This is a genomic window from Microvirga sp. jy35 (assembly GCF_056148915.1).
The window spans coordinates 1-109,057 of the sequence record NZ_JBWBEW010000016.1 but is presented as its reverse complement, the minus strand read 5'-3'; the positions used below and the strand labels follow the sequence as shown (position 1 = coordinate 109,057).

Below are 109,057 nucleotides of genomic sequence, written 5' to 3'. Positions count from 1 at the left end.
GAGCGGGCGAGCAGGCCCACCTCATCCCGGCGCTCCGTGCCCGTGACGCTCACGTCCAGATCGCCCTCGGCCAGACGGCCCATCGCAGACGTCATCCCGTTCAGAGGGCGGACAACGGCGAAGATCACGATTGAACTGAGCAGTGCAACAGCCAGGAGAATGCCGATGGCAGAGGAAGCCATCAGGGTCGTAGCAGTGCTGGAAGCCAGTGCCTCAGCCTCGTAGCCAGCCTGAGCAAGCGCCTTCTCGTTGGCGTCAACGCGATCCTTCAGAAGGTTCCGGAGGCTGATACGAAGATCACGCCCCTCACCATTCGAGATCTTGAGCGCTGACGTATCGTCATCCTTCAGACCAGACGCGATGCTCTTATCCAACAGGGAGAAGTACTTCACGACTTCCGCCTTGACGTTCTCATTGATGGCGCGGCGTTCAGGTGAACCGGACAGGGCGACCAGCTGGTCGACGAGTTGCAGGACTTGGTCCTTGTACTGCCCGTAGACCTTCTCGGCGCTCCTCATCTTGTCCAGTTCGGAGAATGAATAGATGATCAGGTTCTTCTCCTGGATGCTGGCCTCATTCACTGAAGAATTAATCTTTAGGATCGTCGTGAGACGCGCAGCCTCGACTTCTGCCAGTTCTTTCATGTCAGCAGACAGAGCCGAGAGGCCACGCTCAGCGATAACAACCAAACCGATGGTGATGACGACAAAGATTGTGGCTGGAATAGCCAGCTTGATCATCAGCCTAAGATTATTGAGGAAACGCATCGTCTTTCAGTGGCCTGCCCGCATCGCCGCGGGAGGCGCGCGCCCCCCTGGCACGCAATATTCAGGCGACGAGACCATCGAATAGATAAGTAAATGAGAGTTTAACCAAGGACCATAAAGATTATTGAATATATTCTTTAGGTATTAATACGTATATCAATGTTTGCATCTAAACTTTCCTTGATTGTAATTAGATTATCTGCCTAGATCTGATACGAATTTTCCCTTCAGGTATTCCGTTTTTAACCAAAGAGACCCGCCCTCTAGAGCTTGCCTAAAGCTTGAGCGACGTCCTTAACCTGATCGCCGACGCGCCAGATCGCCTCGACCACCTGCCGGCGCGGGACGTGCCAGCGGTCGGACCAATACTGGAGGTCCCAGGGCTCGTGGATGTTGATGCGGGACGAATCCTGAGGATGTCTCTTGCTCATGACCATGCCGCCCTCCCGGCCGATCCTTAGGCTTGATCCTGTACGCAAGCTGATCAGATGGGAGCGGGCGATGGAATGTCAGCCATCGCGGCGAAATCTTTCGACGGAAAACGCCTATTCCGCAGCCTCGTTGTGCTCCCGCTCGCTCGTGAACTGGAGCCGCGCGAGCCGCGCGTAGAGGCCACTCTGGGCGAGCAGGGACTCGTGGGTCCCCTCTTCGACGATCCGGCCCTGGTCCATGACGAGGATGCGGTCGGCGGAGCGGACGGTGGCGAGACGATGGGCGATGACGAGGGTGGTGCGGCCTTCCATCAACCGGTCGAGGGCTCCTTGAACCTTGCGCTCGCTCTCCGCATCCAGGGCCGAGGTGGCCTCGTCGAGGAGCAGGATCGGCGCGTCCTTCAGGATGGCGCGGGCGATGGCGAGGCGCTGGCGCTGGCCGCCGGAGAGGGTCACGCCGCGCTCACCGATCATGGTCCGATAGCCCTGGGGCAGAGCCCGGATGAAGCCGTCGGCGGAGGCGAGCTCGGCAGCGCGGAGCACATCGTCCTCCGTGGCCTCAGGCCTCCCGTAGCGGATGTTGTCGAGGACGCTCGTGGCAAAGATCGTCGGCTCCTGCGGCACGAGGGCCATACGCGCGCGTAAGCTGGAGGGATCGGCCTCGCTGATGGGAACCCCGTCGACCCAGATCGTGCCGCCCTGCGGATCGTAGAAGCGCAGGAGCAGCTGCAGGATCGTGCTCTTGCCGGCACCTGACGGCCCGACGATGGCAACCCTCTCGCCGGAGCTTACCGTCAGGCTGAGGCCATGGAGAGCCCGCTGCTCGGAGCGGGTCGGATAGGCGAAATGCACGTCCTTGAACGACACCGTGCCCAGGGGCGGGTTCGGGAGGGGTCTCGGATGGCGCGGCGGCTCGATGGCGGGTTTGGTGGCGAGAATTTCGCCCAACCGCTCCGCCGCGCCGGCCGCCTGGGCGAGTTCGCCATAAACCTCCGAGAGCTGGCCGAGGGAGCTTGCGGCAAAGACCGCATAGAGGACGAACTGCGATAGCCGACCGCCCGTCATGGTGCCCGCCAGCACATCCTGGGCGCCGTACCAGAGCACGGCCACGACGCTCGCCGAGACCAGGAAGATGCCGGCGCCCGTGAGAAAAGCCCGCATGGTGGTGGAGAGCCGGGCCGCCCCGAACGCCTCCTCGGCGGCGGCGGCGAAGCGGGACGCGGTGATGCTCTCCATGCCGAAGGCCTGCATGGTGCGCACGGCTCCGACGGCCTCCGCCGCATAGGCCGAGGCGTCGGCCAGGCGATCCTGCGCCGCCCGCGACCGCCGCCGCACGGCCCGGCCCGAGAACACCAGGGGCAGGACGATAACCGGAATGGCGAGCAGCACGAGAGCCGAGAGCTTGGGACTCGTGATGATCATGAGCACGGTCGCGCCCAGGAACAGGAACAGGTTGCGCAGGGCGATGGAGATGGTCACCCCGAAAGCCGCCTTGACCTGGGTGGTGTCGGCGGTGAGCCGCGAGACGATCTCGCCGCTCTTGGTCTGGTCGAAGAAGGCCGGATCGAGGGAGGTCAGGTGCCGGAACACGGCGGAACGCAGATCGGCCACCACCCGCTCGCCCAGCGTGATGACGCAGTAGTAGCGAAGCGCGCTGGCCAGGGCGAGCACGCCAACGACGACGATCAGAAGGACGAAATAGACGTTGATGTAGTCCCGGCCCTGCTCCGAGAAGCCGAAATCGATCACCCGGCGCACGGCGATGGGGACGACGAGGGTGGCCGCGGAAGCCAGGATGAGAGCCCCCAGCGCCGCGGCGATCCTGCCCTTGTAAGCGAGGCCGTATGGAACGAGCGGCTTCAGGGCGCTCAGAGCAGCCTTGGGGCGAGATTGGGCGGAGGGCAAATCGGCCATGTCAGCCTTCGTTGACGGAAATCACGGTGTGGGCTGTTTCCATTGGCATGGAATCCGCCTTTGTCTTTTGAGCTGTCTCAATTTTCTGCAGCGAACCAGATCCATCTTGCTGAAAAGTGCTCCGGGACGGTTTAGCACCTTTGCCCCGGCTTGTTTCAACCACTTAAGTGAGGTATAGGCGCGCATTCATCAATTCAGGCTCGATCTCACATTGCGGGCTGACCAGACTTGGCTGGCCGCGAGAAGGACTATGGCAATGGCGCGCAAAGACACCGATCACCCCGACTACCACTTCATCAAGGTGGTCCTGACCAACGGCACCGAGTACACGACCCGCTCGACCTACGGCAAAGAGGGCGACACCCTCAACCTCGACATCGACCCGAGCACTCATCCGGCCTGGACCGGCGGTACGCAGCAGCTGCTCGACCGTGGCGGCCGCGTGTCGCGCTTCAACTCGAAGTTCGGCGGCCTGGGCATCGGCGCCAAGAAGTAAGCGGGCGCTAGGCGCCGGTCGCTTCACATCGGATTTGCAAAAAGCCCCGCTTCGGCGGGGCTTTTTCGTTGCCTCTCATTCTACCGGTCCGAATGCCCTCTGGAGCATGCCGAGCTGGGCCGCAATCGGATTGGCCGCCGCCGGCCGGGGAGCCGGGCCGGTCTCCGACATGAGGCGCTCCAGATGGAGGATTCGGGCGTGGAGACGGGTCGCGAGCCCCATGAGCTCCCGCAGGCGCTCCGGGAGGGCCTCGTACTCGCCGATGCTTGTCGTGGTCTCCGACGAGTTCAGGCGAACCCTGTTCTTCTCGTTCTGGGCCTGATCGGGAGAGATTTCCCCTTCCGCGACCGCCCGCTGCAGCAGGAGCCACGAGGCGACCTGCATCAGGCGGGTGGTGAGCCGCATGCTCTCGCTGGCATAGACGAGGCTCGTCTGGCGCTCCAGGTGCCGGGACTCCTCCCGGCCCGGGCCGTCGAGATAGGCAGCCGTTTCCTCGATCAGCTCCATGCCCTCCTGGAACAGGGCCCTGAAGGCTTCCGACCCCACGAAGCTCTGCCCGAACCGGACAGGATCGACACCAAGCTGGATCACGTCGGGCTCGTTCACGCGTCTCTCCCAAAGACCTGTCCTCCGCCAGGGGCGAAGGGCTACAACTCATGAAGGGATTATAGGACGGTCCGGGAAGACTTGCCTCGGTAACCTCTTCTTAAGGTTAAGCCTGTGCATCGGGTGGACCCGACGGGCCGAACGACGGGCAAGTCGAAGGGCCAAGCATCGGACCGATCCCAGAGGTGCCGATCACCGCTGGGCCCGATCCTCCAAAAAATTGAGCCGCTCATGGCGGCTCTTGAAGTCTAACAGGGAAGCGTCAAACAGAGTGGGCGTCTAAGCCACTCGGCATCCAGAGAGACCTGGATGCCGTCAATCATCCGCGAGAATGGTTAATACGCGGTTAAGCACCCCTAGGCCTGGCCGAGCTTGAAGAAGGCGCTCGCCTCGGCAAGGGAGCTTTCCTTTTTGGCCCTCGCCTCCTTGAGGCGGGCAATCTCCCGCTCGAGCATGCCGACACGCTCGTCGAGCTCATCGATGGAGAGCATCGAGAGGTCCTGGCCGATTTCGTGTCCGCTGACGATGCGGCGCGGTTCTTCGGCGAAGGGATCGAGGGCCATGGCATTCTCCTCTTCAAGGTTGATCGTGACGTTAATCCGGCATGTATTCCCTGCCAACGGAGCCTATATCCCGGGAGAGTGTTGACCAAAGGAGGGAAAAATGGGGCAGACTCCGGACATGATGCGCGCCGTCGTTGCAGAAGGAAGCGGCGGACCGGAAGTCCTCAAGGTCGTGCAGCGCCCTGTCCCCCGGCCTGGAGACGGTGAAATCCTGGTGCGCGTGAAGGCGGCGGGCGTGAACCGGCCCGACGTGATCCAGCGCCAGGGCGGCTATCCGCCGCCGCCCGGAGCGCCGGACATTCTCGGGCTTGAGATCGCAGGCGACGTGGAGGCCCTCGGTTCCCATGCCGCGCGCTTCTCCATGGGCGAGCCCGTCATGGCCCTGGTGCCGGGCGGGGGCTATGCAGAGTACGCGATCGTTCATGAGCACAACGCCCTGCCCATTCCCCCAGGCCTGTCCTACGAGGAGGCCGGAGCGATTCCGGAAACCTACTTCACCGTCTGGACCAACGTATTCGACCGCGGCCGCCTTCAGGCCGGCGAGACCTTCCTGGTCCATGGCGGCACCTCCGGCATCGGCACCACGGCGATCCAGCTCGCCAAGGCCTTCGGCGCCACGGTGATCGCCACGGCCGGAACCCGGGACAAATGCGACGCCTGCCTGCGGCTCGGCGCCGACCTTGCGATCAATTATCGGAACGAGGATTTCGTCCAGGCCGTGAAGGAGGCCACCGGCGGCCGCGGCGCGGACCTGATCCTGGACATGGTGGGCGGCGACTACATTGCCCGCAATTATGACGCGGCGGCCCAGGACGGTCGGATCGTGCAGATCGCCTTCCTGGCGAGCCCCAAGGCCGAGGTCGATTTCCGCCGCCTGATGGTCAAGCGGCTGACCCATACGGGTTCGACCCTGCGCCCCCGCTCGCCGGCGGAAAAGGCGGTCATCGCCCGCGCCCTCGAGGACAAGGTGTGGCCCCTCCTCGCCCAGGGGCGCTGCCGGCCGGTCATGGATTCGACCTTCGCCTTCGAGGACGTGGCCAAGGCTCATGCCCGCATGGACGGGGGCGAGCACATCGGGAAGATCGTATTGACCCTCTAGCGCATCGTTGATGCGCCACTTAAAGAATTGGCATCGGACGGATCCCGAAAGTGCTTTCCACTTTTGGGGCCGATGCTCAAAAATTTGCAACATCGCGGCACGATCCCTATAATCATCCCGTTTCCCTCACATCGTGAGACGAGATGCTCCGGTCCGCACCGGTTCGGAGCGCAAGAGAGTTTTGCCGTGCGGCGCCGAAATGTCCGGCGCCCGGCCTGAAGGAGGTTCGCTTACATGTCCCAGGGACCGCTGATGCCGAAGGCGACAGCCGTTTGGCTCGTCGAGAATACGTCGCTGTCGTTCGACCAGATCGCCGATTTCTGCAAGCTCCACCCGCTCGAGGTGAAGGGCATCGCCGACGGCGAAGTGGCGGCCGGCATCAAGGGCTCCGACCCGATCACGACGGGGCAGCTGACCCGCGATGAGATCGAGAAGGCGCAAGGGGACCCGAACCACCGTCTGCGCCTGGCCGAATCGCGGGTGAAGCTGCCCGAGCAGAAGCGGGTCAAGAAGGGCCCGCGCTACACCCCGGTCTCCCGCCGCCACGACCGTCCGAACGCGATCCTCTGGCTGGTGCGCAACCATCCGGAACTCAAGGACGCGCAGATCATGCGGCTGGTGGGCACCACCAAGACCACGATCCAGCAGGTCCGCGACCGCACCCACTGGAACTCGGCAAGCCTCACCCCCATGGATCCCGTGACCCTGGGCCTGTGCTCGCAGATCGATCTCGACTTCGAGGTGCAGCGCGCCGCCAAGGACCGTCCGCAGGTGGAGACTCAGGACCATGGCGGCACCCTGATGCCGGCGGAAGTCTCCACGGCCCCCGAGCGGCCCGTCGACCCCTTCACCGACATGAGCCGCCCGAAGCCGGCCCAGGAAGAAACCATCGACGTCAACTCGGTCTTCGCCAAGCTCAAGACGCTCAAGCGCGACGACGAAGACGAGGAATAAGCCTCACAACACAAGGCCCGGAGCGATCCGGGCCTTTTTTGCTTCCTATTCTGTCAGCCCGGACGGAGCGCAGCGACGATCCGGGGTCATTCAAACCAGTCCAACTCTGTCATCCCGGGGCTGCGAAGCAGAGCCCGGGATCCATAACCACTGACGATGCAGAACGAGGTGGGACGCTGATCGCCCTGTCCTGCAAAGTCGTGGTTATGGATCCCCGCCTGCGCGGGGATGACAGTGTTGAGTTTCCAGCGCTTGATCCTGCACCCGGTCCTGGATCGCCTGCGGCGTTCGGGATGACGCTTGGCAACCTCAGCCCGCCAGCCCCCTTGCCCGCAGCACGTCCCCGATTTCCTCGAGGATGATCGGATCGTCGATGGTGGCGGGCGTGGTCCAGGGATCGCCGTCGGCGATCTTCTTCATGGTGCCGCGCAGGATCTTGCCCGAGCGGGTCTTGGGCAGCCGCGGCACGGTGATGGCGAGCTTGAACGCGGCGACGGGCCCGATCTTCTCGCGCACGAGGCCGATGAGGTCCTTCTCGATCTCCTCGGGATTCTTCTGCACGCCGGATTTCAGCACCACGAAGCCGCAGGGCACCTCGCCTTTGAGCGCATCCTTCACGCCGATGACGGCGCATTCGGCAACGGCTGGATGGGAGGCCAGGACCTCCTCCATGCCGCCCGTCGAGAGGCGATGGCCGGCGACGTTGATGATGTCGTCCGTGCGGCCCATGACCCAGACATAGCCGTCCTCGTCGATATAGCCCGCGTCCGACGTGTTGTAGTAGCCGGGATAGACGGAGAGATAGGCTTGCCTGAACCGCTCCTCCGCCTGCCAGAGGGTCGGCAGGGCGCCGGGAGGAAGCGGCAGCTTGATGACGATGGCCCCCATGGTGCCGGGAGGGACCGGCTTGCCGCCTTCGTCCAGCACCTGCACCGTGTAGCCAGGCAAAGGCACCGTGGGCGAGCCGTGCTTGACCGGAAGGGCTCCTAAGCCCAGTGGGTTGCCGACCACCGGCCAGCCCGTCTCCGTCTGCCACCAATGGTCGATGACCGGAACCTGCAGGATATCCTCGGCCCATTTCACCGTGTCGGGGTCCGCCCGCTCTCCGGCCAGGAACAGGGCGCGGAAGGCCGAGAGGGCGTACTTCTTCAGGAGATCCGCGCTGGGATCCTCCTTCTTGATCGCCCGGAAGGCGGTCGGCGCCGTGAACAGGGTCACGATCCCATGGTCGGCGATCACCCGCCAATAGGCGCCGGCATCGGGCGTGCCCACGGGCTTGCCCTCGTAGAGGATCGCCGTGCAGCCATGCAGCAGCGGGCCGTAGACGATGTAGGAATGGCCGACCACCCAACCCACGTCGGAAGCGGCCCAGAAGACCTCGCCGGGCTTAACGCCAAAGAAGTTCCCCATGGACCATTTCAGCGCGACCATGTGGCCGCCGTTGTCGCGCACCACACCTTTCGGCTTACCGGTGGTGCCCGAGGTGTAGAGCACGTAGAGCGGATCGGTGGAGGCGACCGGCACGCATTCGGCCTGCTTTCCGGCCTCACGGGCGCTTGCAACCGCCTTCTGCCAGTCCAGGTCGCGGCCCTCGACGAGGGAAGCCTCGCATTGCGGCCGCTGGTAGACGAGGCAGGCATCGGGCTTCGAGGCGGAGAGCGTGATCGCCTCGTCCAGGAGCGGCTTATAGGAAATCGTGCGGGCGCCCTCGATGCCGCAGGAAGCCGAAAGGATCGCCTTGGGCTTGGCATCGTCGATGCGGGTGGCAAGCTCCTTCGCGGCGAAGCCGCCGAACACCACCGAGTGGATGGCGCCGATGCGGGCGCAGGCCAGCATGGCGAACGCCGCCTCGGGGATCATCGGCATGTAGATGACGACGCGGTCGCCCTTCCGGATGCCCATGTCCTGCAGCACGGCGGCGAGCGTCGCCACCTCGTCCCGCAGCTCGGCATAGGAGATGCTCCGCTTGGAGTCCGTGACTGGGCTGTCGTAGATGATGGCCGCCTGATCGCCGCGGGTGGCCGCATGCCGGTCGACGGCGTTGTAGCAGGTGTTGCAGAGCGCTCCCGTGAACCAGGTGCCGTAAGCCCCTGCCGTGGCATCGAAGACCTTCTCGGCAGGCTTGATCCAGTCGATCTCCCGCGCGGCCTCCGCCCAAAATCCTTCCGGGTCGGCTTTCCAGCCGGCATAGACCTCATGATAGCGGCTTTGGGTCGATGACATGGCGTTTCCCCGTTGCGTTCACTGCATGAGACTTGAAGCGGCTGCTGTGGTAGCAGGCAGTGGCGTCGTGGTCAGCGGAGACTTTCGGCGAGTCCTGCTTTCGGCGAGTTCCCATGTGATTACCGACCCTCTCTTCTATGCCGCCGCCATTCCGGCCGTGACGCTCTTAGGGCTAGCCAAGGGCGGCTTCTCGGGCCTTGGCATGCTCTCCCTGCCGCTCATGGCCCTGGTGGTCTCGCCCGTGCAGGCGGCGGCCATCACCCTGCCGATCCTGATCGTCCAGGACGTGGTCTCGGTCTGGGCCTACCGGTACACCTGGGACCGGCGCAACGTCGCGATCCTGGTGGTGGGCGCCACCTCGGGAATTCTCACCGGCTATCTCCTGGCGGCTCAGGTGTCGGACGCGGCGATCAAGCTCGCCGTCGGGTTGATCTCCATCGCCTTCGCCATCCGGCGCCTTGTGCTGGAGCGGGGCGGACGGGAGCCGAAAGCGACGACCGCCGACGTGCCGCGCGGAATATTCTGGGGCTGGGTGACGGGCTTTACCAGCATGATCGCCCATGCGGGCGGCCCGCCCTTCCAGATCTACGTGATGCCCCAGCGCCTGCCGCGCGACGTCTTCGTCGGCACGGGTGCGGTCGTGTTCGCGCTCATCAACTGGATCAAGGTGCCGCCCTATCTGGCGCTGGGCCAGATGACGGCCGAGAACATGGCGACGGCCGGAGCCCTCTTTCCCGTGGCGATCGGCTCTACCTGGGCCGGGGTGCTGCTGGTGCGGCGCGTCTCCGGCCAGCTCTTCTATACGGCCGTCTATGTGCTGCTGGTCTTCGTGGGGGCCAAGCTCGTCTATGACGGGGCCCGCGCACTTCTCTGAAGGGGCCAAGCAAAAGCCGCCGCTTCGGGGTGAAGCGACGGCTTCTCGAGGGTGGGAAAGTTGAGGAAAGGCGCGGCTAGTGCACCGCCGATTCGGAGCTTCTCAGCCGTGTGATCTCGTCCTTGAGCTGAAGCTTCCTTCGCTTGAGTTCTGCCAGCCTGATGTCATCTGCGGAGGGTCGGTTGAGGGTGTCCTGGATCTCGCGCTCGAGAGCCCGATGCTTCCGTTCCAGTTCCGTCAGGTGATTCTGCAGCGGCATGTCAGTTCCTCCTATGTGATCTCTGACCCGGATATTGTGGCAGAGAGAGTGTGGCGAGTCGAAGGCGAAATTCGAAGAATCGCGAGTAGAAGATGCTTGAGCGATCTTGCTCTCCAGAAACCCGCAGAGCATACTTCCGCTCCTCTTCGCCCGGCCTCCATAGGCGGCTTGGCGTCTAGCGCATCGTGCGGAAAAGTGGATCCGGTTTTCGCTGACGCGGCCCTCTGGGTCCGCGCCCGACGATGCGCCGCTCGGGGGATTGAGCATCGGATCGATCCCTCAGGCGGAGACCACTTTAAGGGTCCGATGCTCTGGAATTTTTCAATGACCGAATTGGCTGAACTGGAAGCGGAATTGGCCCGCCTCAAGCAGGAACACCGCGATCTCGACATGGCGATCGACGCTCTGGAGAGCATGGTCGCCGGCGACCAGCTGCAGGTCCAGCGCCTGAAGAAGCGCAAGCTTTCCCTCAAGGACCAGATCATTCGGCTTGAAGACCAGCTCACCCCTGACATCATCGCCTGAGAATTCCGGTCTCAAGGGCCCGGATCGCCCTTGCCTGCCAGGGGAGCCTTCGCTATTCCGGCTGGATACAGAAGGCCTTGAAGCCGGAGCCACGCCATGGCGGGAAACCCCATTGCCATCATCATGGGCAGCCAGTCCGACTGGGCCACCATGCGCCACGCCGCCGAGACGCTGGAAGCGCTGGGCATTCCTTACGAAGCCCGCATCGTGTCCGCCCATCGCACCCCCGATCGGCTCTATGCCTTCGCCAAGAATGCCAAGGCTGACGGCTTCCAGGTCATCATCGCGGGCGCCGGAGGCGCGGCCCATCTTCCCGGTATGACTGCCGCCATGACGCCCCTGCCGGTCTTCGGCGTGCCGGTGGAATCCAAAGCCCTGTCTGGTCAGGACAGCCTGCTCTCCATCGTGCAGATGCCCGCCGGCATCCCGGTCGGGACCCTCGCCATCGGCCGGGCCGGGGCCGTCAATGCGGCGCTGCTTGCCGCCGCGGTGCTCGCCCTCCACGACCCTGAGCTCGCCGAGCGCCTCGATTCATGGCGCAAGCGCCAGAGCGAGGGCGTGGCCGAGCGCCCTTCCGATGAGAGTTGACACGCGCATGATCCGCCCCGGCTGCACCCTCGGCATCCTCGGCGGCGGCCAGCTCGGCCGCATGATCGCCATGGCGGCGGCGCAGCTGGGCCTGAAAACCCATGTCTACTCCCCGGACGAGAACAGCCCGGCCTTCGAGGTGGCGGCCGAGTGCACCATCGCGGCCTACGAGGACGAGGCGAACCTGGTGCGCTTCGCCAAGGCTGTGGACGTGGTGACGTACGAATTCGAGAACGTGCCGAGCGAGACCGCCTCGACCTTGAGCACCCATACCCTGCTGGCCCCCAATGCCCAGGCGCTGGCCGTGTCGCAGGACCGGTTCCTGGAAAAGAGCTTCATCTCAGGGCTAGGGATCGACGTTGCTCCCTTCGCGGCCTTCTCGGACGAGGCCGAGCTCATCGAGACCCTGGAGCGCATCGGCCGGCCCGCCGTGCTCAAGACCCGTCGCTTCGGCTATGACGGCAAGGGACAGGTGATGATCCGGCCCGACACCGATGCAGCCGCCGCCTGGGCGGAGATCGGCCGCGCCTCCGCCATCGTCGAGGGCTTCGTGCCCTTCGAGCGCGAGGTCTCGGTGGTTGCCGCCCGCACCGCATCAGGGGCATTCGCGGCCTACGATCTGTGTGCGAACGAGCACAGTCACCACATCCTGGACACCACCCGGGTGCCGGCCGGCGTCTCGCGGGACACGGAGGAGCAGGCCATCCGCATCGCCCGCGCCATCGCCGAGGCCCTGGACTACGTGGGCGTGCTGGCGGTCGAGATATTCCTGGTGACGGAAGGCGGGCGCGAGCGCCTCGTGGTGAACGAGATCGCCCCGCGGGTGCACAATTCAGGGCATTGGACCCTGGGCGGCGCCGCGACGTCGCAGTTCGAGCAGCATGTGCGGGCCGTCTGCGGCTGGCCCTTAGGGAGCACAGCCCGTCTCGGTCGGGTCGAGATGAAGAACCTGATCGGGCACGATGCGGATGCCTGGGAGGAAATCCTGGCCGAGCCGGGCGCGCATCTGCACCTCTACGGCAAGGCCGAGGCCCGCGCAGGCCGCAAGATGGGGCATGTGACGCGGGTTTTCCCGGAGCGGGACTGAACCTTTTCGAGACCCGGCCGTTGGTTCCTTGGCCCGGCGCTTTTCTTGAGGGGCAACCCTGGACAGGCAAGGCTCCTTCTGATACTGACGCCGGCCAGATAGAGGTGCGCCTGACGCGCCTCCTTTGTTATTTATCACAATCGAAACGGTTCAAATACGAGGAATTCGCGTGCAGGTTCTTGTCCGGGATAACAACGTCGATCAGGCGCTCCGCGCTCTCAAGAAGAAGATGCAGCGTGAGGGTATCTTCCGCGAGATGAAGCTTCGCGGCCATTACGAGAAGCCGTCCGAGAAGAAGGCCCGCGAGAAGGCTGAGGCCGTTCGCCGCGCCCGCAAGCTGATCCGCAAGCGCATGCAGCGCGAAGGCCTGCTGCCTTCGAAGCCGCGCCCGACGACCCGCTAAGCTCTCCGGAGCAGGCCTCTTTTCGAGGCCTTGCCTATCGGTTGTGAATCAGCGCCCGTCGCGCAAGCGGGGCGCTGTTTGCATGTCCAGGGCCTCGTTTGCTGCGACTCGATGCTACGCTCCTGCACGAATTCTCCGGCACCATGCCTTTCTGATGCCTTGTTTCACGGCTGTTAAGGATTTCCCGCCAGAGTGCCGCCTTCCTGGTACTGAGTAAGAAGCTGGAGACGAACGTGTTCGCCCCATCGATCCGCCGTTTTGCCCCCTTGAGCCTGACCCTTGTTGCCCTCGGCCTCTCCGCCTGCGGCACCACGAGCAGCGGCCCTGCCCAGCGCATCGCCGTGGTGGAAGAGGACACGCAGGGCACGAGCACGGTCAACATCTCGTCCCTCTCGGACGTGATCCAGCGCAACCCGAACGATCCGAGCGCCTACAACACCCGCGGCGCGGCCTATGCCCGGGTAGGCAATTACAGCAGCGCGATGACCGACTTCACCAAGGCGGTGCAGCTCGACCCGAACTACGCCCCGGCCTATGCGAACCGAGCGCTCGCCCTGCGGCAGACGAACCGCAATGACCAGGCGCTCGCCGACTTCACCCGCGCCATTCAGGCCGATCCGAACTACGGCCCGGCCTATATCGGCCGCGCCAACCTCTACCGGGCCCAGAACCAGTTCCAGGAAGCCCTCAGCGACCTGAACACGGCTACCCGCCTCCTGCCCGAATCGGCCGAAGCGCTCCATTCCCGCGGCCTGCTCTACCAGCGCCAGGGCATGCATCCCCAGGCGATCCTCGACTTCGACGCCACCATCGACCGCAACCCCTTCGTGGGCGCGCCCTACGCGGCCCGCGGCCAGAGCTTCGTGGCGACGAACCAGTACGACAAGGCCATCGAGGACTTCAACGCGGCCCTCAACGTCGACCCCAAGGACGCCAATTCCTGGGCGTGGCGCGGCGTGGCCCTGGAGCGCAAGGGCGACCGGTCTCAGGCCCTCGAGAGCTATTCGCGGGCTCTTACCATCGACAACAGCAACAGCGTCGCCCGCCAGGGCTCGTCCCGCCTGCAGGGCGGCGTCGCCGGCCTGTTCCGCTCCTGAAGGCTTCCGGAGAGCGGCGGCATGAAGCCCGCCCCTCCCCTGCGGACGATCTCCGATATCGGACGGATTCTCGAAGCGCATGCAGCCTCGCATGCGCTTCTCGTCCATCTGGAGAGCCTCGGGCTTCCCGATGCCTGGATCGGCGCCGGCTTCGTCCGCAACAGCGTCTGGGACGTGCTGCATGGACGGGCGATCGACGTGACGCGGCTTGCCGATGTGGACGTGCTGTTTTTCGGCCCTGACGACACACGGAAACAGCGCGAGACCGAGATCGAGCGTCGGCTGCGCATCCTGGCGCCCGGCATCCCTTGGTCCGTGAAGAACCAGGCCCGCATGCATCTGCGCAATGGGGATGCGCCCTACCGCAATACGCTCTCCGCCGTCGCCCATTGGGCGGAGACCGCCACGGCTGTTGCGGCTCGATCAACGGGAGGGCGGGTGGAGGTGATGGCGCCCTATGGCGTCGGCGACCTCCTGAACCTGATCGTGAGGCCGGCACCGGTCTTCGGGCACAAGATCGACGTCTATCGCGAGCGGGTCATGGCGAAGGACTGGCCAGCCCGCTGGCCGAGGCTGCGGATGCTGATGACGTGGGAGGAGGCCTATCCGGCGCCTCACAGCTCCTTGGACAGGATCGACATGTGAGGCGCAGTAGCGCGCAGCCTGTGTCGCTGCCACAAAACCTAACGAGCCACAGAATTGGACAAACGCTCTTTCATGGCAGGCGTGCAGATATCGTTCGTGGCTGATTTAAAGGCTCTGGATTGCTGAACACCATGAACGAAGGAAATTAGGGCAAGCTGCCGCTCATTCATGCGTACTTGATGACGAAAGTGTCTCATCAGTGGAGCAAAGAAGTTCTTGTTCCAGTCGATCCCGCACTTCTCAGCTATGCCCGATACGAGGCCGATGGACATCGCTCTGCGAGTGTCTTCAACAGAGATGGGAGGGTGCTTTAACTCGCTCTCTGTCGCAGGCGCACAAAACTTACCGTCAGAGCACATCAATGAGGGAAGGTTTTCCAAGGCAAGCGCTCTCATCTCATGAGCCATGGCCTCGGTAATCCGCTCACTCGCTTCGAGCTTTGCCTGCCCCTGTAAAAGGAAATATGTAGCAGCCGCGGTCAGAGCTGATCTTAAGCTTCGAGAAAATCTCAAAGAAGCAATCCTTGCCTGCAAATTCACCGTCGCAATAATATAATATTGTACAATCTAGCTACGTGGCAAGTCAGCCTGATATTATCCTCCTCACAGCTCCTTCGACAGGATCGATACGTAAGGCTCGAAACCGAAGGCGCGATAGGTGCGCTCGGCCCGCTCGTTGGCCACGAGGGCTCCGATGACGAGGCGCTTGTGCCCGGCTTGCCGGGTCAGGCGCTCGGCCTCGTTCAGCAGCATCTGGCCGATGCCCTGCCCACGCCAGTCGTTGTGCACGATCAGGTCCGTCACCGTGCCGTGGTTGCGCACATCGTCGAGCACGTAAGCCGCATCCTGATCGAGCGAGAATCCCATCGCGGCAATGGTAATCCCCTCCGCCTCCGCCAGGACGATGCGGCCGTTGCGGCGGGACAGACGCTGCATCAGCTCATCGTAATATTCCTCAGCCGCAGCGTAGTCGCGCCGACGGTCGCCGACCAGATCGGCTTCGAAGACATTGAGCTGGTGGATCAGCTCGACGACGGTGCTCCGGTCGGCGGGAAGAGCGGTGCGAAGGGTGATGGAAGGCATGAGAGGATCCGGCTGGAGCGCGTCAGGCGTCGCGTTAAAGCAGATTTCTCATCTGCCGTCATCGCCTCATACTCCGCATCGCTGTCATTCCGGGCTCCGCTCCGCGGCCCCGGAATGACAGTGGAAATGTCGATTGAGAATAAAAATGCCCGGCGCGAAGGCCGGGCATGAAGCGCTTCTCCGATCGATGATCAAAGGTTCTTCAGGATCTCGTCGACCACCTTCTTGGCATCGCCGAAGAGCATCATGGTGTTGTCGCGGAAGAACAGTTCGTTCTCCACGCCCGCATAGCCGGAGCCCATGCCGCGCTTGATGAACAGTACGGTCTTCGCCCGCTCCACGTCGAGGATCGGCATGCCGAAGATCGGCGAGGCCGGGTCGGTCTTGGCGGCCGGGTTGGTCACGTCGTTGGCGCCGATGACGAAGGCCACGTCGGCCTGGGGGAACTCGCCGTTGATGTCCTCGAGCTCGAACACCTCGTCATACGGCACGTTGGCTTCCGCGAGCAGCACGTTCATGTGGCCCGGCATGCGGCCCGCCACCGGGTGGATCGCGTATTTGACCTCGACGCCTTCCGCCTTCAGTTCGTCCGCCATCTCGCGCAGCGCGTGCTGCGCCTGCGCCACCGCCATGCCGTAGCCCGGCACGATGATGACCTTGGAGGCGTTCTTCATGATGAAGGCCGCGTCATCCGCCGAGCCCTGCTTCACCGGCCGGGTCTCGACCGTGCCGGCGGCAGCCCCTGCGGTTTCGCCGCCGAAGCCTCCGAGGATCACGGAGATGAAGGAGCGGTTCATGCCCTTGCACATGATGTAGGACAGGATCGCCCCCGAGGAGCCCACCAGGGCGCCGGTGATGATCAGCGCGAGATTGCCCAGGGTGAAGCCGATGCCCGCCGCCGCCCAGCCCGAATACGAGTTGAGCATCGACACCACCACCGGCATGTCGGCGCCGCCGATGGGGATGATCAGCGTGACGCCGAGCACGAAGGAGACCAGCACGATCAGCCAGAAGGCCGCGTGGCTCTCGGTGCGGATGAAGGCCACGAGCAGCACCAGCAGCAGGAGGCCCAGGCCGATATTGATCAGGTGCCGGCTCGGCAGCATGATCGGCTTGCCGGACATGCGCCCGTCGAGCTTGAGGAAAGCGATGACGGAGCCCGTGAAGGTGATGGCCCCGATGGCCACGCCCAGCGCCATCTCGAACAGCGAGCCGCCATGGATGGTGCCCTCCGTGCCGATGCCGAAGGCCTGCGGGGCATAGAGGGCGCCTGCCGCAACCAGCACCGCCGCGAGGCCCACCAGGGAGTGGAAGGCGGCGACAAGCTGGGGCATGGCCGTCATGGGCACGCGCCGGGCGGTCACCGCACCGATGCCGCCGCCGATGGCAAGGCCGAGGATCACCAGCGCCCAGCCGCCGAAGCCGTTGGGCGGCGAGACGAACAGGGTGGTGAGGATGGCGATCCCCATGCCCACCATGCCGTAGAGGTTGCCCTGCCGGGAGGTGGTGGGGTGCGACAGGCCCCGCAGGGCCAGGATGAACAGGACGCCCGAGACGAGGTAGAGGATCGAGGCTAGATTGGCCGACATCGCCTCATCCCTTCTTGCGGTACATGGCGAGCATGCGCTGGGTCACCAGGAAGCCGCCGAAGATGTTGATGCTTGCCAGGATGAGGCCGATGAAGCCGAGCGCCCGGGCCCAGATCGGGCCCTCGCCGAGGCTGGGCGCCACGTCGACGCCGACGGCCAGGACGGCGCCGACCACGATCACGGACGAGATGGCGTTGGTGACCGACATGAGCGGCGTGTGCAGCGCCGGCGTCACCTGCCAGACCACGTAGTAGCCGACGAAGATCGCCAGCACGAAGATGGCCAGGCGGAACACCGTCGGGTCCACGGCCCCGTGGGTGACGGCAGCGGCGGCATGGCCTGCCGTATCCGCCAGCTGGTCGGCAATGCTCTGGGCGGCTTCGGCAGCACGGCGGGCGGCATCCGCCGCCGCTCGGGCCTGCTCGACAGCCTGTTCGGGCGTGAGTACCATGATGTCCTCCCCTTGGACGGTCCCTTTGACGGTTTAAGCGGTCGGCTGGAAGGCGGTGTGAACGATGGCGCCGTCGCGGGTCAGGCAGGTGGCCTTGACCAGCTCGTCGTCCCACTTCACGGCCAGTTCCTTGGTGTCCTTGTTCACCAGCGTCTCGACGAAGGCATAGAGGTTCTTCGCGTAGAGGCTGGAGGCCGTGGCGGCGAGCCGTCCGGGCACGTTGAGGTGGCCCACGATCTTCACGCCGTTATGCTCCACCACCTGGCCCGGTACGGCGACCTCGCAATTGCCGCCGCGCTCGACCGCCAGATCGACGATCACCGAGCCCGGCTTCATGGATTCGACCATGGCGCGGGTGATGAGCTTCGGGGCGGGACGGCCGGGGATCAGGGCCGTGGTGATGACGATGTCCTGCTTGGCGATGTGGGCGGTCACCAGCTCGGCCTGCTTGGCCCGGTACTCGGCCGACATCTCCTTGGCGTAGCCGCCGGCGGTCTCGGCCTGCTTGAACTCCTCGTCCTCCACGGCGATGAACTTGGCGCCCAGGCTCTCCACCTGCTCCTTGGCGGCGGGGCGCACGTCCGTGGCGGTAACCACCCCGCCGAGGCGCCGGGCCGTGGCGACGGCCTGGAGGCCGGCGACGCCCGCGCCCATGACGAAGATGCGGGCAGCCGGCACGGTGCCGGCGGCGGTCATCATCATCGGGATCGCGCGGCCATATTCGGCGGTGGCGTCGATGACGGCCCGGTAGCCGGCGAGGTTGGCCTGGGAGGAGAGGACGTCCATCACCTGCGCACGGGTGATGCGGGGCATCAGCTCCATGGAGAAGGCCGCGACCTTGGCATCGGCCAGAGCTTTGAGGGCAGCGTCCTGGCCATAGGGATCCATGATGGCGATAACGATCGCGCCGGCCTTGGCGCCGGACAATTCGCCTTCGGCCGGGCGTCGGACCTTCAGGATGACGTCGGCATCCTTGAGGGCGTCGGCGGCGCTTGCCGCAACCGACGCGCCCGCGGCCTCGAAATCGGCATCTGGGATGCCGGCACTGGCGCCAGCGCCTGCCTGGACGACCACGTCCGCCCCGAGGGCTTTGTATTTCTTGACCGTATCGGGGGTGGCGGAAACACGGGTCTCCGCTCCATCGGTTTCGGAGAGAACGGCGATCCGCATTTTAGCCCCCTGCGATCTGGTCAACGGCTTGAGATCAAGCTCTTGTCTCGTATCAGATGAAACTCCCGCTGCTCAGTAGAAGACGAGCGCCAGGAGGAGAAGAACGCCGACCGCTGCGGGAGCCCGCACCCCGATGGAGGGAGCCATAGCCCCAAGTCCGCCGGCGGCCAGAGAGAGGACGACGCCGAAAATGGCCGTCAGCCAGGCGTGCTTGATACCGCCGACGGCCAGCGCCAGAACGTGGCAGATGACGACGGCGGTTGCAATTTCGGCAAACTGAATGAATCCGTTGTAGGTCGCCTCATGAGCGCGGCCGTCCATATCCGGACTATAGCCCCCATGCGGCGCATGTTTTGTATCGGCCATGATTCAAAGCCCTGTTTGAGCGTCACGTGTTAATTGCTGCGTTTAACGCATGCGGTGAGGAGCCGCAATCTTTCGAATGGCTCCCGGCGAAAACTTTATCAATGTTTCGTGGAATTATTGGATCCCCAGGAAATCGCGCCACTGGGGCAGGCACACCGTTTCGTAATCGTATTTCGCAACGGCGATTCGGCGGGCCTCCGCGGCCATGGCGGCGGACTTCTCCTTCTCGGCCAGGGTTTCGTGCACCCGCTCGGCCAGGGCCTTCTCGTCGAAGAAGGGGAAGAGACGGCCGTTCACCCCATCCTGGACGATCTCCCGCACCGGCTCCGTGTCGGAGGCCACGATCCGGCATTCGAGCGCCATGGATTCGATGGAGGACCAGGACAGGACGAAGGGGTAGGTCATGTAGACATGGGTCGAGGAGACCTGCAGCACCTTCACGAACTGGTCGTAGGGCAGGTTTCCGACGAAATGGACCCGGGACCAGTCCACCGGCCGCTCGATCCTGGCCTTGAACACGTCGAACCAGGACTGCCCGCCCGGAGCGGAGCCGGAATAGCTGGTGCCCTTGCCGCCGATGATCACGACCCGGAGTTCCGGGTCGATGTCGAGCAGGTAGGGCAGGCTCTTGAAGACGATATGGGCGCCCCGCATCGGCTCGATATTGCGGGTGACATAGGTGACCACGGGCTTGTTGCGGGTGAGCGGGGGGCCGTCCTGTCCGAGCCTGATGCGGACGTTCCGGTCGGGGACGAGCCGCTTGGTGTCGATGCCGTCATGAATAATGGCGAGCCGGTCGCGCAGATAGGCCGGGAAGGTGTCGCGCTGGTAGCGGGTCGGCGCCACCGCGAGATCGGCCGCATCCAGGGCGCCGAGCTGCATGGAGTTCTTGAGGCGCAGGCGCCAGATCACCTCCTCGTTGGTGACCGGGAACTCGGGATCGAAGTCGAGATCCTGCCCCTTGGCATGGTAGTAATATTCGAAATAGGCGACGTGTTTGGCCTTCGGCCAGATGTCCTTGAGGAACAGGTTTTCGCCCCAGCCCGTATTGACCACCACCACATCCGGCTCGAACCCCTGCTCGGCAAGCGCCTTGGCCCTGTGGGCGACGCCGTAGGCACGGCGCAGGCGCGGAATGACCGGTGAGTAGCGGTTCTGAAAGGGCGCGTCCTCCGGGCCCGGCACGGCATCGTAGGAGAAGTATTTCACGCCCGGGATGGAGCATTGCTTGACCATTCCCAAGCCCACGACCTCATGCCCCTCGGCGGCGAAGGACCCGGCCAGGCGCAGGAACTGTCCCGGAAAGTTCTGGTGAACGAAAGCGATCTTCATCGGCTGCCCCTAACTTACCGTCATGCCCTAAAGCCGAACGGCAAAAGATGCAACCTCATTACACAGGATTTGGTAAACCGGAAGCCGCCAGGACTTCCCCTTGCCTGTGCTCCAGGCTTTCCAGGGAAAAGCGATCGATCTCGTTCTCGAACAGGTGGTGATAGTTCAGCTCGGCCTTCAGGTGCAGGAAGACCGCCCCCAGGCCCACGGCAGCCCGGTCCATGAAGACGAATTCGCGCGGCACCGTGACGGGGCCCTTCTCCTTGAGCGCCTTGTGCACCTCGAAGGCCTGCCGGCGGCCGTATTCGCCGGGCTTGACCCCATCGGCCACGGTGCGGACACGGTCGTCGAGGAGCGGGGCGTAGATGAAGCGGGCCCAGATGTTGAGGATGTCGATCAGCTCGTTCGACAGGCTCTTGAATCCCCACGTCTCGTAGGCGTGGACGATGCGGGCGCGGTCGTCGGTCTGCAGGCCCCGGTAGAGATCGACCACGCCTCCGACGAAGCGCGGGTGGAAGATGCGGACGCAGCCGTAATCGAGGAGGTTGATGCCCCTCGCCTCCCCGTCCTCGGAGAAGACCGTGTAGTTGCCGAGATGCGGATCGCCGTGGATCACGGCCGCATGGCTGAAGGGGTGCCACCAGGCCTTGAACATGGCCACCGCCAGCCGGTTGCGGATCTCGACCGGGGCCTCGGTGAAGGCGAGGATCTTCTCGCCTTCCAGCCATTCGAGCGAGAGAAGCCGTTTGGTGGACAGCTCCGGATGAACCCGCGGCACCCGGACCTCCTCCACGTCGAAGAGGGTCTCGGCGTAGAGGGCGGCGTGCTTGGCCTCGCGCTCGTAATCGAGTTCCTCGCGCACCCGCTCGCCGATCTCTTTGGCGATCTCCCGCGTATCGATGGCCGGGTCCATGCGGCGGTGGACGGCGAAGACCCATTCGAGTTGGCTCAGATCCGCTTCCACGGCGGATTGCATGTCTGGATACTGGAGCTTGCAGGCAAGCTTCTCACCCTCCTTCGTGGTGGCCCGGTGAACCTGGCCGAGGGAGGCTGCAGCCGAGGGGGTGAGCTCGAAGGAGCCGAACCGGCTCTGCCATTGCGGACCCAGCTCCGCCTGCATGCGCCGCTTCACGAAGGCTGCTCCCATGGGCGGCGCTTCGCTCTGCAGCTTCTGCAGCTCGGCGGCATATTCCGGGGGGACAAGATCCGGGATGGTGGCCAGCAGCTGCGCCACCTTCATGATCGGGCCTTTCAGGCCGCCGAGCGCCTGAGCCAGCACCGCAGCGTTGGACGCATCGCGATCGTCTCCTCCGAACAGGCGCGATCCGGCCATGCGGGCTGCCACCCCGCCCATGTTGGCGCCTACCCGCGCATAGCGGGCTGCGCGCGCGGAGAAGCGGTTCGCTTCGCGGTCGGAATCGGCCATATCGTGAGATCTCTTGCTCTGAACTGGAGTTCTTAAGATATGTCGCGCCGCCAGGAACGCTAGGCCGCTGCGGCTTCAGGCCCTGCGGTCGCCGGCGGCTGCGAAAAGCGGCATGGGTTCGCTCAACCCCTTGAGGGCGAAGGCGCCCCGATCCTCCAGGTGCAGGTTGGAGCCCGCGACGAGGTCGCGCACGGTCCGCGACACCAGGACTTCGTGGCCATCGGCCAGGGCGGCGATGCGGGACGCGATATGAACCGCGATGCCGCCGATGTCGCCGCCTTTCATCTCGATCTCGCCCGTATGGATGCCACAGCGGACCTGCAGCCCCAGGACGCGCAGGCTCTCGATGATGGTTCCCGCACACCGGACGGCTCGGGCAGGCCCGTCGAAGGTGGCCAGGAAACCATCGCCGAGCGTCTTGATCTCCTGCCCCTTGAAACGGCCGATCTCGGCGCGGACGATCCGGTCATGCTGATCGAGGAGCGCGCGCCAGCTGCGATCGCCCATCTTCTCCGCCTTGCCGGTCGAATCGACGATATCTGTGAACAGAACCGTGGCCAGAACCCGGTCGGGTTCGCTCTCGCCATGCGTGCCTGTGAGGAATTCCTCGATCTCATCGGCCACCGGACTCGCATCGTCGGCCCACAGGAGATGGTCGATGCCGGGAAATTCGACATATCTCGCACCGGGGATATTGGCCGCGAGATAGCGGCCGCCCTCCACATTCACCCGCGTATCGCCTGCCCGGTGCAGGACGAGGGTCGGAACGCGGATCGTCGGGAGAATGTGGCGCACGTCGATCTGGCTGTTCATGCGCATGAGCGCGATGACGGATGACGGGCTGGCGCCCAGCCGCTCGAAGCGCGCCCACCATTGCCGGAAGCGTTCGTCCGCAACCTTCGTGGGCGCGAAAGCGGCAAGGCTCTCGCCCTGCCCCCAGAACCGGTCGATCCGCTCCAGAAACGTCTCGAAACGGTCGTGCGGCAGAACCCAGGTGTGGAAGTCGGCATAGGTGCCATAGAGAATCAGCGCCTGGGTGCGCTCCGGATAGGTCGCGGCGAAGAGCATGCTCATGGCGCCCCCCTCGGAGATGCCGAAGAGCGCTGCCTTCCTGCTGTCCACCGCATCCATGACGGCGCGCACATCGTCCATGCGCTCTTCCAGGGATGGCAGGTTTCCGAGGCGGTCCGAGAGACCGGTTCCCCGCTTGTCGAACAGGATCAGGCGGCTGAACGCGCTGAGCCGGGACAGGAAGCGCGCCATGTTCGGCTCGTCCCAGTAGAGGTCGAGGTTCGAGATGAAGCCCGGCACGAAGACCAGGTCGAGCGGCCCCTGGCCGATGACCTGATAGGCGACCCGAAGATCGCCGCTCCTGGCGTAATGCGTGTCGACCGGCATGGCCGGCTCCCGAACAGGCTTTCCGACGAAAAAAGCGGAAGCCGGTGGCGTTCAGGCGAGAAGATCCGGCCACATAGTGCCAGCACAACGTCGCCCGGCCAAGACGGGGGGCAGGGTCTCTGTTTGATTTCCGCCGGTGACGAGCCGTTGGAGCCGCTATGCGGCGGCATCCTCCATGGCCTCAAGCTCGCCGATCAGCCGCTCGATCATCGACAGGCCGATCTGCCAGAAGGCAGGATCGCTCGCATCGAGGCCGAAGGGCGCGAGAAGCTCCGAGTAGTGCTTGGTGCCGCCCGCCGAGAGCAGGGCGAAATAGCGGTCGACAAAACCCTCGTTGGAGCGCTCGTAGACCCCGTAGAGCGAGTTCACCAGGCAATCGCCGAAGGCATAGGCGTAGACGTAGAACGGCGAGTGGATGAAGTGGGGGATGTAGGTCCAGAAGCTCTCGTAACCGGGACCGAGGCAGATTGCCGGGCCCAAGGACTCGTCCTGCACCGACATCCAGAGCTCGCAGAGCTTGTCGGCCGTCAGCTCGCCGTTGCGGCGCTCGAGATGAACCTTGCGCTCGAAGGCGTAGAAGGCGATCTGGCGCACCACCGTGTTGATCATGTCCTCGACCTTGGCCGCCAGCATCGCCTTGCGCTGCACCGGGTCGGTGGTCTGGTCAAGGAGGCGGCGGAAGGTGAGCATCTCGCCGAAGACGGACGCGGTCTCGGCGAGCGTCAGGGGCGTGGGGGCCATGAGCGCGCCGTTGGGGCCGGCCATGACCTGATGCACGCCGTGGCCCAGCTCATGGGCGAGCGTCATCACGTCCCGCGGCTTGCCCTGGTAGTTCAGGAGCACATAGGGGTGGGCGGAAGGCACGGTCGGATGGGCGAAGGCGCCGGGCGCCTTGCCGGGACGCGTGGGGGCGTCGATCCAGTTCTCGTCGAAGAAGCGGCGGGCGATGTCGGCCATGCGCGGCGAGAAGGCGGAATAGGCGGAGAGCACCGTGTCCCTCGCCTCGTTCCAGGGAATGGTGCGCTGCTCGACCTTCGGCAGGGGTGCGTTTCGGTCCCAATGGTCGAGCTTGTCCTTGCCGAACCACCTGGCCTTCAGGGCATAATACCGGTGCGACAGGCGCGGATAGGCCTCGCGCACGGCCGACACCATGGCCTCCACCACCTCGCGCTCGACCCGGTTCGCCAGATGGCGGGAATCGGCCACGTCCTCGAAGCCGCGCCAGCGGTCCGAGATTTCCTTGTCCTTGGCGAGCGTGTTGGTGATGAGGGTGAAGGTGCGAAGATTGGCCTTGAAGGTCTTGGCCAGGGCGTCCGAGGCATCCCGGCGCACGCTCTCGTCCGGGTCCTGGAGCTTGTTGAGCGTGGGCTCGATGGGCAGCTCCTCGCCGCGCACGGTGAAGCGCAGCGAGGCGATGGTCTCGTCGAACAGACGGTTCCAGGCGGAGCGGCCGGTGATGGACTTCTCGTGGAAGAGCTGCTCGATCCGGTCGTCGAGCTGGAACGGCTTGTCCTTGCGCAGGTCCTCGATCCAGGGCCGATAATGGGCGAGCGGCGCCTCGCTCATGGCGCGATCGAGAACCTCGTCCTCGATACGGTTAAGCTCGAGGCCGAAGAAGAGCAGCTCGGTCGAGGCGGCGGTGAGGCGCTCCTGCGTGTCGCCGTAGAACTTGGCCCGACCCGGATCGGTTGTATCACCCGAATAGACCAGGCCCGCATAGGACATGAGGCGCCCGAGGAGATCCTCCAGGGTCTCGTAGCGCTTGACGACCCCGCTCAAGGCCTCCGACGCTCTCTCGCCCCTTGCCATGTCATCGAGCTTGCCGCGATGGGAAGCGGCGAAGGCCTTGCACTCGGCTTCGGCCCTGGCGAGATCGCGCTTGAACTCCTCGCTGTCCATGCCGGGATAGAGATGGGACAGGTTCCATTCGGGCAGCATGCCGAGTTCGGTTTGAGCAGCGCCGGAGGACAAGGGATGATGCAGGCAGGAAGCGTTCTGAGAGGTCACGGGCGAAGGCCTGTTCGGAAATCGAGGGTCGGAGATACTGCACACATATTGGCCGCCGGCCCATCGGGATCAACCCGTGCCGGTCCGTCCCGAAGCGCGGGAACAGGCCCCCTCGAGACCTGTGTGATCCTTCCCGCCCGGCGCAATTCCCGCAGGTCGCGCCTCATCTTCAGCAAAGACGCATCCACATCCGGCCGCTCGGGCGTTGGACTCGAGAGAGGCCGCTGCCCGAGACAAAAGCGACGCAAGACCCGATCCGCACCCTTTACCGTTGATTAACCCATCCGGCGAAATTCGGGCGCCGGCCGATCTGGACGAGCAGGCGATTCCCTTTTCAAGCCTTTATTATCAAGGACATATGTCAGTCATCCGGCGCCCGCTCGGAATCCGGCCCGTCAACTCTTTACAGAAAATTGAAAGAACTTGGCCTAGACGATGAAGCCGCACGAGGTTTTGCGCGTTAAGCGTAACAGACGTGTGCCCGCACACTGACGAAATTCATTTGATGGAGGATTGCTAGGTCCTCCACCTTCATTGCGACGAGGAGCATGGTCATGCGTGGGTTGCGCAAGACAGCCGTTTGGCTCGGTCTCATCGGATCGGTTTCTCTCCTGCCCCTCTCCGCTTCGGCGGACGACCTCACCGTCAGCCCCCGGGCCAATGGCGCTGAGCCGATCGTTGTTGAGAGCCCGGCCCAGCCATCCTTCCACGATGTGGCGATCCAGGATGCTCCTGCACCAAAGGACGTTGCCTCGCAGGCGATCCCGCTCGTCGAACCGGCTCCCGTCTCGATCGAAGCCGCCGGGATGAAGCCTGCTCCCGCCATCGAGATTCCCCTGCCCGATGCGGCTCCCGTCACGGCTCTCATGCAGGCCGACATCGGCCGCATGGCCGTGGAAAGCCTGTTCGCAGACGACGCGACGATGCGCGAATTGCGCGTGAGCGCCAAGGATCGTGAAGCTCTTGCTGCCTATTACGCGCAGGCCGAGCGTCCGCTGGTCTGGGCGAAGGACGGGGCCTGGACGCCGGCGGCTCAGGCCGCCATGGAGCGCCTGAAGGCCGCGGACGAGGACGGTCTCGATCCTGCCGACTATGTGCTTCGCGATGCGGGCCTGCGCAAGGATGCGCCCCTCGCGCAATGGGCCAGGGCCGATGTGAAGCTCTCCCTCTCGGTGATCCGCTATGCCCGCGATGCCAGAGGCGCCCGCATCGATCTTGCGCGCCTCTCACCCCTCGTGACGCCGAAGCTCGCAATCCCGGATATCGACGATGTGCTGAGCAAGGTTGCCGCGTCGAAGAATGCCGGCGCCGCGCTGGCGGCCTACAATCCGCCGCACGCCGGCTACAAGGCCCTGAGGGAGCGGCTGGCGCAGCTGCGTGAGAACCACCCCTCCCAGCCCAGCGTGCGCCTGCCTAAAGGACCCATTCTGCGTGTGGGCATGACGGATCCGCGCGTGCCCCTGATCCGCGCACGGTTCAATCTCGCCAAGGATTCCGACAACCAGACCGTCTACGACGAGCGCGTCGCCTCCGCAGTGGCGGCCTTCCAGAAGGAACGGGGTCTGCCGGATACGGGCGTGCTGAACGCCCAGACGGTAGCGGCACTCTCCGGCCCGTCCGTTGCCCAGCGCGAATCCGAGATCATCGCCAACATGGAGCGCTGGCGCTGGCTCCCGGCGGAGCTGGGCGACCGGCACATCGCCGTGAACGTGCCCGAATACCGTCTGCGCCTGACGGAAGGCCGCAACGTGGTTCACGAGACCCGCGTGATCGTCGGTAAGGAGCAGTCGCAGACGCCGATCTTCTCCGAATCGATGAAGTACCTGGTGGTCAATCCCTCCTGGACCATCCCGCCGTCCATCATGAAGAAGGAGATCCTGCCGGCTCTTGCTAGCGACCCGACCTACGCGGCGCGCAAGGGCTACAAGGTCATCCGCCGCGGCAACCAGATCTCGGTGCAGCAGCCACCGGGCGAGCGCAATGCGCTGGGCTACGTGAAGTTCATGTTCCCGAACCAGCATGCGGTCTATCTGCACGACACGCCGAACCGCAACCTCTTCTCCGCCAGCAAGCGCGCCTTCAGCCATGGCTGCGTGCGCGTCGACAAGCCCTTCGAGCTTGCGGAAGAGATCATGGGCCAGGACGGCAAGTGGACGGAGCAGAAGCTGCGTGGGCTCATCGGCAAGGGCGAGCGCTATGTGCACCTCACCAACCCCCTGCCCGTGCATCTGACCTACTTCACCCTCACGGTCGACGAGAGGGGCGAGTTGAAGCGCTTCGATGATATTTATGGCCTCGACCGCAAGGTCCGGGCTGCCCTCAACCTGTCCGAATAATCCCCTCGTCCCGGCTGTTTTTCGGCCTCTTTCCCCCGCTCACTTAACGGGAACGTAACCGTCTTCGGCAAAGATCCTTTCACTATAAGGATCGCTGCATCCACGGATGCCGCCCGGTAAAGACGAGTATCACAGTGAGAGTATTGTGTAAGGACCGCCTCGCGTCTCGCGCGAAAAAGTGGTCCCGGTTATTCGCTGACGCGGCCCTTCGGGTCGCGCCCAGCGATGCGCTCTTCAAAGAGCGGAGCATCGGATTGATCCCAAAAGTGGCGTCCACTTTTGGGTCCGATGCTCTGGCGCATCGCGTCGGCATTGGTCTTGCGGCCTTTCTGGCCGTCATGGTAGGCGGAGCGCGCGGCACGCAGGATGCCGTGGCGAACGGCGATACCCGCACACTGACCTTCTACCATAACAACACCAAGGAAAGCCTCACCGTCACCTTCCGGCGAAACGGTCAGTACGACTCGGGCGCCCTGCAGCAGCTCAACTGGTTCCTGCGCGACTGGCGGCGCGCCGAGTCGACCCGCATGGATCCGCGCCTGTTCGACACGGTGTGGGAGGTCTATCGCGAGGCCGGATCGGATGCGCCCGTTCACGTGAACTCGGCCTACCGCTCTCCGCATACCAACTCGATGCTCCGGCGGCGCTCCAGCGCGGTGGCCAAGAACAGCCAGCACATGCAGGGCAAGGCTCTGGACTTCTACCTGCCCGACGTGTCCACCGCACGCCTGCGCGCCATCGGCATGCGGCTCCAGAACGGCGGCGTCGGCTATTATCCCAACGCCTATACGCCCTTCATCCATCTCGATGTGGGCAGCGTGCGCGCCTGGCCGCGCATGACCCGGTCGCAGCTCGCCAGCATCTTCCCGGACGGGAGGACCGTGCATATTCCCGCCGACGGCAGGCCTCTGCCCGGCTATGAGGAAGCCCGCGCCGAAGTGCTGGCCAAGGGCGGCACGGTGGCCGGCTACACGGCCTATGCCGACGCGGAAGAGGCCGTGGCCAATCAGCCGCGCCGCAAGAGCTTCTGGGCCACCCTGTTCGGTGGCGGCGACGACGAGGACGAGGATGCGGAGGAGATCCGTGTCGCGTCCCGGCCGGGCCGGGCGTACATCGCCTCCCGCCAGCAGCCATCGCCGCAGGACAATTATGCGAGCGATTCCAGCTCGTCGGTCTATGCGGCCCTGCAATCCTACGGGAGCCCGCCACAGGCGGCACGCCGCGCGCCGGTGGCGATCCAGCCGCGGCCCGAACCGCCTGCGCCCGCGGTCGTGGCCTCCATGGCGCCTGCTCTGCGTGAGGACCTGACGCCGCCTGCGCCGCCCCCGGCACCGCCGACCCGCATCAACGGGGCGCCGAGCACGGTCCAGACGGCCTCCGGCCCGGCTCTGACCTGGCAGCAGGGTCCTGGCGTCTCGGAGATGTCCATTGCCAAGGGCATGGCTTTTGCGCCAATGCCGCCGCGGAGGCCCGACACGGATGACACCGGCATCGAGGCTCTCGCGGGCACCGTCGCCCTGGCCTATGCGCCGCTGCCTCCGGCGCGCCCGGGCTCTCTTGCGGCAACGAACCCGATCCCCGCTCTCACTGAGCTGCGCGGCACGACCAGCGTCGCAAGCATCTCCCCGGCTCCTCTGCCGCCACCCCGCCCGGACCTGCGCCCCATCCAGGTCGCCGCCGCGGCTCCGGTGGACATGCCGGTGACGACGACGGGCTCCACGCCTAAGGACCCCAGGCCGACGAAGCCCCAGCCCGCTTCACCCAAGGCCCCGGCTGCCGCAGCGAAGCAGCCGCCTGCCACGGCTCTCAGTGCCCTGATGGCAGCCGAGCCGAGCCTGCACATGGGTTTCTCGAAGCAGCCTGTGGCTGATCTGGCAACGAACCGGTTCACCGGACCGGCCGTCAAGCCATTGAAGATCGTGCAATAGGAAAGGGCCCCGTCGGGGCCCTTTTCGTTTCAATCCTCGTGCCTGCGGCTGTAGCCGTTGCGAGGCGGCGAGGTCCAACCGGCAGGCGGTGCCTTGGGCCTGTAGACCTCCACCAGCAGCGGATGACAGGCAGCCGCGTCGCTGGAATGCTCCGCGCTGCAATCGCCCCCCGGACAGGCGGAGAGCGCGCCCAGCAAATCGATCTCGGCGAAGAATTCGAGGTAATCGCCCGGACGCACAGGGCTCGCCTTCATGAAATACTGCCCCGTGTCGCGGGTGAAGCCGGTGCACATGAAGACGTTGAGCACGTCGTGCACGGCAGGCTCCACATCCTCCTTCGGTCGTCCCAACCGTTCGGCCAGGGCGCGGGTCAGGTTCGAGTGGCAGCAATGATGGTACTCGTGGCCCGAGAGGAGCTTGTGGGTGTAGGGATCGCAGCGCGTGCCGATCACGTCGTGAACGGAGCCGCCGAATGCGTCGAACCCGTACCAGTCGAGGGTGTCGTGGGTGATCGTCGCCATGGGCCTCAAGTAGGGCAGGCAGGACCACAACTGATCGCCGGTCGAGAGATGCGTGCCGTGCAGCGCCCGGGTCTTGCCCGAGAAGAAGCGCTCGTTGATGTCCTCCGCCGACCAGAGATTGAGGTCGCCCACCTGCGGCCCCTCGATGCTGACGATGCGAAAGAACGAGCCCGCCGGCACATGGAAGCCGCGCGCTTCGCGAGGCGGCACCACGACCTCATCCACCTTTTCCCAGCCGTCGCGGGCGGCCTGATAGGCGGCAAGGTCGGGCCGCGGCAGGGTGTCGACGGGATAGCAGATGACCGGCGGAATTCTCCGGCGCGCTTCCGCGTCCTGAGGTTCCGTTACGTCGTGTGCCGCGCGCTTCATGCTTGTCTCCCGCAATCGAATCTCCCGGAATCTATAGAGAACCGGAACGTCGGGAGCGAGGGCGTCGGCTGCATGGCTGATCGTCCGGGCCGAAAAGGTCTTCCCCGCCCCCTCTCTTGAGCTACAGGGCGATTCGTATTCTATGGCTCCATGACAAGGATGGGATGATGAAAGACCCGAACGCCCTGCGCCCTCCGGAGGCTTACCCGAGCCGCACCTCCGCCGACATCCGCTATGCGGATCTCGACCGGCAGGGGCATGTGAACAATGCGGTCTTCGCCACCTTCTCGGAAGTCGGCCGGGTCGCCTTCATGTACGATCCGGCAAGGCCGCTCGCCTCGGAGGGCCGGAGCTTCGTCATCGCCCGGCTGCAGATCGACTTCCGGGCGGAGCTCTTCTGGCCGGGCAGCGTTGACATCGGCACGGGCGTGCTCAAAGTCGGGCGCAGCTCGTTCACCCTTGCGCAGGGCATCTTCAGCAAGGGGCATCTCGTAGCGACGACGGAGGCCACCATCGTGATGGTGGACAAGGAGACGCGCTGCTCGACACCGCTGCCGCCCGCAGCGGTCGATGTTCTGCAAGGCATGATGCTGGTGGACGCTTCTTAAGCATCGTTCGCGAATTGGGCACAACCATAAGCCCTCATCCTGAGGAGCGGAGCGTCTCGAGGTCCCGGACTTTGTCCGGGCACGAGGGCGTCTCCAGTGCTCTCTGGAGCCTCCTTCGTGACGCAGCTGCGCTGCTCCTCAGGATGAGGTCGATGGTGATTAGCCAGGAGTGGTCCTGCCAGAAATGACCAAGGCCCCGCAGATCGCACTGCAGGGCCCTTCAAATATCGGAAACGACCGGTTTCAGCCTATGCCATTCCGAGCGCCTGCATGTAGAGCTCGAGGATCGCCTCCTCCTCCTGGCGCTCGGCGTAGTCGCGCTTGCGCAGGGAAATGATCTTGCGCAGGACCTTGGTGTCGAAGCCGTTGCCCTTGGCCTCGGCGTAGACGTCCTTGATGTCGCCCGCGATTCCGGCCTTTTCCTCCTCGAGGCGCTCGATGCGCTCGATGAAGGCCTTCAGCTGGTCGGCGGCGACGGATTCGGTATTGAAAGCTGCGTCATCCATGAATGAAGCCCCTGATTGATGGCGTTGGTGCCAGTGTTATGGTCATTTGGTTGAAGCCGTTTTAATGCCCCGGCTTCGATTTCTCAAAATTCGCGAGCTGGGATGCGCTCGCCTCGCCCTGGTGGCGCTGCTTCCACTCCTCGTAGGGCATGCCGTAGACATGGGTCCGGCTGTCCTCCTTGGAGAGGGCCACGCCCTGCTCGTCGGCTGCATCCTTCAACCAGTTGGACAGGCAGTTCCGGCAAAAGCCTGCCAGATTCATGAGATCGATGTTCTGAACGTCCGTGCGCTCGCGCAGATGCTCGACGAGCCTGCGGAAGGCGGCGGCCTCCAGTTCCGTACGGGTCCTGTCGTCGATGTCCTTCATGAGCTTGATCCTCCGTGCTGGCGCAGGCGGTTCCGGGTGCGGGTGCCGAAGATCCGAGGCGCCCGAAGCTCCGGCTGGCCGGCAAGGGGCTCGAGCAGCCGGGCAAAGCGCTCCGCCCATTCCTCGGCGCCCTCGTCGGTGGCGATCAGGTCCTGCCGGATCTCGATGAGCGCATTGGCAAGCCCCCGGACCGTCGCATGGCGGTCGATCGTGTCGCCCGCCAGCGCCCCATCATAGGGCTCGTTGTCGCCGACGACGAGTCCGTCCTCCGCCTGCAGCCCCTCCAGGAGAGGCCTGGCGAAGCGGTCGTCCGCATCCCAGAGAATGCCCACATGCCAGGGCCGGGGCCAGCCGCGCCAGACCGGGGTGAAGCTGTGAACCGTCACGATCACCGGCGGATGGCCCGCCGCCATGGCCCTGTGGATCGCTTCCGCAATGGCATGGTCGTAGGGGTCGTAGAACCGGGCGATGCGCCGTTGAACCTCGGCCTCGTCCACCCGGGCATTGCCCGGCACCACCGCACCGTCGGACAGGCGCATCACCAGGGTCGGATCGTCCCTCCCCCGGTTGGGGTCGATGATCAGGCGCGAGAACCGGGTGAGGATCGCCGGAGCCCCGAGACGTCGGGCAAGCGACCGAGTCACTGCCGCGGCGCCGATGTCGTAGGCGATGTGGCGCTGGAATTCGGTCTCCGGCAGGCCGAGGTCCCCGAGATCCGGCGGCACCGCATTGGAGGCATGATCGCACAGGATCAGGATCCCCGATTCGAGGGAGCCGGGGATGGTCTCGACCGGATGAGGCTGCGGGTAAGGCTCGTCGACCCTGAGCGCGGCAGAGGAGGCAGGCATGGCGGATGTCGGATTTCAAAACGATGGATTGAACGGCGGACGAAAAGCCTTACCCTGCCCCTCCAACCCTGACAACGCGACCTTCCGCGCAACAAACTTTCACGTTCCACATGTCCCCGACATCCACCACGGCCCGCCTCGAGCCGGGCTTCGCCACCGCTTTTGCCGCCCTCTGCCTGGGTGCCGTGGCCATGGGCATATCCCCGATCTTCGTCCGCTTCGCCTCCGCCGACATGGGCGGAGTTCCGGCGGATGTGGGGCCCTTCGCCAGCGCCTTCTGGCGCGTCTCCCTCTGCCTGCCCCTGCTCTATGCCTGGATGCGCATCGAGGAGAAGCGCGCCCCGGCCGACGCGCCGAGGGTTCGCTTTTCCAGGGCGAGCATCCTGGGCGGCATCGTCTTCGCGGGAGACCTCTTCTTCTGGCACCTGGCGATTCTCAAGACCACGGTGGCGAACGCCACGTTCTTCGCCACCATGGCGCCGCTCTTCGTCGTGCTGACAGTCTGGCTCGTGCTCCGGCAGCGGGTGTCGCAGGGGACGTTTCTCGGCCTCGGCCTTTGCCTTCTCGGCGGAGCCGCCCTGATCGGCCAGAGCCTCCAGGCCGATCCGGCCCGGATCGAAGGGGACCTCTACGGGGTCGCCACGGCCTTCTTCTTCGGCATGTATTTCCTGGCCGCCAGCCGGGCGCGCCAGACAGCGGGCGCGGCGCGGGTGACCTTCGAGGCGGGGCTCATCACCTCGGCCATCCTTCTCGTCATCGCCGTCCTGTTCGAAACGCGGGTGATCCCGCAGACGGGGCAAGGCATCGCGGCCTTGCTGGCCATGTCCTATGTCAGCCATGCGGGCGGCCAAGGCCTGCTCGCCATCGCGCTCGGGCGGCTGCCGGCAACCTTCTCGTCCCTGGTGATCTTCCTGGAAGCCATTGCGGCGGCCGTGTTCGGCTGGGCTGTGCTGGGCGAGGAATTGACGCTGGTGCAGAGCCTGGGTGGCGCGCTGATTCTCTTCGGCATCTGGGTCGCACGTCCGAGATCCGAAGCGCAGGCCGGCTAATGCGGTAGCGGCCCCTCCGAACGGAGAGCAACACCCGCTTGAAAGCCGGTTGGCTGTGTCGAAGAGGCCATGTGGGCCGAAAATTCGTAAAGCTACGCTGCTCGAAGGTCTTGCTCCGGGGGCGCTTCTGGCCGACAACGATTCGCCAAAGTTCTCACAGCATCGTGCGATTTCATTCCTTCCGATTCGATCATACCGCGTTCATGAAGGCCGTTCTTTTCACATCGTCCCCTCGCTGGCGGCGAAGCCTTGCACTTGCGACCTTCGTCATGAGCGGGTGCCTGCTGGCCGCGTCTCCCGCGAAGGCGGATCTGCGCCTGTGCAACATGACTTCGAGCCGGGTCGGCATCGCGCTTGGCTATCGGGACGCTCAGGGTTGGGTCACCGAAGGGTGGTGGAATCTCACGGCCCGTGGCTGCGAGACCCTGCTGAAGGGTCAGCTCGCCGGGCGCTTCTACTACATCTACGCCATCGATTACGACCGTGGCGGCGAGTGGAGCGGCCGCTCCTTCATGTGCACGCGGGAGCGCGAGTTCACGATCCGCGGAACGGAGGATTGCCTCGCCAGGGGCTTTGATCGCAGCGGCTTCTTCGAAGTCGATACCGGAGAACAGAAGAGCTGGACCATTCAGCTCACCGAAACAAACCGCCCAGGGGGGCAGCCATAATGAGACGCGCACGCCGCACGAAGATTCTAGCAACCTTGGGGCCGGCCTCCGAGAACCCGGAGATGATCGCCAAGCTGTTCGAGGCGGGCGCCGACGTGTTCCGCCTCAATATGAGCCACCTGCCCCGCGAGAAGCTGAAGGAGCGGGTTGCGATGATCCGCGCCGTCGAGGCCAAGTTCGGGCGTCCCATCGCGATCCTGGCGGATCTGCAGGGACCCAAGCTGCGCGTTGGCGCCTTCGAAGGCGACGGCGCCATGCTGGTGCCGGGACAGGCCTTCACGCTTGACGCCGACACGACTCCTGGAACGGCCAACCGGGTGCACATGCCCCACCCGGAGATTCTCTCCTCACTCGAGCCCGGCCACACGGTTCTGATCGACGACGGCAAGCTGCGGCTTCGCGTGAAGAGCGTGAAGCAGGGCTCGGCCACCACCTCCGTGGAGGTCGCCGGCAAGATCTCAAACCGCAAGGGCGTGAGCCTGCCCGACACCACGATCCCGGTCGCCGCGATGACCGAGAAGGACCGCTCCGATCTCGAGGCGGCGCTCGATGCCGGCGTGGACTGGATCGCCCTGTCCTTCGTTCAGCGCCCCGAGGATGTGGCGGAAGTGAAGAAGGTCGCCCGCGGCCGGGCCCTCGTCATGGCCAAGCTCGAGAAGCCTCAGGCCATCACCCGCCTTGACGAGATCATGGAGATCTCCGACGCAGTCATGGTCGCCCGCGGCGATCTCGGCGTGGAGATGCCGCTGGAAAAGGTGCCCGGCATCCAGAAGCGCATCGTCCGCACGGCGCGCCGTTTCGGCAAGCCCGTTGTAGTGGCGACCCAGATGCTGGAATCCATGATCACCTCTCCGGTGCCCACCCGCGCCGAGGTCTCCGACGTGGCGACCGCCGTCTATGACGGAGCCGATGCGGTGATGCTCTCCGCCGAGAGCGCCTCGGGCCAGTACCCGATCGACGCGGTGGCCACCATGAACCGGATCGCCGAAGAGGTGGAGCTGGACCAGAACTACTGGTCGATCGTGCGCACCCTCAACGCGGAGCCGGAGGCCACAGGCTCGGACGCCATTGCGGCGGCCTCCCACCAGATCGCCGACACGCTCAACCTCAAGACGGTGGCGGCCTGGACCTTCTCGGGCTCGACGGCCTTCCGCATCGCCCGCGAGCGGCCGAACTCGACCGTTATCGCGCTCACGCCGAGCATCGACACCGCCCGCCGCCTCGCCTTGGTGTGGGGCGTGCACTCGATCCGCACGAAGGACGCGAACGACATCGACGACATGGCGTTCCGCGCCTGCAAGTTCGCCGTGCGCGAAGGCTTCTCGAATGTGGGGGACCGGGTGATCATCGTGGCCGGCATGCCCTTCGGCACGCCGGGCGCCACCAACATGGTGCGCATCGCCTTCGTGAGCCAGGACCACGCGGCTCAGGCCTGATCGGCTTCAACCCTGGCCATTGCAATCCGGTCGGCTAGGGTCTCGATCGCGGCAAGCACCCTCTCCTTGTGGGCATATTGCGGCATATGGCCGATGCCCGGCATCAGGATCAATTCCGCGCCGGGCACCTCCCGGGCGAAGCCCCGGCTGTGAAGATCGGTCCAAACGATCTCGTCGCTGTCGCCGGCAATCACCAGTGCCGGCACGCGGATGTCCCGGTAGCGTCCGCACTGGCGCAGGACAGCATCGTACATGACGGCGAAATCCTGCATGTTCGCCTCATAGGCTCTCGGCCGGAAGGCGAGCGGGATGAAAGCTTCCGTCACGATCCCGGGCGGAGGGGTTTGGGGCCGGAAGGTTTTCCGCTTCATCCAGGGCCGGAACACGAGCAGGAGCGGCACCGCAAGCGTTCGGAACATCAGCCAGCCGAACCATGAATCGACGTAGCGCCGGAACCAGCCGATAGTGCCGCCGGGCCAGGGCGACGTGATGCCGGAGAGCACCACGATGGCGCCGGTGACATCGGCATGGTCGAGGGCGAAATGCGGAACGACGGCCCCCGACCAGGAATGTCCCACCACGAAGGCCTTGCGGACGTTCATCTGCCGCAAGGCGTCCGCCATGAGCGACGCCTGCCGGGCAGGTTCGGCCTCGGCCAAGCCCTGCCGGCGGCTGGTCCAGCCATGCCCTGGGCGGTCGATGGCAATCACCCGATATCGTCCGGACAGGGCCTCGCCCATCCCCAGCATGGATTCCGCGAGATTGGAGGAGGCGCCGTGCAGGAGGACGATGGTGCCATGAGACGGAGCCGCCTCGGGCCCCTTCTCCCGGTAATGGATCCTGCAGCCGTCAACCTCGATGAAGCGGCCTGTCGGCGGAAACCGCCGCTCGATGCGCCAGGCATAGAGGTAGGTGAAGATGGCTCCAAGGGTCAGGAGAAGAATGGGCGCCGTCAGGGTAAGGAGCAGGGTCATCCCCGCAAGCTGGGTCAGAGGTCCTGCCCGTCAACCTCAGGCCTGAGCCGTTCGATGATGGTCTTGACCTCGTCCATCTGAGGATTGATCTGGAGCACCCGGCGATAGGCCGCCAGCGCCCGCGCCTTGTCGTCGGAAGCCATCAGGATGTGACCCAGGCCCGTCCAGGCATTGAAGTGCCGGGGTTCGATCTTCAGCGCCTGGTGAAGATCGGCCATGGCCCCCACCGGGTCGTCGAGCTGGTAGAACACCGTGGCGCGCTTGTACCAGGCCTCGGCCCAGTTGGGCTGGAGCGCCAGGACCCGGTCGATCAGCTCGATGGAGAGCGGAAAATCCTTCTTCCCGAACGCTTCGGCAGCCCGGCTCAGGAGCAGATCGGCGGTGTCGGAGCCGGAACGGGAAAAGCGGCGCTCGATCAGGGAGGCGATGCCCTCGGCCTCTCTCTGGCTCTGGGCCTTGCCGAGACGCTCGAACAGTTCGTCGAGGCTGGAGGCACGTGGAGGATTGGGCTTGGCCGGCTGGGCCTGATCCTTCGGGGCATCCCTCGGACGGGCAGGCTCCTGCGCACCGAGGGGGTGGGAGAAGAGGCTCAGCGATAGGATCAGGGCAGACGCGAAAAAGCGCATGCCGGGAGTTTTAGGGTCCCGGCATGCGCGGTCAATTCAGAAAATCGTGTGCGGCATCGCCGCACCCGCTACTTTAGCCCTGGCGAGCCTTGTAGCGCTTCTGGGTCTTGTTGATGATGTAGACCCGGCCTTTGCGACGAACCAGCTGGTTGTCGCGGTGACGGCCGCGGATCGACTTCAACGAGTTACGGATCTTCATATCCGGTCTCCTGCGGCCCTTCGGGAAGGCCGGAAAAAAGAAAAAATGGTGGGCGCGGCTGGGATCGAACCAGCGACCCCTACGATGTCAACGTAGTGCTCTCCCGCTGAGCTACGCGCCCGGGAAACGGTGATGTTTGACGTCCCGTCTCGGCTGTGGGGGCGATATACCCACAAGCGGGCGCGGGCGCAAGCCTTAGGCAGGGCCTTTTTTAGGCCGCCATCATTTTATCGACCTCGGTCACCAGGTCGCGCAGATGGAACGGCTTCGACAGGACCTTCGCGTCGCGGGGAGCCTGGGAATCCGGGTTGAGCGCGACGGCGGCGAAGCCCGTGATGAACATCACCTTGATGTCCGGATCAAGCTCGGTGGCCTTGCGGGCCAGCTCGATGCCGTCCATCTCGGGCATGACGATGTCCGTCAGCAGCAGCTCGAACGGTTCCTCGCGCAGCCGGTTGTAGGCGGAAAGGCCGTTATCGAACGAGGCCACGTCGTAGCCTGCGTTCTCCAGCGCCTTCACGAGGAAGCGGCGCATGTCGTTGTCGTCTTCGGCGAGAAGGATCTTCATCGGTTGCCAGCCCCGAATCGTGGCGAATGGGTTCAGACCTTCATGACGGACAGGGAGTAAACAAGCCGTGAAAGAAGGACGTGGTCCTGATACGATATTGTCATGGACAGGCGACGGCGCTGCCTTACACTAGCCTGAAGTCCGGCTTCTTTTCCACCATAGTCAAGTTCATTTCCTGATGCGGCCAGCCATTGTCGATGAGTTCGATCCTCCCTTTACCGTCACCGAACCTGCCATGCAGACGGTTCCCTTCGTGTTCAACGTCCCGCATGCGGGCGCGATCTACCCGGCCTCCTTCCTGACGGCATCCCGGCTCGACGCCATTGCCCTGAGGCGCTCCGAGGATGCGTTCGTGGACGAATTGTTCGCCTCGGTCATGGAGCTCGGTGCTCCCCTGATGACGGCGCATTTTCCGCGGGCTTTTCTCGACCTGAACCGGGAGCCCTACGAACTCGACTCCCGCATGTTCGACGGACGTCTGCCGTCCTTCGCCAATACCCGCTCCATGCGGGTGGCAGGAGGACTTGGCACGATCCCGCGCATCGTGGCCGACGGCCAGGAGATCTACCGCTCGCGCCTGCCGGTGGATGAGGCCCTTCACCGGATCGAATGGCTCTACAAGCCCTATCACCGCACCCTGCGGCATCTGGTGCGCCGCACGTCCCAGCTCTTCGGCCACGCCATCCTCATCGACTGCCATTCCATGCCTTCCTCCAGCGTCAGCCGGGAGGAGGGAGTCAAGGCCGATATCGTGCTGGGCGACCGCTACGGGACCAGCTGCGCCACCCTGCTGATCGACCTCGTGGAGGCGGCCCTCAGGGGACGCGGCTATACGGTCGTGCGCAACAAGCCCTATGCGGGCGGCTTCATCACCGAACATTACGGCGAGCCTGCCCTCGGGCGGCATGCCCTGCAGATCGAGATCAACCGCGCGCTCTATATGGATGAACGCGGCATGGGGAAGAAATCCGCCTTCCCGGTGCTGGCCGAGGACCTGACTCAGGCCTTCGCTCAGGTCATCGCGGACATCGAAGGCGAACTGACGACCCGTCCCATCGCGGCCGAGTGAGCCCCGACACCCGCGATCAGCATCGGGCAAAGAAAAAGGCCACTGTTGCCAGCGGCCCGAAGTTTAGGGAGGAAACGCCCAAGAAGGGCTACGATAGGGCGACGCCATCGCCATACCGCACTGCAATAATTGCGCCGCAGCGCACAATTTGCAACAGGAAATTTCGCTTTCAGTCATGACCTTGTTGCATATCTGCTCGGATGCGGATCGATGGCTCTGACATAGAAGAGCAGGCTGAGCAGAAGAGCCGTCGCCAGCGCTCCGAACACGAGGCGATAGCCCTCAGGCCGGTAGAACCCCTGCTCCGAGCGCCCGACCAGATCGATCAGCATGCCGGTCACGCTCTGGGACAGGAAGGCGCCGCCCATGGTGCCGATATTCATCAGCGTGATGCCCCGCCCCGTCAGGGCAGAGGGGAACAGCGACTTGCCGTGGCTGGTGAGAATGGGCGTGTAGGCGACGAAGAGGCCGAACGGCACGAACCAGAGCGTGGCCCAGGGCTGAGGCAGGGGCACGAACACCAGGACGGCGAGGAGCAGGACCGTCGCCGTGCCGCCGATGAGCACCGGCTTCTTGTAGCTTCCCCAGAAGCGGTCCATCGCTCCCCATAGGAGCATGCCGCAGATCTGGGCCGATGCGCCCAGGAGCAGGACATTTCCTCTCGTTGCGAGATCCGCACCATGCACGTCCGACAGCCATGGCCCGGCCCAGAGCCCGATGACGGAGACGAAGCACCCATAGGTCGCCAAGTGCATGAAGAAGACGGGCCAGAACGAAGGCACCTTCAGGGCCGCGGCAACGCCCCGAAAGGCGGCGACCCAGGTTTCCTTCGGCCCGTCCGCCCTTGAATCCCTGGGCACGAGGAAGACGATCATCAAGGCGATGGCCACCGTCAGGACGGCAACGGCCAGGAACGAGGACCGCCAGCCGAAGGCCGCCGCCGAAGCGGCCAGAGGCGCCGTGGCCGCCAGGGTGCCGACATTGGCCAGGCCCATCTGCAGGCTGGTGAGCCCGGCAAAGCGCTCCGGGGGAAAGCGCCTCGCGTAGATCACGAGGGGCGCCATGAAGAAGGTGGAGCAGCCGAGCCCCATCAGGACCCGGGCGGCAATGAGCATGGGGGCCGAGGGGGCAAGGGCGAAGAGGATCGTCCCGAGGACAGTCAGGACGGCCGTCGCCAGCATGGTGCGCTTGGGGCCGTAGCGGTCGATCAGGATGCCGATCGGGATCTGGACCGCCGCGAAGGAGAAGAAGAATGCGCTGGAGAGAAGCCCCGTCTGGGTGGCGGAAAGATCGAGCTCCCGGGCGAGGTCGTTGGCGATGACCCCGATGGAGTTGCGCAGGAACTGGCTGACCGCATAGATCGACACCAGCGCGGCGATCAGGAACAAGGCCGTTTCCGAGCGGGTCGTGCCAGGCTTGGGCGCAGAATCCATGCGATCTCGATCCTTATTCACTGCTGCTCTCTTGCCGCGCGACAGGCGCTTGATAAAAGCTCACCGCAGGCGGGCCAAGGCCGCCCGCGTTATTCTTTCAGGGGATTGGCACGTCATGGGGCTCATCGACTTCACGCATTTCGTCAACGAACTCGCGACCCAGTCAGGCCAGGCGATCCTCCCCTTCTTCCGCACCGCCATCGCCACGGAGGACAAGTCCCGCGGCGGCGCCTTCGATCCGGTCACGGAGGCCGATCGGGCCGGTGAGGCGACCATGCGCCACCTCATCAAGCGCAGCTTTCCCACCCACGGCATCATCGGCGAGGAGTTCGGCGCCGAGCGGCCGGATGCGGATTACGTCTGGGTTCTCGACCCTATCGACGGCACCCGCGCCTTCATCGCCGGTCTTCCGACCTGGGGCACGCTGATCGGCCTGACCCACAGGAAGCAGCCGGTCTTCGGCATGATGCACCAGCCCTTCACCGGCGAGCGCTTCTTCGGCGACACCGGCAGCGCGACCTATCGCGGCCCCGGCGGCGAGCGCAAGCTTAAAGCCCGCCGCTGCGCCTCGCTGAAAGACGCGGTGATCTCCACCACGAGCCCGCGTCTGTTCGCCGGGGACGAGTTGCGCGCCTATGACCGGGTGGAGAGCGTGGCGCGCCTCGCCCGCTACGGCTGCGACTGCTATGCCTATTGCATGCTGGCGGCGGGACACATCGACCTCGTGGTCGAGTCGGGGCTAAAGCCTTACGACATCGCGGCCCTGATCCCGATCATCGAGGGCGCCGGCGGAATCGTCACCGCCTGGGATGGCGGCTCGGCCGCTGACGGCGGTCGCATCGTCGCTGCGGGCGACCGCCGGGTCCACACCGCCGCCATCGAGCTGCTCAGCCGCTAATCCAACCTCGGCCAAGTCACGCTTTGCCGACGGGACCGGGTCCGGCGTGCCAGGGATGAAGGCGTCGAAGGCGGCCCAGAACTGCTCCCGGACCACATCCCGCTCCATGAGGATCTCATGGCGGGCGCCCGGAATGACGATGACCCTGCCGGCCTTGAGCCGCGAGGCGAAGCGCTCCGTCGCTGGGGTCGCACAGACGGGATCCGCGCCGGCTGCCACGATCAGGGTGGGCAGGCGGAGCTTGATGGCATAGCGCGGATCGGCGAAGCGCCTCATGAACCGGAAGGCGCCGTCGAGCCAGGCCACCGTCGGCGCTCCGATCGCGCCGGCCCCGATGGCATGGGCAACCTCGGCATTGCGGGCGTAGCGAACGGGGTCGCTGGTCAGGCGGTTGCCCTTGAACGGCAGGGTGGCAATGGAGGTTTCGCCGCCGCCGGGCACGAACATCTTGCCCATCCCGAGAAACCGCAGAAGCCGCGCAAAGAAGGCCGAGGCGCGTGTGCGCTTGACGATGCACAGCGCGATCATCGGCGTCGTGGTCACGAGGCGGCGGAAGGGCAGCCAGGTCTCGGAGGCGGCGTTCAAGGCAATGGCACCGCCCATGGAATGGGCCAGCCCGAAATGCGGCTCCGGCATGTGCGGCACCAGGATCTGGTCGCGGATCGCCTCGAGGTCGTGGCGAAAGTCGGAAAAGCGCCGGACATGGCCCTTGCGAGGGTTGCTCACCTGCCGCCCCGAGAGACCCTGGCCGCGCCAGTCGAAGGCCACGACCGCAAAGCCGCGATCGAGAAGCTCGCCCACCACCTCGAAATACTTCTCGATGAACTCCGCCCTGCCCTGCATGATGCAGACCGTGCCCTGCGGCTCCTCGGTGTCGGGCATCCAATACGCGGCCCGCAGCGCAATGCCGTCGCGGGTGGTCACGCTGACCAGCTTCGGCTCGCCGGGCACGGGATTGTCAGGGGTGGTGATGAAGTCCACGGCGGGTTCCAACTCGAAAACGTGACCTCTTTATAGGGCATCTCGGGCTTAGGGAACGGCCCTCTTGAAAGCAACCCTATCCGCTCCCACCTCCAGGGCGTGCCGGCCATGACGGCGGCACAACAACCCGGATCCAGCCTATGAAGGTGGATCTTCCCTGACTGCATGTCGCTTCAAGCGGAGGATATGCCATGCGACAGTTTGATCTTGCTCCCCTGTACCGCAACACGGTCGGCTTCGACCGTCTCTTCTCGATGCTCGACCAGATGGTCGGCGTCGATGCGGCCCCGAGCTACCCGCCCTACAACATCGAGCGCACCGGCGAGAATGCATATCGCATCTCGATTGCGGTCGCCGGCTTCACCGATCGCGACCTGACGGTCGAGGTGAAGGAAAACACCCTTTCCGTACGCGGCGAGCGCAACCCTTCGGAAGAGCGCAAAGTCGACATTCTCCACCAGGGCATCGCCGCCCGCAGCTTCGACCGGCGTTTCCAGCTGGCCGACGGCGTGCAGGTGGTGGGCGCGGCCCTCGAGAACGGCCTGCTCCACCTGGACCTCGTGCGCGAGACCCCTGAGGCCAAGAAGCCGAAGCTCATCCCGATTTCCACGAACGCCGCTCGGACCATCGAGGCGCAGAAGGCTGCCTGATCGTCCGATCAAGGCCCAAACGAACAGCGCCCCGGTTCATGCCGGGGCGCCTTTTTTTATTTTCAGTCCTGGTCCTTGGTAAATTCCGCTGGGGCCGGAGGGCTGCCCCATGGGTCAAGGGTCTCTTGAGGAGACCATTCGCCTGTGATTGCGGCAGGGTTAGGGCAATCACTCGGCGGCTTGCCGCGATACCCCGGAAGAGGCGGTCTCCAGAAGCTTGCGCACATCCTCCTCCCTGGTGGCCCAGGAGGCGACGAGGCGGATCAGAATCTCGTTCTCTCCGACACGCTCGGCTTCCGGCAGGCTCAGCTCGGTCCAGGGACTGTAGAGGACGCCGGCTGCCTTCAGCGCCTTGTTCAGAGTCTGCGGGATGATCGGAAACACCTCGTTGGCCTCGGTCGGCCAGGCAAGACGCACGCCCGGTAGCCGCATCAGCCCCTCCGACAGAAGCTTGGCCATGCGATTGGCATGGCGGGCATTGGCGAGCCAATGGTCGTCCGCGAAGTAGCCCTCGAACTGCGCCGCGATGAGCCGGCCCTTGGAGATGATCTGTCCGGCGCGCTTGCAGCGATAATCCAGTGCCTCAGCCAGTTCCGGCCTGAACACCACGATAGCCTCGGCCATGAGGCCGCCGTTCTTGGTGGCCCCGAAGGACAGGATGTCGACACCCTGCTTCCAGGTCATCTCGGCCGGGGTGCAGCCGAGCGCCACGAGGGCATTGGCGAAGCGCGCCCCGTCCATGTGGAAGGACAGGCCGTGCTCGCGGCAGACCTGTCCCAGGGCAGCCAACTCGTCGAGGCTGTAGACCAGGCCGCCTTCGCTCACCTGCGAGATCGACAGCGCTTTCGGCGGCATCTGCTTCACGGCCTTGGGCAGGCTGTTCAGATAGGCAGCCACATCCTCGGCCTTCAGCTTGGCACCGACGCCCGGCAGGCCAACGAGCTTGGCACCGTGCATGAAGAATTCAGGCGCCCCGCACTCGTCGTCGATGATGTGAGCCTCCCGGTGGCAGACGCAGAGACCGTAGGGCGGCACGGCGGACGAGAGAGCGAGGGCGTTGGCTGCGGTCCCAGTGGCGGCGAAAAACACGGAGACCTCGCCCTCGAACAGGTCGTTGAACCTTGCCCTCACCCTCTTCGAGATCTCGTCGTTCCCATAGGCTGCCATCGCTCCGGCATTGGCCTGCAGGATGGCCTGGAGAACGGGGGCGCTGGCACCCACCGTGTTGTCGCTCGCAAAGTTCATCTCTTGTCTCCTCGGGAGCGCACCCTGGCGAAGGCAGCCGACATGTCAAGAACATTGACCCTTCGGCGGAGCCTTTCGTCCTGAGAGGCCGAAAGCTGCTTTTGTTACACGATCTGACGATGCCTTGTAACTTTCGTCTAAATTTTCTCTAAACCCTCTTGTGCCCTGCAGCAAAGTCTGGCAGTTTGCAGTCATTAGGACAGCGATACTGTCCCTTTTGGGGTGCTTGCACCTTTCTTTTGACGCCCTGGGGTTTTCTTGATGCTTCGCACCACGCGAACGAAACGAGATACCGCGAAAGCCGCCCGCAAAGCGTGGGCGGGACGGGCGACTCTGGGCTGAACACAAGCTCAAAGGATGCCCGCGAGGAGCGGGCTCCCCTGCCGGACCCAACCCTCGAAACCTGAAGAAGCGGCGGGCACCCGGACGATCCGATCATCCGGCGGGCCTCAAAGCCGCCCCAAAGAACCTTGATGACCGCGTTCGGATGTAAGGACCTGCCATGAGCGACGTGCCGACCAAGAGCCTGGAAGCCCAAGTGCCAAGCCGCACGGCGACAATGACGGACGCGGTCAAAGTCATGCGCGATCCGGGCCTGCCCGCAGCCCAGGGCCTCTACGATCCGAACAACGAGCAGGATTCCTGCGGCGTCGGCTTCATCGCCGACATGAAGAACCGCAAGTCGCACGAGATCGTCGAGCAGGGGCTGGCCATCCTGCACAACCTCGACCATCGCGGCGCGGTTGGAGCGGATCCCAAGATGGGCGACGGCTGCGGCATCCTGGTCCAGATTCCGCACAAGTTCTTCGCGGCCGAATGCGCCAAGGTCGGCATCTGGCTGCCCGAGGCAGGCCAGTACGGCGCCGGCCACCTGTTCATGCCGCGCGACCCGGAGGGCTTCAAGCTCGTTGAGGAGATCGTCACCAAGGCGATCGCCGATGAGGGCCTGCAGGTGCTCGGCTGGCGCGACGTGCCGGTGGATTCCAGCGACCTCGGCGAGAGCGTGAAGGCCACCGAGCCCCTGCACCGGCAGATCTTCGTCGGCAAGGGCAAGGGAATGGACGACGCCGAGACCTTCGAGCGCCGCCTGTTCATCGCCCGTAAGGTCATCTCCAACGCCGTCTACGACATGAAGGACGAGCGCACGAGGGGTTACTACCCCGTCAGCCTGTCCTCGCGCACCATCGTCTACAAGGGCATGGTGCTCGTCACGCAGCTGCGCGACTACTACCTCGACCTGCAGGATCCGCGCTTCGAGAGCGCCATCGCCCTCGTGCACCAGCGCTTCGCCACCAACACCTTCCCGACCTGGCAGCTCGCCCACCCCTACCGCATGGTCGCCCATAACGGCGAGATCAACACGCTGCGCGGCAACGTGAACTGGATGGCGGCGCGCCAGGCCTCCGTCGACTCGGAGCTTTTCGGCAACGACATCTCGAAGCTGTGGCCGATCTCCTACGAGGGCCAGTCCGACACCGCCTGCTTCGACAACGCTCTCGAATTCCTGGTGCGCGGCGGCTACACGCTCTCGCACGCCATGATGATGCTGATCCCGGAAGCCTGGGCCGGCAACCCGCTCATGAACGACGACCGGCGCGCCTTCTACGAGTATCACGCAGCCCTCATGGAGCCGTGGGACGGCCCGGCGGCCGTGTGCTTCACCGACGGCAAGCAGATCGGCGCGACGCTCGACCGCAACGGCCTGCGCCCAGCCCGCTATCTTGTGACCGACGACGGCCTCGTGGTGCTCGCCTCCGAGATGGGCGTGCTGCCGATCCCGGAGGAGAAGATCGTCGAGAAGTGGCGCCTTCAGCCGGGCAAGATGCTCCTCATCGATCTCGAGGAAGGCCGGATCGTCTCCGACGACGAGATCAAGCAGCAGCTCTCCAACGCGCATCCTTACAAGGAATGGCTGAAGCGCACGCAGATCGTGCTGGAGGACCTCAAGCCCGTGCAGGCGCGGGAGTCCCGCACGGACGTGTCGCTCCTCGACCGCCAGCAGGCTTTCGGCTACACGTCGGAAGATCTGAAGCTGCTCATGCAGCCCATGGCCGTCACCGGCCAGGAGGCGGTGGGCTCCATGGGGTCGGACACGCCGATCTCCGCGCTCTCCGACAAGCCGAAGCTGCTCTACACCTATTTCAAGCAGAACTTCGCCCAGGTGACGAACCCGCCGATCGACCCGATCCGCGAGGAACTCGTCATGAGCCTCGTGTCGTTCATCGGCCCGCGCCCGAACATCCTCGACCTGGAGGGCACCTCGCGCCGCAAGCGCCTGGAAGTGCGTCAGCCGATCCTCACCAACGCGGATCTGGAGAAGATCCGCTGCATCGGTCATTTCGAGGACCGCTTCGACACCAAGACCCTCGACATCACCTATGACGCGGAGCTCGGCGCATCCGCCCTGGACGGTGCGGTCGACCGCCTCTGCGACCGCGCGGAAGCGGCCGTCCATGGCGGCTACAACATCATCATCCTGTCGGACCGCATGGTCGGCCCGGACCGCATTCCGATCCCGGCATTGCTCGCCACCGCCGCCGTGCACAACTACCTGATCCGGAAAGGGCTTCGCACCTCGGTCGGCCTTGTGGTCGAGAGCGGCGAACCGCGCGAGATCCATCACTTCGCCTGCCTCGCCGGCTACGGCGCGGAAGCCATCAACCCCTATCTCGCCTTCGACACCATCGTGGCCATGCGTGAGGCCGGCGAGCTGCCGCAGGAGGTGGACGCGGATGAGGCGGTCAAGCGCTACATCAAGTCCATCGGCAAGGGCCTGCTCAAGGTGATGTCCAAGATGGGCATCTCCACCTACCAGTCCTATTGCGGCGCGCAGATCTTCGACGCGGTCGGCTTGAAGTCCGACTTCGTGGCCCGCGACTTCTTCGGCACCGCCACCACCATCGAAGGCATCGGCATGGACGAGGTGGCGGAGGAGAACGTGCGCCGCCACCGCGACGCCTTCGGCGATGCCCCGATCTACCGAAACGCCCTCGATGTAGGCGGTGAATACGCCTATCGCACCCGTGGCGAGGTCCATGCCTGGAACCCGGATACGGTGGCCACGCTCCAGCACGCCGTGCGCCTCAACGCGCAGGAGCGCTACCGGGAATTCGCGCGCCTCGTGAACGAGCAGGACAACGAACTCAAGACCATCCGCGGTCTCTTCCGCATCAAGAACGCGGAGGAGACGGGACGTACGACCGTTCCGCTCGGCGAGGTCGAGTCCGCGCAGGAGATCGTGAAGCGCTTCTCCACCGGGGCCATGTCCTTCGGATCTATCTCGAAGGAGGCGCACGAGACGCTGGCGATGGCCATGAACGTTATCGGGGGCAAGTCGAACACGGGCGAAGGCGGCGAGGAGCCGGAGCGCTTCCGGCCGCTGCCGAACGGCATGTCCAAGCGCTCAGCCATCAAGCAGGTGGCCTCCGGCCGCTTCGGCGTGACGACGGAATACCTCGTCAACGCCGACATGATGCAGATCAAGGTCGCTCAAGGTGCCAAGCCTGGCGAGGGTGGGCAGCTGCCCGGCCACAAGGTCGATGCGAAGATCGCCCGCGTGCGCCACTCGACACCGGGCGTCGGCCTCATTTCGCCGCCGCCGCACCACGACATCTACTCCATCGAGGATCTGGCGCAGCTGATCTTCGACCTGAAGAACGTGAACCCCTCGGCCGACGTATCGGTGAAGCTCGTGGCGGAAGTCGGCGTCGGCACGGTCGCGGCCGGGGTCGCCAAGGCGCGCGCCGATCACATCACGATCTCAGGCTTCGAGGGCGGCACGGGCGCCTCCCCCCTCACCTCGCTCAAGCATGCGGGCTCGCCCTGGGAGATCGGCCTTGCCGAGACCCAGCAGACCCTGGTGCTCAACCGCCTGCGCGGCCGCGTGGCGCTGCAGGCCGATGGCGGCCTGCGCACCGGTCGCGACGTCATCATCGCAGCCCTGCTGGGAGCCGATGAATTCGGCTTCTCGACCGCACCACTCATTGCGGCCGGCTGCATCATGATGCGCAAGTGCCATCTCAACACCTGTCCGGTTGGTGTGGCCACGCAGGATCCGGTGCTGCGCAAGCGCTTCAAGGGCCTGCCGGAGCATGTCATCAACTACTTCTTCTTCGTCGCCGAGGAAGTGCGCGAACTGATGGCCGAGATGGGTTTCCGCACGATTGACGAGATGATCGGCCAGTCCGACCTCCTCGACAAGAACGGAGCCATCGACCACTGGAAGGCGAAGGGCCTCGACTTCACCAAACTCTTCCACAAGCCGGAAGTGCCCGCGAACGTGGCGATCCGCCATCTGGAGCGTCAGGTTCACCCCATCGCCAATGTCCTCGACCGCGATTTCATCTCGCAGGCAGGTGCGGCCCTGGAGAGCGGCGAGGCCGTCACCATCGAGTCCAAGGTGAAAAGCTCCGACCGTACGGTGGGCGCCATGCTCTCCGGCGAGGTCGCCAAGCGTTACGGCCATGAGGGCTTGCCCGACGACACGATCACCGTGAAGCTCAAAGGCACCGCCGGCCAGAGCTTCGGCGCCTGGCTCGCCGCCGGCGTGACGCTCAACCTCGAGGGCGAAGCGAACGATTATGTCGGCAAGGGCCTGTCGGGCGGCAAGATCATCATCAGCCCGTCCTCTGCCTCGAAGGCGCTGCCCGAGAACTCCATCGTCGTCGGCAACACGGTGATGTACGGCGCGATCGCCGGTGAAGCATACTTCCGCGGCGTCGCGGGAGAGCGCTTCGCCGTGCGCAACTCGGGCGCCATCGCGGTGGTCGAGGGCACGGGCGATCACGGCTGCGAGTACATGACCGGCGGCCTCGTGGTGGTGCTCGGCCAGACCGGCCGCAACTTCGCGGCGGGCATGTCCGGCGGCATCGCCTACGTGCTCGACGAGGACGGCACCTTCACCAAACGCTGCAACCTGTCCATGGTCGATCTCGAGCCCGTCGAGGAGGAGGAGGACCTGATGCGCCGTCTCCACCATCACGGCGGCGATCTGGAGACCAAGGGCCGCATCGACATCATGGCCAACATGTCGGGCCCTGACGAAGAGCGCCTGATGCAGCTCATCACCAATCACCACACCTATACGGGCTCGACGCGTGCCAAGGAGATCCTCGACAGCTGGACGACCTACCGCACCAAGTTCGTGAAGGTCATGCCGGTCGAGTACCGCCGCGCGCTCCAGGAGATGGATCGTCTCCGGACCCTGCAGGCGGCGGAATAAGGATTGTAAGGGGCAAACCCATGGGCAAGGTCACAGGATTTCTCGAATACGACAGGCAGGAGCAGAAGTATCAGCTCGCCGGTGAGCGCGTGCGCCACTTCCGCGAGTTCACGCTGCCGCTCGACACCAACGATCTGCGCAAGCAGGCAGGGCGCTGCATGGATTGCGGCATTCCCTTCTGCCACGGCCCGACGGGCTGCCCGGTGCACAACCAGATTCCTGACTGGAACGACCTCGTCTGGCAGGACGACTGGGAGGAGGCAGCGCGCAACCTCCACACCACCAACAACTTCCCCGAGTTCACGGGCCGCATCTGTCCGGCGCCCTGCGAGGAAGCCTGCACGCTGAACCTGGAAAACCAGCCGGTCACCATCAAGACCATCGAGCAGGCCATTGCCGACAAGGCGTGGGAGATGGGCTTCGTGAAGCCGGAGCCGGCGGATGTCCAGACCGGCAGGCGCGTGGCCGTCATCGGCTCGGGGCCGGCCGGCATGGCGGCGGCCCAGCAGCTCGCCCGCGCGGGTCACGAGGTGCACGTGTTCGAGCGCCAGGCGAAGCCCGGCGGCCTGCTGCGCTACGGCATCCCGGACTTCAAGATGGAAAAGTACCACATCGACCGCCGGGTGAAGCAGATGGAAGCGGAAGGCGTGATCTTCCATTGCGGCGTCAACATCGGCGTCGACCGCAGCTTCGCCTCGCTCCACAACGAGTTCGATGCCGTGCTGTTCGCCGGCGGCGCCGAGGATCCGCGCAACCCGAACCTGCCGGGCCAGGAACTCGCCGGTGTATATTACGCCATGCCCTACCTCACCCAGGCCAACCAGCGCGTGGGCCACGAGGAGGTCACCGAGGAGCCGATCCTCGCAGGCGGCAAGCATGTGGTGGTGATCGGCGGCGGCGACACGGCATCCGACTGCGTCGGCACCGCGTTCCGCCAGGGTGCGCTTTCCGTGACCCAGCTCGACATCCGCCCCAAGCCGCCGGAGCGGGAGGACAAGCTGACGGTGTGGCCCTACTGGCCCACGAAGATGCGCACCTCCTCCAGTCAGGCGGAAGGCGCGGATCGCGAGTTCCAGGCGGCGACGCTCGGCATCGAGGGCAAGAAGGGCCGCGTCACCGGCGTGCAATGCGCCCGCGTGGACGAGAGGCGCCAGCCGATCCCGGGCAGCGAGTTCATTCTCAAGGCCGACCTCGTCTTCATCGCCATCGGCTTTGCCGGCTCGGTGAAGGAAGGCCTGCTCGAGCAGTCGGGCGTCGACATGGATCGCCGCGGCAACGTGGTGGCCGACGACAGGAGCTACCGGACCTCGAACGAGAAGGTCTTCGTGGCCGGCGACATGCGCCGCGGTCAGTCGCTGGTGGTGTGGGCGATCCGCGAAGGCCGGCAGGCCGCCCGATCCATCGACACCTTCCTGATGGGCTCCAGCGCTCTGCCGGCGTAAGGCCTGGGACCGAGACACCGAGAAAAGCGGCGGCTCTCACCTCAGGTGAGCCGCCGCTTTTCGTCACGGAACCGTTCTTACGGATTAGGCCAGCGGAAATCATCCGCCCGGCCAGGGCGGGCGGCGGGAGCGACCCCGACCCGCAGGGCGCGCTGGACCGTATAGGCATGGTCACCCGTCAGCTTCGGCGGCGCGGATACGAGAGCGCCTCCCGGTGCGACGTCCTGACGAGTCAGCGGCAGGACCGGCCCGACCAGGGGCTTCTGCGGCAGAGCAACTGGAGCCGCGGCATCCGGTGGAGGCGGCAGCGCCGCCTCGACGACAGGTGCTGCCGATCCGTCGACAGGCGCGATCGCCGCGGGATTGGGCGCGGCCGCCGTGGCCGTTCCGCCGGGACCGAGGATGCGCTTGATTTCCGTATCGGCGAAGAAAGCCACTTTCCGCGCACCGGCCCGGGTGAAGAAGATGCCCTCGCTGGTGCGCAGCTTGGTGGGATCTCCGTCCACATCGGGCCCGATGACCGTGTAGCGGTTCTCCTCGTCCACGAAGCCCGGCCAGATGTCCACGTAGACCCCGCCGTTGCGCTGGACGCTCTCCTTGTAGATCTCGTTCATGGCCACGAGATCGTCGGATATCTTGCTGTTCTTCATGGGCGGCAGGCCGATCCAGACGAACGGGACCCTGCGCTCCTTCAGAACACCCGTGATCGCATCGACCCGCTGGCGGTAGAGTTCCTTCCACCGGTCGGACAGGGGTTCCAGGCTCTCCTCGCCGTCCCGGATCGACTGCCGGTCGTTCGTCCCCAGCATCACGACGGCCACTGAGGCTTTCTGCCCTCCATCCAGAGTGGCCTTGATGAAGTTGGGCCAGTCGGCCGGGTCTGTGCGCACCAGGTTGGTGTCCCCTCTCACCTTGGAGATGACCGCAACGTCCTGATCGTCGTCGAAATGGGCATCGAGCCCTTGGCGGGCGAAGCTCGCCAGTGCATCGCCGAACACCACCACGTGGGTGCTCGGATCGATTTTGGGCTTTTCCTGCTTGGCCACGGCGGCCGGCGGAGGTGCGGTCCTGCGGGGCCTTGCGACGGGGGCACGGCTCGGCGGCGGCTCGTCCCGGCCGCCGAATAAGCGCCGGATGCTGAAGCCCTGCTGCGGCTGGGGCTGGGCCGGCTGCACGAGCTTGCCGGGATAATAGCCGGGCGGATAGGCCCGCGGATCCCGGTAGCCCGGCTGCTGGTAGTAGCCGGATTGCGCCAGGGCGGCATCAACCCCGCCCGCCACAAGGAGCAGGGTCAGGGTCATACGGTGAAGAATCGGCACTATTCTCATAGGCGGTTCCATCCTAGTCCGGACCAGCCTGGTTGTAGAGCCGTAGGGCAGCTCCGTCAGCGGGTCGCGCGCAGTTCGCGCAGAACAGCATAATCGGCATAGCCGTCCGGGATCAAACCACGCCGGAGCTGGAAGTTCCGCACGGCCTCCCGGGTCCTGGAGCCGAACTTGCCGTCCGTGTCGCCCTCATAGAAGCCGAGACGCGCCAGGCGCTCCTGTATTTCCTGACGCTGATCCTTGTCCAGCATGGGCTCCTTGGGCCACGCGGCCTGGATCGGCTGCCCGCCCGTGAGGCGGTCGCCGAGATGCGCCACGCCCATGGCATAGGCGTCCGAAGAATTGTAGGTCTTGATCACGTCGTAGTTCCTGGTGACCAGGAAGGCCGGGCCGCCCGCTCCACCGGGCAGGAACAGCGAGGCCTCGCCCGCCCGCGGCATGGCCTTTCCGTCGATTCGGCGCAGTCCAAGGGTCTGCCACTGAGCAAAGTTCTGCTTCAGATAGCGGAAGTCGAAGCCCTTCGGCAGCTGGACTTCAAAGCCCCAGGGGAGCCCCGGCTCCCAGCCCTGCTGGCGCAGGTAATTGGCCGTGGAAGCCATGGCGTCGGGAACCGAGGACCAGATGTCCCGCATTCCGTCCCCGTTGCCGTCGACAGCGTATTTCATGAAGCTCGAGGGCATGAACTGGGTCTGGCCCATGGCGCCGGCCCAGGAGCCCAGCATCCTGGAGCGGTCCACATGCCCCTGTTCCAGGATCTGGAGGGCCGTGAGCAGCTCCTCCCGGAAGAAGTCGGCGCGATAGCCCGTATAGGCCAAGGTCGACAGCGCCCGGATGGCATAGATCGAGCCGGTGAAGCTGCCGTAATTGGTCTCCATGCCCCAGACGCCGAGCACCACGGCGCGCGGAACGCCGTAGGTCCTCTCCACGGCCGCGAGCGTCTTCGACCACTCGGCGGCCATGTCCCGACCGCGCTTCAGGCGCTCATTCGAGATGGAGCCGTTGATGTAATCCCAGATCGGGCGAACGAATTCGGATTGCTTCTTGGTGAGCGCAATGATCTTGGCGTCCGGCTCGACGCCCAGGAATGCCGCGCTGAAGGTGGCTTGGGAGATGCCCCGCGCCTTGGCCTCGGGCCAGAGCCCCTGCACGAAGCGCTGGAACCCGGCGTGCGACGCCTCCTGCGCCTGAACGGGCGGCGCCCCAAGCTCCACACCGGCGGTGAAGCTCAGACCGAGAAGGAGGGCGCCGGAGAGGCGGCGCACCAGAAGCTGGCGCATAGGGGTCGCTCACGGAAACAGGACAGATCGTCCTGCCATTGCGACACTACGAGAGTTAACAGCCGGTTGACAGCTAGCCTTATAGATAGGTCCCTATGCGGCTTTTCGACCCGCCAGGGCCTGCTCCCAGCGCAGGGCCTGATCGACGATCGCCTCCAGATCGTCGTGCTGCGGCACCCATCCGAGGCTGCGGATTTTGTCGACCCTCGCCACGAGCTGGGCCGGATCGCCGGGCCGGCGCGGGCTCAGGCGAACCTCGAAGTCCACTCCCGACACCTGCTTGACCACGTCGACGACCTCCAGAACCGAGGCGCCATGGCCGTAGCCGCAGTTCATGACCGAGCAGTCGCCGCCATTGCGGAGATGCTGCAAGGCCACGAGATGCGCCCGGGCGAGGTCGTTGACCTGAATGTAGTCGCGCACGCAGGTGCCGTCCGGGGTGCTGTAGTCCGTGCCGAACACATCGAGATGAGGCCGTTGGCCGAGCGCCGCCTGGGCCGCCACCTTGATGAGATGAGTGGCCTGCGGGGTCGACTGGCCGGAGCGCCCTCTGGGGTCGGCGCCGGCGACGTTGAAGTAGCGCAGGATGGCATAGCGAAGGCCGTGGGCCGTGTGGGCATCCTGCAGCATCCATTCGGACATGAGCTTGCTGCGGCCATAAGGGTTGATCGGCACGAGCGGCATGTCTTCGGTCAGCAGGGGTGCCTCGGCATTGCCGTAGACGGCGGCCGTGGACGAGAAGACGAAGTTCCGGATGCCCTTCTGGACCGCCGTCTCGACCAGCGCCCGCGTCTTCACGGTGTTGTTGAAGTAGTAGCTCAAGGGATCGGTGACGGATTCGGGCACCACGATCTTGGCGGCGAAGTGCAGGATGCTGTCGATGCCGTGCTCGTCGATGACGCTGGCCACAAGAGCCTGATCGCCCACATCGCCAGTGATGAAGGTGGCTTCCTGCGGAACGGCCCAGCGGAAGCCCGTCGACAGGTTGTCGAGCACCACCACCGTCTCGCCAGCATCCAAGAGTTCGAGCACCATGTGGCTGCCGATATAGCCCGCGCCGCCCGTCACCAGTACCGCCATGTCCATCTCCGAAGAACTGCCCTGCTCGGCAGCTTAACCACAACGCTTCAGCTTCAATTCAGGTCCAAAGCTTCAATGAAGAAGCTGGCCGATGAAACAAGCCGGAATGTCCCGCGTTATGGGTCACCGAAGCTTGACCTTTGTCGGTTTCCTTTTCCGGGTCCTGTCTTAGATTATCCCTCCACCCTTCTGCTCACTCATGGCTCATTCAATGAAGCGTATCCGCAAAGCAGTCCTGCCCGTCGCCGGTCTCGGCACCCGGTTTCTGCCTGCCACCAAGGCCGTGCCCAAGGAGATGCTGTGCGTCGTCGACCGCCCCGTGGTGCAGCACGTGGTCGATGAGGCGCGCGCCGCCGGGATCGAGCATTTCATCTTCGTCACCGGCCGCAACAAGGCGGTGATCGAGGACCATTTCGACATCGCCTACGAGCTCAACCGCACCCTCGAGGGCCGCGGCAAGACCAAGGAGCTGGAGATCCTGGCCAAGGACCAGCCCCAGGCGGGACAGACGAGCTTCACCCGCCAGCAGGAGCCCCTGGGCCTGGGCCATGCGGTCTGGTGCGCCCGGGAGCTGGTGGGCGACGAGCCCTTCGCGGTGATCCTGCCCGACATGCTCAGCCGCGGCTCCATGGAGCAGATGATCGCGGCTTATGAGAAGCACGGGGGCAACATCATCGCTGTGGAGGAAGTGCCTGAGGACCAGACCCACCAATACGGCATCGTCTCGGTCGGCCAGGAATTCGGCCAGACCTTCGAGATCACCGGCATGGTGGAAAAGCCCCCGAAGGGCACCGCGCCGTCGAACTACATCATCTCCGGCCGCTACATCCTGCAGCCCGAGGTCTTCGACCTGCTCTCGACCCAGGAGCGCGGCGCCGGCAACGAGATCCAGCTGACCGATTCCATGATCCGCCTCATGAAGGAGCAGCCCTTCTTCGGCATGAAGTACCAGGGCAGGACCTACGACACGGGCTCGAAGATCGGCTTCCTCATGGCCAACGTGGCCTATGCTCTCGAGCGCGAGGAGCTCTCGGCGGAGTTCCGCAGGGAGCTCGAAGCGCTGCTGCGGCAGAAGTAAGCGGCTCCAGGCGTCCGCCAAAGGGTTCCGCCAAGGGTTCCGCCAAGGGTTCCTCTTGGCCGCCCGCCTATGCTAAAGGGCGGCCATGGCACTCGCAAAATCCGCACCCCACTCGTCCGACCCGGCCGTCCAATCGGCCCTGCGCACGTTAGAGACCGAGCGCGATGGCCTGACGATCCTGATGGAGGCCATCGGCAACGGCCTGGGCCCCTTCTTCACGGCTGCGGTCGAGACCATTGCGGCGGCCAAGGGCCGGGTCATCGTCACCGGCATGGGCAAGTCCGGCCATGTGGGCCGCAAGATGACCGCCACCTTCGCGTCGACCGGCACCCCCGCCCATTACGTCCACCCGGCGGAGGCGAGCCACGGCGATCTGGGCATGATTCAGACGGACGACGTGATCATCGCCCTGTCCTGGTCGGGTGAGACGGCAGAGCTTGCCGACATCATCGGCTATTCCCGCCGCTTCCGGGTGCCTCTGATCGCCCTGACCTCCAGTGCGGAATCGACCTTGGGACGAGCAGCCGACGTCTGCCTGACCCTGCCGAGGGCCAAGGAGGCCTGCCCCAACGGGCTCGCCCCCACCACCTCGACCACAATCCAGTTGGCGCTGGGCGATGCCCTGGCCGTCGCTCTGCTGGAGCGGCGCGGGTTCACGGCGGACCACTTCCGGGTCTTCCACCCCGGCGGAAAGCTCGGTGCACGGCTCAAACTCGTGCGCGACATCATGCACAAGGACGAGCGCCTGCCCATCGTCGGCGTTGAGGCCCGCATGGGCGAAGCGATCGAGGAGATCGGCCGCAAGGGTTTTGGGGCCGTGATCGTGGTGAACGGTGACGGCACGCTCGCCGGCATCGTCACAGACGGCGATCTGCGCCGCAACCTGAAGCCCGATCTCGCGACGCTGCCGGTCGCCGCCATCATGACGAAGACCCCGCGCACCATCGCGCCGGACGCCCTCGTGGCGACCGCTCTGGAGATGGAAGAAGCCTCCCGGATCACAGCCCTGATCGTGGTCGAGCACAACCGGCCCGTCGGCCTCGTGCATTATCTCGACCTGCTGCGGGCCGGCGCGGCCTGATCAGGGATCGTCGACGACCAGAGTTGAGCCCTCGACCCGCACGATGCGCACTTTTGCTCCGGCGAAGCGGTCGGCTCCCGTCACACGCCAGGAGCTGTCATCGACCCGGATGCGGCCCTCCCCGTCCTTGATTGGCGTTTCGAGGGTGAAGACCCGGCCGATGAGGGACTGACCACGCTGGTTGAGCGGGGTGGTCTCGACATCCGGCTGTGTTGTCGAGCGGGTGACGAATCGACCGAGGACAACGGCTGCAACGCAGAGCACCGCGAAGAGCAGCGCCGCCACCTGCCAGGAGAGGCCCAGCACCGCATCGAGCAGGCCCGTCGCGATGGCGGCAAGACCGAGCCACAGGAAGAACGAACCTGGCGCAAGGAGCTCGACCCCGATCAGAAGCACTCCGAGGATGATCCAGGCCCAGGCTCCGAGGCCGATGAACGCGTCCTGGATCATGAGCGCTCGCTTCCTCCCGTGACTGTGGGAACGCTGCGGGCTGGCCTGTTGAGGCCCGCCCCGCCCTCGCCGAACACCGACTTGGTGAGTTCGGCGATGCCGCCCAGCGTTCCGGCAAGGCCCGCCGCCTCGATGGGCACGATCACGACCTTCTGATTGGGAGCCGACGCGAGGGCGCGGATCGCGTCGATGTATTTCTCCGCCACGATGAAGTTGGCGGCGGCGAGATCGCCCTTGGTGATGGCCTCGCTGACCATGCCGGTGGCCTTCGCCTCGGCCTCGGCCTGGCGCTCGCGGGCCTCGGCATCGCGGAACGCCGCTTCCTTCCGGCCCTCGGCTGCCAGGATCTGCGACTGCTTCTGGCCCTCCGCCCGCAGGATCTCCGCCTGCCGCAGGCCTTCGGCTTCGAGCACGGCAGCGCGCTTCTCGCGCTCCGCCTTCATCTGACGCGCCATGGCGCCGGCAAGATCCTGCGGTGGGAGAATGTCCTTGATCTCCACGCGGGTGACCTTGGCGCCCCAGGGCGAGGCGGCGGCATCCATGACCCGCAGCAGGCGCTCGTTGATCTCGTCGCGGTGGGACAGGAGCTGGTCGAGATCCATGGAGCCGACGACCGTGCGGATATTGGTCATGGTCAGAACCAGCAGGGCCTGGTTCATGTCCGACACCTCGTAGGAGGCTCGGGCGGGATCGAGGATCTGATAGAAGGCCGCTGCATCGATGGTGACGCCCGCATTGTCCCGGGTGAAGGCCTCCTGGCTCGGAATGTCGAGCACCTGCTCCATGACATTCACCTTTTTGCCGATCTGGTCGATGTAGGGCACGATCAACCCGAGGCCGGGGGTGAGCGTGCGCGAGTAGCGGCCGAACCGCTCCACCGTATAGGCATAGCCCTGCGGGACCGTGCGGATGCCCATGGCGATCGTCACGATAACGACCAGCACCAGCACGATGACGAAGATGTCGAAACCACCCACCAGCATGAGCCCCCCAGGCAACGTCGTTGCAGAAGGCTCACGCTATCGCAAACAGGCCTGGAGTCCTAGAGCGTTGCCGCACGACGCGGCTGAGTACGGTTTCAGCTGATCAGAGCCAGCCCTGCAACTCGCGCTCGACGATGTGGTTGATGACGCGCATGCCGTCGTGGCTGTCGTTGAGGCAGGGCAGATAGGCGAATTGCTCGCCGCCGTTATGCATGAAGATCTCGCGGTTTTCCCCGTCGAGCTCCTCCAGGGTTTCCAGGCAATCCGCCGAGAAGCCGGGCGCCACGATGGCCATGCGCTTCACGCCGCTTTTGGCGAGCGCCTCCACGGTCTTGTCGGTATAGGGCTGCAGCCATTCCGCCGGGCCGAACCGCGACTGGAAGCTCATGCGGAATTTGTCCGGCGACCAGCCGAAGGCCTCGCGCATCAGGCGCCAGGTCTTCACGCATTGGCAGTGATAGGGATCCCCCTTCAGCAGATACTCCTTAGGCACCCCGTGGAAGGAGACGAGGATGACCTCCGGCTCGAAGGGGAGCTTCGCCAGCTCCCCCTTCATCGAAGAGATCAGGGAGTCGATATAGACCGGATCGTCGTGGTAAGGCGGCGAGACCCGCACGCTCGGCTGCCAGCGCATGTCCATGAGGGCCCGGAAGGCCTGGTCGCAGGCGGTGGCCGAGGTGGCGGCGGCATATTGCGGGTAGAGCGGCACGAGAAGGATGCGGTCGCAGCCCTGATCGAGAAGGGCCTGGATGCGTTCGCGGACCTCGGGCTTGCCGTAGCGCATGGCCCAGTCGACGGTGACCTTGTCGCCCGCGATGCTTTTGATGTGCTCGGCCACCTTCTCCGCCTGGTTGCGGGTGATGGTCTTGAGCGGGCCCTCGTCGCGCTCGTTGTTCCAGATCGACGCGTAGTCGCGGCCCTTGGGGCCGGGGCGCTTCGTCAGGATGATCAGGTTGAGGATCGGCCACCACAGGAGGCGCGGAGTCTCGATCACGCGCCGGTCGGAGAGGAACTCCTTCAGATAGCGGCGCATGGGCCAGTAACTGGTGCCCTCGGGCGTGCCCAGGTTCATCAGAAGCACACCGATCCGTCCGACCCTCGCGGGCGGGTGGTCCACCGGACGGACGCCTTGGCGCAGATCGGTCAGATTCACGTTCTCGTTCATAAGAAAAGCCCCTTGACGGCGGAGTTCGTCCCGAGTTCCGCTCCCGATGCCGCTTAGATAAGAGTTTCAGGCAGTTCCGCCAACCGAAACCACCATCACAATGGCGCGTCCGGCCGCAAGCTGCGTTTGCAGGGAACGAACGCTTCTCAGAGACTTGGACCCCTGTTGGGTTCGTGCCTGAGGACGGCGTCGAGCGCCACGCGCAGGCCTTGGGGTCTGAAATCCATCTCGACCTTGGCATTCAGCTGCGTCGCAAGCACCCGGTGCAGCAGCCGCGAACCGAAGCCCTGCCTGGTCGGAGTCGAGACCTCAGGCCCCCCGGTTTCCTCCCAGACGAGCTTGAGCCTCGTGCCCTCCTCGGCAGGCTCGGACTCCCAGGAGACGGACACCTTGCCGCGGGACACCGACAGGGCCCCGTACTTGGCGGCGTTGGTGGTGAGCTCATGGATCGCCATGCCGATGGGCACGGCCGCATCCGAAGGCAACTCGACCGCAGGCCCGTTCAGGGTGATCCGCTGCCCTCTCACGTCGTTGTAGGGGCGCAGCTCCTTCTCCATGATCTCGCGCAGGGACGCGGTCTGCCAGACGGCCTCGGTCAGCAGGGAATGGGTATTGGCGAGCGAGATGATGCGCCCCACGAAGGCCTGATAGAAATCGTCGATGTTCAGCGCCGAGCGTGCGGTGGCGCCCACCACCGCCTGGACGGTGGCCAGGGTGTTTTTGACCCGGTGATGGAGTTCGCGTATCAGGAGGGATTGCTGAGTCTGAGCCTGCTTGCGCTCCTCGATCTCGTTTTGGGCTGCGCTATAGAGGCGGCTGTTCTCGAGGGCGATGGCAGCCTGTGAGGTCAAGCCTGCGAGCAGACGCTCGGATCGCGCATTGAAGACCCCCGACCTTTCGTGACCGAAGACGAGAACGCCATGGGCCCCGCCTTTGCGCAGCAGGACCGGAACCGCCATGAGGCTGCGGAGCACCGGGCGGCCGGGCGTGGCGTCCACGGCGAAGGGGGTGCCGTCATAGCCCTGCTCGACGGCGATGTTGTCCAGGCGGACCGTCCTGCCGTCCGTAAAGGCGGGCGCGCACATCGCTCGGGTGTCGAGGGCTGCGAAAGCCTCCTTGAAACCCTCTGAGGCGAATTTTCCGTAATGCGCACTCCCGCCCTGAGCGGCCCCGTAGAAGAAGGCTCCTGTCTGCGCCTCGGTCAGCTCGACGCCCGCATCGACGACGCTTTCGATGATACGATCGAGGTCGAGTTCCGCCGCCAGGACGCTGCCGGTCCTGTTGAGGACCTCCAGGGCTGCGGTCTCGGTCCGCAGCTCATTGGTGCGCAGGGAGACCTGCTTCTCAAGCAGGGCGGCACTCGCCGCCTGCTCGTGGAACTGCTGCGAGGCCAGGGCTGTGAGAGCCAGAAGGGCCAGCAAAGCGATCAGCGCAAAAGCACCGTAGAGCCGCGTCTGGACGAACCAAGGCGTCCAATAGGCATCCTGCGGCATGCTGACATTGATGTAGAGCGGCATCGAGCCGACTTGGCGGTAAGCCCCCACACGCTCACGGCCCATGCTGATGAAGGCATAGAGACCGGCCTGGGAGGTGGTTCGCACAGCCGCGTCGAAAGCGGACTTGTCGATGGGCGCGAACGAAAGCCCGTCCGGCGGCGGCGGGTATTGAGCAATGACCTCCGCGTCCGAGCCGCGCATGAGGACCACCCGGCTGCCGCGGGGCAACCGCAGCTTGGACCAATAATCGTAGAAATAGGACAGCGTCACAGTAACCGACGCAATGCCGCCGAACGCGCCGTCTTGGCCCTGCAAGCGACGGCTGATCATGAAGGTCGGAATCTTCGTGACGCGCCCGAGGATCGGCTCGCCTACAAACAGGGCCTGATCGCTGCTCACCTGGGCGGCGAAAGCGTCGCGCCCGGACACGTTGGATTCCGGGGCAGGAAACTGAGCGGACGTCAGACGCAGGCGCCCGCTCGGATCGTTGAGCCAGACATCGTCGATATAGGGAAGCGATTCCTCGGCGGCGCGGATCTGCTCCCAGAGAGGCCGCGATGCTTCCACCTGATCCCAGCTCTGACCCTGCATCAGGGCCACGGCCTGCCTCAAGGTCAGGTCAGTGCCTTCCAGGAGCCTCGCCGTGTGATCGGCCAGGAAGAAGGCCGCGTTTCGCAGGTCGTCCTCGTTGCGCTGGATGAGGCGGTTGCGCTGCTCCCAGGCGATGTAGCCGAAGGTCAGAAGGATGAATGCTACCCCGAACAGGCCCATGACGAGGGTCAGCCGACCGCGCGCAAGAGAGCGCCGGCGGCGCTTCTGCGACAGGGTGACCGATTCTGGGGGCGCATGAAACTGCAAGGAGAGGCCGCTTTGATGTCCGAGATTCGGCGTTGCGTGCGCAGGATGACACAGCAACTGCCGTTGATGGAGAGGGAATTTACGTCTCGCCTTCCCGTTGACCAGAGGCCTGCGACCTATCTTGCCTCCCGGTTGAAAGGGATGCGCCCGGACGTCGCGTCGGAACCCTCGGCTCATGAAAAACGCCGGGACCCATGCAGGTCCCGGCGCCGGAGTGGAGAAGTGCGTTCTGATCAGCGCAGGACGACGCGTCCCTCGACCTTCGGCGAGACCTTGCCGGCCTTCGCTACGTAGTCGATCACCTGGCTTGCCATCAGCTGGCTGGCAGACGCGTCGATGAGCGACTTGGCGCCGATGAACGAGCGATAGCCGTCGCCGCCGCGACCGACGAAGTCGTTGGTGGCGAGCTTGTAGGTCTTGGCGGGATCAAGCGGCTGGCCGTTGATCTTGACCGATTTCACGCGGCTGCCGACCGGCTCCTTCACATCGACCTCGGCGGTGATGCCGGAGACCTGCGGGAAGCGTCCGCCGAGTTCGCGCACCTGGCTGACGCCGTTCTCGAGCGCGTCCTTGATCTGCGCGCCGGTGACCTCAAGCAGCACGGTGGTGTTGCCGAAGGGCATTTCCGACAGGATGTCGCGGCGGGTCAGCTTCTGACCGGCCTGGTACTGCTTGTCGGCCCGTATGCCGCCGCCGTTGGTGATGGCCACGTCGGCCCCGACCGCGGCCTTCATGGCATCGGCGATGAGGTTGCCCATGGCGGCCTCACCTCCGCGCACGGTCGCACGGCGGCTGTCGAGGGGCGTCTCCGTCACGCCGATTTCGATGTCGAGTTCCTTGGACAGCTTGTCCTCGTAGCCCTTCACCACAGCCTCGATGTCCGGGTCAGGCTTCACGCTGACCGTATCGATGATGCGGAAGTTCGGCGACCAGGTGACGGTGGTCTTGCCGTCCTTCGTGGCCTTGTTCACCGAGAGCTCGACGACATTGACGAAATTCGCCTGGGATTCGGCTTCCGACAGAACCACCTTGCCGTCGTAGAAGGCAAGCAGGTGCTCATCATGGCCGCCGATGATCACGTCCACCCCGGCGGAGCGGGCGATGATCATGTCCACCTCCAGCGGCGTGTGGGCAATGGCAACCACGAGATCGGCGCCCTTTTCGCGCAGTTCCTTGGCCTTCGCGCGGGCGGTATCGATAGTGGAGGAGAACTTGATGGTGCCGGGGCTCGACGCGATAGGCGTATCCTCGGTGGTCAGGCCGAAGAGGCCGATCTTCACGCCCTGCACCTCGATCATCTTGTCGGGCTTGGTGTTGGCCGGCAGGCCGTTGCCGTCGACGATGTTGGTGGCCAGCACGTCGAACTTGGCCTCGGCCATGCGGGCGCGGAAGGCTGCGTCGCCGAGATCGAATTCGTGGTTGCCCGGCGCCATGGCGTCGACGCCCATCCGGTTCAGGATGTCGATGACGTGGGCACCCTTGTCGAAGCCCGACAGGAGCGAAGGCGAGATGGTGTCGCCCGCATGAAGGAAGAAGGCATTGCCCTTCGCCTTCTCCTCCTTGACCACCGTCGCCAGGCGGGCAAAGCCGCCCCGGCCCTTCTCGGCGCTCATGCGATCGATGTCGTTGGTATGGACGAAGCGGATGGTCACGGCCTCCTGCGCCAGGGCCGTGCCCGACAGCAGCAGGGATAGTCCAAGAAAGCCGGCGCGTAGGGCGGCGGAGGGTCGGCTCTGAAGCATCATGCAAAGTCCTCGTAGCAGGTTGGATCCACGGTGGGAGGCGTGGAGCCTAGACCGGCAACGTGTCACAGAAGTAACATCCTGTCGATATTCCCGACGCTCTGTTCAGCGGCACTCCTGATGCCTTTCTGATCGATCCTGCCAACCCCGTTAGCCGGCACATCGTCAGTGCCTCCCCTATGAAAGGCATGAACTGTCCATGACCGGTCCCATCAGCCAAGCTCTTGCAGACTTCCGCGCCAAGCCCCAGGCCGAGGGGTGGCTCAGGCTGCCCTTCTTCCAGGATGGAAGCGCCGAGACCGTGGCCGCCAAGGTCGATGCGGTGATCGCATCGGGCGCCCTGGTGCTGCCGCCGCCGGACGCCGTGTTCACCAGCGTCTCCTTGACACCCTTGGGGAAGGTCAAGGTGGTTGTCCTCGGCCAGGACCCCTACCCGACTCCAGGCGATTCCCACGGGCTCGCCTTCTCCTATCGCGGCTCCCGTCGGCTGCCCGCCTCCCTGCGCACGATCCTGCGCGAGATGGCGGAAGATCTGGACGTGCCGATGCCCACATCGGGAGACCTCTCGAAATGGGCCAGGCAGGGCGTGCTGCTGATCAACACCGCGCTCACGGTGGAGGCCGGAAAATCGGGAGCCCACATGAAGTTCGGCTGGTCGGCCCTGGTCGATCAGGCCATCACCGCCATCTCCCAGCAGCAGCCCGCCGTCGTGTTCCTGCTCTGGGGCGGTCCTGCCCGCAAGCGCGCAGCGCTCGTGGATCGAACGAAGCATCTCGTGATCGAGGCCGGGCACCCCTCGCCCCTGAACCGGCTCAATGACTTTCGCGGCACGAAGCCCTTCAGCCGGGCGAATGCCTGGCTCGTCGAGCACGGCCTGGAGTCGATCGACTGGCGGTTGGATGTGTGACAATCCACGAAGCACCTTGCCGAGGAGGCCCTTCAGGGGCTAGGTCCTCGCGGCATCTGAACGATGCGTCGCAGGCAGGCTGCCGCGACAGGCTTGGAGATCAGCATGACGGAATCCCTGTTCGGCCAGGTGGAAGCCTTCGCGGGCGACCCGATCTTGTCCCTCAACGACAGCTTCAAGACCGATCCACGCCCTGAGAAGGTCAATCTCAGCATCGGTGTCTATACCGACGAGGAAGGACGCCTTCCCGTGCTGGGCTCGGTTCGGGCTGCTCACGAGCGCATCGGGTTCGCGGAGCGGCCCTATCTGCCGATGGAAGGCCACGCGTCGTACCGCGAGGGCGTGCAGAAGCTCATCTTCGGTGAGGCCCACCCGGCCCTTGCCGAGAAGCGCGTAGCAACGATTCAGACCCTCGGCGGCACGGGCGCTGTGGGCATCGCGGCCGACTTCCTGGCCAAGCACTGCCCCGGCCGCACCGTTCTCGTCAGCGATCCCACCTGGGACAACCATCACGGCCTCTTCCATCGGGCGGGCTTCAAGACCGCAACCTATCCCTATTGGGACCGCGCCAACCGCTCGGTCGATTTCGACGGCATGGTGAAAGCCCTTGAGGCAGCGGAAGCCGGCTCCATCGTGGTGCTCCAGCCCGTCTGCCACAACCCCACCGGCGTCGACCTCGACGAGCGGCAGCAGGCGGCCGTGACCGACGTGCTGGTCGCCAAGGGCCACATCGTGGTGTTCGACATGGCCTATCAGGGCTTCGGTACGGGCCTCGACGAGGATGCCGCCTTCGTGCGCCGCTACGCGGAGCGCGCCAGCTGCCTCGTGGCCAATTCCTTCTCGAAGAACTTCTCGCTCTATGGCGAGCGCTGCGGCGGCTTGAGCGTGGTGTGCCGGGACAGCGCAGAGGCCGAGCGCGTGCTCGGGCAGCTGAAACTCGCCGTGCGCCGCAGCTATTCGAGCCCGCCGATGACCGCCGGCCTGCTCGTCGCCACAGTGCTCGGCAACGACGACCTGCGTGCGCAGTGGGCCCAGGAAGTCGAGACCATGCGCACCCGCATGGACTCCATGCGCAAGCGCCTCGCCGATGAGATCCGCGCGGTGTCGAACGAGATCGATGTGAGCTTCCTCACGAACCAGCGCGGCATGTTCAGCTACACGGGGCTGAACGAGCAGCAGGTCACGACGATGCGCGAGCGCGACGGCGTCTATCTCGTGGGCTCGGGCCGCATGTGCGTTGCCGGCCTCAACGAAGCGAATGTGCCGAAGGTGGCCAAGAGCTTCGTCGAGGTAAGCCAGGCAAGAGAGTGAAGAACACTGCTCCATCCGTCATCCCCGGACTTGTTCCGGGGATCCACGTCTTCTGCGGTTCTTAAAACGTGGATGGCCGGTACAAGCCCGGCCATGACGTAAATTGTAGGATGTGCGGAGTAGGTTCTTTACTCCGCCGCAACCGGCAGCGGCTGCGGGTCGCTGCGGAACTTGACCAGCAGATCGGCCTCCTCCGCCTTTGCGGCTTTCAAGTTCCGCTCCTTGATATGACCAAAGCCGCGGATCTTCTGCGGGATGCCGGCAAGGCCGATGGCCGTGGCGTGATTGCCGGCATTGAGCCCCGCGATGATCTCCCCGATCCGCCCCTCGAATTCGCGAATGAGCTGACGCTCGGTGCGGCGCTCGTGGGTGTAGCCGAAGACGTCGAGCGGCGTGCCGCGAAGCCGCCTGAACTTTGCCAGAACGCCCATGGCCTTGAGCATCCATGGCCCGAAGCTCATCTTGCGCGGTACGCCGGTGACCGGATCTTTCTTGGCAAGAACGGGCGGCGCCATGTGGAATTCGTAAGTCAGGTTCTCGCCCTCGAAGGCCGATGCCACCTGCTTCTCGAAATGCCCGTTCGTGTAGAGGCGCGCCACCTCGTACTCGTCCTTGTAGGCCATGAGCTTGAAGAGCGAGCGTGCCACCGCGTCGGTGAGCGCCGTCGAGCCCGGCACGGCCTTGTCCTCCGCCGCGCGCACGCGCTCGACCAGGGTGCTGTAACGCCGGGCGTAGCGCCTGCTCTGATAGCCCGACAGGAAAGCGACGCGCCGTTCGATCACCTCGTCCAGGGTCTCGGACAGCTTGCGCGATTCGGTCGGCGCCTTCAGCTCGCCGATCACGGAGGCGATGAGCTCGGGCTCGGCGGCCGCACGGCGGCCCCAGGTGAAGGCGGCGAGATTCATCTTCACCGCTTCGCCATTGAGCTCGATGGCCTTTTCGATGGCAGCCCCCGAGAGCGGAACGCGGCCGGTCTGGTAAGCATAGCCCAGCATGAACATGTTGGCGGCAATCGCATTGCCGAGAAGCGCGGTGGCAATCGCCGTCGCATCGACGAAGGACGCGCCTTCCGGTCCGGCCGCCGACCTGATGGTGCGCTTCAGGCGCTCCGTCGGCAGGGAGAAATCCGCGTTGCGGGTGAACTCGCCGGGCATTACTTCCGCCGTATTCACCACGAGGACGGTCTGACCCTCCTTCACGGCGGCCAGCACCTTCTTGGTGCCGGTCACCACGAGGTCGCAACCGAGCACGAGATGGGCGGATTCCGCGCTCACGCGGATGGCGTGAATGTCGTCCTGATTGTTGGCGAGGCGCACATGGCTGTAGACCGCGCCGCCCTTCTGGGCGAGGCCGGCCATGTCGATCATGCCGAGGCCCTTGCCTTCCAGATGCGCCGCCATGCCGAGGATCGCCCCGATGGTGACGACGCCGGTGCCGCCCACCCCCGTCACGATGACGTTGAAGGTGCGGTCGATGGCGGGAATCACCGGGTCGGGCAGCGGCTTGAATGACATGCCCTCCGTAGACACCGTCTCAGGCACGGCCTTCTTCACCTTGGCGCCGTGCACCGTCACGAAGGACGGGCAGAAGCCGTTCACGCAGGAGAAGTCCTTGTTGCAGTTCGACTGGTCGATCTGGCGCTTGCGGCCGAACTCGGTCTCCACCGGCTGCACGGCGACGCAGTTGGACTGCACCGAGCAGTCGCCGCAGGCTTCGCACACGAGATCGTTGATGATGACGCGCTTGTCCGGATCCGGGAACTCGCCGCGCTTGCGGCGGCGGCGCTTCTCCGAGGCGCAGGTCTGGTCGTAGATCATGACCGACACGCCCGGCACTTCAGCGAGCTGGCGCTGCACGGCCTCGAGCTCGCTGCGGTGGTGGATCGTCATGCCGGCCGGCCAGCGGATCTCCTTCGGGTACTTGTGCGGCTCGTCCGTGACGAGGGCAATGCGCTCGACGCCCTCCTCGCGCACCTGCCGGGCGATCATGTCAACGGTGAGCCCGCCCTCATGCTTCTGGCCGCCGGTCATGGCGACCGCATCATTGAAGAGGATCTTATACGTGACGTTGGTCTTGGTGTGGATCGACCAGCGCAGGGCCAGCACGCCCGAGTGGTTGTAGGTGCCGTCCCCCAGGTTCTGGAACACGTGGCCGCGCTTGGAGAACGGCGACTCGCCGATCCAGTTCGCGCCCTCGCCGCCCATCTGGGTGAACCCCTCCGTCGAGCGGTCCATCCACTGCACCATGTAATGACAGCCGATGCCCGCATAGGCACGCATGCCCTCGGGTACCTTGGTGGACGAGTTGTGCGGGCAGCCGGCGCAGAAATGCGGCGTGCGCGTTGCGACGTCGCTGGTGGCGACGAGTACCTCCTGCGCATGGCGAAGCCGCGCCACGCGGCCGCGCAGGTCGTCGTTGTTGTGATAGGCGAGCAGGCGCTCGCCGATGGCGATGGCGATGTCGTTGGGATCGAGCGCGCCCTTGACGGGGAAGAGCCAGCGGCCCTCCTCGTCCTTCTTGCCGATGCAGACGGGCTGGTTTGCGGTGCCGTAGAGCTCTTCGCGCAGCTGCACCTCGATAAGGGAGCGCTTCTCCTCGACCACGATCACCTTGTCGAGGCCGCGCGCGAAGTCCACCAGTTCGGCTTGCGACAGCGGCCACGGGCAGGCGACCTTGTAGAGGCGCAGGCCCATGTCGTTGGCCTTCACCTCGTCGAGGCCGAGCTCGTCGAGGGCCTGGCGTACGTCGAGATAGGACTTGCCGACCGTGATGATGCCGATCTTCGCGTTGCGGCCGCCGGAGAGCACGATGCGGTTCAGGTTGTTGGCGCGCACGAACGCCAGCATGGCGTCGCGCTTGAAGTCCTGAAGCCGCGCCTCCTGGTCGAGCACGCCGTCCCGGCCGCGGATGTTGAGGCCGCCCGGCGGCATCGTGAAATCATCGGGGATGATGATCTTCACCCGGTCGAGGGATGCATCGACGGAGGAGGTCGATTCGATGTTGTCCTTCACGCATTTGAAGGCCACCCAGGTGCCGCAGAAGCGGCTCATGGCATAGCCGTAGAGGCCGTAATCGAGGATCTCCTGAACGCCCGCCGGGTTCAGGATCGGGATCATCACGTCGACGAAGTGGAATTCGGATTGATGTGCGACCGTGGAGGACTCGGCCGTGTGGTCGTCGCCCATCAGCGCCAGCACGCCGCCGTGCCTAGAGGAGCCGGCCATATTCGCATGGCGGAACACGTCGCCCGAGCGGTCGACGCCCGGACCCTTGCCGTACCAGAGACCGAAGACGCCGTCATACTTGCCTTCGCCGCGAACCTCGGCCTGCTGCGCCCCCCAGATGGCGGTGGCGGCGAGCTCCTCGTTGAGGCCAGGCTGGAAGACGATGTTCGACTGGTCCAGCCACTTGCGGGCACGCCACAGGTTCTGGTCGAGACCGCCGATGGGTGAGCCCCGGTAGCCGGATACGAGTCCGGCCGTGTTGAGGCCCGCCAGCCGGTCGCGTTCGCGCTGCATCAGCAGCATGCGGATGACGGCCTGCGTTCCGGTGATGAAGACGTGATCCTTTGTGAGATCGTACTTGTCGTCGAGGGTCACGCTGCGAAGCGCACCAGAACCTTCGGCCATGATCCGTTTCCTCCTGGGGCATTGCCCCGCTGCCGGTGATCCGGTCTTGTTGTGTGGAATATGTCAGTAATGCTGACATATATGCCTGTTCCCGTCAATCAAGCGCCTTTGTTTCGCCTCTGTTAACCATACAACCCTCATACCACCATTCATCTCCGGCTCCCGCCGGCAGCGTCGCTGTTCCAGGGTCAACCGCATGACACGCCATCTCGGTCCGCTATCCGCCTTGGCTGCACTGAGCATGGGCCTGTCCTCACCGGCCCTGGCCCACCCCCACGTTTGGGTCACCGCCAAGGCCGAGATCGTCTTCGCGTCCGACGGGCGGGTGACGGGCGTTCGGCACCACTGGACCTTCGATGAAGCCTACACGGCCTATGTCACGCAGGGGCTGGACAAGAATGGTGACGGCAAGCTGTCACCAGAGGAGCTGCAGGAACTCGCCGACGAGAACGCAGCCTCTCTCAATGAGTTCGACTACTTCACGGTGCTGAAGGCACGGGGCAAGCCCCAGGCCTTCGACTCGCCCCGGGAGGCCCGGATGACCATGGAGAAAACGCAAGTCTCCATGTCCTTCCTCCTGCCCCTCAAGGCGCCGGTGGCGCCCACGGGAGCCGTCTCCGTCGAGATCGAGGACCCGACCTTCTTCGTCTATTTCAGCCTGACGGAGGGCCAGGCGGCCATCTCGCTTGCCAATGCGCCTCAAGGCTGCGTGACGAGCATCGCCAAGGCCAAGCCGCTGGACTCCACCATGCAGCAGATCCTGCAGGATGAGGGCGCCATCCAGCCGCAGGACATCGGCATCGAATATTCCAACAGGGCCATCATCGCATGTCCCTGACCTCCGACATCCCTGCCCTTCCGAGCGCCAGCCGAGCGCCGCTCTGGCGCCGTCTCGGCATCATGTTCGTCGCCATTGCCGTCGTGGCCGCTGCGATGGGCCTGATCGGCCTGTGGCTTGGGCCTGTGAGCAAGCCGCCACCGCGCAGCCCGTTCGGCATGGGCCTGCGTGAGGCAGCCCCATCGGGAAGCATCGGCACTTGGATTCTCTCCGTCCAGTCCGGGTTCTATGCGAGCCTGCAGGCGGGCGTGCGCGGGATGAAGGAGAACGGCTCGGCCTTCTTCTCGCTCCTGCTGGTCGGCTTCGCCTATGGTGTCTTCCATGCGGCCGGCCCGGGACACGGCAAGGGCGTGATCTCGGCCTATCTGGTGGCCGACGAGAAGGCTTTGCGCAAAGGCTTCATTCTGAGCCTCGCGGCAGCATTGGTGCAGGCGCTGGTCGCCATCGCCATCGTGTCGGTCGTCAGCCTCGTGCTGCGGGCGACCGCCTCCACCATGAACAGGCTCGCCACGAACGTGGAGCTGGCGAGCTTCATTGCGGTAACCCTCCTCGGCGCCGTCATCACCTGGCGCAAGGCCGGCAAGCTTCTCGGCGTCATGGCGCTCGCCCGCAATCCTTTCGCCTCCGTTCAGGAGACCTGCGACCACGCCTACCTGCCGCCGCCCGAAGAGCTCAGCCGCCTGACGCGCTGGCGCGACATGGCGGGCGTGGCCATCGCGGCCGGCATTCGGCCCTGCGCGGGCGCCCTCATCGTCCTTGTCTTCGCCCTGTCGCAGGGCCTGTTCGCGGCCGGCATCGCGGCGACCTTCGCCATGGCGCTGGGCACGGCGCTCACCACCAGCGCCATCGCGGCACTGGCGGTCTTCTTCAAGGCCATGGCCCTGAAGCTCGCCGGCGGGCGCGGCGCATCGGGCGCCATCGCCATTGCAGGGCTCGAACTGCTCGCCGCCGCCTTCGTGCTGGTGCTGGGCTTCAGCCTCCTCTATGGCCTCTGGGCGGCTGGCTAGAGTCCCAGAGACCCGCCATCGGAACGCGGATCGTGCACGGCCTCGACGCGTCCGTTGCGCGGGTGCTTCACCAGCATGCCCGCATGGCCGAAGCGTCCGGAATAGGCCTCGTCCATCTCTTCGATCCTATGCCCGAGTCGTGAGAGGCCGCGGATCAGGCCGGGGTCGAAATGGCTCTCCACCTTCAGCACGGCCTCGCGCTCGCGCGGCTTCGCATCGAGCAGCCAGCGGGGCGCGTCCACCGCGTCCGCCAGCCCCATGCCGGCCTCGGCGTAGCGCGAAAAGATCTGGCTGAGGAACTGGGGCTGGGTTTCGCCGCCCATCGCCCCGAAGGACAGCACCCGCCCATCGTCGAACACGGCCAAGGCCGGATTGAGGGAATGGAGCGGCCGATGGCCCGGCTCCAGCCGGTTGCGGCTTGCGGGATCGAGGGAGAAGGCCGTGCCGCGATTGTGCCAGAGGACACCCGTCGCAGGAAGCAGGCAGCCGGAGCCATAGGCCCAGAACACGGACTGGATATAGGAGACAGTGAGACCGTCGCGATCGATGGCCCCCATCCAGATCGTGTCCCCGTCGATGGGGCGCGGCAGGGGAAAGGAGGCGGCCCGCCGCATGTCGATGAGGGTGGCCTCCCTTTCCAGCGCCTGAGGCGTCAGGAAGGCGGCCGGGTCGTGGGCGAGGTTCCGAGGATCCGCCACCACCCGGTCGCGGATGGTGAAGGCGCGCTTCGTGGCCTCGATGAGCCCATGGTGACGTTCGGGCGTCTCGCCCCTGAGTTCCTTGAGGCCCTCGACCATGCCGAGGATCAGCAGGGTGGCCAGTCCCTGGCTCGGCGGCGGCAGGTTGTAGACGGTGGAGTGCTTCAGCCGAACCGAGAGGGGCTCCACGACGCGGGCGCGATAAGTCTCCAGGTCGCGGCGGACGACAGGGCTGCCAACCCGCTCCAGATCAAGGGCGATCTCCCGCCCCACGTCGCCGCGGTAGAAATCGGCAAGGCCCGCATGGGCCAGCTGCTCCAAGGTGTCGGCGAGGCGCGGCGTCCGCCTCTGCGTACCCTCCGGCGCTCTCCTGCCCTCGACCAGGAAGGCCTCGGCGAAGCCGGGAACCTCGTAGAGGGCGGCCTCCTCGCTGGTCTTGAACCGCTCCTCGGAGCGGGAAACCGGGTATCCGTTGCGGGCGAAGCGAATGGCGTCTCCGAGCAGCAGATCGAGCGGCAATTGCCCGCCGAGGGCCCGGGACAGTTCGAGCGCAAGGCCCCAACCGCTGACGGCACCGGCAACCGTGAGCGCCGCCTCGGGACCACGCGGCGGAATGGCGTCATAGCCTTTCTCCCGGTAGCGCTTGATCGTGGCGAGCGACCCGGCAGGCCCAGAGGCGTCGAGGGCATGGATGCGCCCCTTCGGCTCGCGCACGAGCCAGAACCCGTCACCGCCGATGCCATTCATGTGCGGGTAGACGACCGCCATGGTGGCCGCCATGGCCACCATCGCCTCGATCGCGTTGCCGCCAGCGGCCAGGATGGTCTGTCCGGTCTCGGCCGCGAGGCTGTGTGGAGCCGCAACGGCGGCCGTCGAAAAGACAGGTGTTTCGGGCATGGGCTCTTGATCGGGAGGCGCGACAGAATGAGATTCGGGCAGAGCTTGCACCGGGGGGGCGGTTTAGGGTAGTCCCATCCGACAATATTGAAGTGAGGCAGCAGTGGCTCAGGCGAAAAGCACCAACTGGCGCAACGTGATCACCGTGATCAGCATCATGATCCTTGTGGGCGCGGAGGTTTTCGGCGTCGCGATTGCCGCCGGCTGGGCCATCGCGGGCCTGTTCGAACTCGGCGACTACGTGGGCTACGCCCTCATGGCGCTGTTCAGCCTCTTTGCCCTCTACGTTCTCGTGAGCCTCTGGCGCCGCTGCGTCGCCGTCGAGCCCCTGACCGGCAGCGCCTAAGGCCTGTCGCAGACCTTCATCACGATCGGGTCAGCTTGAGGAGGCACATAGGCCTCCATTGGTTGGCATTGGCCCGAGATGCAGATCCGCCAATCCGCCGTGGCGCCCGAGCGGCGCATGATGACCTGGGCTTGAGGCGGCAGGTCCGGCTTCCACGACCACACACCGTTGAGGAGTTTGGCCCCCGGCGGCGGCTCCATCCCGGCACCGGAGCCGCGGACGCGCGCCTCAAGGAGCTCGAGGCCTGCCGGGCCTGAGCGCCAGTCCTCTTCCCACGCAATCTTCTCGACCGAATGCGTCCAGGCCAGGGTGATCGCGCCAGCCATGAGCGGCGCGATCGTGGAGCCGGCCAGGAGGCAGATCATCAACCGACGACGGGCGTGGCGACCCGGCGCGTCTGCCAGACGTGGAAGCCGACGAACAGGGCGGAGAGCACGAAGCCGATCTCGTCGGTCAGCGGGATCGCCGCCACGAGGAAGCCGGCTGCCACGGCAGCCCAGATCCGCTCCCACCAGGATAGGGGCTTGAGGAAATAGCCGACTGCCGCCACGCCCCAGAGGACCATGGCGAGCGAGGCCTTCACCACGATGTAGACCACCGCTATCCAGTATCCTGCCCCCTCGAGCCCCGGCACCGGCTGCAGCATCAGGGTGGGATCGTAGACCGCCATGTAGGGAATGACGAAGCCCGGAAGCGCGATCTTCACCGCCTGGATGCCGATCTTGAGCCCCGATTCCTTGGCCATCGGTGCCGCCGCGAAGGCCGCGAGCGCCACCGGCGGCGTCAGGTCCGCCATGATGCCGAAATAGAAGACGAACATGTGCGAGACGATGAGCGGCACGTCGAGCTGCAGCAGGATGGGCGCAGCGAGCGACGAGGTGATGATGTAGTTCGGGATCGTCGGGATGCCCATGCCGAGGATCAGGCTGAAGATCATGGTGAGCACGAGGGCCGCAAAGATGTTCTCCTTGCCGATGGAGATCATCCAGGTGCCCACGATGGTGCCGAGACCCGTGAGAGTCATGGTGCCGATCACGATGCCGACCACCGCGCAGGCGAGACCTACGGGAAGAGCCTGACGCGCGCCGTCCGCCATGGCGTCGACGCAGGCCTGCAAGGTCGTGCGCCCCCTGCCGGTGAACGCGTTCCACAGGGACAGAGCCGCAACGACCAGCACGACGAGGGTGACGGTGGAGGCGAGCGAATAAGCGGCCACCAGTGCCAGCCCGATCCAGAACGCGATGCGCAGGGCCGGCGTGCCGAAACCCGCCGCGATGGCGGTGCCGAGGATCAGCGCGACGGTGAGAGACAGACCCACTGCGCCTGCGAAGAGCGGCGTGTAACCGGCAAAAAGCAGATAGACCAGGACACCGAGCGGCGCGAGGAGGAACCATTTCTTCTTCATCTCGGTCCAGGCATTCGGCAGCTCGGATTTCGGCAGTCCCCTGAGATGGTTCTTCCCGGCCTCCAGATGCACCGCGAGATAGCAGGCTGCGAAATAGAGAATGGCGGGAATGATCGCGGCCTCGACGATCTTCGAATACGGCACGTCGATGGTCTCGGCCATGATGAAGGCTACCGCTCCCATGACCGGCGGCATGATCTGACCGCCCATGGACGAGGTGGCCTCGACGCCGCCGGCGAAGGCGGACTTGAAGCCGAAACGCTTCATGAGCGGGATCGTGAACTGGCCCGAGGCCACCACATTGGCGACGCCCGAGCCCGAAACGGTCCCCATGAGGGCGGAGGACGCCACGCAGACCTTGCCGGGACCGCCCTGCTTGTCGCCGAAAACCGCCATCGAAATGTCGTTGAAGAAATCGATGACGCCGGCCTTCTCCATGAAGGCGCCGAACAGGATGAAAAGGAAGATGTAGGTTGCCGAGACCAGCGTCGGCGTGCCGTAGATGCCTTCCGTTCCGAACGACATGTGCTCGATCACCTGCTCCAGCGAATAGCCGCGATGATCGAGGGGAGCAGGCAGGTAATTGCCGAACAGGCAGTAGGACAGAAAGAGGCCCGCGACGATCGGAAGGGCAGGCCCCATCACGCGCCAGACGAGATAGATGAGGATGGCGAGTGCCGCGATGCCGACGACGAGGTCAAGGGTGGTGAGATCGCCGGCGCGGACGACCAGCTCCTCGTAGTTCACCCAATGGTATAGCCCCACCAGGAAGCTTGCGAAGCCGACGACCCAGCCGGCAGCCCGCAGGGACGACGAGCCGGAGCGGTGATTGGCGATCATCGCGCCGGCCACGAGGCACAGGAAGCCCACATGGATGGTGCGCACCACCTGGCTCGGCATGCTGCCTCCGAACCAGAGCACCAGCCCGAACGCGACGGCGATAGCGATCCAGGCCATGATGCCGTCGACGATGCTGCGCCGGCGCACCGCCAGTCCGATCAGCCATGCGGCCCAGGCCGCCATCGTGACGGCGAAAAGGTGCGTGAGGCTCAAGCCTGCGATGAAGGGCTGATCGAGGGGAATGCCGAAGGAGGTGATGATCTGGAACGTGGAGAACGAGACGGCGATCCAGAACAGAAGCCTGCCGAGGAAGCCTTCGCCGAAACTTTCCGGCAAGCCGTGTTCCGGATTCACCGCCTCGGACGGGGCTTCCATCTGCGCGAGTTCCGAAGTGTTGACGCCCTGGCTCATCTGCGGCTCCTCACGGATCGTTCTTGTCACGAAAAAGCCGGAGCAGTTCACCTGCCCCGGCTTGATTGTCAATGAAGGCGCAGGTTACGAGCCCTGCTTCTTCACGCCCTTCTCGTCGAAGTAGCGCTGTGCGCCCGGATGCATAGGGACCGGCATGCCGGAGAGCGCACTTTCCAGCTTGATGTCCTTGGCGGCCGCGTGCGCAGCCGACAGATCCGGCAGGCTGTCATAGATCGCCTTGGTCATCTGGTAGACGGTCTCGTCCTTCACGCCGGAATGGGTGACGAGGTAGTTCACCACCGCGGCGGTCTGCACGGGGGCCGTCTGGCCGCCATAGGTGTTCGCCGGGATGGTGGCCTTCACGTAGGGCGTGCCGACCTTGTCCACGACGGATGCCGGAATTTCCACCACGACGATCGGTACCGAGGTGGCCAGATCCCGGATGGAGGATACGCCAAGGCCGGCCGATTGCAGGGTTGCGTCGAGCTGGCGGTTCTTCATGAGCTCGACGGATTCACCGAAGGGCAGATACTCGACCTTGCCGAGATCCTTGTAGGAGAGGCCCGCGCCCTGGAGGATCGCCCGGGCGTTGAGCTCGGTGCCCGACTTCGGCGCGCCGACGGAGAGGCGCTTGCCCTTGAGGTCCGCCAGCGACTTGATGCCGGATTCCTGCGTGGCGACGATCTGGATGTAGTTCGGGTAGATCGCCGTGATGCCGCGCAGCTTGTCGAGCTTGCCTCGGAAGCCTGCCTCCTCGTCGCCGGCCCAACCCATGGCGAGGCTGTCGCCGAGGGTGAAGCCGATCTCGCCCTTGCCCTGCTGCAGGAGGGTGAGGTTCTCGACGGACGCTTTCGTGGCCTGGACCGACGGACGCGAGCCCTGCACCTTGTCCGAGAAGACCTTGGAAAGTGCGACGCCGAGAGGGTAGTACACGCCGGAGGTGCCGCCGGTCAGGACGTTGATGAAGTCCTGGGCCTGGGCCGGGATGCTGGCTCCAGCCAGCGCGACGGCGGCCGCAGCGCCGATGAGGCGGCGCATGACTTTTCGATGCATAGCGTACTCCCTAATTTACGGCACAGTCGTCGCTGTGCCTGTGTGTGGGGCTACTTTGACCGCTGACGAAGAATTCTCAAGAGGCTAAGAGGGACTTAATCCTGCCACCTTGGTCGGTAGGGGTGCGTTCCTCCACAGATACATGCGCTCATCCATGATCAATCGCCGCGAGTTCCTCCAGTCCGCAACCGCCACGGCCGCCCTGGCGGCTCAAGGGTTCCCCTCCGCCGCCCTGGCGCAGCAGGGCCTGAAGATGGGAACCCCCTCCCCCTTCTCCTTCGAGGAGCTGAAGAAGCGGGCGCAGGACATGGCACGCTCCCCCTACGTGGCGCCGCCGAGCCCCTCGCCCGAGGTGCTGTATCAGATCGACTACGATGCCCACGGCAGGATCCGGTTCAAGACCGATCTGGCGCTCTGGGCCACCGGGCCGAGCGATTTCCCGGTCACCTTCTTCCATATGGGTCGCTTCTTCCAGAAGCCGGTGCGCATGCACGTGGTCGAGGGCGGGCAGGCCCGCGAGATCGTCTACGACAGCGACTATTTCGACATGCCGGCGGATTCGCCGGCCCGGAAGCTCCCCGACAATTCCGGCTTTGCCGGATTCCGCTTCCAGGAGGCCCGCACCGGCAAGCTCGACTGGAGGAAGAACGACTGGGTGGCCTTCCTCGGCGCCTCCTACTTCCGGGCCATCGGCGAGCTCTACCAGTACGGCCTGTCCGCCCGCGGGCTTGCGGTGGACGTGGCCGTGTTCGGCAGGAACGAGGAATTCCCCGACTTCACCCATGTGTATTTCGAGACGCCTCAGCCGGGCGCGAACACGGTCACGGTCTACGCCCTGCTCGACGGGCCGAGCGTATCCGGCGCTTATCGGTTCGTCATGCAGCGGGCCGCGGCCGTGATCATGGATATCGACAGCGCGGTCTACATGCGCCAGGACGTGAGCCGTCTGGGCCTTGCTCCCCTGACCTCCATGTACTGGTACTCGGAAAAGGCGAAAGCCACGACCGTTGACTGGCGTCCCGAGATCCACGACTCGGACGGCTTGGCCCTATGGACCGGCACCGGCGAGCGCATCTGGCGGCCCCTCAACAACCCGCCGCGCATCATCACCTCGGCCTTTGCCGACGAGAACCCGAAGGGCTTCGGCCTGCTGCAGCGCGACCGGAACTTCGACCATTACCTCGACGGAGTCTATTACGACCGCCGCCCCTCCCTCTGGATCGAGCCGCAGGGCACCTGGGGCCGCGGCTCCATCCAGCTCGTCGAGATCCCGACCGACGACGAGATTCACGACAATATCGTGGCCATGTGGGTGCCGGCCGACCCGGTCCGCGCAGGCCAGGCGATCGAGCTGCGCTACCGCATGCACTGGTCGGCGGAGGAGCCCTATCCCACGCCCCTGGCCAGGGTGATCGCCACCCGCCTCGGCAATGGCGGGCAGGCCGGCACCAATCGGCCGAAGGGGGTCCGCAAGTTCATGGTGGAGTTCATCGGCCAGCCCCTGACCCGGCTGCCGAGCGGCGTGATCCCCCGGCCCGTGCTGTCCGCCTCCCGCGGCGAGTTCTCGAACATCCTCACCGAGGCCGTGCCCAACAACGTGCCCGGCCACTGGCGGACCCAGTTCGACCTGAGCGTGACTGGAACCGAGCCGGTGGAGATGCGCTGCTACCTGCGCAACGAGAACGAGGTTCTCAGCGAAACCTGGCTCTATCAGTACCATCCCACGTTCTGAAGCATCGGACCCAACAGTGGATTTGCACTGTTGGGTCCGATGCTTCATCCCCTAAGAGAGCATCGTTCCGGGCGGAAAACCGGATCCACTTTTCCGAACGATGCTCTCGGATTAACCCTGCAAAACCATATTGTTGAAGGGGCCGTATAAAATACTATACGGCCCTGGAAATCGGCGCCCGATGGGTTTATGTAGGAGGCCATGTCACATGGCCATCACCATCACAGCCACACCCATGCCCACGAGCACCGGGCGGTCGCCGCAGCTCCGACCTTCTCGCTCCTGCGCCTCTCGGTCGGGCAGCGCCTGGCCGGATCCGCCGTCATCCTGGCAGGCTTGTGGCTGATGGTCTTTGGCGTGATGGGGTAACGCATGGCTTCAGTATCCACCGCCATCCGGTTCGACGAAGTGACCCTCGGCTATGGCCGCAGGCCTGCCGTGCATCACCTCGACGGAGAGATCCCGGCCGGCAGTCTCATCGCCGTGGTCGGGCCCAACGGGGCCGGCAAGTCCACCCTGCTCAAGGGCATCGTCGGCACGTTGAAGCCGCTTGACGGCCATATCCGCCTGAAAGGCCCCGCTTCGGGCATCGCCTATCTGCCGCAGGCGGCCGAGATCGACCGGTCCTTCCCGCTTTCGGTCTACGACCTCGTGGCCATGGGCCTCTGGACCCAGTCGGGCCTCTTCGGCGGCATCGCGCGCCGCGACCGCACCAGGATCGAAGAGGCGCTGGCGGCGGTGGGCCTCATCGGCTTCGAGCGCCGCCCCATCTCCACCCTGTCGGGCGGGCAGATGCAGCGGGCGCTCTTCGCGCGCCTCCTGCTCCAGGATGCCCCGGTCATCCTGCTCGACGAGCCCTTCACCGCCATCGACGCCAAGACGACGGCCGACCTGCTCGACCTCGTCCGCCGCTGGCATGATGAATCCCGCACCGTCGTGGCCGTGCTGCACGATCTCGACATGGTCCGGCGCACCTTCCCGCAGACCCTGCTCATCGCCCGCGAGCCCGTGGCCTGGGGCGAAACGGCCGAGGTCCTGAGCCCGGAGAACCTCCTGAAGGCCCGGCGCATGGTCGAGGCATACGATCCCCATGCGGACGTGTGCCACCGCAGCGCCGCATAACGGCGGCCTCTCCTATGCTTGACCTGTTCTACGCGCCGTTTTCCGAATTCGAGTTCATGCAGCGCGCCCTCGTGGGCGTGATGGCCATCGCGCTGGGCGGCGGGCCCGTCGGGGTCTTCCTGATGCTGCGGCGCATGAGCCTCACCGGCGACGCCATGGCTCACGCGATCCTGCCGGGAGCAGCCGTCGGCTATCTGCTGGCCGGCCTCTCGCTGCCGGCCATGACGGTCGGCGGGTTGTTCGCGGGCGTGATCGTGGCGGTCGCCGCGGGCCTCGTCTCCCGCTTCACGGCGCTGAAGGAGGATGCCTCGCTGGCGGCCTTCTATCTCCTGTCCCTGGCGCTCGGCGTCACCATCGTGTCCCTCCGCGGCTCGAACGTGGACCTGCTGCACGTGCTCTTCGGCACGGTCCTTGCGCTGGACGACGGGACGCTCCTGCTGCTCGCTTCCATCTCGACCCTGACCTTGCTGGCGCTGGCGGTTCTCTACCGCCCCCTCGTGCTCGAATGCGTGGACCCGATCTTCCTGCGCTCCGTGAGTCGGGCCGGGACGCCGACGCACCTGATCTTCCTCGGCCTTGTCGTGATGAACCTGGTCGGCGGCTTCCACGCGCTCGGCACCCTGCTGGCGGTGGGCATGATGATGCTGCCGGCTGCCGCTTCCCGCTTCTGGACCAGTGACATCACCATGATGATGATCGTCGCCGTCGTGGTCGGCATCGTCTCGGGGTTCAGCGGCCTGCTTCTGTCCTTCCATGCGGAATTGCCCGCAGGCCCGGCGATCATCCTCTCGGCCGGTGCCATCTACGTGTTCTCCCTCGTGCTGGGGCGCGAGGGCGGCCTGCTGTGGCTCGCCTGGCCCGGCCGGCATCTGGAAGCCTGATTTCTGAGAAGGATCGAGACCCATGCTGACGAGAAGATCTGCCGTCTCCCTGCTGGCAGGATGCCTGGCCCTCGCCGCACCTGCGCTGCCGGCAGCGGCGCAGACTGCCGAGAGGCTGAAGGTCGTGGCCACCTTCTCGATCCTCGGCGACCTTGTGCGCAACGTGGGCGGCGAGCGCATCGACCTGGTGACCCTCGTCGGCCCCAACGGCGATGCGCATGTCTATTCGCCCACGCCTGCGGACGGACGCCGCCTGACGGAGGCGAAGGTCGTTTTCACTAATGGACTGAAATTCGAAGGCTGGATCGATCGCCTCATCAAGTCCTCCGGCACCAAGGCTGCCAGGGTCGAGGCTGCCAAGGGCGTGAAGCCGCTGAAGGGTGAGGATGGCGGCCACGGGCATGGGCACCACCACGATCACGGCGGCTCCGATCCGCATGCCTGGCAGAGCATCGGCAATGCAAAGATCTATGTGGCGAATGTCCGGGATGCGCTGATCGCCGCCGATGCGGCGGGCAAGGACGCCTACGAGGCCAATGCGAGCGCCTATCTCAAGCAGCTTGACGAGCTGGAAGCGGAGGTGAAGAGCCTGGTTGCTGGCATTCCCGCCGAGCGCCGCCGGATCATCACGTCCCACGATGCCTTCCGCTACTTCGAGGCGGCCTATGGCATCGACTTCGTATCGCCCCAGGGCGTTTCGACCGAATCCGAGGCCTCCGCCAAGGATGTGGCGCGGATCATCCAGCAGATCAGGCGCGAAAGGATCACGGCCGTCTTCGTGGAGAACGTCTCCGATGCCCGCCTCATGGAGCGCATCGCCGGGGAGACCGGTGCCAAGATCGGCGACAGGGTCTATTCCGACGCCCTGTCCGAGCCGAACGGCCCCGCCGGCACTTACATTGACATGATGAGACACAATATAAGGGCGTTCAGCGCGGCTTTGTCGAGCTGAACGCCCCCATCGCTGAATCGCTCGGTGTCATTCCCGGCGAGCGCAGCGAGGGAAGGGAATCCAGACAAGGGTCTCACTGGAATCTGGATCCCCCTCCCGGCCTGCCGTGCAGGCCGCCGGGGATGACATCCGAACCTCAAGTCTTCTGGAAACTCCGATGACCGACAAGATCCCCGTCACCGTCCTCACAGGCTATCTCGGCGCCGGCAAGACGACCCTCCTCAACCGCATCCTGACCGAGCAGCACGGCAAGAAATACGCCGTGATCGTCAACGAGTTCGGCGAGATCGGCATCGACAACGAGCTCGTCGTCGGCGCCGACGAGGAAGTGTTCGAGATGAACAACGGCTGCATCTGCTGCACCGTGCGCGGCGACCTGATCCGCATTCTCGACGGGCTGATGAAGCGCAAGGGCAAATTCGACGCCATCATCGTCGAGACCACGGGCCTCGCCGACCCGGCGCCTGTGGCCCAGACCTTCTTCATGGACCAGGATGTGTCCGATACCGCCCGTCTCGACGCAGTGGTGACGGTGGCCGACGCCAAGTGGCTCTCGGACCGGCTGAAGGATGCGCCCGAGGCCAAGAACCAGATCGCTTTCGCCGACGTGATCATCCTCAACAAGATCGATCTCGTGTCCGGGCAGGAGCTTGAGGAAGTCGAGGCGCGCATCCGCGCCATCAACCCCTACGCCAAGGTTCACCGCACCCAGAATTGCGCCATCCCGATCTCGGAGGTGCTCGACCGCAAAGCCTTCGATCTCGACCGCATCATCGAGCTCGAGCCGGACTTCCTGGAGGAAGGCCACCACCATCATCACGACGAGGAGATGCAATCCGTCGCGGTGCATCTCGATGGAGAGGTCGATCCGGCGAAGTTCATGCCGTGGATCTCGAACCTGACCCAGGTCGAGGGGCCGAACATCCTGCGCTGCAAGGGCATCGTGGCGTTCCCGGACGAGCCGAAGCGGTTCGTGTTCCAGGGCGTCCACATGATCCTGGACGGGGACGTGCAGGGCGACTGGAAGCCGGGCGAGAAGCACACCTCAAAGGTCGTTTTCATCGGCCGCGACCTGAACGAGAAGGCGATCCGCGAAGGCTTCCTCGCCTGCGCGGCATAGGGGTCGGGAAGTCTCGGAACGGGCTTGCGGCTCAACCGGCAGCCGCACTGCCTTTCACCAGGCAGTCACGAACATAGGCTTTGCGAGCGGCCATCATCTGCTCGCGGACCTCAGGCAGCGTCCTGACGCCTGTCCTGTAGGTTAGACGAGCGTCTCTCTCGCAGGCGGCCTTCAGAACCTCCCTCGTCGGTGTGGCGCCGCGCTGCTCCTGGGCAGCAAGGCCCACAGGCATCGTGATCGCGATGGCAAGGGTGATCAGAGGCAAGATCCGCATTGTGACGCTCCTGATTCGAGAACGCGCATCATCGGTCCGGTGTCCCGGCGGGTCCAAGACGCAAAGGTCTTAGTCCTTCCGGACATCCGGCCAGGCCGGTCTCGGCCTCATGACGATCTTGCTCCCGTTTTACCGATTTGTGCTATGGGCAGGCATCTGAAGGAATGGCTCAATGACTGCAGGAACCTCTCCGTCTCTGACCCAAAGCGTGACGACCGTGGATGCGGGCGCCCATGTGACGGCCATCGGCTGGCTGAAGGGCACGGCGGCCTTCGGCCTGGGCGACGGGGGCGTCGTGCTGGCAAAGGACGGCGAGACCCATCGCGTCGATGCCCATCCCGATGCGGGTGTGTTGGTCGGAGCTTGTGACGGAGAGCGCTTCATCACCGGTGGCGACGACGGCCGCGTTGCCGTGACGGGAGCTGACGGCTCCACCAAAACCTTGGCGGAAAGCAAGGGCGCCTGGATCGATGCGCTCGCCGTCAACCTGGGCGGAGCCTTTGCCTATGCGGCGGGCAGGAGGGTCATCGCCCGCGACGACAAGGGGCGGGAGAAGACTCTCGAGGTTGCCTCTACGGCCCGCGGCCTCGCCTTTGCACCCAAGGGCTACCGGCTTGCGATCTCGCATTACAACGGCGCCACCCTGTGGTTTCCCAACGTGGAGGCCAAGCCGGAAGGGCTCGAATGGAAGGGCTCGCATCTCGACATCACCTGGTCGCCCGATGCCCGCTTCGTGGTGACCTCCATGCAGGAGAATGCTCTCCACGGCTGGCGGCTCATCCCCGATAAGGGGCACATGCGCATGAGCGGCTATCCTTCGAAGACGCGCTCCTTCTCCTGGTCCGGCGACGGCAAGTGGTTCGCCACCTCCGGGGCGGAAGCCGCCATCATCTGGCCCTTCGAGTCGAAGGAAGGCCCGATGGGCAAGGCTCCCCGGGAATGCGGCGTCCGGCCCGCCAAGGTCAGTCGGGTGGCCTTTCATCCCAACACTTACGTTCTGGCGGTGGGCTACGAGGACGGCTGCATCCTGCTGATCCGCCTGACGGACGCGTCGGAACTCCTCGTGCGCCCTGCCGTCAAGAGCAGCGGCATCACGGCCATGGCCTGGGACAAGGCTGGCCGGCGTCTCGCCTTCGGGTGCGAGGACGGTCAGGCCGGCATCCTGACCCTGCCAACATGAGGTCGCCAGTGGCTCTCTTCGGCGCCTTCATGCGAGGAAGCTTCGGTTTGCCGAAGCCCGACAAGCAGGCCGTCGACCGCGTGAAGAACCTCGCCCGCTCGGCTCTTCAGGCCTCTCCGGATACGGCCTTCGCGGTCAACGAGATCGCCTGCAACGATCCCGGCTGTCCGGGGCTCGAGACGGTCATTCTGGTGATGGAGCCCGGACGGAAGACCCGGGCGCTGAAGGTCGCCAAGCCGCTCGACGAAGTCGCGGAACAGGATATCCTCGCCGCTCTTGACGGTTGAGGAGGTCAAGCTTGCCTCGAATTGCCCGCATCGTCGCCTTCGGTCTCGGGCTCCTCGGGGGCGTCACTGCCTCGCAGGGGCCCGAATTTGCGCAGCAATACCGCCAGCGCCTCGGGGGTGCAGTCGACGAGCTGCGCCAGGTCGTTCAGCGATTCGACACGGATGCCAGGTTCAGCGGTGAAACCAGGGAGAGCGCGATCACGCGGCTGCGCTCCAATACGGACGATTTCGTCAGCCGCCAGGGCGCGGCCATGCAGGCCAATGTGGAGCGCCTGGGCCGCCTCGAGACCCACCGTGCGGCGATGATGGAGGCAGGCTCCTTTTCCCGGATCGCCCTCATGGTCCGTGACGGCGACACGGATATCCTGGAAGCCGTGTCCCGCGATTTCGAGCCGGCCCTGCCGGTCACGGAGGAGGGCATCGCGTCCGCAGCCGCGGGCTTCGTCGCCGTCTGGGGCGGCCTGCTTCTGCTCTCGGGCTTCCTGCGCAGCCTCTTCCGGCGTCCGCGTTCACGGCAGGCTGCGGCACAAGGCTGAGGAGGCTTCAGGCCTCACGCTCCGGCTTGCCGGCCAGAACCACATAGAAACCCAGCCCATCCTGTGCCGGCAGGGTCTGCAGCCGGTCGATCCAGCCGCGCTTCTTGGCCTCGAGCAGCGCCTTGCCGACAGGCTGGAACAGGGTCTCGCCTCCGCCCTCCGGGGGCGGATCGAGGCGGATGGCCACCGCCTTGGCTTGCGAAAAGCGGCTGCGCTCCAGCATGTCCTGGATCGAGGCTGCCGCCTTCTCCCGCGAGGCGCCCCGCAGATCGAGCACGCTGTCGGCATCTGTGACGCCAAGGCCGCCGCGGAGCTTGTTGGCGTAGAATTCGTCGAAATGGGGCATCCTCATTCCTCAGGTGTCATTCCCGGCCGGAGCGAAGCGAAGGGGAAGGAAATCCATGATCCAGATCGAACTGTTTATGGATCCCCTTCCCGGCCGCTTTGCGGCCGGGAAGGGGATGACGATGAACGGCTTTTACCGCACCAGAATGTTCCGGAACTGCCACGGGTCGGAGGTGTCGATATCCTCCGGGAAGAAGCCGGGGCGGTCGTCGAGGGGCGTCCAGTCCGTATAGACGCCGACAACCGGGCCGAGATAGGGCGTCTGCACCTGGAGGCAGCGGCGGAAGTCGATGTCGTCCGCCTCCACGATCCCGGCATTCGGGTTCTCCAGCGCCCAGACCATGCCGGCGAGCACGGCGGATGTCACCTGGAGGCCGGTGGCGTTCTGGTAGGGCGCGAGCTTGCGGGTCTCCTCGATGGAGAGCTGCGAGCCGTACCAATAGGCGTTCTTCCCATGGCCGTAGAGCAGCACGCCGAGTTCGTCCTTGCCGTCGACGATCTCGTCCTCGGTGAGAATGTGGTGCTTCTCCTGCACCTTGCCCGCATTGCCGAACATCTCGTGCAGGGAGAGCACCGCGTCGTTGGCCGGATGGTAGGCGTAATGGCATGTCGGCCGGTAGGCGACCTTGTCCCCATCGCGCACGGTAAAGTAGTCGGCGATCGAGATCGCCTCGTTGTGGGTGACGAGAAAGCCGTATTGCGGGCCGGGCGTCGGGCACCAGGAGCGCACGCGGGTGTTGGCGCCGGGCTGGAGCAGGTAGATCGCCGCGCCGCAGCCCTTGTCGTGGGTGCCGGCGTTCTCCGGCATCCATTTCTCGTGCGTGCCCCAGCCGAGTTCCGCCGGCTGCATGCCCTCCGACACGAAGCCCTCCACCGACCAGGTGTTCACGAAGACGTTCATGGGCTTGGGATGCTCGGCGCGCTGCGTGTCGCGCTCGGCGATGTGGATGCCCTTCACGCCCACGCGCTGCATGAGGCGCGCCCAGTCCTCGCGGGATTTGGGCTCCTCGTGCTCGAGGCCGGTATCCTTGGCGATGTTGAGCAGCGCCTGCTTGACGAACCAGGACACCATGCCCGGATTGGCCCCGCAGCAATTCACCGCGGTGGGGCCGCCCGGGGACTGACGGCGCGCGTCGAGGATGTTCTCGCGCAGCATGTAGTTGGTGCGCTCGGCGGGGCCTGCGCCTTTGTCGAAGTAGAAGCCGGCCCAGGGCTCGGCCACGGTATCGATGTAGAGTGCGCCGAGTTCCCGGCACAGCTCGATGATGGCGCGGGAGGAGGTGTCCACCGACACGTTCACGCAGAACCCCTGCCCGCCTCCCTCCGTCAGAAGCGGCGTGAGAATCTCGCGGTAATTGTCCGGCGTCAGCGCCTTGTTGATGAGGGTCACGCCGCGCACGTCGAGCATGCTGCGGTCCGTGTCGACAGGATCGATGACTGTGAACCGGTTCTTGTCGAACTCGAAATGCCGCTCGATCAGGGGCAGCATGCCTTTGCCGATTGAGCCGAAGCCGATCATCACGATCGGGCCGGTGATGCGACCATGAACGGGCCAAGTGGTCATCAGGTCTGTCTCCTTGCGAAAGCAGCGCTGGAAAAGCGATCAGCGCTGAATACCGAATGGGGCGCATCTAGGATTGCGAGGCCCTCGGGGTCAATGCCTGGCGCCGCCTCCCGGCACCGGATGACCGTTTCTCTGCGGATCGTATTCCTGCCATGTCCATTTCGCCCTCGACATGGCGCAACAAGGCTTCATGATGGCAGGCCCTGGCATCTCCGATCTGATCGCATCCGATGAAATTCCACGACCTTCTCCTGCAGCACGGACGCGTGATCGGCCTGGGCTTCGCGCTGACCTTCCTGTCCTCGTTCGGGCAGACCTTCTTCATCTCCCTGTCAGGGCCGGATATCCGCTCGGCCTTCGATCTGACGCATGGCGCCTTCGGCTCCATCTACTCCCTGGCAACCCTCTCCTCGGGCCTGCTGATGATCTGGGTCGGCGGCGTCATTGACCGGGTCGACATTCGCCTTTACGCCACCACGGCCATGCTCGGCCTGGCGGCAGCGGCGCTCAGCCTGTCGCTGGCGCCCAACGTGTTCCTGCTGGGCCTGAGCCTGTTCGCCCTGCGCCTCTTCGGCCAGGGCATGCTGAGCCATGCGGGCGTGATGAGCACCGCCCGCCTCGACGAAGGCGTCCGCGGCAGGGCCTTGGGTGTAGCCGCCCTCGGCTTTCCGGCAGGCGAGGCGATCTTTCCGGCCGCTGCCATCGGGCTGATCGCGGCCATCGGCTGGACGAGCACCTGGCGCAGTGCAGCGCTTGCCATCATCGTGGCTCTCGGCCTCGGCTGGCTGCTGGGGCTTCTCATCGGGCGCAAGGACCCGGACCTTCACAAGACCGCTCGCAAAAAGGCTTCAAGCGAAGCGGGGCCGCGCTGGAGCGATCTCTTGCGCGACTGGCGCTTTCTCGCGCTGATCCCCATCATGATCGGCTACCCGGCCATCATGACAGCCTATTTCTTCCATCAGCGCTTCATCGCCGAGGTGAAGGGCTGGTCCCTGGAGCTTCTGGCGAGCAGCATCACCCTCTTTGCTCTGGTCTCCGTCGTCGTCGCCATGTCGGCGGGCAGTTTCGTCGACCGATTCGGGGCAGTGCGGCTCAGCCATTTCTACCTGGCCGGCATGACGGCAGCATCCCTCGCGCTAGCCCTGTTCGATTCTCCGCTTCTGCCTCTCGTGTTCTTCGGTCTGATCGGCCTCACCTCCGGCTGCACCAACGTCGTCATTGCGGCCGTTCTGTCAGAACTGTTCGGCACCACGCATCTGGGCAAGATCCGCGCGCTCGCAGGTGCCATCATGGTGGTGGCATCGGCCGCAACGCCCGGCGCCATTGGGCTGCTGTTCGATGCCGGGATCAGCCTGGAGGCAATCTGCTTAGGGTTCGTCGTGTACATGCTGGCGGCAGCCGCCATCACCTTCGTGCTGCCGAATCCGAGGGCCGAACGGCTCCGGCCCTCGGAAGGATCGAGTCAGTAGGCCTGGCGCATGCCGGTCCAGGCACCCTGCGCGGCAGCGGCCGCGAGGGCATCGAGATCGGGCTTCTGCTCGAAGGCACCGGTGGCAGAGACGAGGCCGCGCGCACCGTCGAGGGAACCCTGTTCAAGCTCCAGCGCGAGGAAGCGATTGCGCTCGTAGGGACCCGGCAGCCATAGGGGAGCTGTCTTCCCCGTGGAGAAGCCGAAGCGCTCGTAATAGGGCGCGTCGCCCACCAGCAGCACCGCCTTGTGGCCGAGACCGGCGGAGCGCTTGAGCGCCTCGCGCATCAGCTTTCCACCCAGACCGAGGCTCTGCACGGACGGATCGATGGCGATCGGGCCCAGCATGAGCGCCGGACGATTGGGGCCAGCGGAGACATGCCACAGGCGCACCGTGCCGATGACCTCGTCGTCGCGGTCGATGACCAGCGACAGGCCGTCGGCCGGGAGCCTGCCCTCGCGCAGGCGTTCGCAGGTCTTCTGGAACCGGGCGGGTCCGAAGCAGGCATCGAGCAGCGCCTCGCGCGGCTCGACATCGCGGAAGCTTTCTTCGCGGATTGTGATCATGGCCGTGGCCTCCCAAAACACGTGGGGTGAGCGACAGCCCTCGCACCTGTTCGAGACTGAACAGGCCGTCCGGGACAACTGTTGGGGTTGATGCCTGCCTCATTCAACGAGGCAGGCGGGACGTGAATCAGATCACGTAGGACTTCAGCGGCGGGAAGCCGTTGAACGCGACCGCCGAGTAGGTGGTCGTGTAGGCGCCCGTGCCTTCGATCAGCACCTTGTCGCCGATCTCCAGCGAGACGGGGAGCGGATAAGGCTCCTTCTCGTAGAGAACGTCGGCCGAGTCGCAGGTCGGACCGGCGAGCACGCACGGCACCTTGCGGTCGTGATCGTGCTCCGTGCGGATCGGGTAGCGGATCGACTCGTCCATGGTCTCGGCGAGACCGCCGAACTTGCCGATGTCGAGATAGACCCAGCGCACCTCGTCTTCGTCCTGGCTCTTCTTCGAGACGAGAACGACCTCGGCCTCGATGATGCCAGCGTTGCCGACCATGCCGCGGCCCGGCTCGATGATCGTCTCCGGGATGCGGTTGCCGAAGTGCTTCGACAGCGCCCGGAAGATCGACTCGCCATAGGCTTCGACCATCGGGACCGTCTTCAGGTACTTCGTCGGGAAGCCGCCGCCGAGGTTGACCATCGACAGGTGGATGCCGCGGTGCGCGCATTCACGGAAGATCGCGGAAGCCGAACCCAGAGCCTGATCCCAGGCCTCCGTGTTGCGCTGCTGCGAACCCACGTGGAACGACACGCCGTAAGCCTCGAGGCCCTGACGATAGGCATGCTCCAGCACGTCCACGGCCATCTCGGGCACGCAGCCGAACTTGCGGGAGAGCGGCCACTCGGCGCCGGCGCCGTCGCACAGGATGCGGCAGAACACCTTCACGTCGGAGGCCTCGATGCCAGCCGTCTCTGCAGCACGAGCGATCTTCTCGACCTCGACCTCGCAGTCGACCGCATAGAGGCGCACGCCAAGCTCGAGGGCGCGCACGATGTCGCGCTCCTTCTTGATCGTGTTGCCGAACGAGATGCGGTCGGGCGTGGCGCCGGCGTCGAGCGCGAGCTGGATCTCGACCACGGACGCCGTGTCGAAGCACGAGCCGAGTTCGGCCAGGAGCTTGAGCACCTGCGGTTCCGGATTCGCCTTCACGGCGTAGAACACGCGCGTGTCGGGGAGCGCACGGGCAAACTTGGAGTAGTTGTCGCGCACGACGTCGAGGTCGACGACCACGCACGGGCCGTCCTCACGTCGGTTGCGCAGGAATTCACGGATGCGCTGAGTCATGGCGCTCTCCCCACCAAAGGTTCAATGGAGGTCTTGTGGAGCCTCCGGATTGAAATTCAGACGATCAGGATGTCCTGCCGTCCGGCGTCAGCGAGGGAAGATGGCATCACGCTTCGTGCGATGGAGACACGAGGAGCGCGACGGGCTCTTCACCCGGAGATGCTGCCTTGGATTGGATGGGGATACTCCATCCGCACGCCTGGCAATGATAAACAAGCCTCTTCGGTGTTGACCTTTGGAGGGCCAACGAGACCAAAAAAGCCCGTTCGTCGTTGCTTTAAGTCGCGTCCCCCGTTGAGAACGAGGTGCGCCGGTTTTCGCCTCCGGCTGCCGGTTAGGGGTATCGAGAGCTAGAGCGCTCTCGGGCGGCTGTCCGGCCTCTTGTCCGGATGCCCACCAACCGACACACGACCACAGGCACGTGCGAAATTGGGCAAGCGGGAGATAAGCATATTTGATCTGGATCACAAGAGTTTTTGAGCCTGCTCCGAGGATTTTTTTAACCCTGTCGGGACCTGTGTCTTGCCCGCATCACCATTCAGCCTCCATTAAGCGGCCGAGCTACACGGATGGGGGCTCCGGCCCCATATTCCGCTCCTGAAGCACGGCCACTCCCTCAAGACGAGAACCGCTCCACCGCCATGACGAACCTGTCCCGCCGCACCCTCCTGCAAAGCCTGCTCGCAGCCACCGCGCTGTCCGCGTCAAGCCAAGGCTGGGCACAGCAGAACGGGGTGCCGCAGCCCAGTCCTTTCCGCTACGAGGACGTGGTGCGCCGGGCCCGCGAGCTGGCGACGGCTCCCTTCGAGGCTCCCCCTTCCCAGCTGCCGGAGCCCCTCAATCGGCTCAGCTTCGACGATTACCGTGACATCCGCTTCCGACCGGACAAGGCTCTCCTCGGCTCGGGCAACGGGCCGTTCCGGATGCAGCTCTTCCATCTCGGCTTCCTCTACCCGCGCCCGGTGACGGTGAACATCATTCGCGACGGCGTGCCGACGCCGGTGCCCTACCAGCGGGAGCTGTTCGACTACGGCCGCAACAAGATCGAGCGGCCGCTCCCCGTCAACCTCGGCTTTGCCGGCTTCCGGCTGCATTACCCCCTGAACGACCCGAAGGTGATGGACGAGCTCATCGCCTTCCTGGGCGCGAGCTATTTCCGCTTCCTCGGAGCCGGCCAGAAATACGGGCTCTCCGCCCGTGGGCTTGCGATCAATGTAGAGGGCGGCGAGGCGGAGGAGTTTCCGCATTTCCGCGAATTCTGGATCGAGATGCCGAAGCCGAACGACGAGCGCGCGGTGATCTATGCCCTTCTCGACAGCCCGTCGGTCGCCGGCGCCTACCGCTTCGATATTTATCCGTCGAAGGAAACCACCATCGACATTACGGCCACGCTGTTCCCGCGCCAGGTTCTGAACAACATAGGCCTCGCGCCGCTCACCTCCATGTACTTCGAGGGCGAGAACGACCGGAAGCCCACCGACGACTTCCGTCTGGAACTGCATGATTCTGACGGCTTGCTCATGCAGTCGGGTGCCGGCGAATGGATCTGGCGCCCCATCCGCAACCCGAACAAGAAGACGATCTCGTCCTTCAGCGATAACAACCCGCGCGGTTTCGGCCTGATGCAGCGCGACCGGGTGTTCGAGCATTATCAGGACCTGGAGGCGCATTACCATCGGCGGCCCGGCTACTGGGTCGAGCCCGTCGGGCAATGGGGGGAAGGCTGGGTCGAGCTGGTGGAGATCCCGACGGCGGACGAGACCCAGGACAACATCGTCGCCTATTGGCAGCCGAACCGGCCTTATGAACCGGGGCAGGAAGTCGTAATCTCCTACCGTCTGCGGGCCGCGGCCGCGATCGGCGGCATGCATCCGGGCGGGAAGGCGGTGAACACCTTCCAGACGCCGCCGCGCGCCAGCGGCTCGAACGCGCCGAGCGATCCCCGGCACCGCCGCTTCATCGTCGATTTCTCGGGAGGCGACCTGGCCTATTACTTCAGCGCGCCGGAGCAGGTGCAGCTTGTTCCCTCCACCTCGACCGGGCAGATCACCAACACCTTCCTCATGCCCAACCCTCACATCGACGGGTTCCGCGCAGCCATCGACGTTCGGCTGGAGCCCGGCCAGTCCACGGACCTGCGGGCCTTCCTGCGAGCCGGCAACCGGGCCCTGACGGAGACCTGGACCTATCCCTGGTTCGTGGAGTGATTGAGACCTCCCCATGCCATGGCCGTCCCCGGACTTGATCCGAGGATCAGTCCCGGCCATCTCGAGCCTGAAGAACGCCGCACTCAAACCAATCGAGATCACCGGCACGAGGCCGGTGATGACAGGCGTAATGCGTTATCCTGGTTTCCGTCCAACCTGCGGATGCCAGGAGACCTTGCCAAGCACGGCTGAACCGCGCAGAAGCTGTGCCTCGAACTGCTGGCCGTTTACCTGGCCCGGCGGAAGGTGAGTGCCGATGAAGCTGAACGCCTGGATCACGGGAGCACTGGCAGCCTGCCTGGGCGGAAGCGCCCTGGCGCAGCAACCGCTGACGGAAGTGACCTTCGGCACCAACTGGCTCGCACAGGGCGAGCACGGCGGCTACTACCAGGCCCTCGCCGACGGGACTTACGAGAGATACGGACTCAAGGTCACCATCGTGCCGGGCGGTCCCCGCGCCAGCAACCGTATGCTCATGACCGTCGGCAAGCTCGACTTCTACATGGGCGGCAGCATGATCCAGGCCTTCTCGGCCGTGGAGAAGGACATCCCCACCGTCGTGGTCGCGGCCCACTTCCAGAAAGAGCCGCAGGTGCTCATGAGCCATCCCGGCCAGGGGCTGGACACCTTCGAGAGCCTGAAGACATCCAACGCCATTCTGCTGTCCAAGGATGCGGCCGCCACCTTCTTCCAGTGGATGAAGGCCGAGCACGGCTTCAGGGACGAGCAGGTGAAGCCCTTCGGCTTCAACCCCGCTCCCTTCATCGCCAACAAGCAAGCCGTGCAGCAGGGCTATGTCACCTCCGAGCCTCTCACCATCGAGAAGGCTGCGGGCTTCAAGCCCAACGTGTTCCTGCTCGCCGATCACGGCTTCAGCACCTATTCCACCACCGTTGAGACGCGCCGGGAAGTGGTGGAGAAGAACCCCGATCTGGTGCAGCGCTTCGTCGATGCCTCGACCATCGGCTGGTACAATTACCTGTACGGCGACAACGCCAAGGCCAAGGAGCTCATCAGGCGCGACAACCCGGAGATGACGGACGAGCTGCTGGCCTATTCCCATGCCAAGATGAAGGAACACGGCATCGTCGATTCCGGCGACGCGCAGACGCTCGGCATCGGCGCGATGACGGATCAGCGCATGAAGGATTTCTTCGACAAGATGGTGAAGGCCGGTCTGTTCAAGCCGGAACTCGATCACAGGAAAGCCTATACGCTCCAGTTCGTGAACAAGGGCGTGGGCTTGAACCTGAAAAAGTAGAGGAGTGCGGTGCCGGCTGACGCGGCGCTGCTGCATCTCATGAACGCGTCCGCATCCACGCTCGTTTCCCTGCATGGCGTCACCAAGGCTTTCGCCAACGGCGTGACGGCGCTTGCCGGCTTCGATCTCAGCATTCGCATGGGCGAGTTCGTGTCGCTCCTCGGCCCCTCCGGCTGCGGAAAATCGACGGTGCTGCGCCTCGTCGCCGGCCTGGCCGAACCGACCTCAGGATCGGTGGCTTGGCCAGGCTCGGACCGCGAGGATCACCGCAGCGAGATCGGCTTCGTGTTCCAGGAGCCGACGCTGATGCCCTGGGCCGATGTTGCGAGCAATGTCTGGCTGCCCCTGCATTTGCGCGGCATGTCGCGGCGGGATGCGCAGGAGCGCATCACCGAGAGCCTCTCCCTCGTCGGCATGGAGGACTTCTCAAAAGCCTATCCGCGCGAGCTTTCGGGCGGCATGAAGATGCGCGTGTCGATTGCGCGCGCGCTCACCCTGAAGCCGCGCCTGCTGCTCATGGACGAGCCCTTCGCGGCACTCGACGAGATCACGCGGTTCAGGCTCAACGACGATCTCCTCAAGCTGCAGGGCGAGATCGGCTGCACCATCGTGTTCGTCACACACTCCGTCTATGAGAGCGCCTATCTCTCGAGCCGCATCGCCGTCATGTCACCCCGCCCCGGCCGCATCGTCGCCGAGGTTGACGGCGAAATGCCCGGACCGCGGGCGAAGAGCTTTCGCAGCAGCCCCCGCTATGCCGCCCTGTGCGGAGACATCTCGCAGATCCTGCTGGAGCAGGATGCGGAGGAGCGAGCGTGATGGCCGCATCCTCGAACCCCTTGAAGCTCATCCTGCCGCTTCTGATCTTTGCGGCGGCGATCGGGTGCTGGGAAGCTGCCGTGCGCCTGCACGACATCCCGCCCTATGTCCTGCCGGCCCCGAGCCTGATCGGCACGACCATGATCGACGACTGGACGCTCTTGCGCGCGTCGCTGCTGACGACCCTGGGAACGACGCTCCTCGGCCTTATCCTGGCCGTGCTCGGCGGTGTGCTCCTTGCCGTCCTCCTAAGCCTGTCGCGGATCGTCGAGTACTCGCTCTATCCCTTCGCGGTCGTGCTGCAGGTCACGCCGGTCATCGCCATCGCGCCGCTCCTCCTGATCTACATGCCGCAGGATGTGGCGGTCCTGACCTGCGCCTGGCTCGTTGCCTTCTTTCCCGTTCTCTCGAACACGATGCTCGGCCTTCAATCGGTGGACCGCAACCTGATGGAGCTGTTCGCGCTCTATGGCGCTCCCGGGTCCCGAAAGCCCCTTGCGCGTTTCCGGTCCCGGCTCAAGGCCCTGTGGTATCTGCGCCGTCCGGCCGCCCTGCCGGCCTTCCTGGCGGGCTTAAGGATCGCCGGCGGGCTCTCGCTCATCGGTGCCGTGGTGGCCGAGATGGCGGCAGGCTCCGCCGGCGCAGGCTCGGGACTGGCCTATCGCATCATCGAAAGCCAGTACCGCCTCAACATTCCGCGCCTCTTTGCGGCCCTCGTGCTCCTGGCCCTGACCGGCATCGCCCTTTATCTCCTGCTCGCGGGCATCAGCCACCTGCTGCTTCGCCGCTGGCATGAAAGCGCTCTCACGCAGGAGAGATGAGGAACATCCTTGCTTAGCCTGTGAACAATGAGCCGGCTTGTCATCGTACCGTCATGAGTCCGGTTCATGGTACAGAAGGCAACGCTTCGAGCAGCGAGGAACCATGGATACCGACAACAAGCATCCAGGCATCAAGAGCGTCGGATGGGCTCTGGTTCAAGCCTCGCGCCTGCATCGAAGCCGCACGGGCGACAAGCTGTCCGAACTCGGCCTCTTCGCCGGTCAGGAACAGGTGCTCCAGGCGCTGGGCACGTCCGGTCCCATGACCATGGGCGAATTGGCGGCGATCCTGCGGGTGCGCCCCCCGACGGCGTCCAAGACGGTTTCCCGCCTGTCCGCCCTCAAGCTGGTGGAGCGCCACACGGAGCCCGGCGATGCCCGGGTCGTGCGCGTGAAGCTTACCAAGGAGGGCAAGCGCAAGGCTGCCGCCATCGACGACCTCTGGGACGAGGTCGAGGGCGAGTTGCTCCAGGGATTCGACAACAAGGACCGCAAGCGCCTGCGCAAGCTCCTGCGCCGGGCTGCCAAGAACCTCGCCGGCCTCACGGGAGCCGACCAGACCGGGTTCGAGCCCGATGACGAGATCGAAAGTCTGGAAGCCGCCGAGCCGGAGCTCGCCGCAACGGCCTGACGAGACACCTGCCACCCCTGTCTGCGGCGCACGAGGGACGTGCGCTGCAGGTATTCGCATCGGGATGAATCTGCCGCTAGCATCCCCTGATGGCCGATACCGTCTCCGCGTCCCGATCCAAGCCAGTGTCCCAGCGCCAGAACCGCATGATCGGCATCGCCCTCATGTGCGCGGCGCTGTTCTGCTTCTCCTGTCTCGATGCCACGGCCAAGTGGGTGAACCAATCCGTCGACCCCATGGTGACGGTCTGGGCGCGCTACATGTCGGCGGCCGTGCTCACCTTTCTCGTCATCAACCCGCGAACCCAGCCGGGAGCGCTCAGAACCCGCCGGCTCCCCCTCCAGATCCTCCGTTCCTTCCTGCTCCTCGCCTCGACCCTCTGCAACTTCTTCGCCCTGAAATATCTGCAGCTGGTCGAGACCCAGTCCATCATCTTCGCGACGCCTCTGCTGGTGGCCCTTTTGGCCAATCCCATTCTGGGAGAGCGCATCGGATGGCAGCGTCTGACCGCCATTGGGGTCGGATTCGTGGGCATTCTCGTCATCACCCGGCCAGGGCTCGGCACCATGCATCCCGCGGCCCTGCTGTCGCTCGCCGGCTCCGTGGCCTATGCCTTCTACAACATCGTGACCAGGATGCTCGCGTCGAGCGATTCGATTGCGACCACGACCCTCTATTCGAGCCTCGCTGGCATCGTGCTCGTGACACCGGTTCTGCCCTGGGTCTGGACCACGCCCTCCTCGCCTCTCACGTGGCTTCTGCTCGTCACTACGGGGTTCTACGGCGCCTTCGGGCACTGGCTCCTCGTTCTTGCCCACGCCCGGGCCCCGGCGGCGATCCTGGCGCCCTTCATCTACAGCCAGATCATCTGGATGCTCGCGCTGGGCTACATATTGTTCGGCGACTGGCCCGATTCTTGGACCTTCGTCGGGGCTGGCATCGTGATCGCATCGGGGCTCTACTTGCTCTCCCGCGAACGCGCGAAGCACACCAGGCCGTAGAGGTTCTCATGAGCGATGCCCCCGTCGACACCCTGCCCGGGATCGGTCCCGTCACCCAGGGCTGGCTAAGGGAAGCCGGAATCCGGACGGAGGGCGAGCTTCGCTCCATCGGCGCCGTCGAAGCCTATCGGCGCCTCAAGTTCATGCTGCCCCGCCAGGTCAACCTCAACGCTCTCTACGCCCTGGAAGCGTCCCTACGCGGTTGCCATTGGCTCGACCTGCCCCAGGATGTGAAGACCGCGCTCCAGCAGCAGGCCAAGGCCATCGACGAGGCGATGCGCCGTGGCGCCCCCGCGCGCTGCGCCATTCCCTGATCACAGACGACAACAGGAAACCCCATGAGCCGCACCGACATCCTGATGACCGCTCCGATGATGCCGATCGTCATCGAAACGCTGGAGAAAGCCTGCACGCTTCACCGCCTGTGGGAGCAGCCGGATCAGGAGGCGTTCCTGAAGGAGGTCGGGCTGCGCATCCGCGGCGTTGCCACCAGCACCCTCTATGGCCGCCTCGAGGCTTCCCTGTTCGAGAAACTGCCGAATGTCGAGATCATCTCGAGCTTCGGCGTCGGCTACGACAACGTGGATGCGGCGGAAGCAGCCCGGCGCGGCATCGTGGTCACCAACACGCCCGGCGTGCTCGACGACGAGGTGGCCGACCTCACCCTCGGCCTGCTGCTTGCGACCCTGCGCAAGATCCCGCAGGCCGACCGTTACTTACGCGAAGGGCAATGGCTGAAAGCGCCCTTCCCGCTCTCGACAACCCTGCGCGAGCGGAAGGTCGGCATCGTCGGCCTCGGGCGCATCGGCAAGGCCATCGCACGACGTCTCGCGGGCTTTGATGTGAGCATCGCCTATCACGGGCGCACGCAGCAGGACGATGTGGCCTATCCCTATCATCCGACGGTCACCGGCCTCGCGGAGGCCTGCGACGTGCTCATCGTCATCACGCCCGGCGGGGCCGCGACGCGCCATCTGATCAATGCGGATGTGCTGAAGGCTCTTGGCCCCAACGGCGTGCTGATCAACGTGGCGCGCGGCACCGTCGTTGACGAGCAGGCGCTGATCGAGGCGCTCAGGTCCGGGACGATTCTCAGCGCCGGCCTCGACGTCTATGAGGATGAGCCGCGCGTGCCGCAGGAGCTGATCGACATGGAGCACGTGGTGCTCCTGCCCCACATCGCCTCCGCCTCGGTCCACACCCGCAACGCCATGGGCAAGCTCGTGGCCGACAACATCGTCTCGTGGGTCGAGGGCAAGGGACCGCTGACTCCGGTGCCGGAGACGCCTTATAAGGGGTGACAGGTTTAAGCCCGCCGCGCATGCATGGCTTTCTACAATTTATCCGCTGTCATTCCGGGGCCGCGCAGCGGAGCCCGGAATCTATAAACACGACGCTTCAGGAAGTGCGAGGAGCGTCACGCCTCATTCTGGACGGTTAGCGGTTATGGATTCCGGGCTCGCACCGAAGGTGCGCCCCGGAATGACAATGGAGGTGTCATCCTCGTGAAGAGCAGAACTCAGCAGGGTTAAAGCGCAAACCCACCATCGACCAGGTGGATATGCCCGGTCGTGTAGCTCGCCTCGTCCGACGCGAGATACACGGCGAGCGCCGCCACCTCCTCCGCCGTGCCGAGCCGGCCCATGGGCTGCCGGTCGACGAAGGCCTGACGCACGACGTCCAGGCTCTGGCCGGTGCTCTCGGCCTGAGCGGCGATCCGCTCGTCGAGCGAGGGCGACTGGATCGTGCCGGGGCAGATCGCATTGGCCCGGACGCCGCTCTTGATGAAATCGGCCGCCACGGCCTTGGTGAGGCCGATCACCGCCGCCTTGGTCGTGCCGTACACATAGCGGTTGGGAATGCCGCGCACGGAGGACGCCCCGGACGCGATGTTGACGATCGATCCGCGGCCCTTCTCCAGCATGCCCGGCAGCACCGCCTTGATGGTGCGGTGCATGGACCGCACGTTCAGGTCGAAGGAGAAGTCCCAGTCCTTGTCGGAGCATTCGAGGATGGTGCCGTGATGCACGAATCCCGCCGCATTGACGAGGATGTCGAAGGATCCGGCCTCGGTGACGAGCTGTTCGACACCTGCATTCGAGAGCACGTCGAGCCTGCGCTTTTCGGCGCCCTCGAGGCCTTCCAGCTTCGCCACGTCCAGATCCGTCGCCCAGACTGTTGCGCCTTCGCGCAGGAAAGCCTCCGCGATGGCGCGTCCGATCCCCTGCCCTGCCGCCGTGACGAGAGCGGTCTTTCCTTGAAGCCTGTTCATGAGAACCCTCGCTCCCGTCGTTGCTTAAAGCATCGGACCCAAAAGTGGACTTGCACTTTTGGGATCAAATCCGATGCTTACCTCTTGAGTGCTAGCATCGTGTGACCGGACCCAGCGGGCCGCGCCAGCGAAAACCGGAACCACTTTTCACTGGTGTGGCCCGCTGGGTCCGCACGATGCTCTAGTGATTGTCGCGCGGCACGCCGAAGGTCTGCGCGACCTTCTGGTACTTCACGGCGGGTTTCAGGGTCATGCCCTCCGAGAGCTGATCGACCATGGAGCGCTGGATCTCCTGCCACGGAGTCTGGCTCGCCGGATAGGCATAGCCGCCTCTGGACTCGAGATCGGCGCGCCTCTTCTCCAACTCTTCGGCTGAGAGAAGAATGTCGGCCGTGCGCTTGTTGAGATCGATGCGAACGCGGTCTCCCGACTGCAGCAGCGCCAGCCCGCCGCCGGCGGCAGCCTCCGGCGACGCATTGAGGATGGACGGCGTGCCGGACGTGCCGGACTGGCGGCCGTCGCCGATGCAGGGCAGCGAGAGAACGCCGCGTTTGATGAGCGAGCCCGGCGGCTGCATGTTCACCACTTCGGCCGCGCCCGGATAGCCGATGGGGCCGGCGCCGCGCATGATCAGGATCGTGTGCTCGTCGATGCTGAGCGACGGATCGTCGATGCGGTGATGGTAATCCTCCGGCCCGTCGAACACGACCACACGTCCCTCGAAGGCGTTCGGATCCTCCGGATTGTTGAGATAGCGCTCCTGGAATTCGGGGCTGATCACGCTGGTCTTCATGATCGCGGAGTCGAACAGCGTGCCCTTCAGATTGAGGAAGCCGGCCTTCTCCTTCAGCGGGTTGTCGTAGGAGCGGATGACGTCGTGGTCCCAGGTATGCTTGCCGCGGCAGTTGTCGCCGATGGTGGTGCCGGTGCAGGTGATCGCGTCCTCATGGATCTTTCCTGCGCCGATCAGTTCGGCCAGCACCGCCGGCAGGCCGCCGGCGCGGTAATATTCCTCGCCGAGATATTCGCCCGCAGGCTGCACGTTGACGAGCAGCGGGATCTCGAAGCCGATCCGCTCCCAATCGTCGCAATCGAGCGGCACGCCGATATGCTTGGCGATCGCATTGATGTGGATCGGCGCGTTGGTGGAGCCGCCGATCGCCGCATTGGCCACGATGACGTTCTCGAACGCCTCGCGGGTCATGACGTCGGAGGGCTTCAGATCCTCCCACACCATGTCGACGATGCGGCGGCCCGTCTCATAGGCCATCTGTCCGCGCTCGCGATAGGGAGCAGGCACGGCGGCCGAGCCCGGCAGCGCCATGCCGAGCGCCTCGGCCAAGGCGTTCATCGTCGAGGCCGTGCCCATGGTGTTGCAGTGACCGACGGACGGAGCCGACGAGCCGACGATGTCGATGAACTGCTGGTAATCGATATCGCCTGCCGCGTGACGCTCGCGCGCCTTCCACACGATGGTGCCGGAGCCGGTGCGCTCGCCCTGGTGCCAGCCGTTCAGCATCGGACCGACATTGAGCGAGATCGCCGGAATGTTCACCGTGGCGGCCGCCATGAGGCAGGCCGGCATGGTCTTGTCGCAGCCGGTGAGCAGCACGACGCCGTCGAGCGGATAGCCGTACAGCACCTCGACGAGGGAGAGATAGGCGAGATTGCGGTCGAGGCAGGCGGTCGGGCGCTTGCCGGTCTCCTGGATCGGGTGGCACGGGAACTCGAAGGCCACGCCGCCGGCCGCCGTGATGCCGTCACGCACGCGCTTGGCCAGCTCCAGATGGTGCCGGTTGCACGGCGACAGATCGGATCCCGTCTGGGCGATGCCGATGATCGGCTTCTTGCCCTGCAGTTCCTTGCCCGTGAGGCCGAAGTTCAGGTAGCGCTCAAGGTAGAGCGCCGTCATGCCCGGATTGTCCGGATTGTCGAACCAGAGCCGCGAGCGAAGCTGATCGGGAGTGCGACGGTGAGGCCTCTCAGCCATTCTTCATTTCCTTTTGGACATCGGTGACCGAATTGGCAGGTATTTGATCTGGAGCGGAGGCGGAGATCAACCATCCCTTTGACGAAAGTCGTCGTCGCCTACCGTGAAACTTCCCGTCAAGCCTTCTCAGGAGGCCCTGCCCTCCCTCCTGGCAGGCAGTCACTTGTTATGCTATTGCACGTCATGACGGCTTCGCGCGTTGGAGCCCCTACCCTGCTCCATGAAGAAACGATGCTTCGACCTGCTCTTCTCCTGATCATTTCGGCCAAGCTTGCTGTTCCGGCCTATGCCGATGACTGTCCAAGCGCTCAGACGGCGAAGCTCGGCTTTGTCCTGGAGCGCCAGGGCACGAGAGCCGAAGTCCGGCCCTCGTCCGATAACTTCGTTCACGTGGTGAATTCCTATCCCGGTGGGAAGACACAGAATGTGATCTATTACCGAGGCTTCTTCCCCATCAGCCGCTTCGACGACACGGCCCGCAGCATCAACATCCCTGTCTCGGACCTGCGTACCGTCTTCCCCCTGGAGCCGAAAGCCCGCCGCGCCCTCACCTATGCGCCGGCTCAGCCCGACAAGGTGGGAGCCCTGATCTCGCTTGAGCTGACGGTCACAGGGCAGGAGCAGATGCAGCTCGGCACCTGCTCCTACAATGTCCTGATCGTTCGCAACCGCTTTCTGAACGCGACAGGCAAGGTCATGTCCGAGCACACGGATCTCTACTCGCCTGAGCTCGGCTTCATTCTGGCCAAGCGCTACGAGGAAAGAGGCGGGGCACAAACCACCATGAAGTACCAGAGCATCAAGCCCTTGGGGAAATCCTCGCCGCTCTGAGGCACATCAGCTCAGCGCACCGGCCGTATCGTCGATCTGCGCCCTGACGGCCGGGTCGAGATCGAGCGCCTCGGCCAGCTGACTTAGGAACTCGCGCTCCTGGATCGTGTCGGGATCGATGGCGACGCGGGCGGCTGAATAGACCTGAGCGGCCTTTTCCGGATCGTTCACGCTGGCGGCAAGCTCCTCCACATCCGCAGGCGAAGCCATCTCGGTCTCGAGCCAGCGGGTGGCATCCGGGTCGATGCCGGCCTCGGTCAGCCCCTTGGTGATTCGCGACCGCTCCGCCTCGTCGATCTGCCCGTCGGCCGCCGCAGCCGCCACCATGGTGCGCAGGAAGAGGAGCGCATCGTCCTCCGTCTGGGACACCGGGTGGAAGCGCGAGGTCTCCGGCACGCTGAGGGCCGATTGCACAACCGCTTCGTCAGGCCCTGCTGCGGGACTTTCGGCTGCAGCAGCCTGAGACCCGCCTATGGTCGGAACAGGTGTCTCGCCTGCCCCGCCGGCGATGCCTTTGGCCGATTGCTGGTTCTGGTAAGCCTTGTAGGCCAGTCCCCCGATCACCGCGAGGCCGCCGAGCTTGACCAGATTTCCGGTCAGCTTGCTCTTCTTGCGCCCTCTGAACAGCAGGCCGGCCAAGCCGATGAGGGCCGTCTGGGTCACGCCGGGGTGCTGGGTGGCAAAGTCCTTGGCCTTCTGCAGGAGTTGATCGGGCGACTGACCGGTGACCTGGGTCACGCCCCTCTCGACCTGCTGCCGCACGCCTCCTTGGACCGGCTGGCCCGGATTCTGCTGATCGGGACGGCCGATGGCTCCGATGAATGCATCCAACAGCTTCCGGTAATCGACCATTCGGCTCTCCTGTCGTCTTTGAACTAAAGCCAAGAACAACGGGAGCGCCGCCGAATGGTTCAGGCTATCGAGCGTAGACCGTGCAGCAATGGCCCCGCCTTCAGGCCGGCTTCGGCACCATGGCAGTTCGAGCCTTGAGAACCTGGGACACGGCGACTGGAGCTGCCAGGGCAAGGCCGATCAGGGTTGTCTCCGGATCGGGTGCGATGATGGGCAGGGCCGCCAAGCCGATGAGCCAGCGTTCCCATGCCCGCATCACGGTCAAGCCATAGCCGGCGAAGGCCGCAGACAGGAACATGATGCCGATGACGGCGCCGCCGACCACGAAAAAGAAGCTGGGCCAGGTGAACTCTGGCGTGACGATGAGCATGGCCGGTCCATAGACGAAGACGAACGGCACCAGCACCTTGCCGAGGCCAAGGCGGAAGGCCGTGTTGCCGGTCCTGAAAGGGTCGGCGCCTGCCATGCTGGCGCCCGCATAGGCCGCCAGCGCCACAGGGGGCGTGATGTCGGCGAGCACGCCATAATAGAAGACGAAGAAATGGGCCACGAGCGGCTGGACCCCGAGAAGGCCGAGCGCCGGCGCCGCGACGGTCACCATGATGATGTAGTTCGCCGTCGTCGGCACGCCGCAGCCCAGCAGGATGCAGACCACGGCCGTCATCAGCAGGGTGAAGAACAGGGTCATGGCGTTCAGGTCGGCAAGACCCGCAGGGATGAGATCCATGAAGCCCTGCGCCAATTGCGCTGCGAACGACGTGACGATGAAGGAAATCTTGAAGCCTACGCCCGTGAGCGTGACGATGCCGACGATGATGCCGACGGTGGCCGCCGCCGCGCCGACGCCGATGGCGTATTTGGCCCCGACCACGAAAGCGTCGATGAGATCGAACACCACCGCCTTGCCGGCCTCGCTCCTGAGGTAGGTATAGATCAGGAGACCTAGGACGAAAGCGAGCACGGGCCCGACGAAGACGAGCTGGGTGAGCACCCCAGCGGCAATGCCCGCAATGACCGCGGCAAGGAAGCCGAGGGTGATGACGGGCACCCGCGAGGCCCCGACGACCAGGCAGGCGGTGATGCCCCAGAAGGCCGCCAGATAAGGCGTGAAGCCTGAGAACAGCACGATCAGCAGAACCGCGAGCGGCATGATCGTCTGCCATCCCTCACGGATGACCTTGGCGGCCTTCGGCAGTTCCTCCGCCGGCAAACCCTTCAGGCCGGCGCGCTTGGCCTCGAGGTGGACCTGCATGAACACGCCGAAGAAGTGCATGCAGGCCGGCACGATCGCCGCCAGGATGATCGTCTGATAGGACAGGTTCAGGAACTCGACCATGAGGAAGGCCGCGGCCCCCATGATCGGCGGCGTGATCTGGCCACCGGTCGACGCAGCCGATTCGACGGCTGCCGCGAAGTGGCGCTGATAGCCCACCCGGATCATGGCCGGGATCGTCAGGGACCCCACCGTGACAGTGTTGGCGATGGAGGAGCCGGAGATCATCCCGAACAGGGCGGAGCCGAAGATCGAGACCTTCGCCGGCCCGCCCGCATAGCGCCCCGCGACGACGGTGGCGAGATCGATGAACAGTTTGCCCAGGCCTACGCGCGTCGCGAGCACGCCGAAGAGCACGTAGTGGAAGACGTAGGTGGCAACGACTCCCAGGGCGATGCCGTAGATCCCCTGGCTCGTGAGATAAAGGTGGTTGACGATGTTGGACCAGGAAGCGCCGGGATGTTGGAGAATGCCCGGCATGGAAGGGCCGAAATAGGCATAGAGCATCACGCCGATCGAGATGACGGGCAGCGGCCAACCGACGGAGCGGCGGGTCGCCTCCAGCAGGACGGCGATCAGGACCGTGCCCATGATCACGTCCGTCGTCGAGGGATTGCCGACCCTGAAAGCCAGCTCGTTGAAGATCCACGGCACGTAGAGGCTGACGACGGCGGCCGCGATGGCCAGAGCCCAGTCGATCAGCGAGATGCTGCCCGGGCGCCACCAGTTCGATGGGGCGATCTGCTCATAATCCTTCTTTGAAGCCGAGAAGACCAGGAAGATCAGCCCGAGCACGAAGGCCATGTGGATGCCGCGGTGCGTCGCCTCCCGCAGCAATCCGAAGCCTGCGGTGTAGTAGTGGAAGAACGAGAGGGCGAGAAGCAGGCCAGCCACCAGCCATGCGGTTCCTGCCGGCAGGGGGCGGAAGCGCATCTCGGGATCGAACTTCTCCTCGAGGCTGCGGCTCTCGATGATCACATGGGAATCGGCGACGGTCATGGCATTCTCGCGGAGAAGAAACAAAGCGCCTCCCGCGGCGGCTGACGCGGGAGGCTGGACCTAAGGCTGGCGTCGATCAGCTCTTGAGGAGACCCGCTTCCTTGTAGAAGCGTTCTGCGCCCGGATGGACCGGGATGCCGGCGCCGGCGAGCGCGCTTTCCTTGCGGATCAGCTTGCCCTTGGCGTGGCCGGCATCGAGCGCCGCCCGGGTCTTGTCGCTCCAGAGGCCCTTTACGACATCGTAGACGACCGCCTCCGGCACCTTGGCGGAGGTGACCCACTGAGCGCCGACCGCGAGCGTCTTTACCGCCCCCACATCCTTGTAGGTGCCGGCCGGGATCTCGTCGGCGGCAAAGAAGCTGTACTGTTTCCTGATGGCGTCAGCTTCGGCACCGGACAGAGGCACGATCTCAACGCCCCCACCCGTAGCGGCGAGTTCCGTGATGGCGCTCGTGGGATAGCCGCCCACGAAGAAGAAGGCATCCAGTCCGCCGTCGCGCATGCGCTCGGCCGCCTGATTGGGCTTCAGGAAGTCGGCCTTCACGTCCGCCTCCTTGAGCCCCCAGCCGGACAGGATGATGCGAGCGTCCACCAGTGTGCCGGAGCCCGGCTCGTCGAGCGAGACGCGCTTGCCCTTGAGGTCGGCGACAGACTTGATGTTGGCGGACTTTGCCGCGACGAGGTGAATGCTCTCCGGATAGAGATTGGCGAGAAGGCGCAGATCCTCCGTCTTGCCCTTACCCTCGAACAGGCCCGTTCCCGTGTAGGCCCAATAGGCCACGTCCGCCTGGCTGAAGCCGGATTCGAGAGCACCCGACGCGATGGAGTTCACATTGGCCACTGAGCCGTTGGAAGCTTGGGCCGTCAGAACGAGCCGTGGCGGATTCGACACGGCATTCGCAATGAGTCCGCCGATCGGATAGTACGTGCCGGCCGTTCCACCGGTTCCGATGCGGAAGAAGGCTGGCGCCTGCGCGAAAGCGCCTCGGCCGAGAGCTGTTGCGGCACCTAGGCCGAGGCCGATTTTGGCCAAGTCGCGACGCGTCATCGTCATGATCTGATACTCCCCTCGTGAAGGATGGACCGCTTGTGGTACGGTTCCGCTCCACTCTAACGGGAATTCCGTCTTCGTCTACGCCCGGCGACAGCTGCCATGACACGATGCCCGAGAGCACCACTCGCCCATGGCTGGGCGTTTTCACCAAGCATATCATTGGGCATCGGACAGCAAGAAGCCCTCGCTGGTGTGACCAGTCGAGGGCTTGTGTTGTGTGTTTGGTTGCGGGGACCTGAAAACACCGAGACTTTCGAGAACAATTCAAAGTCAAATCTGTCCGTCTCCACCATCGCTCACAGCAGGATCGTGGCTTGCTTTTTCGCACCAAGAGGTGACTCTTTCGTCCTTCTCCACGATAGCGCTAGGGACGCTTAGGACGTGCAGAAGGCTTCTGCGTTGTCCGTTGCCCCGAGCTGCAACTCAATTACCGTCCGTCGCGAAAGAACCAGTTTACTCCTATCTCTTTAAGTCTTCCATTTTCATGTCCGCCGGATACCCTCTCGGAATCAGGTGAGCCGCCCTCCAAGTTTCGCGAGGCGGTCTGCCGCAGCCGCTGGCGGTGATCAACGTCAAACGTTGGTCCGGCGACTTCCTGGTCCCGGGCGCTGCCCTGAAGCACCGCTCCTCAAGGTGCAGCTGCAAGGAGATCCGTGTACGGCCGAACTGGTGGGAAATGCGGGCGTCAGAAACAGGGCATCCTACCTGACGAACTGCACTCCCCGAACAAGCACGACCTAGTGCAGTAGACCTAGTGCAGTACCGGATGTCAGTAGAGTAAGGCTGTGCGAGCCCCGCCACGGCTCGCATAAATACCAGCGGAGCCTGCCAACCGGCGAGTAACGCGCTGTGAAAGTAGGCATCGTACCGGGCATCTACGGGTGTCGGCCGGCAGGTGCTCCGCTATCCGACACAGCAGATTCGCTGGCCGAAGATCCTTCTCCGCCATCGCTCGCCGCAGGGCCTCGGCAAACCTCGTAGCTCTTGAGCCCGTTACGGATCCCCGGCAATTTAAATCGCGGCACATCTCCTGGTCGGATCAGCTCCTCTTCGGTGAGTTCCAAGGCGCAGCAGAGCGCGGTGCGGCATGGCCCGGCGGACAGCGCCTTGCACCTGTCCCAAGTCGTGAAGGTGGTCCTCCCGAACTTAACGTAACGTTATTAAAATATTTTATGCAATTGGGGCTAATCTGGTCGTCCACCAGCCTCTAGCCGGCCTTGCGACGCCGGGCGTATTCAGGTCGAGGATCCATGTCGAGCGGTTAAGCACAAACCATCCGGGTCTAACTTCAGACATATGGATGCTCTGTGAGATTTCAGGCAAGAACCTAGCGTCGGTTGTGGAGATAGGGCGGACCGCTCACGAGCGGACTCAGAAGCCTAAGGCTGTGGTCACCAGGAACGAGGCTTCAGCTAAGCCAGCAAACCATCACGAGATTTCCGACGGGCTATCAGGCCCGGCGCGGTCGAGCGGCTGCGTCTAGAGAATAGGTGTAGAGATGTCACTGAATTTGGACCTTAACGGCTCGGCCACTGGTAGAAACGCCACCGCCTCTTTCACGGAGCAGGTTCCACTTCGGCTTATTCCCGAAGCGACCCTTAGCTCTACCGGATCCGGCCCCGTTCAGGCAGATGTCATAACAATAACTCTGCCAACCGGATTTAGCAGTACTGAGTCGGTGTATCTCACCAGCACCGGTCAATCAATTGCAAACGCTAACGGGATCACTGTTTCTTTCACGGCCGGTGTACTTACGTTGACCGGTGATAACGAAACTGACGCAGTCTGGCGAGATCTCCTCCGGGAGGTGATTTACAACAATACAAGCGACGCGCCCGCAAATACTAGCCGTGTCATTGAGATTAAAGCCACGGATCGTTCCAATGGCGCCACTCAATCAGTTACCGTTAGCGTAACGCCCGTCAATGATGCACCGACCGGCCCGGCGACGGGCACGCTCGCGGCAGGCACGGAGGACACTGCCTACACCATTAGTGCGACTACCCTTCTGGCCGGCTTTACGGACGTAGACGCCGACTCCCTCTCGGTAGCCAACCTTCAGGCCACGAACGGAACGCTCGGTACTTACAATGCCACGACTAAGACGTGGACCTTCACGCCGAACGCGAACTTCAACGGCACGGTCAATCTCAGCTACAACGTGATCGATAATAAGGGCGGATCCACGCCGGTCACACGGAGCTTCAACGTCACCCCGGTCAACGACCCGGTGGTGGCGGCGACCACCAACAGCGTGACCACGGACGAGGACGCCCCCTCGGCGGCGGTTGCGATCGGGGCCACGGATGCCGACGGCGACGCGCTGAGCTACAGCGTCAAGGTGGGCGCTGAGCCTGCCAAGGGTGCGGTCAGCTTCGCGGACGGCAAGTTCACCTATACGCCGAACGCCAACGCCACCGGCACGGACTCGTTCACGATCGCCATCTCTGACGGCAACGGCAGCACGGTCGAGCAGGTCGTGTCGGTGAACGTCACCCCGGTCAACGACCCGGTGGTGGCGGCGACCACCAACAGCGTGACCACGGACGAGGACGCCCCCTCGGC

General features: G+C 64.9%; 97 protein-coding genes, 1 tRNA gene and 1 pseudogene. 48 read left to right on the top strand and 51 right to left on the bottom strand.

Annotated features, from left to right (window positions below; translation table 11 throughout):
- The 3 genes from AC0QTX_RS14185 to AC0QTX_RS14175 form a co-directional block, all read right to left on the bottom strand.
- A partial coding sequence (locus tag AC0QTX_RS14185; RefSeq protein WP_474604464.1) for a HAMP domain-containing protein occupies positions 1–767 on the bottom strand: 767 nt, incomplete at its 3' end.
- 263 nt (positions 768–1,030) lie between these two features.
- A complete protein-coding gene (locus AC0QTX_RS14180) occupies positions 1,031–1,198 on the bottom strand; it encodes a DUF3606 domain-containing protein (protein WP_474604463.1) in 168 nt (55 codons plus the stop codon).
- A 114-nt stretch (positions 1,199–1,312) separates the two neighbouring features.
- Entirely contained in the window at positions 1,313–3,112 is a 1,800-nt protein-coding gene (locus tag AC0QTX_RS14175) for an ABC transporter transmembrane domain-containing protein (protein WP_474604462.1), read from the bottom strand.
- A gap of 256 nt (positions 3,113–3,368) precedes the next feature.
- Here AC0QTX_RS14175 and rpmE point away from each other — a divergent pair, with 256 nt between their 5' ends.
- The gene (rpmE, locus tag AC0QTX_RS14170; protein ID WP_474604461.1) at positions 3,369–3,608 is read left to right on the top strand and encodes a 50S ribosomal protein L31; all 240 of its coding nucleotides are present in this window, start codon (positions 3,369–3,371) and stop codon (positions 3,606–3,608) included.
- A 75-nt stretch (positions 3,609–3,683) separates the two neighbouring features.
- Here the strand turns inward: rpmE and rcdA are convergent, their stop codons facing one another.
- Positions 3,684–4,214: a protease adaptor protein RcdA gene (rcdA, locus tag AC0QTX_RS14165; RefSeq protein WP_474604460.1), complete on the bottom strand. Its 531-nt coding sequence runs from the start codon at positions 4,212–4,214 to the stop codon at positions 3,684–3,686.
- A 356-nt stretch (positions 4,215–4,570) separates the two neighbouring features.
- Positions 4,571–4,777: a DUF1192 domain-containing protein gene (locus AC0QTX_RS14160; RefSeq protein ID WP_474604459.1), complete on the bottom strand. Its 207-nt coding sequence runs from the start codon at positions 4,775–4,777 to the stop codon at positions 4,571–4,573.
- 100 nt (positions 4,778–4,877) lie between these two features.
- On the opposite strand from AC0QTX_RS14160, the gene AC0QTX_RS14155 reads away from it, so the two are divergent.
- Positions 4,878–5,876, top strand: a complete 999-nt coding sequence (locus AC0QTX_RS14155; RefSeq protein ID WP_474604458.1) for an NAD(P)H-quinone oxidoreductase — start codon at positions 4,878–4,880, stop codon at positions 5,874–5,876.
- Positions 5,877–6,110: 234 nt separating this feature from the next.
- Positions 6,111–6,830 (top strand): DUF1013 domain-containing protein, encoded by a 720-nt coding sequence (locus AC0QTX_RS14150; RefSeq protein WP_474604457.1) that lies wholly within the window; start codon positions 6,111–6,113, stop codon positions 6,828–6,830.
- 309 nt (positions 6,831–7,139) lie between these two features.
- Here the strand turns inward: AC0QTX_RS14150 and AC0QTX_RS14145 are convergent, their stop codons facing one another.
- Positions 7,140–9,053 carry a propionyl-CoA synthetase gene (locus AC0QTX_RS14145; protein WP_474604456.1) on the bottom strand — a complete coding sequence of 638 codons (1,914 nt, stop codon included), beginning with the start codon at positions 9,051–9,053 and terminating at the stop codon, positions 7,140–7,142.
- Between the two features lie 115 nt (positions 9,054–9,168).
- Here AC0QTX_RS14145 and AC0QTX_RS14140 point away from each other — a divergent pair, with 115 nt between their 5' ends.
- Entirely contained in the window at positions 9,169–9,927 is a 759-nt protein-coding gene (locus tag AC0QTX_RS14140) for a sulfite exporter TauE/SafE family protein (RefSeq protein WP_474604455.1), read from the top strand.
- 76 nt (positions 9,928–10,003) lie between these two features.
- Here the strand turns inward: AC0QTX_RS14140 and AC0QTX_RS14135 are convergent, their stop codons facing one another.
- A complete protein-coding gene (locus AC0QTX_RS14135) occupies positions 10,004–10,186 on the bottom strand; it encodes a YdcH family protein (protein ID WP_474604454.1) in 183 nt (60 codons plus the stop codon).
- A gap of 324 nt (positions 10,187–10,510) precedes the next feature.
- On the opposite strand from AC0QTX_RS14135, the gene AC0QTX_RS14130 reads away from it, so the two are divergent.
- From AC0QTX_RS14130 to AC0QTX_RS14105, 6 genes are all read left to right on the top strand, one after another.
- Entirely contained in the window at positions 10,511–10,711 is a 201-nt protein-coding gene (locus AC0QTX_RS14130) for a YdcH family protein (RefSeq protein ID WP_036355000.1), read from the top strand.
- A gap of 96 nt (positions 10,712–10,807) precedes the next feature.
- Positions 10,808–11,299, top strand: coding sequence for a 5-(carboxyamino)imidazole ribonucleotide mutase (gene purE, locus AC0QTX_RS14125; protein ID WP_474604453.1), 492 nt, complete (start codon positions 10,808–10,810; stop codon positions 11,297–11,299).
- Positions 11,289–12,386: a 5-(carboxyamino)imidazole ribonucleotide synthase gene (locus AC0QTX_RS14120; RefSeq protein WP_474604452.1), complete on the top strand. Its 1,098-nt coding sequence runs from the start codon at positions 11,289–11,291 to the stop codon at positions 12,384–12,386. Before purE ends, AC0QTX_RS14120 begins: the two co-directional genes overlap by 11 nt.
- A gap of 169 nt (positions 12,387–12,555) precedes the next feature.
- Positions 12,556–12,789, top strand: coding sequence for a 30S ribosomal protein S21 (gene rpsU, locus AC0QTX_RS14115; protein WP_036355008.1), 234 nt, complete (start codon positions 12,556–12,558; stop codon positions 12,787–12,789).
- Between the two features lie 233 nt (positions 12,790–13,022).
- Positions 13,023–13,886, top strand: a complete 864-nt coding sequence (locus AC0QTX_RS14110; protein ID WP_474604451.1) for a tetratricopeptide repeat protein — start codon at positions 13,023–13,025, stop codon at positions 13,884–13,886.
- A 21-nt stretch (positions 13,887–13,907) separates the two neighbouring features.
- The gene (locus AC0QTX_RS14105; protein ID WP_474604450.1) at positions 13,908–14,531 is read left to right on the top strand and encodes a nucleotidyltransferase family protein; all 624 of its coding nucleotides are present in this window, start codon (positions 13,908–13,910) and stop codon (positions 14,529–14,531) included.
- A gap of 602 nt (positions 14,532–15,133) precedes the next feature.
- On the opposite strand, the gene AC0QTX_RS14100 is transcribed toward AC0QTX_RS14105, so the two are convergent.
- From AC0QTX_RS14100 to AC0QTX_RS14060, 9 genes are all read right to left on the bottom strand, one after another.
- Positions 15,134–15,613 (bottom strand): N-acetyltransferase family protein, encoded by a 480-nt coding sequence (locus AC0QTX_RS14100; protein WP_474604449.1) that lies wholly within the window; start codon positions 15,611–15,613, stop codon positions 15,134–15,136.
- Positions 15,614–15,804: 191 nt separating this feature from the next.
- The gene (locus AC0QTX_RS14095) at positions 15,805–17,202 is read right to left on the bottom strand and encodes an NAD(P)(+) transhydrogenase (Re/Si-specific) subunit beta (RefSeq protein WP_474604448.1); all 1,398 of its coding nucleotides are present in this window, start codon (positions 17,200–17,202) and stop codon (positions 15,805–15,807) included.
- A gap of 4 nt (positions 17,203–17,206) precedes the next feature.
- On the bottom strand, positions 17,207–17,653 hold the full coding sequence (locus AC0QTX_RS14090; RefSeq protein ID WP_474604447.1) for a proton-translocating transhydrogenase family protein: 447 nt from the start codon (positions 17,651–17,653) through the stop codon (positions 17,207–17,209).
- A gap of 33 nt (positions 17,654–17,686) precedes the next feature.
- Complete coding sequence (locus AC0QTX_RS14085) at positions 17,687–18,823, bottom strand: Re/Si-specific NAD(P)(+) transhydrogenase subunit alpha (RefSeq protein ID WP_474604446.1); 1,137 nt, start codon at positions 18,821–18,823, stop codon at positions 17,687–17,689.
- Positions 18,824–18,895: 72 nt separating this feature from the next.
- Positions 18,896–19,189 (bottom strand): aa3-type cytochrome c oxidase subunit IV, encoded by a 294-nt coding sequence (locus AC0QTX_RS14080; RefSeq protein ID WP_036355020.1) that lies wholly within the window; start codon positions 19,187–19,189, stop codon positions 18,896–18,898.
- A 114-nt stretch (positions 19,190–19,303) separates the two neighbouring features.
- Positions 19,304–20,521 (bottom strand): glycosyltransferase, encoded by a 1,218-nt coding sequence (locus tag AC0QTX_RS14075; protein WP_474604445.1) that lies wholly within the window; start codon positions 20,519–20,521, stop codon positions 19,304–19,306.
- Positions 20,522–20,579: 58 nt separating this feature from the next.
- Positions 20,580–21,947 (bottom strand): ABC1 kinase family protein, encoded by a 1,368-nt coding sequence (locus AC0QTX_RS14070; protein ID WP_474604444.1) that lies wholly within the window; start codon positions 21,945–21,947, stop codon positions 20,580–20,582.
- Between the two features lie 75 nt (positions 21,948–22,022).
- Positions 22,023–23,345 (bottom strand): adenylate/guanylate cyclase domain-containing protein, encoded by a 1,323-nt coding sequence (locus tag AC0QTX_RS14065; protein ID WP_474604443.1) that lies wholly within the window; start codon positions 23,343–23,345, stop codon positions 22,023–22,025.
- A gap of 156 nt (positions 23,346–23,501) precedes the next feature.
- On the bottom strand, positions 23,502–25,283 hold the full coding sequence (locus AC0QTX_RS14060; RefSeq protein ID WP_474604469.1) for a M3 family oligoendopeptidase: 1,782 nt from the start codon (positions 25,281–25,283) through the stop codon (positions 23,502–23,504).
- Between the two features lie 623 nt (positions 25,284–25,906).
- Here AC0QTX_RS14060 and AC0QTX_RS14055 point away from each other — a divergent pair.
- On the top strand, positions 25,907–27,688 hold the full coding sequence (locus AC0QTX_RS14055; protein ID WP_474604442.1) for a L,D-transpeptidase family protein: 1,782 nt from the start codon (positions 25,907–25,909) through the stop codon (positions 27,686–27,688).
- A gap of 266 nt (positions 27,689–27,954) precedes the next feature.
- Positions 27,955–29,616, top strand: a complete 1,662-nt coding sequence (locus tag AC0QTX_RS14050) for a peptidoglycan L,D-endopeptidase MepK (RefSeq protein ID WP_474604441.1) — start codon at positions 27,955–27,957, stop codon at positions 29,614–29,616.
- Positions 29,617–29,645: 29 nt separating this feature from the next.
- Here AC0QTX_RS14050 and AC0QTX_RS14045 read toward each other — a convergent pair whose 3' ends face one another.
- Complete coding sequence (locus AC0QTX_RS14045) at positions 29,646–30,506, bottom strand: urea carboxylase-associated family protein (RefSeq protein ID WP_474604440.1); 861 nt, start codon at positions 30,504–30,506, stop codon at positions 29,646–29,648.
- Positions 30,507–30,670: 164 nt separating this feature from the next.
- Here AC0QTX_RS14045 and AC0QTX_RS14040 point away from each other — a divergent pair, with 164 nt between their 5' ends.
- On the top strand, positions 30,671–31,114 hold the full coding sequence (locus AC0QTX_RS14040) for an acyl-CoA thioesterase (RefSeq protein WP_474604439.1): 444 nt from the start codon (positions 30,671–30,673) through the stop codon (positions 31,112–31,114).
- A 248-nt stretch (positions 31,115–31,362) separates the two neighbouring features.
- On the opposite strand, the gene AC0QTX_RS14035 is transcribed toward AC0QTX_RS14040, so the two are convergent.
- The 3 genes from AC0QTX_RS14035 to AC0QTX_RS14025 all read right to left on the bottom strand — a co-directional run bounded on the left by AC0QTX_RS14035 (position 31,363) and on the right by AC0QTX_RS14025 (position 32,835).
- Positions 31,363–31,620 (bottom strand): DUF2312 domain-containing protein, encoded by a 258-nt coding sequence (locus tag AC0QTX_RS14035; protein WP_036355032.1) that lies wholly within the window; start codon positions 31,618–31,620, stop codon positions 31,363–31,365.
- A gap of 61 nt (positions 31,621–31,681) precedes the next feature.
- Positions 31,682–31,987, bottom strand: coding sequence for a DUF1244 domain-containing protein (locus AC0QTX_RS14030; RefSeq protein ID WP_474604438.1), 306 nt, complete (start codon positions 31,985–31,987; stop codon positions 31,682–31,684).
- Positions 31,984–32,835, bottom strand: a complete 852-nt coding sequence (locus AC0QTX_RS14025) for an N-formylglutamate amidohydrolase (protein WP_474604437.1) — start codon at positions 32,833–32,835, stop codon at positions 31,984–31,986. The genes AC0QTX_RS14030 and AC0QTX_RS14025 overlap by 4 nt, the downstream gene beginning before the upstream one ends.
- Positions 32,836–32,945: 110 nt before the next feature.
- On the opposite strand from AC0QTX_RS14025, the gene AC0QTX_RS14020 reads away from it, so the two are divergent.
- From AC0QTX_RS14020 to pyk, 3 genes are all read left to right on the top strand, one after another.
- Complete coding sequence (locus AC0QTX_RS14020; protein WP_474604436.1) at positions 32,946–33,884, top strand: DMT family transporter; 939 nt, start codon at positions 32,946–32,948, stop codon at positions 33,882–33,884.
- Positions 33,885–34,087: 203 nt separating this feature from the next.
- Positions 34,088–34,552, top strand: coding sequence for a DUF1036 domain-containing protein (locus AC0QTX_RS14015; protein ID WP_474604435.1), 465 nt, complete (start codon positions 34,088–34,090; stop codon positions 34,550–34,552).
- Entirely contained in the window at positions 34,552–35,988 is a 1,437-nt protein-coding gene (pyk, locus tag AC0QTX_RS14010) for a pyruvate kinase (RefSeq protein WP_474604434.1), read from the top strand. Before AC0QTX_RS14015 ends, pyk begins: the two co-directional genes overlap by 1 nt.
- On the opposite strand, the gene AC0QTX_RS14005 is transcribed toward pyk, so the two are convergent.
- From AC0QTX_RS14005 to cpdR, 5 genes are all read right to left on the bottom strand, one after another.
- Complete coding sequence (locus AC0QTX_RS14005) at positions 35,979–36,962, bottom strand: alpha/beta fold hydrolase (RefSeq protein WP_474604433.1); 984 nt, start codon at positions 36,960–36,962, stop codon at positions 35,979–35,981. The two genes, pyk and AC0QTX_RS14005, sit on opposite strands and share 10 nt — an antisense overlap.
- 14 nt (positions 36,963–36,976) lie before the next feature.
- Positions 36,977–37,588 (bottom strand): tetratricopeptide repeat protein, encoded by a 612-nt coding sequence (locus AC0QTX_RS14000; RefSeq protein WP_474604432.1) that lies wholly within the window; start codon positions 37,586–37,588, stop codon positions 36,977–36,979.
- A 73-nt stretch (positions 37,589–37,661) separates the two neighbouring features.
- Entirely contained in the window at positions 37,662–37,787 is a 126-nt protein-coding gene (ykgO, locus tag AC0QTX_RS13995; RefSeq protein WP_009763379.1) for a type B 50S ribosomal protein L36, read from the bottom strand.
- 46 nt (positions 37,788–37,833) lie between these two features.
- Positions 37,834–37,908, bottom strand: a tRNA-Val gene (locus AC0QTX_RS13990).
- Between the two features lie 90 nt (positions 37,909–37,998).
- Positions 37,999–38,355, bottom strand: a complete 357-nt coding sequence (cpdR, locus tag AC0QTX_RS13985) for a cell cycle two-component system response regulator CpdR (protein ID WP_036355105.1) — start codon at positions 38,353–38,355, stop codon at positions 37,999–38,001.
- 178 nt (positions 38,356–38,533) lie between these two features.
- Here cpdR and AC0QTX_RS13980 point away from each other — a divergent pair, with 178 nt between their 5' ends.
- Entirely contained in the window at positions 38,534–39,424 is an 891-nt protein-coding gene (locus AC0QTX_RS13980; protein WP_474604431.1) for an N-formylglutamate amidohydrolase, read from the top strand.
- Between the two features lie 173 nt (positions 39,425–39,597).
- On the opposite strand, the gene AC0QTX_RS13975 is transcribed toward AC0QTX_RS13980, so the two are convergent.
- Positions 39,598–40,857 carry an MFS transporter gene (locus tag AC0QTX_RS13975; protein ID WP_474604430.1) on the bottom strand — a complete coding sequence of 420 codons (1,260 nt, stop codon included), beginning with the start codon at positions 40,855–40,857 and terminating at the stop codon, positions 39,598–39,600.
- A gap of 115 nt (positions 40,858–40,972) precedes the next feature.
- Here AC0QTX_RS13975 and hisN point away from each other — a divergent pair, with 115 nt between their 5' ends.
- Positions 40,973–41,755: a histidinol-phosphatase gene (gene hisN, locus AC0QTX_RS13970; RefSeq protein ID WP_474604468.1), complete on the top strand. Its 783-nt coding sequence runs from the start codon at positions 40,973–40,975 to the stop codon at positions 41,753–41,755.
- A 48-nt stretch (positions 41,756–41,803) separates the two neighbouring features.
- On the opposite strand, the pseudogene AC0QTX_RS13965 reads toward hisN, so the two are convergent.
- Positions 41,804–42,736, bottom strand: a pseudogene (locus AC0QTX_RS13965) (alpha/beta fold hydrolase); the annotation flags it as partial.
- A 191-nt stretch (positions 42,737–42,927) separates the two neighbouring features.
- Here AC0QTX_RS13965 and AC0QTX_RS13960 point away from each other — a divergent pair.
- Entirely contained in the window at positions 42,928–43,386 is a 459-nt protein-coding gene (locus AC0QTX_RS13960) for an Hsp20 family protein (protein WP_474604429.1), read from the top strand.
- A gap of 168 nt (positions 43,387–43,554) precedes the next feature.
- Here the strand turns inward: AC0QTX_RS13960 and AC0QTX_RS13955 are convergent, their stop codons facing one another.
- Positions 43,555–44,631 carry a threonine aldolase family protein gene (locus AC0QTX_RS13955; RefSeq protein WP_474604428.1) on the bottom strand — a complete coding sequence of 359 codons (1,077 nt, stop codon included), beginning with the start codon at positions 44,629–44,631 and terminating at the stop codon, positions 43,555–43,557.
- 502 nt (positions 44,632–45,133) lie between these two features.
- On the opposite strand from AC0QTX_RS13955, the gene gltB reads away from it, so the two are divergent.
- Together gltB and AC0QTX_RS13945 are read left to right on the top strand one after the other, a co-directional pair.
- Positions 45,134–49,852, top strand: coding sequence for a glutamate synthase large subunit (gene gltB / locus AC0QTX_RS13950; protein WP_474604427.1), 4,719 nt, complete (start codon positions 45,134–45,136; stop codon positions 49,850–49,852).
- A 20-nt stretch (positions 49,853–49,872) separates the two neighbouring features.
- Positions 49,873–51,294 (top strand): glutamate synthase subunit beta, encoded by a 1,422-nt coding sequence (locus tag AC0QTX_RS13945; protein ID WP_474604426.1) that lies wholly within the window; start codon positions 49,873–49,875, stop codon positions 51,292–51,294.
- Positions 51,295–51,371: 77 nt separating this feature from the next.
- Here AC0QTX_RS13945 and AC0QTX_RS13940 read toward each other — a convergent pair whose 3' ends face one another.
- The 3 genes from AC0QTX_RS13940 to galE all read right to left on the bottom strand — a co-directional run bounded on the left by AC0QTX_RS13940 (position 51,372) and on the right by galE (position 54,976).
- The gene (locus AC0QTX_RS13940) at positions 51,372–52,622 is read right to left on the bottom strand and encodes an SGNH/GDSL hydrolase family protein (protein ID WP_474604425.1); all 1,251 of its coding nucleotides are present in this window, start codon (positions 52,620–52,622) and stop codon (positions 51,372–51,374) included.
- A gap of 56 nt (positions 52,623–52,678) precedes the next feature.
- Positions 52,679–53,896 carry a lytic murein transglycosylase gene (locus tag AC0QTX_RS13935; RefSeq protein WP_474604424.1) on the bottom strand — a complete coding sequence of 406 codons (1,218 nt, stop codon included), beginning with the start codon at positions 53,894–53,896 and terminating at the stop codon, positions 52,679–52,681.
- Positions 53,897–53,989: 93 nt separating this feature from the next.
- A complete protein-coding gene (galE, locus tag AC0QTX_RS13930; RefSeq protein ID WP_474604423.1) occupies positions 53,990–54,976 on the bottom strand; it encodes a UDP-glucose 4-epimerase GalE in 987 nt (328 codons plus the stop codon).
- Positions 54,977–55,187: 211 nt separating this feature from the next.
- Here galE and AC0QTX_RS13925 point away from each other — a divergent pair, with 211 nt between their 5' ends.
- The gene (locus AC0QTX_RS13925) at positions 55,188–56,054 is read left to right on the top strand and encodes a UTP--glucose-1-phosphate uridylyltransferase (RefSeq protein WP_474604422.1); all 867 of its coding nucleotides are present in this window, start codon (positions 55,188–55,190) and stop codon (positions 56,052–56,054) included.
- Between the two features lie 85 nt (positions 56,055–56,139).
- The gene (locus AC0QTX_RS13920) at positions 56,140–57,135 is read left to right on the top strand and encodes a KpsF/GutQ family sugar-phosphate isomerase (RefSeq protein WP_474604421.1); all 996 of its coding nucleotides are present in this window, start codon (positions 56,140–56,142) and stop codon (positions 57,133–57,135) included.
- Here the strand turns inward: AC0QTX_RS13920 and AC0QTX_RS13915 are convergent, their stop codons facing one another.
- The 5 genes from AC0QTX_RS13915 to AC0QTX_RS13895 form a co-directional block, all read right to left on the bottom strand.
- Positions 57,136–57,585 (bottom strand): NfeD family protein, encoded by a 450-nt coding sequence (locus AC0QTX_RS13915; RefSeq protein WP_474604420.1) that lies wholly within the window; start codon positions 57,583–57,585, stop codon positions 57,136–57,138.
- On the bottom strand, positions 57,582–58,568 hold the full coding sequence (locus AC0QTX_RS13910; protein WP_474604419.1) for an SPFH domain-containing protein: 987 nt from the start codon (positions 58,566–58,568) through the stop codon (positions 57,582–57,584). Before AC0QTX_RS13910 ends, AC0QTX_RS13915 begins: the two co-directional genes overlap by 4 nt.
- Positions 58,569–58,671: 103 nt before the next feature.
- The gene (gene hemH / locus AC0QTX_RS13905; RefSeq protein WP_474604418.1) at positions 58,672–59,733 is read right to left on the bottom strand and encodes a ferrochelatase; all 1,062 of its coding nucleotides are present in this window, start codon (positions 59,731–59,733) and stop codon (positions 58,672–58,674) included.
- Positions 59,734–59,879: 146 nt separating this feature from the next.
- Complete coding sequence (locus AC0QTX_RS13900; protein WP_474604417.1) at positions 59,880–62,087, bottom strand: HWE histidine kinase domain-containing protein; 2,208 nt, start codon at positions 62,085–62,087, stop codon at positions 59,880–59,882.
- Positions 62,088–62,320: 233 nt separating this feature from the next.
- Positions 62,321–63,832, bottom strand: a complete 1,512-nt coding sequence (locus AC0QTX_RS13895; RefSeq protein ID WP_474604416.1) for a bifunctional metallophosphatase/5'-nucleotidase — start codon at positions 63,830–63,832, stop codon at positions 62,321–62,323.
- A gap of 196 nt (positions 63,833–64,028) precedes the next feature.
- Between AC0QTX_RS13895 and ung the strand changes: the two genes are divergently transcribed.
- Together ung and AC0QTX_RS13885 are read left to right on the top strand one after the other, a co-directional pair.
- Positions 64,029–64,736: a uracil-DNA glycosylase gene (ung, locus tag AC0QTX_RS13890; RefSeq protein WP_474604415.1), complete on the top strand. Its 708-nt coding sequence runs from the start codon at positions 64,029–64,031 to the stop codon at positions 64,734–64,736.
- A 105-nt stretch (positions 64,737–64,841) separates the two neighbouring features.
- The gene (locus AC0QTX_RS13885; RefSeq protein WP_474604414.1) at positions 64,842–66,047 is read left to right on the top strand and encodes an amino acid aminotransferase; all 1,206 of its coding nucleotides are present in this window, start codon (positions 64,842–64,844) and stop codon (positions 66,045–66,047) included.
- A gap of 128 nt (positions 66,048–66,175) precedes the next feature.
- Here the strand turns inward: AC0QTX_RS13885 and AC0QTX_RS13880 are convergent, their stop codons facing one another.
- Positions 66,176–69,676, bottom strand: a complete 3,501-nt coding sequence (locus AC0QTX_RS13880; protein ID WP_474604413.1) for an indolepyruvate ferredoxin oxidoreductase family protein — start codon at positions 69,674–69,676, stop codon at positions 66,176–66,178.
- A 196-nt stretch (positions 69,677–69,872) separates the two neighbouring features.
- Between AC0QTX_RS13880 and AC0QTX_RS13875 the strand changes: the two genes are divergently transcribed.
- Together AC0QTX_RS13875 and AC0QTX_RS13870 are read left to right on the top strand one after the other, a co-directional pair.
- The gene (locus AC0QTX_RS13875) at positions 69,873–70,514 is read left to right on the top strand and encodes a DUF1007 family protein (protein WP_474604412.1); all 642 of its coding nucleotides are present in this window, start codon (positions 69,873–69,875) and stop codon (positions 70,512–70,514) included.
- Complete coding sequence (locus tag AC0QTX_RS13870) at positions 70,505–71,521, top strand: nickel/cobalt transporter (protein WP_474604411.1); 1,017 nt, start codon at positions 70,505–70,507, stop codon at positions 71,519–71,521. Before AC0QTX_RS13875 ends, AC0QTX_RS13870 begins: the two co-directional genes overlap by 10 nt.
- Here the strand turns inward: AC0QTX_RS13870 and AC0QTX_RS13865 are convergent.
- Positions 71,518–73,116 carry a gamma-glutamyltransferase family protein gene (locus AC0QTX_RS13865; RefSeq protein WP_474604410.1) on the bottom strand — a complete coding sequence of 533 codons (1,599 nt, stop codon included), beginning with the start codon at positions 73,114–73,116 and terminating at the stop codon, positions 71,518–71,520. The two genes, AC0QTX_RS13870 and AC0QTX_RS13865, sit on opposite strands and share 4 nt — an antisense overlap.
- 157 nt (positions 73,117–73,273) lie before the next feature.
- On the opposite strand from AC0QTX_RS13865, the gene AC0QTX_RS13860 reads away from it, so the two are divergent.
- On the top strand, positions 73,274–73,462 hold the full coding sequence (locus AC0QTX_RS13860) for a hypothetical protein (RefSeq protein ID WP_474604467.1): 189 nt from the start codon (positions 73,274–73,276) through the stop codon (positions 73,460–73,462).
- Here AC0QTX_RS13860 and AC0QTX_RS13855 read toward each other — a convergent pair.
- From AC0QTX_RS13855 to AC0QTX_RS13845, 3 genes are all read right to left on the bottom strand, one after another.
- Positions 73,459–73,827: a DUF1850 domain-containing protein gene (locus tag AC0QTX_RS13855; RefSeq protein ID WP_474604409.1), complete on the bottom strand. Its 369-nt coding sequence runs from the start codon at positions 73,825–73,827 to the stop codon at positions 73,459–73,461. The genes AC0QTX_RS13860 and AC0QTX_RS13855 overlap by 4 nt on opposite strands.
- A complete protein-coding gene (locus AC0QTX_RS13850; protein ID WP_474604408.1) occupies positions 73,827–76,118 on the bottom strand; it encodes a TRAP transporter permease in 2,292 nt (763 codons plus the stop codon). Before AC0QTX_RS13850 ends, AC0QTX_RS13855 begins: the two co-directional genes overlap by 1 nt.
- Before the next feature lie 84 nt (positions 76,119–76,202).
- Complete coding sequence (locus AC0QTX_RS13845) at positions 76,203–77,156, bottom strand: TAXI family TRAP transporter solute-binding subunit (RefSeq protein ID WP_474604466.1); 954 nt, start codon at positions 77,154–77,156, stop codon at positions 76,203–76,205.
- Between the two features lie 169 nt (positions 77,157–77,325).
- On the opposite strand from AC0QTX_RS13845, the gene AC0QTX_RS13840 reads away from it, so the two are divergent.
- The 6 genes from AC0QTX_RS13840 to AC0QTX_RS13815 all read left to right on the top strand — a co-directional run bounded on the left by AC0QTX_RS13840 (position 77,326) and on the right by AC0QTX_RS13815 (position 82,978).
- The gene (locus AC0QTX_RS13840) at positions 77,326–78,903 is read left to right on the top strand and encodes an OpgD/OpgG family glucan biosynthesis protein (protein ID WP_474604407.1); all 1,578 of its coding nucleotides are present in this window, start codon (positions 77,326–77,328) and stop codon (positions 78,901–78,903) included.
- A gap of 201 nt (positions 78,904–79,104) precedes the next feature.
- Entirely contained in the window at positions 79,105–79,272 is a 168-nt protein-coding gene (locus AC0QTX_RS13835) for a hypothetical protein (RefSeq protein WP_474604406.1), read from the top strand.
- Positions 79,273–79,275: 3 nt separating this feature from the next.
- Positions 79,276–80,025, top strand: coding sequence for a zinc ABC transporter ATP-binding protein AztA (gene aztA / locus AC0QTX_RS13830; RefSeq protein ID WP_474604405.1), 750 nt, complete (start codon positions 79,276–79,278; stop codon positions 80,023–80,025).
- Positions 80,026–80,039: 14 nt separating this feature from the next.
- Positions 80,040–80,906 (top strand): metal ABC transporter permease, encoded by an 867-nt coding sequence (locus tag AC0QTX_RS13825; RefSeq protein ID WP_474604404.1) that lies wholly within the window; start codon positions 80,040–80,042, stop codon positions 80,904–80,906.
- A gap of 22 nt (positions 80,907–80,928) precedes the next feature.
- Complete coding sequence (locus AC0QTX_RS13820; RefSeq protein ID WP_474604403.1) at positions 80,929–81,858, top strand: metal ABC transporter substrate-binding protein; 930 nt, start codon at positions 80,929–80,931, stop codon at positions 81,856–81,858.
- A 157-nt stretch (positions 81,859–82,015) separates the two neighbouring features.
- Positions 82,016–82,978, top strand: a complete 963-nt coding sequence (locus tag AC0QTX_RS13815; protein ID WP_474604402.1) for a CobW family GTP-binding protein — start codon at positions 82,016–82,018, stop codon at positions 82,976–82,978.
- 31 nt (positions 82,979–83,009) lie between these two features.
- On the opposite strand, the gene AC0QTX_RS13810 is transcribed toward AC0QTX_RS13815, so the two are convergent.
- The gene (locus tag AC0QTX_RS13810) at positions 83,010–83,252 is read right to left on the bottom strand and encodes a hypothetical protein (protein WP_474604401.1); all 243 of its coding nucleotides are present in this window, start codon (positions 83,250–83,252) and stop codon (positions 83,010–83,012) included.
- Between the two features lie 172 nt (positions 83,253–83,424).
- Here AC0QTX_RS13810 and AC0QTX_RS13805 point away from each other — a divergent pair, with 172 nt between their 5' ends.
- From AC0QTX_RS13805 to AC0QTX_RS13795, 3 genes are read left to right on the top strand one after another with little or no spacing between them, the layout of a single operon-like run.
- Complete coding sequence (locus tag AC0QTX_RS13805) at positions 83,425–84,432, top strand: WD40 repeat domain-containing protein (RefSeq protein ID WP_474604400.1); 1,008 nt, start codon at positions 83,425–83,427, stop codon at positions 84,430–84,432.
- Between the two features lie 8 nt (positions 84,433–84,440).
- Positions 84,441–84,719, top strand: coding sequence for a hypothetical protein (locus AC0QTX_RS13800; protein ID WP_474604399.1), 279 nt, complete (start codon positions 84,441–84,443; stop codon positions 84,717–84,719).
- Positions 84,720–84,730: 11 nt separating this feature from the next.
- Positions 84,731–85,255, top strand: coding sequence for a DUF2937 family protein (locus AC0QTX_RS13795; protein WP_474604398.1), 525 nt, complete (start codon positions 84,731–84,733; stop codon positions 85,253–85,255).
- A 7-nt stretch (positions 85,256–85,262) separates the two neighbouring features.
- On the opposite strand, the gene AC0QTX_RS13790 is transcribed toward AC0QTX_RS13795, so the two are convergent.
- Entirely contained in the window at positions 85,263–85,601 is a 339-nt protein-coding gene (locus AC0QTX_RS13790; RefSeq protein WP_474604397.1) for a hypothetical protein, read from the bottom strand.
- A gap of 132 nt (positions 85,602–85,733) precedes the next feature.
- Positions 85,734–87,164, bottom strand: coding sequence for a homospermidine synthase (locus AC0QTX_RS13785; RefSeq protein ID WP_474604396.1), 1,431 nt, complete (start codon positions 87,162–87,164; stop codon positions 85,734–85,736).
- Between the two features lie 230 nt (positions 87,165–87,394).
- Here AC0QTX_RS13785 and AC0QTX_RS13780 point away from each other — a divergent pair, with 230 nt between their 5' ends.
- Positions 87,395–88,633, top strand: coding sequence for an MFS transporter (locus AC0QTX_RS13780; protein ID WP_474604395.1), 1,239 nt, complete (start codon positions 87,395–87,397; stop codon positions 88,631–88,633).
- On the opposite strand, the gene AC0QTX_RS13775 is transcribed toward AC0QTX_RS13780, so the two are convergent.
- The gene (locus AC0QTX_RS13775; protein WP_474604394.1) at positions 88,627–89,199 is read right to left on the bottom strand and encodes a GNAT family N-acetyltransferase; all 573 of its coding nucleotides are present in this window, start codon (positions 89,197–89,199) and stop codon (positions 88,627–88,629) included. The genes AC0QTX_RS13780 and AC0QTX_RS13775 overlap by 7 nt on opposite strands.
- A gap of 127 nt (positions 89,200–89,326) precedes the next feature.
- Positions 89,327–90,481 (bottom strand): type III PLP-dependent enzyme, encoded by a 1,155-nt coding sequence (locus AC0QTX_RS13770; RefSeq protein WP_474604393.1) that lies wholly within the window; start codon positions 90,479–90,481, stop codon positions 89,327–89,329.
- A gap of 641 nt (positions 90,482–91,122) precedes the next feature.
- Between AC0QTX_RS13770 and AC0QTX_RS13765 the strand changes: the two genes are divergently transcribed.
- The 8 genes from AC0QTX_RS13765 (at position 91,123) to AC0QTX_RS13730 (ending at position 98,522) form a co-directional block, all read left to right on the top strand.
- Entirely contained in the window at positions 91,123–92,688 is a 1,566-nt protein-coding gene (locus AC0QTX_RS13765; RefSeq protein WP_474604392.1) for an OpgD/OpgG family glucan biosynthesis protein, read from the top strand.
- 256 nt (positions 92,689–92,944) lie between these two features.
- Positions 92,945–93,949, top strand: coding sequence for an ABC transporter substrate-binding protein (locus AC0QTX_RS13760; protein ID WP_474604391.1), 1,005 nt, complete (start codon positions 92,945–92,947; stop codon positions 93,947–93,949).
- 39 nt (positions 93,950–93,988) lie between these two features.
- A complete protein-coding gene (locus AC0QTX_RS13755) occupies positions 93,989–94,768 on the top strand; it encodes an ABC transporter ATP-binding protein (protein ID WP_474604465.1) in 780 nt (259 codons plus the stop codon).
- Complete coding sequence (locus tag AC0QTX_RS13750) at positions 94,768–95,589, top strand: ABC transporter permease (protein ID WP_474604390.1); 822 nt, start codon at positions 94,768–94,770, stop codon at positions 95,587–95,589. The genes AC0QTX_RS13755 and AC0QTX_RS13750 overlap by 1 nt, the downstream gene beginning before the upstream one ends.
- Positions 95,590–95,692: 103 nt before the next feature.
- Positions 95,693–96,220 carry a MarR family winged helix-turn-helix transcriptional regulator gene (locus tag AC0QTX_RS13745; protein WP_474604389.1) on the top strand — a complete coding sequence of 176 codons (528 nt, stop codon included), beginning with the start codon at positions 95,693–95,695 and terminating at the stop codon, positions 96,218–96,220.
- Positions 96,221–96,309: 89 nt separating this feature from the next.
- The gene (locus AC0QTX_RS13740; protein ID WP_474604388.1) at positions 96,310–97,221 is read left to right on the top strand and encodes a DMT family transporter; all 912 of its coding nucleotides are present in this window, start codon (positions 96,310–96,312) and stop codon (positions 97,219–97,221) included.
- 8 nt (positions 97,222–97,229) lie between these two features.
- Positions 97,230–97,535: a TfoX/Sxy family protein gene (locus AC0QTX_RS13735; protein WP_474604387.1), complete on the top strand. Its 306-nt coding sequence runs from the start codon at positions 97,230–97,232 to the stop codon at positions 97,533–97,535.
- A gap of 24 nt (positions 97,536–97,559) precedes the next feature.
- Entirely contained in the window at positions 97,560–98,522 is a 963-nt protein-coding gene (locus tag AC0QTX_RS13730; protein WP_474604386.1) for a 2-hydroxyacid dehydrogenase, read from the top strand.
- Positions 98,523–98,749: 227 nt separating this feature from the next.
- On the opposite strand, the gene AC0QTX_RS13725 is transcribed toward AC0QTX_RS13730, so the two are convergent.
- Both AC0QTX_RS13725 and AC0QTX_RS13720 read right to left on the bottom strand, forming a co-directional pair.
- Positions 98,750–99,493 carry an SDR family oxidoreductase gene (locus AC0QTX_RS13725; protein ID WP_474604385.1) on the bottom strand — a complete coding sequence of 248 codons (744 nt, stop codon included), beginning with the start codon at positions 99,491–99,493 and terminating at the stop codon, positions 98,750–98,752.
- Between the two features lie 181 nt (positions 99,494–99,674).
- Entirely contained in the window at positions 99,675–101,483 is a 1,809-nt protein-coding gene (locus AC0QTX_RS13720; protein ID WP_474604384.1) for an IlvD/Edd family dehydratase, read from the bottom strand.
- Positions 101,484–101,714: 231 nt separating this feature from the next.
- Here AC0QTX_RS13720 and AC0QTX_RS13715 point away from each other — a divergent pair, with 231 nt between their 5' ends.
- The gene (locus AC0QTX_RS13715; protein WP_474604383.1) at positions 101,715–102,314 is read left to right on the top strand and encodes a hypothetical protein; all 600 of its coding nucleotides are present in this window, start codon (positions 101,715–101,717) and stop codon (positions 102,312–102,314) included.
- 6 nt (positions 102,315–102,320) lie between these two features.
- Here AC0QTX_RS13715 and AC0QTX_RS13710 read toward each other — a convergent pair whose 3' ends face one another.
- The 3 genes from AC0QTX_RS13710 to AC0QTX_RS13700 all read right to left on the bottom strand — a co-directional run bounded on the left by AC0QTX_RS13710 (position 102,321) and on the right by AC0QTX_RS13700 (position 106,492).
- On the bottom strand, positions 102,321–103,166 hold the full coding sequence (locus AC0QTX_RS13710; protein WP_474604382.1) for a tellurite resistance TerB family protein: 846 nt from the start codon (positions 103,164–103,166) through the stop codon (positions 102,321–102,323).
- 100 nt (positions 103,167–103,266) lie between these two features.
- Complete coding sequence (locus tag AC0QTX_RS13705) at positions 103,267–105,438, bottom strand: TRAP transporter permease (RefSeq protein ID WP_474604381.1); 2,172 nt, start codon at positions 105,436–105,438, stop codon at positions 103,267–103,269.
- Positions 105,439–105,514: 76 nt separating this feature from the next.
- Positions 105,515–106,492: a TAXI family TRAP transporter solute-binding subunit gene (locus AC0QTX_RS13700; protein ID WP_474604380.1), complete on the bottom strand. Its 978-nt coding sequence runs from the start codon at positions 106,490–106,492 to the stop codon at positions 105,515–105,517.
- Between the two features lie 1,498 nt (positions 106,493–107,990).
- On the opposite strand from AC0QTX_RS13700, the gene AC0QTX_RS13695 reads away from it, so the two are divergent.
- The coding region (locus tag AC0QTX_RS13695; RefSeq protein WP_474604379.1) for a tandem-95 repeat protein at positions 107,991–109,057 on the top strand (1,067 nt) is incomplete at its 3' end.

Excerpts from the sequence above, each read along its gene's own strand:
- AC0QTX_RS13840 (WP_474604407.1), top strand. The coding sequence starts at position 77,326 with ATGATCAATCGCCGCGAGTTCCTCCAGTCCGCAACCGCCACGGCCGCC.
- rpmE (WP_474604461.1), top strand. The coding sequence starts at position 3,369 with ATGGCGCGCAAAGACACCGATCACCCCGACTACCACTTCATCAAGGTG.
- cpdR (WP_036355105.1), bottom strand. The coding sequence starts at position 38,355 with ATGAAGATCCTTCTCGCCGAAGACGACAACGACATGCGCCGCTTCCTC.
- AC0QTX_RS13850 (WP_474604408.1), bottom strand. The coding sequence starts at position 76,118 with ATGAGCCAGGGCGTCAACACTTCGGAACTCGCGCAGATGGAAGCCCCG.
- AC0QTX_RS13755 (WP_474604465.1), top strand. The coding sequence starts at position 93,989 with ATGAACGCGTCCGCATCCACGCTCGTTTCCCTGCATGGCGTCACCAAG.
- AC0QTX_RS13895 (WP_474604416.1), bottom strand. The coding sequence starts at position 63,832 with ATGATGCTTCAGAGCCGACCCTCCGCCGCCCTACGCGCCGGCTTTCTT.
- AC0QTX_RS13825 (WP_474604404.1), top strand. The coding sequence starts at position 80,040 with ATGCTTGACCTGTTCTACGCGCCGTTTTCCGAATTCGAGTTCATGCAG.
- AC0QTX_RS14175 (WP_474604462.1), bottom strand. The coding sequence starts at position 3,112 with ATGGCCGATTTGCCCTCCGCCCAATCTCGCCCCAAGGCTGCTCTGAGC.
- AC0QTX_RS13750 (WP_474604390.1), top strand. The coding sequence starts at position 94,768 with ATGGCCGCATCCTCGAACCCCTTGAAGCTCATCCTGCCGCTTCTGATC.
- AC0QTX_RS14065 (WP_474604443.1), bottom strand. The coding sequence starts at position 23,345 with ATGCCGGTCGACACGCATTACGCCAGGAGCGGCGATCTTCGGGTCGCC.
- AC0QTX_RS13815 (WP_474604402.1), top strand. The coding sequence starts at position 82,016 with ATGACCGACAAGATCCCCGTCACCGTCCTCACAGGCTATCTCGGCGCC.
- AC0QTX_RS14105 (WP_474604450.1), top strand. The coding sequence starts at position 13,908 with ATGAAGCCCGCCCCTCCCCTGCGGACGATCTCCGATATCGGACGGATT.
- AC0QTX_RS14095 (WP_474604448.1), bottom strand. The coding sequence starts at position 17,202 with ATGTCGGCCAATCTAGCCTCGATCCTCTACCTCGTCTCGGGCGTCCTG.
- AC0QTX_RS14120 (WP_474604452.1), top strand. The coding sequence starts at position 11,289 with ATGAGAGTTGACACGCGCATGATCCGCCCCGGCTGCACCCTCGGCATC.
- AC0QTX_RS13835 (WP_474604406.1), top strand. The coding sequence starts at position 79,105 with ATGTCACATGGCCATCACCATCACAGCCACACCCATGCCCACGAGCAC.
- AC0QTX_RS13745 (WP_474604389.1), top strand. The coding sequence starts at position 95,693 with ATGGATACCGACAACAAGCATCCAGGCATCAAGAGCGTCGGATGGGCT.
- AC0QTX_RS13860 (WP_474604467.1), top strand. The coding sequence starts at position 73,274 with ATGATCCTTGTGGGCGCGGAGGTTTTCGGCGTCGCGATTGCCGCCGGC.
- AC0QTX_RS13715 (WP_474604383.1), top strand. The coding sequence starts at position 101,715 with ATGCTTCGACCTGCTCTTCTCCTGATCATTTCGGCCAAGCTTGCTGTT.
- hemH (WP_474604418.1), bottom strand. The coding sequence starts at position 59,733 with ATGAACGAGAACGTGAATCTGACCGATCTGCGCCAAGGCGTCCGTCCG.
- aztA (WP_474604405.1), top strand. The coding sequence starts at position 79,276 with ATGGCTTCAGTATCCACCGCCATCCGGTTCGACGAAGTGACCCTCGGC.
- hisN (WP_474604468.1), top strand. The coding sequence starts at position 40,973 with ATGGGGCTCATCGACTTCACGCATTTCGTCAACGAACTCGCGACCCAG.
- AC0QTX_RS14080 (WP_036355020.1), bottom strand. The coding sequence starts at position 19,189 with ATGGCCGATACAAAACATGCGCCGCATGGGGGCTATAGTCCGGATATG.
- AC0QTX_RS13915 (WP_474604420.1), bottom strand. The coding sequence starts at position 57,585 with ATGATCCAGGACGCGTTCATCGGCCTCGGAGCCTGGGCCTGGATCATC.
- AC0QTX_RS13780 (WP_474604395.1), top strand. The coding sequence starts at position 87,395 with ATGAAATTCCACGACCTTCTCCTGCAGCACGGACGCGTGATCGGCCTG.
- AC0QTX_RS13720 (WP_474604384.1), bottom strand. The coding sequence starts at position 101,483 with ATGGCTGAGAGGCCTCACCGTCGCACTCCCGATCAGCTTCGCTCGCGG.
- AC0QTX_RS13790 (WP_474604397.1), bottom strand. The coding sequence starts at position 85,601 with ATGCCCCATTTCGACGAATTCTACGCCAACAAGCTCCGCGGCGGCCTT.
- AC0QTX_RS14155 (WP_474604458.1), top strand. The coding sequence starts at position 4,878 with ATGGGGCAGACTCCGGACATGATGCGCGCCGTCGTTGCAGAAGGAAGC.
- ung (WP_474604415.1), top strand. The coding sequence starts at position 64,029 with ATGACCGGTCCCATCAGCCAAGCTCTTGCAGACTTCCGCGCCAAGCCC.
- AC0QTX_RS13700 (WP_474604380.1), bottom strand. The coding sequence starts at position 106,492 with ATGACGATGACGCGTCGCGACTTGGCCAAAATCGGCCTCGGCCTAGGT.
- ykgO (WP_009763379.1), bottom strand. The coding sequence starts at position 37,787 with ATGAAGATCCGTAACTCGTTGAAGTCGATCCGCGGCCGTCACCGCGAC.
- AC0QTX_RS14180 (WP_474604463.1), bottom strand. The coding sequence starts at position 1,198 with ATGAGCAAGAGACATCCTCAGGATTCGTCCCGCATCAACATCCACGAG.
- AC0QTX_RS13735 (WP_474604387.1), top strand. The coding sequence starts at position 97,230 with ATGAGCGATGCCCCCGTCGACACCCTGCCCGGGATCGGTCCCGTCACC.
- AC0QTX_RS13810 (WP_474604401.1), bottom strand. The coding sequence starts at position 83,252 with ATGCGGATCTTGCCTCTGATCACCCTTGCCATCGCGATCACGATGCCT.
- AC0QTX_RS14085 (WP_474604446.1), bottom strand. The coding sequence starts at position 18,823 with ATGCGGATCGCCGTTCTCTCCGAAACCGATGGAGCGGAGACCCGTGTT.
- AC0QTX_RS13805 (WP_474604400.1), top strand. The coding sequence starts at position 83,425 with ATGACTGCAGGAACCTCTCCGTCTCTGACCCAAAGCGTGACGACCGTG.
- galE (WP_474604423.1), bottom strand. The coding sequence starts at position 54,976 with ATGGCGGTACTGGTGACGGGCGGCGCGGGCTATATCGGCAGCCACATG.
- AC0QTX_RS14100 (WP_474604449.1), bottom strand. The coding sequence starts at position 15,613 with ATGCCTTCCATCACCCTTCGCACCGCTCTTCCCGCCGACCGGAGCACC.
- AC0QTX_RS14090 (WP_474604447.1), bottom strand. The coding sequence starts at position 17,653 with ATGGTACTCACGCCCGAACAGGCTGTCGAGCAGGCCCGAGCGGCGGCG.
- AC0QTX_RS13885 (WP_474604414.1), top strand. The coding sequence starts at position 64,842 with ATGACGGAATCCCTGTTCGGCCAGGTGGAAGCCTTCGCGGGCGACCCG.
- AC0QTX_RS14160 (WP_474604459.1), bottom strand. The coding sequence starts at position 4,777 with ATGGCCCTCGATCCCTTCGCCGAAGAACCGCGCCGCATCGTCAGCGGA.
- AC0QTX_RS13920 (WP_474604421.1), top strand. The coding sequence starts at position 56,140 with ATGGCACTCGCAAAATCCGCACCCCACTCGTCCGACCCGGCCGTCCAA.
- AC0QTX_RS14045 (WP_474604440.1), bottom strand. The coding sequence starts at position 30,506 with ATGAAGCGCGCGGCACACGACGTAACGGAACCTCAGGACGCGGAAGCG.
- AC0QTX_RS14035 (WP_036355032.1), bottom strand. The coding sequence starts at position 31,620 with ATGGATGACGCAGCTTTCAATACCGAATCCGTCGCCGCCGACCAGCTG.
- AC0QTX_RS13940 (WP_474604425.1), bottom strand. The coding sequence starts at position 52,622 with ATGAGAATAGTGCCGATTCTTCACCGTATGACCCTGACCCTGCTCCTT.
- AC0QTX_RS14015 (WP_474604435.1), top strand. The coding sequence starts at position 34,088 with ATGAAGGCCGTTCTTTTCACATCGTCCCCTCGCTGGCGGCGAAGCCTT.
- AC0QTX_RS13730 (WP_474604386.1), top strand. The coding sequence starts at position 97,560 with ATGAGCCGCACCGACATCCTGATGACCGCTCCGATGATGCCGATCGTC.
- pyk (WP_474604434.1), top strand. The coding sequence starts at position 34,552 with ATGAGACGCGCACGCCGCACGAAGATTCTAGCAACCTTGGGGCCGGCC.
- AC0QTX_RS14130 (WP_036355000.1), top strand. The coding sequence starts at position 10,511 with ATGACCGAATTGGCTGAACTGGAAGCGGAATTGGCCCGCCTCAAGCAG.
- AC0QTX_RS13935 (WP_474604424.1), bottom strand. The coding sequence starts at position 53,896 with ATGCGCCAGCTTCTGGTGCGCCGCCTCTCCGGCGCCCTCCTTCTCGGT.
- AC0QTX_RS13880 (WP_474604413.1), bottom strand. The coding sequence starts at position 69,676 with ATGGCCGAAGGTTCTGGTGCGCTTCGCAGCGTGACCCTCGACGACAAG.
- AC0QTX_RS14135 (WP_474604454.1), bottom strand. The coding sequence starts at position 10,186 with ATGCCGCTGCAGAATCACCTGACGGAACTGGAACGGAAGCATCGGGCT.
- AC0QTX_RS13705 (WP_474604381.1), bottom strand. The coding sequence starts at position 105,438 with ATGACCGTCGCCGATTCCCATGTGATCATCGAGAGCCGCAGCCTCGAG.
- AC0QTX_RS13925 (WP_474604422.1), top strand. The coding sequence starts at position 55,188 with ATGAAGCGTATCCGCAAAGCAGTCCTGCCCGTCGCCGGTCTCGGCACC.
- AC0QTX_RS14030 (WP_474604438.1), bottom strand. The coding sequence starts at position 31,987 with ATGAAGGACATCGACGACAGGACCCGTACGGAACTGGAGGCCGCCGCC.
- AC0QTX_RS13770 (WP_474604393.1), bottom strand. The coding sequence starts at position 90,481 with ATGACTCAGCGCATCCGTGAATTCCTGCGCAACCGACGTGAGGACGGC.
- AC0QTX_RS13760 (WP_474604391.1), top strand. The coding sequence starts at position 92,945 with ATGAAGCTGAACGCCTGGATCACGGGAGCACTGGCAGCCTGCCTGGGC.
- AC0QTX_RS14145 (WP_474604456.1), bottom strand. The coding sequence starts at position 9,053 with ATGTCATCGACCCAAAGCCGCTATCATGAGGTCTATGCCGGCTGGAAA.
- AC0QTX_RS13765 (WP_474604392.1), top strand. The coding sequence starts at position 91,123 with ATGACGAACCTGTCCCGCCGCACCCTCCTGCAAAGCCTGCTCGCAGCC.
- AC0QTX_RS14000 (WP_474604432.1), bottom strand. The coding sequence starts at position 37,588 with ATGCGCTTTTTCGCGTCTGCCCTGATCCTATCGCTGAGCCTCTTCTCC.
- AC0QTX_RS13980 (WP_474604431.1), top strand. The coding sequence starts at position 38,534 with ATGCGGCCAGCCATTGTCGATGAGTTCGATCCTCCCTTTACCGTCACC.
- AC0QTX_RS13855 (WP_474604409.1), bottom strand. The coding sequence starts at position 73,827 with ATGATCTGCCTCCTGGCCGGCTCCACGATCGCGCCGCTCATGGCTGGC.
- AC0QTX_RS13865 (WP_474604410.1), bottom strand. The coding sequence starts at position 73,116 with ATGCCCGAAACACCTGTCTTTTCGACGGCCGCCGTTGCGGCTCCACAC.
- AC0QTX_RS14005 (WP_474604433.1), bottom strand. The coding sequence starts at position 36,962 with ATGACCCTGCTCCTTACCCTGACGGCGCCCATTCTTCTCCTGACCCTT.
- AC0QTX_RS14070 (WP_474604444.1), bottom strand. The coding sequence starts at position 21,947 with ATGGCCGATTCCGACCGCGAAGCGAACCGCTTCTCCGCGCGCGCAGCC.
- AC0QTX_RS13820 (WP_474604403.1), top strand. The coding sequence starts at position 80,929 with ATGCTGACGAGAAGATCTGCCGTCTCCCTGCTGGCAGGATGCCTGGCC.
- AC0QTX_RS14075 (WP_474604445.1), bottom strand. The coding sequence starts at position 20,521 with ATGAAGATCGCTTTCGTTCACCAGAACTTTCCGGGACAGTTCCTGCGC.
- AC0QTX_RS13740 (WP_474604388.1), top strand. The coding sequence starts at position 96,310 with ATGGCCGATACCGTCTCCGCGTCCCGATCCAAGCCAGTGTCCCAGCGC.
- AC0QTX_RS13710 (WP_474604382.1), bottom strand. The coding sequence starts at position 103,166 with ATGGTCGATTACCGGAAGCTGTTGGATGCATTCATCGGAGCCATCGGC.
- AC0QTX_RS13870 (WP_474604411.1), top strand. The coding sequence starts at position 70,505 with ATGTCCCTGACCTCCGACATCCCTGCCCTTCCGAGCGCCAGCCGAGCG.
- AC0QTX_RS14150 (WP_474604457.1), top strand. The coding sequence starts at position 6,111 with ATGTCCCAGGGACCGCTGATGCCGAAGGCGACAGCCGTTTGGCTCGTC.
- AC0QTX_RS14040 (WP_474604439.1), top strand. The coding sequence starts at position 30,671 with ATGATGAAAGACCCGAACGCCCTGCGCCCTCCGGAGGCTTACCCGAGC.
- AC0QTX_RS14055 (WP_474604442.1), top strand. The coding sequence starts at position 25,907 with ATGCGTGGGTTGCGCAAGACAGCCGTTTGGCTCGGTCTCATCGGATCG.
- AC0QTX_RS14020 (WP_474604436.1), top strand. The coding sequence starts at position 32,946 with ATGTCCCCGACATCCACCACGGCCCGCCTCGAGCCGGGCTTCGCCACC.
- AC0QTX_RS13955 (WP_474604428.1), bottom strand. The coding sequence starts at position 44,631 with ATGAACTTTGCGAGCGACAACACGGTGGGTGCCAGCGCCCCCGTTCTC.
- AC0QTX_RS13875 (WP_474604412.1), top strand. The coding sequence starts at position 69,873 with ATGACACGCCATCTCGGTCCGCTATCCGCCTTGGCTGCACTGAGCATG.
- AC0QTX_RS14025 (WP_474604437.1), bottom strand. The coding sequence starts at position 32,835 with ATGCCTGCCTCCTCTGCCGCGCTCAGGGTCGACGAGCCTTACCCGCAG.
- gltB (WP_474604427.1), top strand. The coding sequence starts at position 45,134 with ATGAGCGACGTGCCGACCAAGAGCCTGGAAGCCCAAGTGCCAAGCCGC.
- AC0QTX_RS13725 (WP_474604385.1), bottom strand. The coding sequence starts at position 99,493 with ATGAACAGGCTTCAAGGAAAGACCGCTCTCGTCACGGCGGCAGGGCAG.
- AC0QTX_RS13785 (WP_474604396.1), bottom strand. The coding sequence starts at position 87,164 with ATGACCACTTGGCCCGTTCATGGTCGCATCACCGGCCCGATCGTGATG.
- AC0QTX_RS13775 (WP_474604394.1), bottom strand. The coding sequence starts at position 89,199 with ATGATCACAATCCGCGAAGAAAGCTTCCGCGATGTCGAGCCGCGCGAG.
- AC0QTX_RS14060 (WP_474604469.1), bottom strand. The coding sequence starts at position 25,283 with ATGCTGCCCGAATGGAACCTGTCCCATCTCTATCCCGGCATGGACAGC.
- purE (WP_474604453.1), top strand. The coding sequence starts at position 10,808 with ATGGCGGGAAACCCCATTGCCATCATCATGGGCAGCCAGTCCGACTGG.
- AC0QTX_RS13975 (WP_474604430.1), bottom strand. The coding sequence starts at position 40,857 with ATGGATTCTGCGCCCAAGCCTGGCACGACCCGCTCGGAAACGGCCTTG.
- AC0QTX_RS13945 (WP_474604426.1), top strand. The coding sequence starts at position 49,873 with ATGGGCAAGGTCACAGGATTTCTCGAATACGACAGGCAGGAGCAGAAG.
- AC0QTX_RS13910 (WP_474604419.1), bottom strand. The coding sequence starts at position 58,568 with ATGCTGGTGGGTGGTTTCGACATCTTCGTCATCGTGCTGGTGCTGGTC.
- AC0QTX_RS13960 (WP_474604429.1), top strand. The coding sequence starts at position 42,928 with ATGCGACAGTTTGATCTTGCTCCCCTGTACCGCAACACGGTCGGCTTC.
- AC0QTX_RS13845 (WP_474604466.1), bottom strand. The coding sequence starts at position 77,156 with ATGCGCCGCCTCATCGGCGCTGCGGCCGCCGTCGCGCTGGCTGGAGCC.